At 59.2% G+C, this 112636-nt stretch carries 106 protein-coding genes (2 of these 106 running past the window's edge); 52 read left to right on the top strand and 54 right to left on the bottom strand.

Annotation, left to right across the window (positions count from 1 at the left end):
• The 6 genes from ATI14_RS29745 to ATI14_RS29720 all read right to left on the bottom strand — a co-directional run.
• On the bottom strand, window positions 1–32 hold the beginning of the coding sequence (locus ATI14_RS29745) for a putative holin (protein ID WP_064451435.1). Its footprint begins 322 nt before the window's first position; the window shows 32 of its 354 coding nt (coding positions 1–32); the start codon lies at window positions 30–32; its stop codon lies beyond the left edge, outside the window.
• A 27-nt stretch (window positions 33–59) separates the two neighbouring features.
• The gene (locus ATI14_RS29740; RefSeq protein ID WP_080520613.1) at window positions 60–272 is read right to left on the bottom strand and encodes a tail protein X; all 213 of its coding nucleotides are present in this window, start codon (window positions 270–272) and stop codon (window positions 60–62) included.
• Window positions 272–733: a head completion/stabilization protein gene (locus ATI14_RS29735; protein WP_080520612.1), complete on the bottom strand. Its 462-nt coding sequence runs from the start codon at window positions 731–733 to the stop codon at window positions 272–274. Before ATI14_RS29735 ends, ATI14_RS29740 begins: the two co-directional genes overlap by 1 nt.
• A gap of 102 nt (window positions 734–835) precedes the next feature.
• A complete protein-coding gene (locus tag ATI14_RS29730) occupies window positions 836–1552 on the bottom strand; it encodes a phage terminase small subunit (RefSeq protein WP_100831533.1) in 717 nt (238 codons plus the stop codon).
• An 11-nt stretch (window positions 1553–1563) separates the two neighbouring features.
• Window positions 1564–2571 (bottom strand): phage major capsid protein, P2 family, encoded by a 1008-nt coding sequence (locus tag ATI14_RS29725; RefSeq protein WP_080520521.1) that lies wholly within the window; start codon window positions 2569–2571, stop codon window positions 1564–1566.
• 45 nt (window positions 2572–2616) lie between these two features.
• The gene (locus ATI14_RS29720) at window positions 2617–3495 is read right to left on the bottom strand and encodes a GPO family capsid scaffolding protein (protein ID WP_080520522.1); all 879 of its coding nucleotides are present in this window, start codon (window positions 3493–3495) and stop codon (window positions 2617–2619) included.
• A 152-nt stretch (window positions 3496–3647) separates the two neighbouring features.
• Between ATI14_RS29720 and ATI14_RS29715 the strand changes: the two genes are divergently transcribed.
• From ATI14_RS29715 to ATI14_RS29705, 3 genes are all read left to right on the top strand, one after another.
• On the top strand, window positions 3648–5405 hold the full coding sequence (locus ATI14_RS29715) for a terminase ATPase subunit family protein (protein ID WP_080520523.1): 1758 nt from the start codon (window positions 3648–3650) through the stop codon (window positions 5403–5405).
• Window positions 5405–6457 carry a phage portal protein gene (locus ATI14_RS29710; protein ID WP_080520524.1) on the top strand — a complete coding sequence of 351 codons (1053 nt, stop codon included), beginning with the start codon at window positions 5405–5407 and terminating at the stop codon, window positions 6455–6457. Before ATI14_RS29715 ends, ATI14_RS29710 begins: the two co-directional genes overlap by 1 nt.
• Window positions 6458–6613: 156 nt before the next feature.
• On the top strand, window positions 6614–7408 hold the full coding sequence (locus ATI14_RS29705) for a DNA adenine methylase (RefSeq protein ID WP_100831532.1): 795 nt from the start codon (window positions 6614–6616) through the stop codon (window positions 7406–7408).
• Here the strand turns inward: ATI14_RS29705 and ATI14_RS29700 are convergent.
• From ATI14_RS29700 to ATI14_RS29675, 5 genes are all read right to left on the bottom strand, one after another.
• Window positions 7405–8085: an SOS response-associated peptidase family protein gene (locus ATI14_RS29700; protein ID WP_100831531.1), complete on the bottom strand. Its 681-nt coding sequence runs from the start codon at window positions 8083–8085 to the stop codon at window positions 7405–7407. The two genes, ATI14_RS29705 and ATI14_RS29700, sit on opposite strands and share 4 nt — an antisense overlap.
• Window positions 8086–8109: 24 nt before the next feature.
• A complete protein-coding gene (locus ATI14_RS29695) occupies window positions 8110–8448 on the bottom strand; it encodes a hypothetical protein (RefSeq protein ID WP_100831530.1) in 339 nt (112 codons plus the stop codon).
• A 1192-nt stretch (window positions 8449–9640) separates the two neighbouring features.
• A complete protein-coding gene (locus ATI14_RS29685) occupies window positions 9641–10207 on the bottom strand; it encodes a hypothetical protein (protein ID WP_080520010.1) in 567 nt (188 codons plus the stop codon).
• A gap of 137 nt (window positions 10208–10344) precedes the next feature.
• A complete protein-coding gene (locus tag ATI14_RS29680; RefSeq protein WP_080520769.1) occupies window positions 10345–10560 on the bottom strand; it encodes a hypothetical protein in 216 nt (71 codons plus the stop codon).
• Between the two features lie 383 nt (window positions 10561–10943).
• Window positions 10944–11498 carry a M91 family zinc metallopeptidase gene (locus ATI14_RS29675; protein ID WP_016971449.1) on the bottom strand — a complete coding sequence of 185 codons (555 nt, stop codon included), beginning with the start codon at window positions 11496–11498 and terminating at the stop codon, window positions 10944–10946.
• A gap of 220 nt (window positions 11499–11718) precedes the next feature.
• Here ATI14_RS29675 and ATI14_RS31790 point away from each other — a divergent pair, with 220 nt between their 5' ends.
• Window positions 11719–11937 (top strand): hypothetical protein, encoded by a 219-nt coding sequence (locus ATI14_RS31790; RefSeq protein ID WP_080520011.1) that lies wholly within the window; start codon window positions 11719–11721, stop codon window positions 11935–11937.
• Window positions 11938–12013: 76 nt separating this feature from the next.
• On the opposite strand, the gene ATI14_RS29665 is transcribed toward ATI14_RS31790, so the two are convergent.
• Window positions 12014–12652 (bottom strand): LysE family translocator, encoded by a 639-nt coding sequence (locus ATI14_RS29665; protein WP_016971450.1) that lies wholly within the window; start codon window positions 12650–12652, stop codon window positions 12014–12016.
• A 66-nt stretch (window positions 12653–12718) separates the two neighbouring features.
• Window positions 12719–13906 carry an MFS transporter gene (locus tag ATI14_RS29660; RefSeq protein WP_016971451.1) on the bottom strand — a complete coding sequence of 396 codons (1188 nt, stop codon included), beginning with the start codon at window positions 13904–13906 and terminating at the stop codon, window positions 12719–12721.
• A gap of 424 nt (window positions 13907–14330) precedes the next feature.
• Here ATI14_RS29660 and mqo point away from each other — a divergent pair, with 424 nt between their 5' ends.
• Window positions 14331–15977, top strand: coding sequence for a malate dehydrogenase (quinone) (gene mqo / locus ATI14_RS29655; protein WP_016971452.1), 1647 nt, complete (start codon window positions 14331–14333; stop codon window positions 15975–15977).
• Between the two features lie 65 nt (window positions 15978–16042).
• Here the strand turns inward: mqo and ATI14_RS29650 are convergent, their stop codons facing one another.
• The gene (locus tag ATI14_RS29650) at window positions 16043–16879 is read right to left on the bottom strand and encodes a LysR family transcriptional regulator (protein ID WP_016971453.1); all 837 of its coding nucleotides are present in this window, start codon (window positions 16877–16879) and stop codon (window positions 16043–16045) included.
• Window positions 16880–16977: 98 nt separating this feature from the next.
• On the opposite strand from ATI14_RS29650, the gene ATI14_RS29645 reads away from it, so the two are divergent.
• On the top strand, window positions 16978–17877 hold the full coding sequence (locus tag ATI14_RS29645) for a DMT family transporter (RefSeq protein ID WP_016971454.1): 900 nt from the start codon (window positions 16978–16980) through the stop codon (window positions 17875–17877).
• Window positions 17878–18008: 131 nt separating this feature from the next.
• Entirely contained in the window at window positions 18009–18338 is a 330-nt protein-coding gene (locus ATI14_RS29640; protein WP_031319816.1) for a YXWGXW repeat-containing protein, read from the top strand.
• A 3-nt stretch (window positions 18339–18341) separates the two neighbouring features.
• On the opposite strand, the gene ATI14_RS29635 is transcribed toward ATI14_RS29640, so the two are convergent.
• From ATI14_RS29635 to ATI14_RS29625, 3 genes are all read right to left on the bottom strand, one after another.
• Window positions 18342–18686 carry a hypothetical protein gene (locus ATI14_RS29635; RefSeq protein WP_016971456.1) on the bottom strand — a complete coding sequence of 115 codons (345 nt, stop codon included), beginning with the start codon at window positions 18684–18686 and terminating at the stop codon, window positions 18342–18344.
• Window positions 18687–18787: 101 nt separating this feature from the next.
• Window positions 18788–19183 (bottom strand): PIN domain-containing protein, encoded by a 396-nt coding sequence (locus tag ATI14_RS29630; protein WP_016971457.1) that lies wholly within the window; start codon window positions 19181–19183, stop codon window positions 18788–18790.
• Window positions 19180–19437: an AbrB/MazE/SpoVT family DNA-binding domain-containing protein gene (locus ATI14_RS29625; protein ID WP_016971458.1), complete on the bottom strand. Its 258-nt coding sequence runs from the start codon at window positions 19435–19437 to the stop codon at window positions 19180–19182. The genes ATI14_RS29630 and ATI14_RS29625 overlap by 4 nt, the downstream gene beginning before the upstream one ends.
• A gap of 155 nt (window positions 19438–19592) precedes the next feature.
• On the opposite strand from ATI14_RS29625, the gene ATI14_RS29620 reads away from it, so the two are divergent.
• Complete coding sequence (locus ATI14_RS29620) at window positions 19593–19985, top strand: RidA family protein (RefSeq protein WP_016971459.1); 393 nt, start codon at window positions 19593–19595, stop codon at window positions 19983–19985.
• Here ATI14_RS29620 and ppnN read toward each other — a convergent pair whose 3' ends face one another.
• Both ppnN and ATI14_RS29610 read right to left on the bottom strand, forming a co-directional pair.
• Window positions 19986–21359, bottom strand: a complete 1374-nt coding sequence (ppnN, locus tag ATI14_RS29615; protein ID WP_016971460.1) for a nucleotide 5'-monophosphate nucleosidase PpnN — start codon at window positions 21357–21359, stop codon at window positions 19986–19988.
• A 150-nt stretch (window positions 21360–21509) separates the two neighbouring features.
• Complete coding sequence (locus ATI14_RS29610) at window positions 21510–22334, bottom strand: aspartyl/asparaginyl beta-hydroxylase domain-containing protein (RefSeq protein WP_016971461.1); 825 nt, start codon at window positions 22332–22334, stop codon at window positions 21510–21512.
• Window positions 22335–22610: 276 nt separating this feature from the next.
• Between ATI14_RS29610 and fabV the strand changes: the two genes are divergently transcribed.
• The gene (gene fabV, locus ATI14_RS29605) at window positions 22611–23804 is read left to right on the top strand and encodes an enoyl-ACP reductase FabV (protein WP_016971462.1); all 1194 of its coding nucleotides are present in this window, start codon (window positions 22611–22613) and stop codon (window positions 23802–23804) included.
• Between the two features lie 207 nt (window positions 23805–24011).
• Window positions 24012–24635 carry an HAD family hydrolase gene (locus tag ATI14_RS29600; protein ID WP_016971463.1) on the top strand — a complete coding sequence of 208 codons (624 nt, stop codon included), beginning with the start codon at window positions 24012–24014 and terminating at the stop codon, window positions 24633–24635.
• On the opposite strand, the gene ATI14_RS29595 is transcribed toward ATI14_RS29600, so the two are convergent.
• On the bottom strand, window positions 24632–25537 hold the full coding sequence (locus ATI14_RS29595; RefSeq protein WP_016971464.1) for a LysR family transcriptional regulator: 906 nt from the start codon (window positions 25535–25537) through the stop codon (window positions 24632–24634). The genes ATI14_RS29600 and ATI14_RS29595 overlap by 4 nt on opposite strands.
• A 103-nt stretch (window positions 25538–25640) precedes the next feature.
• Between ATI14_RS29595 and ATI14_RS29590 the strand changes: the two genes are divergently transcribed.
• Window positions 25641–26810, top strand: coding sequence for an aspartate aminotransferase family protein (locus ATI14_RS29590; protein ID WP_016971465.1), 1170 nt, complete (start codon window positions 25641–25643; stop codon window positions 26808–26810).
• Between the two features lie 119 nt (window positions 26811–26929).
• Here the strand turns inward: ATI14_RS29590 and punR are convergent, their stop codons facing one another.
• Window positions 26930–27844 (bottom strand): DNA-binding transcriptional activator PunR, encoded by a 915-nt coding sequence (gene punR, locus ATI14_RS29585; protein ID WP_016971466.1) that lies wholly within the window; start codon window positions 27842–27844, stop codon window positions 26930–26932.
• Between the two features lie 122 nt (window positions 27845–27966).
• On the opposite strand from punR, the gene punC reads away from it, so the two are divergent.
• Window positions 27967–29157 (top strand): purine nucleoside transporter PunC, encoded by a 1191-nt coding sequence (punC, locus tag ATI14_RS29580; RefSeq protein WP_016971467.1) that lies wholly within the window; start codon window positions 27967–27969, stop codon window positions 29155–29157.
• A 109-nt stretch (window positions 29158–29266) separates the two neighbouring features.
• Here punC and ATI14_RS29575 read toward each other — a convergent pair whose 3' ends face one another.
• On the bottom strand, window positions 29267–30100 hold the full coding sequence (locus tag ATI14_RS29575; protein ID WP_016971468.1) for a hypothetical protein: 834 nt from the start codon (window positions 30098–30100) through the stop codon (window positions 29267–29269).
• Window positions 30101–30258: 158 nt separating this feature from the next.
• Between ATI14_RS29575 and ATI14_RS29570 the strand changes: the two genes are divergently transcribed.
• The gene (locus ATI14_RS29570) at window positions 30259–31755 is read left to right on the top strand and encodes a nucleobase:cation symporter-2 family protein (protein ID WP_016971469.1); all 1497 of its coding nucleotides are present in this window, start codon (window positions 30259–30261) and stop codon (window positions 31753–31755) included.
• Window positions 31756–31868: 113 nt separating this feature from the next.
• Here ATI14_RS29570 and ATI14_RS29565 read toward each other — a convergent pair whose 3' ends face one another.
• The gene (locus ATI14_RS29565) at window positions 31869–32801 is read right to left on the bottom strand and encodes a proline iminopeptidase-family hydrolase (protein WP_016971470.1); all 933 of its coding nucleotides are present in this window, start codon (window positions 32799–32801) and stop codon (window positions 31869–31871) included.
• Window positions 32802–32893: 92 nt separating this feature from the next.
• On the bottom strand, window positions 32894–33658 hold the full coding sequence (locus ATI14_RS29560; RefSeq protein ID WP_016971471.1) for a LuxR family transcriptional regulator: 765 nt from the start codon (window positions 33656–33658) through the stop codon (window positions 32894–32896).
• A 183-nt stretch (window positions 33659–33841) separates the two neighbouring features.
• Here ATI14_RS29560 and ATI14_RS29555 point away from each other — a divergent pair, with 183 nt between their 5' ends.
• The 6 genes from ATI14_RS29555 to ATI14_RS29530 are packed head-to-tail and all read left to right on the top strand — an operon-like array spanning window position 33842 to window position 40002.
• On the top strand, window positions 33842–34729 hold the full coding sequence (locus tag ATI14_RS29555) for a proline iminopeptidase-family hydrolase (protein ID WP_016971472.1): 888 nt from the start codon (window positions 33842–33844) through the stop codon (window positions 34727–34729).
• Window positions 34730–34732: 3 nt separating this feature from the next.
• The gene (locus tag ATI14_RS29550) at window positions 34733–35680 is read left to right on the top strand and encodes an ABC transporter permease (protein ID WP_016971473.1); all 948 of its coding nucleotides are present in this window, start codon (window positions 34733–34735) and stop codon (window positions 35678–35680) included.
• Window positions 35677–36534 carry an ABC transporter permease gene (locus ATI14_RS29545; protein WP_016971474.1) on the top strand — a complete coding sequence of 286 codons (858 nt, stop codon included), beginning with the start codon at window positions 35677–35679 and terminating at the stop codon, window positions 36532–36534. Before ATI14_RS29550 ends, ATI14_RS29545 begins: the two co-directional genes overlap by 4 nt.
• Window positions 36531–37487: an ABC transporter ATP-binding protein gene (locus ATI14_RS29540; protein WP_080520013.1), complete on the top strand. Its 957-nt coding sequence runs from the start codon at window positions 36531–36533 to the stop codon at window positions 37485–37487. The genes ATI14_RS29545 and ATI14_RS29540 overlap by 4 nt, the downstream gene beginning before the upstream one ends.
• Window positions 37484–38455, top strand: coding sequence for an ABC transporter ATP-binding protein (locus ATI14_RS29535; protein ID WP_016971476.1), 972 nt, complete (start codon window positions 37484–37486; stop codon window positions 38453–38455). Before ATI14_RS29540 ends, ATI14_RS29535 begins: the two co-directional genes overlap by 4 nt.
• A 32-nt stretch (window positions 38456–38487) precedes the next feature.
• Entirely contained in the window at window positions 38488–40002 is a 1515-nt protein-coding gene (locus tag ATI14_RS29530; RefSeq protein WP_016971477.1) for an ABC transporter substrate-binding protein, read from the top strand.
• Between the two features lie 190 nt (window positions 40003–40192).
• Here ATI14_RS29530 and ATI14_RS29525 read toward each other — a convergent pair whose 3' ends face one another.
• From ATI14_RS29525 to ATI14_RS29510, 4 genes are all read right to left on the bottom strand, one after another.
• On the bottom strand, window positions 40193–40933 hold the full coding sequence (locus ATI14_RS29525) for a YciK family oxidoreductase (protein ID WP_016971478.1): 741 nt from the start codon (window positions 40931–40933) through the stop codon (window positions 40193–40195).
• A 176-nt stretch (window positions 40934–41109) separates the two neighbouring features.
• Window positions 41110–41781, bottom strand: a complete 672-nt coding sequence (mupP, locus tag ATI14_RS29520) for an N-acetylmuramic acid 6-phosphate phosphatase MupP (protein WP_016971479.1) — start codon at window positions 41779–41781, stop codon at window positions 41110–41112.
• A 4-nt stretch (window positions 41782–41785) separates the two neighbouring features.
• A complete protein-coding gene (gene ubiG, locus ATI14_RS29515) occupies window positions 41786–42484 on the bottom strand; it encodes a bifunctional 2-polyprenyl-6-hydroxyphenol methylase/3-demethylubiquinol 3-O-methyltransferase UbiG (RefSeq protein WP_010211967.1) in 699 nt (232 codons plus the stop codon).
• Between the two features lie 64 nt (window positions 42485–42548).
• On the bottom strand, window positions 42549–43880 hold the full coding sequence (locus ATI14_RS29510; protein WP_016971480.1) for a TRZ/ATZ family hydrolase: 1332 nt from the start codon (window positions 43878–43880) through the stop codon (window positions 42549–42551).
• Window positions 43881–43989: 109 nt separating this feature from the next.
• On the opposite strand from ATI14_RS29510, the gene mtnA reads away from it, so the two are divergent.
• From mtnA to ATI14_RS29455, 11 genes are all read left to right on the top strand, one after another.
• On the top strand, window positions 43990–45066 hold the full coding sequence (gene mtnA / locus ATI14_RS29505) for an S-methyl-5-thioribose-1-phosphate isomerase (protein ID WP_016971481.1): 1077 nt from the start codon (window positions 43990–43992) through the stop codon (window positions 45064–45066).
• 423 nt (window positions 45067–45489) lie between these two features.
• A complete protein-coding gene (gene gyrA / locus ATI14_RS29500) occupies window positions 45490–48144 on the top strand; it encodes a DNA gyrase subunit A (protein ID WP_010211963.1) in 2655 nt (884 codons plus the stop codon).
• A gap of 241 nt (window positions 48145–48385) precedes the next feature.
• Window positions 48386–49471 carry a 3-phosphoserine/phosphohydroxythreonine transaminase gene (gene serC, locus ATI14_RS29495; RefSeq protein ID WP_016971482.1) on the top strand — a complete coding sequence of 362 codons (1086 nt, stop codon included), beginning with the start codon at window positions 48386–48388 and terminating at the stop codon, window positions 49469–49471.
• Entirely contained in the window at window positions 49471–50565 is a 1095-nt protein-coding gene (gene pheA, locus ATI14_RS29490) for a prephenate dehydratase (protein ID WP_003172650.1), read from the top strand. Before serC ends, pheA begins: the two co-directional genes overlap by 1 nt.
• A gap of 9 nt (window positions 50566–50574) precedes the next feature.
• Window positions 50575–51687, top strand: a complete 1113-nt coding sequence (hisC, locus tag ATI14_RS29485; RefSeq protein ID WP_016971483.1) for a histidinol-phosphate transaminase — start codon at window positions 50575–50577, stop codon at window positions 51685–51687.
• A 28-nt stretch (window positions 51688–51715) separates the two neighbouring features.
• Complete coding sequence (locus ATI14_RS29480) at window positions 51716–53926, top strand: bifunctional prephenate dehydrogenase/3-phosphoshikimate 1-carboxyvinyltransferase (RefSeq protein WP_031319817.1); 2211 nt, start codon at window positions 51716–51718, stop codon at window positions 53924–53926.
• Window positions 53923–54612 (top strand): (d)CMP kinase, encoded by a 690-nt coding sequence (gene cmk / locus ATI14_RS29475; protein WP_016971485.1) that lies wholly within the window; start codon window positions 53923–53925, stop codon window positions 54610–54612. Before ATI14_RS29480 ends, cmk begins: the two co-directional genes overlap by 4 nt.
• Before the next feature lie 120 nt (window positions 54613–54732).
• The gene (gene rpsA / locus ATI14_RS29470) at window positions 54733–56421 is read left to right on the top strand and encodes a 30S ribosomal protein S1 (protein WP_016971486.1); all 1689 of its coding nucleotides are present in this window, start codon (window positions 54733–54735) and stop codon (window positions 56419–56421) included.
• A gap of 158 nt (window positions 56422–56579) precedes the next feature.
• On the top strand, window positions 56580–56861 hold the full coding sequence (locus tag ATI14_RS29465) for a hypothetical protein (RefSeq protein ID WP_016971487.1): 282 nt from the start codon (window positions 56580–56582) through the stop codon (window positions 56859–56861).
• 129 nt (window positions 56862–56990) lie between these two features.
• Window positions 56991–57284 (top strand): integration host factor subunit beta, encoded by a 294-nt coding sequence (gene ihfB / locus ATI14_RS29460; protein ID WP_003172657.1) that lies wholly within the window; start codon window positions 56991–56993, stop codon window positions 57282–57284.
• A 21-nt stretch (window positions 57285–57305) separates the two neighbouring features.
• Entirely contained in the window at window positions 57306–57533 is a 228-nt protein-coding gene (locus tag ATI14_RS29455) for a LapA family protein (RefSeq protein WP_016971488.1), read from the top strand.
• 59 nt (window positions 57534–57592) lie between these two features.
• Here the strand turns inward: ATI14_RS29455 and ATI14_RS29450 are convergent, their stop codons facing one another.
• The 10 genes from ATI14_RS29450 to wecB form a co-directional block, all read right to left on the bottom strand.
• Window positions 57593–58609 carry an MraY family glycosyltransferase gene (locus tag ATI14_RS29450; RefSeq protein WP_031319818.1) on the bottom strand — a complete coding sequence of 339 codons (1017 nt, stop codon included), beginning with the start codon at window positions 58607–58609 and terminating at the stop codon, window positions 57593–57595.
• Window positions 58606–59565 (bottom strand): UDP-glucose 4-epimerase family protein, encoded by a 960-nt coding sequence (locus ATI14_RS29445; RefSeq protein WP_031319819.1) that lies wholly within the window; start codon window positions 59563–59565, stop codon window positions 58606–58608. The genes ATI14_RS29450 and ATI14_RS29445 overlap by 4 nt, the downstream gene beginning before the upstream one ends.
• Window positions 59566–59567: 2 nt before the next feature.
• Window positions 59568–60746, bottom strand: coding sequence for a glycosyltransferase family 4 protein (locus ATI14_RS29440; RefSeq protein ID WP_016971491.1), 1179 nt, complete (start codon window positions 60744–60746; stop codon window positions 59568–59570).
• A 7-nt stretch (window positions 60747–60753) separates the two neighbouring features.
• A complete protein-coding gene (locus ATI14_RS29435) occupies window positions 60754–62400 on the bottom strand; it encodes a heparinase II/III family protein (protein ID WP_080520015.1) in 1647 nt (548 codons plus the stop codon).
• 51 nt (window positions 62401–62451) lie between these two features.
• Complete coding sequence (asnB, locus tag ATI14_RS29430; RefSeq protein WP_016970520.1) at window positions 62452–64290, bottom strand: asparagine synthase (glutamine-hydrolyzing); 1839 nt, start codon at window positions 64288–64290, stop codon at window positions 62452–62454.
• On the bottom strand, window positions 64290–66017 hold the full coding sequence (locus tag ATI14_RS29425) for an O-antigen ligase family protein (RefSeq protein WP_016970519.1): 1728 nt from the start codon (window positions 66015–66017) through the stop codon (window positions 64290–64292). Before ATI14_RS29425 ends, asnB begins: the two co-directional genes overlap by 1 nt.
• A 21-nt stretch (window positions 66018–66038) precedes the next feature.
• A complete protein-coding gene (locus ATI14_RS29420; protein ID WP_031319682.1) occupies window positions 66039–66500 on the bottom strand; it encodes a serine O-acetyltransferase in 462 nt (153 codons plus the stop codon).
• A 2-nt stretch (window positions 66501–66502) separates the two neighbouring features.
• Window positions 66503–67747 (bottom strand): hypothetical protein, encoded by a 1245-nt coding sequence (locus ATI14_RS29415; protein ID WP_016970517.1) that lies wholly within the window; start codon window positions 67745–67747, stop codon window positions 66503–66505.
• Window positions 67748–67874: 127 nt separating this feature from the next.
• Window positions 67875–69149: a UDP-N-acetyl-D-mannosamine dehydrogenase gene (gene wecC, locus ATI14_RS29410; protein ID WP_016970516.1), complete on the bottom strand. Its 1275-nt coding sequence runs from the start codon at window positions 69147–69149 to the stop codon at window positions 67875–67877.
• Window positions 69146–70285: a non-hydrolyzing UDP-N-acetylglucosamine 2-epimerase gene (gene wecB / locus ATI14_RS29405; protein ID WP_031319681.1), complete on the bottom strand. Its 1140-nt coding sequence runs from the start codon at window positions 70283–70285 to the stop codon at window positions 69146–69148. The genes wecC and wecB overlap by 4 nt, the downstream gene beginning before the upstream one ends.
• A 1172-nt stretch (window positions 70286–71457) precedes the next feature.
• Here wecB and ATI14_RS29400 point away from each other — a divergent pair.
• Window positions 71458–73452 (top strand): polysaccharide biosynthesis protein, encoded by a 1995-nt coding sequence (locus ATI14_RS29400; protein ID WP_031319680.1) that lies wholly within the window; start codon window positions 71458–71460, stop codon window positions 73450–73452.
• Between the two features lie 111 nt (window positions 73453–73563).
• Window positions 73564–73896, top strand: a complete 333-nt coding sequence (locus tag ATI14_RS29395) for a ComEA family DNA-binding protein (RefSeq protein ID WP_016970513.1) — start codon at window positions 73564–73566, stop codon at window positions 73894–73896.
• A 27-nt stretch (window positions 73897–73923) separates the two neighbouring features.
• Here ATI14_RS29395 and ATI14_RS29390 read toward each other — a convergent pair whose 3' ends face one another.
• Window positions 73924–74502 carry a TetR/AcrR family transcriptional regulator gene (locus tag ATI14_RS29390; RefSeq protein WP_016970512.1) on the bottom strand — a complete coding sequence of 193 codons (579 nt, stop codon included), beginning with the start codon at window positions 74500–74502 and terminating at the stop codon, window positions 73924–73926.
• Window positions 74503–74635: 133 nt separating this feature from the next.
• Here ATI14_RS29390 and ATI14_RS29385 point away from each other — a divergent pair, with 133 nt between their 5' ends.
• Window positions 74636–75280: a GntR family transcriptional regulator gene (locus tag ATI14_RS29385; protein WP_016970511.1), complete on the top strand. Its 645-nt coding sequence runs from the start codon at window positions 74636–74638 to the stop codon at window positions 75278–75280.
• A 14-nt stretch (window positions 75281–75294) separates the two neighbouring features.
• Window positions 75295–76143 carry an urea carboxylase-associated family protein gene (locus ATI14_RS29380; protein WP_016970510.1) on the top strand — a complete coding sequence of 283 codons (849 nt, stop codon included), beginning with the start codon at window positions 75295–75297 and terminating at the stop codon, window positions 76141–76143.
• Window positions 76144–76149: 6 nt separating this feature from the next.
• On the opposite strand, the gene ATI14_RS29375 is transcribed toward ATI14_RS29380, so the two are convergent.
• Together ATI14_RS29375 and eat are read right to left on the bottom strand one after the other, a co-directional pair.
• A complete protein-coding gene (locus ATI14_RS29375) occupies window positions 76150–76317 on the bottom strand; it encodes a DUF2897 family protein (RefSeq protein WP_003172675.1) in 168 nt (55 codons plus the stop codon).
• 111 nt (window positions 76318–76428) lie between these two features.
• Window positions 76429–77793, bottom strand: coding sequence for an ethanolamine permease (eat, locus tag ATI14_RS29370; protein ID WP_016970509.1), 1365 nt, complete (start codon window positions 77791–77793; stop codon window positions 76429–76431).
• 411 nt (window positions 77794–78204) lie between these two features.
• Between eat and kdpF the strand changes: the two genes are divergently transcribed.
• The 6 genes from kdpF to ATI14_RS29340 all read left to right on the top strand — a co-directional run bounded on the left by kdpF (window position 78205) and on the right by ATI14_RS29340 (window position 86193).
• On the top strand, window positions 78205–78294 hold the full coding sequence (gene kdpF / locus ATI14_RS29365) for a K(+)-transporting ATPase subunit F (RefSeq protein WP_003218754.1): 90 nt from the start codon (window positions 78205–78207) through the stop codon (window positions 78292–78294).
• A 9-nt stretch (window positions 78295–78303) separates the two neighbouring features.
• Window positions 78304–79998: a potassium-transporting ATPase subunit KdpA gene (gene kdpA / locus ATI14_RS29360; RefSeq protein WP_017255319.1), complete on the top strand. Its 1695-nt coding sequence runs from the start codon at window positions 78304–78306 to the stop codon at window positions 79996–79998.
• Between the two features lie 11 nt (window positions 79999–80009).
• Window positions 80010–82067 (top strand): potassium-transporting ATPase subunit KdpB, encoded by a 2058-nt coding sequence (gene kdpB / locus ATI14_RS29355; RefSeq protein WP_026083152.1) that lies wholly within the window; start codon window positions 80010–80012, stop codon window positions 82065–82067.
• Window positions 82068–82142: 75 nt separating this feature from the next.
• Window positions 82143–82688: a potassium-transporting ATPase subunit KdpC gene (kdpC, locus tag ATI14_RS29350; RefSeq protein ID WP_031319729.1), complete on the top strand. Its 546-nt coding sequence runs from the start codon at window positions 82143–82145 to the stop codon at window positions 82686–82688.
• 126 nt (window positions 82689–82814) lie between these two features.
• Window positions 82815–85466 carry a sensor histidine kinase gene (locus ATI14_RS29345; protein ID WP_080520141.1) on the top strand — a complete coding sequence of 884 codons (2652 nt, stop codon included), beginning with the start codon at window positions 82815–82817 and terminating at the stop codon, window positions 85464–85466.
• A gap of 37 nt (window positions 85467–85503) precedes the next feature.
• Window positions 85504–86193 (top strand): response regulator, encoded by a 690-nt coding sequence (locus ATI14_RS29340; RefSeq protein WP_016968892.1) that lies wholly within the window; start codon window positions 85504–85506, stop codon window positions 86191–86193.
• Between the two features lie 120 nt (window positions 86194–86313).
• On the opposite strand, the gene ATI14_RS29335 is transcribed toward ATI14_RS29340, so the two are convergent.
• A complete protein-coding gene (locus ATI14_RS29335; RefSeq protein WP_016968891.1) occupies window positions 86314–87351 on the bottom strand; it encodes a patatin-like phospholipase family protein in 1038 nt (345 codons plus the stop codon).
• Between the two features lie 216 nt (window positions 87352–87567).
• Here ATI14_RS29335 and ATI14_RS29330 point away from each other — a divergent pair, with 216 nt between their 5' ends.
• The 3 genes from ATI14_RS29330 (at window position 87568) to ATI14_RS29320 (ending at window position 89538) form a co-directional block, all read left to right on the top strand.
• On the top strand, window positions 87568–87846 hold the full coding sequence (locus ATI14_RS29330) for a hypothetical protein (RefSeq protein WP_010176194.1): 279 nt from the start codon (window positions 87568–87570) through the stop codon (window positions 87844–87846).
• A 42-nt stretch (window positions 87847–87888) separates the two neighbouring features.
• The gene (locus ATI14_RS29325) at window positions 87889–88650 is read left to right on the top strand and encodes a CHAD domain-containing protein (protein WP_016968890.1); all 762 of its coding nucleotides are present in this window, start codon (window positions 87889–87891) and stop codon (window positions 88648–88650) included.
• Between the two features lie 90 nt (window positions 88651–88740).
• Window positions 88741–89538: an acyl-CoA thioesterase gene (locus ATI14_RS29320; protein WP_016968889.1), complete on the top strand. Its 798-nt coding sequence runs from the start codon at window positions 88741–88743 to the stop codon at window positions 89536–89538.
• A 3-nt stretch (window positions 89539–89541) separates the two neighbouring features.
• On the opposite strand, the gene ATI14_RS29315 is transcribed toward ATI14_RS29320, so the two are convergent.
• The 5 genes from ATI14_RS29315 to ATI14_RS29295 form a co-directional block, all read right to left on the bottom strand.
• A complete protein-coding gene (locus ATI14_RS29315; protein WP_016968888.1) occupies window positions 89542–89904 on the bottom strand; it encodes an Mpo1-like protein in 363 nt (120 codons plus the stop codon).
• Window positions 89905–90027: 123 nt separating this feature from the next.
• Window positions 90028–90453: an Imm50 family immunity protein gene (locus tag ATI14_RS29310; RefSeq protein WP_016968887.1), complete on the bottom strand. Its 426-nt coding sequence runs from the start codon at window positions 90451–90453 to the stop codon at window positions 90028–90030.
• On the bottom strand, window positions 90450–95087 hold the full coding sequence (locus ATI14_RS29305) for an RHS repeat-associated core domain-containing protein (protein ID WP_100831528.1): 4638 nt from the start codon (window positions 95085–95087) through the stop codon (window positions 90450–90452). Before ATI14_RS29305 ends, ATI14_RS29310 begins: the two co-directional genes overlap by 4 nt.
• Window positions 95088–95300: 213 nt before the next feature.
• Window positions 95301–96782 carry a methyl-accepting chemotaxis protein gene (locus ATI14_RS29300; RefSeq protein ID WP_080520653.1) on the bottom strand — a complete coding sequence of 494 codons (1482 nt, stop codon included), beginning with the start codon at window positions 96780–96782 and terminating at the stop codon, window positions 95301–95303.
• Between the two features lie 96 nt (window positions 96783–96878).
• Window positions 96879–97685: a TatD family hydrolase gene (locus ATI14_RS29295; RefSeq protein ID WP_016972359.1), complete on the bottom strand. Its 807-nt coding sequence runs from the start codon at window positions 97683–97685 to the stop codon at window positions 96879–96881.
• A gap of 236 nt (window positions 97686–97921) precedes the next feature.
• Here ATI14_RS29295 and ATI14_RS29290 point away from each other — a divergent pair, with 236 nt between their 5' ends.
• From ATI14_RS29290 to ATI14_RS29280, 3 genes are all read left to right on the top strand, one after another.
• A complete protein-coding gene (locus tag ATI14_RS29290; protein WP_016972358.1) occupies window positions 97922–99343 on the top strand; it encodes an MltF family protein in 1422 nt (473 codons plus the stop codon).
• Between the two features lie 103 nt (window positions 99344–99446).
• Entirely contained in the window at window positions 99447–99881 is a 435-nt protein-coding gene (locus tag ATI14_RS29285; RefSeq protein ID WP_016972357.1) for a DoxX family protein, read from the top strand.
• 270 nt (window positions 99882–100151) lie between these two features.
• Complete coding sequence (locus tag ATI14_RS29280) at window positions 100152–100460, top strand: hypothetical protein (protein ID WP_016972356.1); 309 nt, start codon at window positions 100152–100154, stop codon at window positions 100458–100460.
• 17 nt (window positions 100461–100477) lie between these two features.
• On the opposite strand, the gene ATI14_RS29275 is transcribed toward ATI14_RS29280, so the two are convergent.
• From ATI14_RS29275 to ATI14_RS29265, 3 genes are read right to left on the bottom strand one after another with little or no spacing between them, the layout of a single operon-like run.
• Window positions 100478–102226 (bottom strand): Gldg family protein, encoded by a 1749-nt coding sequence (locus ATI14_RS29275; protein WP_016972355.1) that lies wholly within the window; start codon window positions 102224–102226, stop codon window positions 100478–100480.
• A gap of 15 nt (window positions 102227–102241) precedes the next feature.
• A complete protein-coding gene (locus ATI14_RS29270) occupies window positions 102242–102967 on the bottom strand; it encodes an ABC transporter permease (protein ID WP_080520654.1) in 726 nt (241 codons plus the stop codon).
• On the bottom strand, window positions 102964–103890 hold the full coding sequence (locus ATI14_RS29265) for an ABC transporter ATP-binding protein (protein ID WP_016972354.1): 927 nt from the start codon (window positions 103888–103890) through the stop codon (window positions 102964–102966). The genes ATI14_RS29270 and ATI14_RS29265 overlap by 4 nt, the downstream gene beginning before the upstream one ends.
• A gap of 238 nt (window positions 103891–104128) precedes the next feature.
• On the opposite strand from ATI14_RS29265, the gene ATI14_RS29260 reads away from it, so the two are divergent.
• On the top strand, window positions 104129–105136 hold the full coding sequence (locus ATI14_RS29260) for a hypothetical protein (RefSeq protein ID WP_016972353.1): 1008 nt from the start codon (window positions 104129–104131) through the stop codon (window positions 105134–105136).
• A 121-nt stretch (window positions 105137–105257) separates the two neighbouring features.
• The gene (gene greB / locus ATI14_RS29255) at window positions 105258–105731 is read left to right on the top strand and encodes a transcription elongation factor GreB (protein WP_016972352.1); all 474 of its coding nucleotides are present in this window, start codon (window positions 105258–105260) and stop codon (window positions 105729–105731) included.
• A gap of 46 nt (window positions 105732–105777) precedes the next feature.
• On the opposite strand, the gene ATI14_RS29250 is transcribed toward greB, so the two are convergent.
• Window positions 105778–108288: an ABC transporter permease gene (locus tag ATI14_RS29250; protein WP_016972351.1), complete on the bottom strand. Its 2511-nt coding sequence runs from the start codon at window positions 108286–108288 to the stop codon at window positions 105778–105780.
• A complete protein-coding gene (locus tag ATI14_RS29245) occupies window positions 108288–108971 on the bottom strand; it encodes an ABC transporter ATP-binding protein (RefSeq protein WP_016972350.1) in 684 nt (227 codons plus the stop codon). The genes ATI14_RS29250 and ATI14_RS29245 overlap by 1 nt, the downstream gene beginning before the upstream one ends.
• A 10-nt stretch (window positions 108972–108981) precedes the next feature.
• Between ATI14_RS29245 and ATI14_RS29240 the strand changes: the two genes are divergently transcribed.
• From ATI14_RS29240 to ATI14_RS29230, 3 genes are all read left to right on the top strand, one after another.
• On the top strand, window positions 108982–109587 hold the full coding sequence (locus tag ATI14_RS29240; RefSeq protein ID WP_016972349.1) for an arylesterase: 606 nt from the start codon (window positions 108982–108984) through the stop codon (window positions 109585–109587).
• 58 nt (window positions 109588–109645) lie between these two features.
• Complete coding sequence (locus ATI14_RS29235) at window positions 109646–109939, top strand: hypothetical protein (RefSeq protein ID WP_016972348.1); 294 nt, start codon at window positions 109646–109648, stop codon at window positions 109937–109939.
• An 82-nt stretch (window positions 109940–110021) separates the two neighbouring features.
• Window positions 110022–110993: a L,D-transpeptidase family protein gene (locus ATI14_RS29230; RefSeq protein ID WP_016972347.1), complete on the top strand. Its 972-nt coding sequence runs from the start codon at window positions 110022–110024 to the stop codon at window positions 110991–110993.
• Between the two features lie 132 nt (window positions 110994–111125).
• Here ATI14_RS29230 and oprI read toward each other — a convergent pair whose 3' ends face one another.
• On the bottom strand, window positions 111126–111377 hold the full coding sequence (gene oprI, locus ATI14_RS29225; RefSeq protein WP_003172710.1) for an outer membrane lipoprotei OprI: 252 nt from the start codon (window positions 111375–111377) through the stop codon (window positions 111126–111128).
• A 612-nt stretch (window positions 111378–111989) separates the two neighbouring features.
• Here oprI and ATI14_RS29220 point away from each other — a divergent pair.
• Window positions 111990–112271, top strand: a complete 282-nt coding sequence (locus ATI14_RS29220; protein ID WP_003233387.1) for a GNAT family N-acetyltransferase — start codon at window positions 111990–111992, stop codon at window positions 112269–112271.
• 78 nt (window positions 112272–112349) lie between these two features.
• On the opposite strand, the gene ATI14_RS29215 is transcribed toward ATI14_RS29220, so the two are convergent.
• On the bottom strand, window positions 112350–112636 hold the end of the coding sequence (locus ATI14_RS29215) for a 3-deoxy-7-phosphoheptulonate synthase (RefSeq protein WP_016972346.1). 790 nt of this gene lie beyond the right edge of the window; 287 of the gene's 1077 nt are visible here — the last part of the coding sequence; the start codon falls outside the window, past its right edge — the gene reads right to left on this strand; the stop codon is at window positions 112350–112352.

Below are 112636 nucleotides of genomic sequence, written 5' to 3'. Positions count from 1 at the left end.
CCGGACACAACGCTGGAAGTCGGATCAGCCATGGTGTGGGTTTCCTTGGTTGCAGAGGATCAGTCCCATAGGTTCACCATCTGCCGCTGGGGCGCGCTGGTTTGGGCTTCGGGCATGTTGATGACAAGGCCTTGAGGCAGGATTGGCCCATGGTCGGCCAGGCCGGGGTTAGCCTCCAGCACGGCCTCCGTGACGCCTGCAGTGCGGCCGTAAAATCGCCAGCAAAGGGCATCGACGGTGTCGTTTTGGTTGGCGCGCACTGCGGTGGGCATCAGATCAGCTCCACGGTGGTGCGACTTTTTTCAAGAAAGTCGCGTATGGCCCACCTTAGGTCGCGCCGGTAATCGTCGATGCTGGGGGCAACCTCTTCGGCCTTGTTGTTGCCCGTGTTGGTAGCGCTGTAGTCGCGGTACCGCTCGCATACTTCGGCGCCGGTGCCGGCTTCGATCGCTCGGCGGTAGAGGTGGGCCTTTACCGATACGTCTTTGATCCGATCACCAGGGACTTCATCCAACGTGGTGTAGCCGGCGGCCTGCTGAGCTGCTCGCCAGTCGCTCAACTCACGGTTGAGGTTGATTGCGGCAGCGATCACGGCGGTTTCCAGGCGAGCTGGGGTGACGCTGGCATCGATTCGCAGGGTGGCGCGCAGGTTGTCCAGATCAATCGACGGCCAGAACGGGTCGGTGTTGATATGGCCTCCGGTAACTGGGCCGCTGGCTACAAATGCGCTCATGACTGTACTCAGAAATAGATCGCCGGTGGTCGGGGCTTCACGTTCAGGAGGAGCGGCCTGGCCGATCCGCCCCGAGCCGGCGGGGTGCGTGGGGACGCTCGGTTAGCTGCTGGGAGCAGCGTATTTCTTGAGGAGGCGCTCAACGCGCTCCAGATCCTTTTTGCCACCGCAGTTGGTGTTTAACTCGATGGCACGGGCCAGGTATTTTTTCGAGGACTCCAGGTTACACAGGGCGATTACCTTGCTCTCTGACGTGTCATCGTCGGAAACCATCTCGGCAAATGCCTTGCCCAGGGCGAGATGTAGCTTGGCCTTGGCCTGGTCGGGCATGTCTTCTTCACCTGCGATTTGCTCAGTGCGCAGCAGCAGATTCACGTCGAACGTGCCACCGGCCTTCTGTGCTTTCAGGGCAACTTCAGCGATTTCTTCGGCGACGATAGTGCCGGTCGTGCGCTCGAAGCGGTCAGGCATCAGCAGTGCGTGTTCGATGACGTACTCGGCGATGTCCAGGGCGCCGGAAAAATCGCCGGCATCCATTCGCCAAACCATCAGGGTGGTCAGCACCTGGTCCTGCGCGCCTTTGCCTCCTGCCAGAACACCTTCCACGTACGGGATGTATTCGGGCAGCAGCTGCTTTTTCAGCTCCGCTTTACCTTCGGTCGACTGCACCTGTTTCAGACGCAGGTAGTCCTGTTGGAGCTTCGCCAGGTGCAGTTCGTATACGGTCGAACCTTCCATGGTCATGGCAGGGCCGGCCACGGCAGCCGCTGCAACGGCTGCGGTGACTCGCTGGAAGTGACGACGGCAAGGATTGGTCATGGTTGCGCGCCTTAGCTCAGGATGATGTTTTCGGCCATGGCAGCGCAGCCAAGGTCTTCGATCACGTAGGCTTCATTGACCGACTCGTAGTTTTCAATACGGTCGCGTTTGGCGTTATCCACCACCGTGCGGCGGCGGGTGCCTTCCTGCCAGTAGATCGACAGGTTGTCGAGGCGGGTAACCAGCAGGCCGTTCGGCGGGAAGTGAGGCACTCGCACCGCCGGCAGGTTGCCGATGCGCTTCTGGCTGGTGACGATATCGGCCGCAAGTATTTCGGTCGGCGCTTGGGTTTTGTTGATGATCGGGAAGTACTTGTCGGCCAGCAGCTGGCGACCGCAGATTACCACCAGGTCAGTGTCTTCTTGGTACCAGGGCTCGATGAACTCGTTGACCATGCTCACGACCAGGGCGTCGATGTTTTCGAAGTCTTTGCCCGCGCCGATCTGGATCTTGCCGCTGCCGTCGACCACTTCTTTCATAACGCGTGCAGGGTTCTCCAGGCGCATCTTTTGCAGCCATCCGACGTTAACGTCCTGCAGCAGCTTGTTGATGTCCGGTTTGGAGGTCGCCGCACGGCTGGTCCCGTTCCAGCCAATCATGATCCGGTTAAGCGCCTGAGCCCGGATGATGGCGTCACGGATACGCGCCTGGAAGTCTTTGAACTTGGCCCATTGATCCAGCTTCTGGTAACGCAGGCCGGTATCGAAGTTGGTTTGGGTGCAGGTGTACCCACGGTTGTCCAGGCCGGTAGGGTCACGCGGCTCGCGGTCTTGCTGAGTGGTATCGGTTGTGCCGGCGATGGTGCCGTCGATGCCAATACCGATTTTTTCGCCCGATTGTTCGGACACGCCATACACGTTGATCGAGCTGAGAAACGCGCTCGACTCCTGCATACGGGTTTCCAACGTCTGGGCAACGGATGGAGCGGCTGTGAATTTGGTGGTGACGTCGCTCACGCCGTGCAATTGGGCGAGTTGTTGCAGGTAAGCGTTGAAAAGAACGCGAGTATCGTTACGCATGGTGTTCTCCGATGTTCCTTGGCTGGGTGTTGTCCGTGATCTGGATCAGCAGTCGGTGACGAGTGCGCCGTCACCGCCCGTAGCCGGCGGGCGAACGGAGTACTGCGGTTTCTGGCCGGTGGTGTCCGGGGTTTTTTCGAGCTGTTGAACCAACGCCGTGAAGTCGGCAGACAGCTTCTCGTGAGCGGTCTGCAGTTTTTCGCGGGCGGTTTTTTCGGCGGTAAAGGCTTCGCCCTGACCGGCGACATGCTCGGCCATGGCTTCAACAGCCTCGCCGAGTTCAGTGAATAGAGCGGCGTCCTTGCCTTCCTTGTCCTTGCTCTTACCGAGTAGGTCGAGAACGCGGCTAAACAGGCCTGCGACTTTGCCGCTTTCGTCCTCAACTTCTTCGAATTCAAGTTCAATCTCGACGACCTCAGAGAAGAGGTTGCCGGGATCGCGTTTGCGACTGGTCAGTGGGTTCATGTCCGGGTGCTGAGCGCTGAACGTCAGCATCTCAGTGCCCAGGCTGGCAGGGGTATCGGTAACGGCGATGCCGTCCAAATAGGCGCGGCCGGTGTCGGCGAATTTCGGCCGAATCTCGATGCTGGTGTACAGCTTCTGCCGTGCTTTGTTCATGGCGATCAGGTCGGAGGTCGGTTCGATTTGCGCGAACAAGGCCAATTTTTTGGCCCCGGCAATCTCGACTTCCTCAGTCTTAAGCGCGACCACATCGCCGTAGGCCCGGAAAGGGCTGTCCGGCAGCAAGCTGCGCATATGCTCAATCCAAACCCGCGCACCGTAGGTGTTCTGGCTGTAGGTCTCGGCAGCGTCGACCAGCCATTGGCGTTCGATCTGGCGACCATCGGTAGTGGCGCCTTCAACGGCGACGCGGAAGAACTTGGAGCGTTGTTTCTTGGCTGGGTTGTCGGTTTTGCCGGCCATGCGTGAATCCCTCAATGCGGTGGCAGTCTGCCTTGGCGATGAGCGCATGTTGTTGAGCGCGGGCGCGACGGGCAACGAGACGCTGTTGTAGATCGTTGATCTACAAAGGGCGGAGGGGGAACTGTTCGCGCGCGGGCGGCAGCATCTGCGCCATGAATGCCATCGTCGACCTACCCACCGATCACCGCCGCCATGCCAAGCACCTTTACTGGCAGGGCTATCGCGTGTGCGAGATCGCCGAACTGATCGGGGAGAAGGAAAAGACTCTCCACAGCTGGAAGGCTCGGGACGAATGGGACCGAGCGACGCCGCTGGAACGCATCCAGGCGGCGACCGAAGCCCGCTTGGTTCAGTTGATCCTGAAAGATCCCAAGTCAGGGTCGGACTACAAGGAGATTGACCTGCTGCACCGCCAGCTGGAGCGGCAAGCCCGTATCCAGCGCTTCAACGAAGGCGGTACAGAAACCGAGCTGAATCCGAACCTGGCGAAACGCAATGAGGGGCCGAAGAAGGCGCCGAAACGTAACGAGTTCGACGAAGAACACATTGAAAAGCTGACCGAAGCGTTCATTGACGGCTGTTTCGGGTATCAGCTGGATTGGTACAAAGCCGGCAATCAGCGAACCCGCGCGATACTCAAGTCACGGCAGATCGGCGCGACCTACTATTTCGCCCGTGAAGCGCTGATCGATGCGCTGACGACAGGTCGTAACCAGATTTTCCTGTCGGCCTCGAAAAACCAGGCACACATTTTCAAGGCCTACATTCAGGCCTTTGCCCGTGAGGTAGTCGGTGTTGAGCTGACGGGCGACCCGATCATTCTGGGTAATGGCGCCGAGCTGCACTTCCTCGGTACCAATGCTCGGACGGCCCAGGGCTACCACGGTAATTTCTACTTCGACGAATTTTTCTGGACCTTCAAGTTCAAGGAATTGAACAAGGTCGCCAGCGGCATGGCGATGCAGAAGCAATACCGTCGAACCTACTTTTCGACGCCTTCCAGCATGGCGCACGAAGCCTATACGTTCTGGACTGGCGAGCGATTCAACAAAGGCAAGCCGGCGGCGCAACGCGTCAAAATCGACGTTTCTCACGATTCTCTGCAACAGGGCCGGCTGTGTGAGGACCGTGTTTGGCGGCAGATCGTCACTATTCTGGATGCGGAAGACCGCGGGTGCGACTTGTTCGACCTGGACGAGCTGCGCCAGGAGTACGATGCCGAGGCCTTCCAGAACCTGCTGATGTGCCAATTCATCGACGACGGAGCCAGCATTTTCCCGCTGGCGATGTTGCAGCCCTGCATGGTGGATAGTTGGGACCTATGGGCCGAGGACTACAAACCATTTGCCGCGCGTCCTTTTGGGGATCGTCAGGTTTGGGTCGGCTACGACCCGGCCGAAAGTGGCGACAGCGCCGCACTGGTGGTAATTGCGCCACCGACTGTACCCGGCGGCAAGTTCCGCGTGCTGGAGAGACACCAATTCCGGGGGATGGACTTTGCCGCCCAGGCAGAATCGATCCGCCAGGTCACCAGGCGCTACTGGGTGACCTATATCGGTATCGACATCACTGGCATGGGTTCGGGCGTGGCCCAGTTGGTTAAGCAATTTTTCCCGAACATCACCACCTTCAGCTACTCGCCCGAAGTCAAAACACGCCTGGTGTTGAAGGCTTACGACGTCATCAAGAACGGCCGTCTGGAGTTCGATGCCGGTTGGACGGACATGGCTCAGTCGTTGATGGCTATCCGCAAAACAGTCACCGCCTCCGGGCGCCAGTTCACTTACACGGCCGGTCGCACTGACGAAACCGGCCATGCCGATTTGGCGTGGGCGACGTTCCACGCACTGCACAACGAACCCCTCGAAGGGCAGACCACGGCGAACACCGGATTTATGGAGTCCTATTGATGAGCAAACGTAAGCGCGTAACCCAGCTGGCCACCGCTCAGCCTCCCATTGAAGGGGACGTGTTGCCGCCTGAATCCGGGCCGGTCGAAGCGTTTACTTTTGGTGACCCAGCACCGGTGCTGGATAGCCGGGAGATCCTCGACTATCTGGAGTGCTGGGCCAATGGGCGTTGGTTTGAAACACCTATGTCCATGGACGGCCTGGCCAAAACGACGCGCGCCAGCGTGTACTTACAGTCCGGGCTGAACTTCAAGCGCAACATGCTGGCCCGCACGTTTGTTCCCCACAGACTGCTGACCCGTCAGGCATTTGAGCAGTTCGCCCTGGATTGGCTCTGGTGCGGCAACTGCTACTTGGAGAAGCGGAACAACATGCTCCGCAACACTATGGGCCTGCTGCCGCCCTTGGCGAAGTACATGCGCCGGGGCGTGGACATGGAGTCCTATTACCAGGTGCGTGGCTGGAAAGATGAACATGAGTTTGCGTTGGGATCGATCTGCCACCTGCGCGAGGCGGATATCAATCAGGAGATCTACGGCCTACCGGAGTGGCTGGCTGCGCTGCAGAGCGCGTTGCTCAACGAGAGCGCCACGTTGTTTCGCCGCAAGTACTACAACAACGGCAGTCACGCCGGCTTCATCTTGTACATGACCGACGCGGCGCAGAAGGAGGAGGACATCGACTCACTGCGCACCGCGCTGAAGAACTCAAAAGGTCCGGGCAACTTCCGAAACTTGTTTGTTTACGCGCCAGCCGGGAAAAAAGATGGCATCCAGCTCATTCCGGTCAGTGAGGTGGCGGCGAAGGACGAATTCAGCTCGATCAAAAACATCAGCCGCGACGATCTGCTCGCGGCGTTGCGCATTCCGCCGCAGTTGATGGGCATCGTGCCGCAGAACGCGGGTGGTTTCGGGTCGTTGCGGGAGGCTGCTGAGGTTTGGGCGGTCAACGAGCTGGAGCCGCTGCAGGCGCGGTTGGCTCAGGTCAACGAGTGGCTGGGTGAAGAGGTTGTCAGCTTCAAGGAATTTGAGCTTCCAACGGGGGGGAAGTAGTACCCCCGCGCAGCAAACGAGGCGACGAGCTGGTGCGCTAACACCAACTCGACGCTGAATCACTCGAACACGCCGAGTGCTCCAACCAAGGCCTCGCCCCACTGCGCAGGGGGTGCGAAGCCTAAGCGAATCCAATTTTCAAAACAAGGATCACTTATGAGCACACCAATAATCCCGTGGATGGGCGGCAAGCGCCGTCTGGCAGATCGTCTTATCCCGCTGTTCCCGCCTCACGAATGTTACGTCGAGGTCTTTGCCGGGGGCGCCGCGCTTTACTTCATGCGGCCCCAGGCTGCGCCTGTTGAAGTTCTCAACGACATCAACGGCGACCTAGTGACGTTGTACCGCGTGGTGCAGAACCACCTAGAAGAGTTCGTGCGCCAGTTCAAGTGGGCGCTCAGCTCACGCCAGGTATTTGAATGGCAGAAGATGACCAGGCCGGAAACGCTGACTGACATCCAGCGGGCTGCTCGGTTTTTCTACCTGCAGCACCATGCGTTTGCGGGGAAGGTCAGCGGGCAGACATTCGGCACAGCCACCACGGGGCCGGCGATCAACCTCCTACGGATCGAGGAGAACCTATCCGCCGCGTGGCAGCGCCTCTCAGGCACTTACGTTGAGAACCTGGGCTGGCTGGAATGCGCAGAGCGGTACGACCGGCCGCACACCTTCCACTACATGGACCCGCCTTACTGGCAGACCGCAGGGTATGGAGTGGACTTTCCGTTTGAGAACTATGAGCGGATGGCTGACTTCATGCGGCGGTGCAAGGGGAAGGTGATGGTCAGCATCAACGATCACCCAGATATCCGACGCGTGTTCGACGGGTTTCACTTTGAAACGGTAGATATCCGATACAGCACGACCAATCAGCGGCAGGGTAAAGCCGAGGTCAGCGGAGAGCTGGTGATCATGAATTGGGAACCCGATGCACTGGGTGGTCTGTTCTAAGGAACCGGATCGATCAAACAGGCTTCCTTGTTTCTTACGTTGCCCACGGCGGTGCTGACCTTGAACCATTCAAAGGTCTCGGCCGGCTCGCCCTGGTGCAATACCATCTGCTCGGCACGCTCCTTCGGCGTAGCTGGGTTCAGCCATTCACGGGCAAGGTCCGGTGTGAGTACAACGGGCCTTCTGTCATGGATGTCCACCATGCCACCAGCGCTATCAGCGGTGATGATCACAAAGCCGTCATGCTCACCTGGGCCTTCATCTGCGTCTGGTAGTTGACCAATAGCTGCGCACAAGATCGGCGCGCCGTCCCGCCTGCGGATCAGATAAGGCTGTTTCTTCGGTCCGCCTTCATCCACCCACTCGAACCAATTGTCGATGGGTGTGATCGCACGGTGTGGCCAGATAGCTCTGAAGAACGGGCCGTGGGCTACCTTTTCGACGCGTGCGTTGATGGGCGCAGCGCGGTCTTTCGCCCAATGCGGGCGCCACCCCCACCGCACGGAATCGGCGTGCAGCAACTCACCCTGCTGGTGCAGTAACGCCACGTGAGTCGTTGGAGCGACGTTGTACCGTTCGATCGGCTGATCACCCACCGAGTTTGCCAGGGCATTGGGCATGCTTAGCGCCGCGACAAAGTCGTGGATTCCCCGGTACTGCGACAGTCTTCCGCACATGGCAAACCCTCTTTCAGTTTGACATTAGACAATCGTGGTCGGCCGAGGTCTCATTTCATTGACGATTCGCCGCAGCCCATCCGCCTCCCGCCTGCTCACATTGGACAATGTGGTCAGATCCTCGATTTGCTTACGCAATGATGCTGCTTCGGCTCCACGTTCCCGGAGATACCCCGCAAACTCCGTGTTCTTCGCTTGGGCTTCCAGCAGCATTTGACTGATTCCGTAAACGTCCGCACGGGCTTTGCGTAATTGCAGGTTGAGTTCCTGGATCTCGTTCTCCAGCAGGTGGCAATGCTGTCGGTACATCTGCAGTGGTGTGGGGAGGCCAAGCCATCCGAGGGTGTCTTCATCATTGTCCATGGTTACGAATCCGTTACTGTATGCACATACAGTAAATGACGTTTGGCCATGATGCGATTTGAGGCGACGAGCTGCACGGCAGAGAAGGGGTTGAAGTCGGAAAAGCCAGCGGGAATAGATGAAAGTTTGCCCTTCATCAACATGAAAACACCAATCCCAACATAGCATTAGCAGGGTGTCACGGCAAGCGTAAGGGGCTGCGCGGGCCAATAAACACGGGCCTTTCAGCGTTCCGCTGACTGCCGACCGAAGCCAGGGCGGTACCACGCTCGCATTCCCCCGGTTGGGGAGTTGACGTGCCACATTCTTTGGGGGGAAGTGACGTGCTACAGGCTGCGGGTAGGATCGTCTGCACCTGGCGCGCGCCGTCGTCCCCCCACCTCGCCTGCGGGCTAAATGGGTCTCTTTTTCTGCGCTTCTGCATCCAGGTCAAAACTACGCAGGCTGGGGGCCGGATTCCGATTTCCGAATTCCTAAATATCTGCGGAACCCTGCGAAGGTGTGTGCTTTTCAATGAGGTCAATGCGAACGAGCAGACAGGCAGATCTGGGAGTCGGCTCGGGAAAAGGGTTAGTTTTTTTTTGAGGGCGATGCGATGCGGTGAAAGGCCCGTATTTGTTGGGCTTGATCGCTAACTTTGGAAGGTTAGTTATGGTTAGGTCAAAGGTTATAAATCTGTAAGCTACTGTTTTTAAAGAATTTAATATATTGAATATTTAACATCAATAAAGGTTAGGAAATAACCAGACCTAACCGAAAAGCTAACCCTGCCGACCAGTCGCAAACCCACACCGGGAAAGGCCTTCAAGTCAGTCAGCAAAAAACTAACCCTCCTAACCTTTTTCCCGTGGGTCAACATGAAAACGCTGAATCTCCCTAGGGCGGGGCTCGTTTGAAGCTGTGCGCTGAATTGCGCAGCACTCACGACGTTTACCCTCACGCACTCACACATCACCCAGATTCAGATGTTGGCGCTTCCAAGGGGGGCGGGATTGGAGCGATAGGAAAGCCCTACCTGAATGAGAAGGTGGAAGCTCTAACGGCGAAGACACTCTGTAAATGCGGGCACAAAAAAACATCCTCACCAGGTCAAAGGAGGAGGTGATTTTGCGTAAGTCGTGTTACTAGCAGTCCGGCGCATTACCCAACACTCGAGGCGTTGGAATTACCAAATCATCGACGGTCATCTGATCTACGACTTCAACGATTCCTTCAGCGATTCGTACTCCTTATCAACCTGATCTAAGTGACCTCTGGCGTTACTTTGTAAGACTGAAAACCCCGTAGCACCTAACTTTAGCCGCTGTGCATGATCGTTCTGATCGATGCTTTCTAGTGCCTTCTTAATCTCAGGATGATTGAGTGGGCCGTTTAGAAGGGTTTCAACCGCGGAGCCAAGAAACACCATCTGATCGGTAAGGCTAAGCATGGCGAGAACTGCCTTGCTTGAACCAAGCTCATGCGTGGGAACACCCTGGAGAGCTCTGACGACGCTCTCAATTATGACTTTGTTATACACCTGGTAAATTAGATGGTTATTGCCAGTCGGCCATCCCATCGCGTCTATCGCCTTACGAATATTACACGCATGCGAATGGGCTGCCTCCACAATGGCGAAAATGGTTCTACGCTTTTCCGATGCAGCGTGATTGACCGGGATTTTTGAAGCCAAGATCACGGCCACTAACGCCAAAATTGATCCAATTGCCTGAATCCATGCAGGAGCTACATTCCAGAAAAGGTGCCAGTCAAAACTCATTTCTCATCTCCATATGGGTTGCCAGGCAGACTACCACCTGAGCATGAATGCTTTTCTGTCTGCGCCAAGTCGCATGCTGTGATCGTTTGTTGGGGAGCGCTGCACTGGTCTGTGGACTTTCGGCCGATAACTGCCAGTCAGGGGAAATCCGCTCCTCTCAATCGAGCCAGGCCCTGTTTGATATGCCCCGCGTTTTCACCAATCGTATGAAGTGCCCCCCGAACATTCTCACCCACTTCTAGAGCGTTTTGCTGCTCAGCCCAAAGAGTCAGCTCCATCACAGCCGCTTCCAGGGCCAGTTGATTTTGATAAAGCCGTTCCAGCACGTCCGTCAGTGAGTACTCGCTTGCCATGGTTTGCGGCTCGTTTTGAAAGAAATCAAGCATAGCAGTGGCAACTCTCGGATTTGCGAAAGCCAGCGAAAAAGGGGCAAGGGGTAAGTGCGTGGGAGTAGTGCTGGTACGAAAGTGGTACAGATGGGTGGCTAAGGCGCTGTAGTGCCCGTTCTGTAAGGCCTGTAGGGTTAGTCGTTCCAATCCATCATGGGGGCAACGCTAAAGCGGCGAGAGAGTGGCGCAATTTGTAGAGACATGGGCAATCTGAGTCAACGAGGCTAATGGCGCGCAGTTTATCAGGGATGCCTCTTGGGAGTGTCAGAGGCATTAGTTGCGTTTTTCGCCGCTTTGAGCACGGTCTTTGTCCAGTGTGAACATTGGAGGCAGCCCCCGATCACCATTTACCTCGAATATGCATTCCGCCGCGGCAAGCTGTGTTCAGCGCGAATGCTGTTTTCACTGAATTTCTTGCTCGCCGAATCACCAATACCCGTCGCACGGGTTTCTTCCTTGATGTTGCTGCCCCCCAGGTAAGTGCCGCGCAGGATGCGATAGGCGTGTACAAGTTCGTGGGCCAGGCCAATGAAGCTCGTCGAGCTGTCTTCATAGCTCATCCCGGTTGGAATGCCTTGGGCGTCCAGCGCGAGGCTGGAGTAGGGGTTCCATGTCACTTCGACACTGGTGCCGGGCCCTTTGAAAATCCACTTTTTCAAGGCGTCGGTTGCATTGCCGACGGAGGCGCAAGTGTTCGGCGTCGTCGAGTAATCGCTGGCGATAGCGACGATTTTGATGGTTTTACCGGTACTGGGGCCGCAAAGCTCATTGATTTCCTTGAGTAGGTCGCGCCCCGTGTTTCTCGACTCGATCCTTTGTAGCGCTGTGATCAGGTTGTTCATGAATTCAAGGCTGGCTGACTCCAGGGTGATGTTGGGGAAAGCGCTGTAGTTTTGGATCATCACCTGTGTTCCTTATGATCTTGAAATGACTAGGAACAGAACACGTGGCCGCTGATCTTTATTCCATGGCGCTTGGGCTGGGTATCCCGACGCGCCACGAAGGGGCAACCTGAACCCGCCCTGTCACCCCGCAAAGTTTCATCATCCCCTGCGCCTTCGAGGTCTACGATCCTCTTCAAGAAGGAACCCCGCCCCCCCCAATCCATAGGGAGTTGAAAACATGATCTCGAATCTCGTCAAAGTGGTGTTGATCGCCGGCGCTGTGCTGTTGAGTGCGTGTTCGTCTTCGTCTGCCGTGAGCAGTGACCCTTGTTTCTCAGGGGGATGCCAGGCGTTTGGGGATCACAGCCCTGGCAAAGCCGCCAAGATGAATTTTGGAGGCAGTGGATTGGGGAGTAGTTACGGGGAGTATGGGGCGGGGTTGATGCATGATGATTGATAAAGCATAGGGCTGCTGCGCAGCCCGGCGGGAGCAAGCTCCCTCGCCACAGGTGGGGGAGCTGAAACCCTGATATTTAGGCTTGGACGTGGGCTGAGCCCAGAATCAGCCGCAGGCCCAGAGCGCCCATTACCAGGCCGGCGGTGCGGTCAAACCAGTGTTTTGAGCGCAGGTACGCCGCGCGTGGGCGTTCCGACGAGAACGCCAGCGCCACTACCGTGTACCAACCGGCCTCGATTGCGAAGATCGCGGGCAGCAGCACGGCAAACGTCCACACCGGGGCATGGGCCGGCAGGAACGCCGCGAAAATACTCCCGTACACAATCGCCGCCTTTGGATTGCTCAGTTGCGTGACCGCCGCGAGGGTGAAGGATTTGCGCGCGCTTTGTGGGCGGCCATCGGCGGTGGTGGGGACGACGATGGGGCTTTTAGCCGAGCGCCACAGTTGTACGGCCAGCCATACCAGGTAGGCGCCGCCGAGTATTTTCAGGATTACGTACAGCCATTCCACTTTGGCCAGCAGGGTTTGCAGGCCGAACAGGCCGAGCCCGCCGTACACCACGCCGCCAACGCCCATGCCCATGGCCGCCGCGAGTGCGTCACGGCGGGAAAGGGCGATGGCGGTGCGGGTGACGAAGACGAAGCTGGGGCCGGGGCTGGCGGCGCCGATGGCAATGGCGCCGAGGATGCTGAGCAGGGGGAGTGTGATGTCCATGGGGCCCTTCGTTGATGGTGTGGTTGTTGAATCAACAAAACGCTTCAGGGCCCGTGTTTATTCCGCTCAGTGCCCGCCTTTCATGCGCCTTGCAATCAGGTAGATGCCCAGCCCGATCAGCGCGGTGGCGGCACCGATGTAGCCGGTGCTGGTCCAGCCCAGGCCGGCGGTAATCGCCATGCCGCCCAGCCACGGGCCCAGCGCGTTCGCGAGGTTAAACGCCGCGTGGTTGGAGGCGGCCGCCAGGCTCGGGGCTTCGTGGGCGATGTCCATCAGGCGGATTTGCAGCGGCGCGGCCATGGAGATCATGGTGCCGACCAGGGCAATGCCCAGCAGTACGCCCCACAGCGAGCTGGCGGCGAAGGTGAAGAAAATCAGCACGGCCATCGACCACACCAGAATCCAGCCCACCGCGCGAAATTGCAGACGGTCGAACAGCTTGCCGCCGGCGATGTTGCCGATGATGCCGCCCACACCGAACGCCGCCAGACCAAACGGAATCCACTGCGGCGAGACTTTGGTGACTTCGAGCATGGTCGGGGCCAGGTAGCTGAACACGCAGAACATGCCGGCAAAACCGATGGCGCCGATGGACAGCGCCATCCACACCTGAGGCTTGGTAAAGGCGCGCAACTCCTTGCGCGGGTCGCTGCGTTGTTCGTCGTGGCGGTGCGGCACGAACTGCCAGACCAGTGCGAGGGTGCACAGGGCAATCACGCTGACCAACATAAATGCCGAGCGCCAGCCGAAGTGCTGGCCGAGGAAGGTGGCGATGGGGTTGCCAAGCAGCATGGCCAGGGTCAGGCCCATCATCACACGGGCCACGGCACCAGCGCGTTTGTCGCCCGGCACCATGCTCGAGGCGACCACCGCAGCGATACCGAAGTAGGCGCCGTGGGGCAAACCGCTGATAAAGCGGAAAGCCACCAGCGAGCCGAAGCTCGGCGTGAAGGCGGTGGCGAAGTTGCCCAAGGCATACAGGCCCATCAGCAACAGCAGCATGTGTTTGCGCAGCAGCTTGGCACCCAGGATGGCCAGCAACGGCGCGCCGACCATCACGCCCAGGGCGTAGGCGCTGATGGCGTGGCCGACTTGCGGCTCGCTCAGGTTCAAATTGTGTGCGATGTCGGGCATCAGGCCCATGATGGCGAATTCGCCGGTACCGATCGCGAAGGCGCCCACGGCCATGGCCGCTTCCATTTTGGCGGCACTGCGCGCGGGCAGCACGTGCCCGGGTGTTTGCTGGATAGTCATGGGTAACTCTGTGTGGAGGGGTTGCACGAAGGACAGCCAATGATGCTACGCAAATGGCGGCGAAGCTGTCTAGAACAGCCATTGGCGCAAGAGTTCCAGGCCTGTGACCCCAGGTCGCGGCTGCAAGACTTGACACCGGCGCGTTAAAAGCCGCGATTTAGAGCTGTCAATTGGCCAAACGGCGCATAAACGCTGTTCAGCGTGATATTCTGCGCGCCGTCTTGGTCTAGTCTTTCTCCGGTGCGTACACCCGTATACGTCCCGGCGGTTGGCTGTCGCCCAGGTAGCTGAAGCCAATAATGATAAGAAGTCAGCGCAGAAGGGACATAAACAGTGAGGTCGATTCGTCGGCCTTGTGTGCCCACCCTGCGGCCCCGAGAAGTCGGGCGGCAGGGCGGATGGCGTTTTATCATAGGTGCTACTGATGTTTAAAAAAGTAAACACTGCCCTGCTGGGGCTGGCTTTGTCGATGGGGATCACGTCCGCTCAAGCGGAAGAGGCAAAGAAAGTCGATGTGCTGCTGATCGGCGGCGGCATCATGAGTGCAACCCTGGGTGTCTGGCTCAACGAGCTGCAGCCGGACTGGTCGATGGAGATGGTCGAGCGCCTTGATGGCGTGGCCGAAGAAAGCTCCAACGGCTGGAACAACGCCGGTACCGGTCACTCGGCCCTGGCCGAGCTGAACTACACCCCGGAAGACAAGAACGGCAACGTTGAGATCCCGAAAGCGGTCGAGATCAACGAAGCGTTCCAGATCTCCCGTCAGTTCTGGTCCTGGCAGGTCCAGCAGGGCGTGTTGAAGAACCCGCGTTCGTTCATCAACTCCACACCGCACATGAGCTTCGTGTGGGGCGATGACAACATCAAGTTCCTGAAAAAACGCTACGAAGCACTGAAGGCGAGCCCGCTGTTCGCCGGCATGCAGTACTCCGAAGACCCGGCGCAGATCGCCAAGTGGGTTCCGCTGATGATGGAAGGGCGTGACCCGAACCAGAAAATCGCGGCCACCTGGACGCCGATCGGCACTGACGTGAACTTCGGCGAAATCACCCGCCAGTTCGTCGCTCACCTGCAAACCACGCCGAAGTTCGACCTGAAACTGTCGAGCGAAGTGCAGGACATCACCAAGAACGCCGACGGTTCGTGGCGTGTGAGCTACAAAAACCTGAAAGACGGCACCAAGACCGAAACCGACGCCAAGTTCGTGTTCATCGGCGCGGGCGGCGGTGCCCTGCACCTGCTGCAAAAATCCGGCATCCCTGAAGCCCGTGAATACGCTGGCTTCCCGGTAGGCGGCTCGTTCCTGGTCACCGATAACCCGGCCATCGCCGAGCAGCACCTGGCCAAGGCCTACGGCAAGGCTTCGGTGGGCGCGCCACCGATGTCGGTTCCGCACCTGGACACCCGCGTGCTGGATGGCAAGCGCGTGATTCTGTTTGGCCCATTCGCAACGTTCTCGACCAAGTTCCTCAAAGAAGGCTCGTACCTGGACCTGCTGACCAGCACCACCACCCACAACATTTGGCCGATGACCAAAGTCGGTATTCGTGAATACCCACTGGTCGAATACCTCGCCGGCCAACTGATGCTGTCGGATGACGACCGCTACAACGCCCTGAAAGAGTACTTCCCGAACGCCAAGAAAGAAGACTGGCGCCTGTGGCAGGCCGGTCAGCGCGTGCAGATCATCAAACGTGACGAAGAGCAGGGCGGCGTCCTGAAACTCGGCACCGAAGTGGTCAGCTCCGCCGACAACTCCATCGCCGGCCTGTTGGGTGCATCGCCAGGCGCGTCCACCGCGGCTCCGATCATGCTGACCGTGCTGCAGAAAGTGTTCAAGGACAAGGTCGCGACCCCTGAGTGGCAGGCCAAACTGCACCAGATCGTACCGAGCTACGGCACCAAGCTGAACGACAGCCCGGAAGCGGTTGCCAAGGAATGGGCCTACACCGCCGGCGTCCTGCAACTGACCCCACCGCCTGCGATTCCGCAACTGGCGGCGCCTCAGGCCACCGAGGCTGCAAAGCCTGCGGCTGAGCCGAGCAAACCTGCATCTGACCTGGCGCTGTAAGCCACGCCTGATGTGAAAAGCCCGCTGAACCGGAAACGGTCAGCGGGCTTTTTTGTGGGCGGCATTCACACCTTGAAGTGCCGGATTTGCTCGTGCAGGTGCAGGGCCAGGGCGTTGCCGGTATCGCACAACAAATACAGATGCTGCGCGGGCAAGGGCGGCAGGTCCGGCAGGTGCTTGAGCCCTTCGCCCATGCGGCTTTGCTCCATCAAGCCCACGGCCATACCACTGCGCACGCAGGCTTCGACGGCGGATGAGTTGGGGCTTTCCAGTACCAGCCGATGGTAAACCCCGTGATCCTTCAGGGCCTGCAAGGCTGCGGCGCGGTATGGGCAGCCGGCAATGGGCACGGTGACGGGCAGCGGGGCATTCGGCGGATAATCGAAGTGCTCGGCTGCTACCCACAGTGGCTGCACGGCGCCCAGGCGTTCACCCTGGGCCAGCGGGTGTGCGGTGACGGTAATCGTGAGGTCGAGGTGGTTGGCCGTGAACAGGTTCAGTAATTCGCCACTGGTGCGGGCTTCGACTTCCAGCTCCAGCAGCGGGTTGTCAGCGATCAAGCGCGGTAAAAACGCCTGGATGAAGGCGGGCGCGTAGGTGTCCGGCACACCCAGGCGGATCTTGCCCTGCATGCGCTGGGGCATCAGCGAGATCAGCAGGCGGTCATGGCTTTTGAGAAACTCGGTGGTTTCACCCAGCAGTTTCCGGCCGTAGGGCGTCAGCGCCACGCCTTGGTTGTTGCGGCTGAACAGGCGTTGGCCAATCTGCTCTTCCAGCTTTTGAATCTGCGTAGTGATCGTGGAGGCACTGCGGTGCACGTGTTCGGCCGCTTCGTTGAAACGCTGAAAGCGCGCCACCGCGTGGAAGGTGCGCAACAGATCGATATTCAGTTGTTTGGCCATGATTCTGCTTTTACGGATTAGTCATGCTGATTATTCAAATATACAGAAGCATGCGCGACCCCTAGCCTTGGCGTCAACTTACACAGACGGGAGGCGGCATGAAGCGATCGACCCTGGGGCGGTTTTTGTTGCAAGGCGCGTTTGTGTTGTCGTGGAGTTCAGGCTACATCGGCGCAAAGCTGGGTACGCAGGACGGCGGCGCGTTCAACTTGTTGTTTTGGCGGTTTCTGTTGGTGGTGGCGTGCCTGGGTGTGTACTTGAATGTCAGGTTGCTCCAGGTGACGTGGGCGCAGGTGCGCCACTACGCGGTGGTGGGTTTCCTTTCACAGTTTCTGTACCTGAGCTGCCTGTATGTGGCGATTCAGAACGGTTTGCCCCCAGGCATTGCGGCAATCATTGCGGCGCTGCAACCGCTGATGACGGCGGCCCTGTCCACGGGCAGCGCAACCGAGCGCAGCGGTGGCTGGGAGTGGGCGGGTCTGATGATCAGTTTTGTCGGCGTGGCGGTGGTGATCGCCGGCCAGTACAGCAGCAGCGGACAACAGCTCGGCCTGGTCATGTACTTTTTGCCGCTGGCGGCGGCGTTGGGGCTGACGCTGGCGACCCTGTATGAGCGCCGCACCGTGCCGCCCAAGGGTGGTGGCCTGGTGCTGCCGTTGTTCATCCAGTCAGTGCTGACCTTGATCGGGTTCACCGGCGCAGTGCTTTACACCGGTACCCTGAGCATTCCTCGCGCGCCCGACGTGCTGATCTCGATTGTGTGGCTGACGGTGTTGTCCACACTTGTCGCCTACTTGAGCCTGTGGATGTTGCTGCGCCGCATGAGCGCAACCCACGTGGCGGCGCTGGTTTATCTGGAACCGCCGGTCACCCTGGTGTGGGCGGCGTTGATGTTTGGCGATGCCATCCATGTGTCGACTTACGCCGGTATGGCTGTCGTCGTCGCGGGGTTGTTGTTGGTGCGCCTGAAGCGACCGGCTGTCGTGTGTGCGTCCTGAGCCATACGGGTTCAGCAACCTGACAGTCATCACCTGTTAAAAAGAACCCAGAGCCGAGCAGGAGCGAGGTTGCAGCAAGGGGGCACTTTTTACCTGTGTATTCGTTGGGCGCTGGCGCCCGAGGGTTTTGTATGTTGCTACGTTATGCGGCAATGGCGGCGGTAGTCGTCGCGGCGTCCGGGTGTGTGCAAGAGCGTGTGGTGCATGAGCGCGGGCCCGTTCAGCGTGAATATGTGGAAGTCGTGGCGCCGCAACCGCCGCCGGTGCAGGTGATCGAAGTCGAACCCGCTGCGCGTTACGGCTATGTATGGTCGCGCGGTTACTGGCGTTGGGAAGGTGGGCGCTACGTGGCGGTGCATGGCCATTGGGAAGCGGTGCGTGAAGGCTACCGCTATGTGCACCCGCATTGGGTGCAGCGCAATGATGGTTACCACTGGCAGGGTGGCGGCTGGGTTCGTTGAAACCTAGATCGGCTTGCGGGTACCCAGTAGACGAACCTCGCGCAGCAGCGCGGCACCGAGCTGATCGCTGCCCAGCTCCTGATAGCCCACCACTTCGGTCGCGCCGTTCCCTTCCGCCTGGATGATGATCACCGGCGTTTCCTTGCCGGTGGCCTCATCGACGTGCAGCGCGTACTGCGGAACATCCACGTTGATCGGCGTTCCCGCCGGCTTGCCTTGCACATTGATCAGAAACGCCGCACAGCCGGTTTCGATGTCCTCGCTGGTGGCGGGGCGGCCGCTGACGAAGCAGGTCGTCGGCAGGTCGGGCCAGGCGATGGTGTCCGCGTTGGCCACGGCGGAGGCCATGCTCAGGGTAGCGAGTAGAAACATGCGCACGGGAGTGTGTCTCTCGATCAAGGTTGAACGCGGTTTTTACCAAAGCCCGAACGTCGTCGCAATGCCGTGGCTCAGGTCAGCTGTTTCATACCTGCTGCCTTGGCGGCGTTGAGGTCGAAAGTGGCCGTGTATTTACAGCCTGCCGAATGGGCGCAGCGCTCGATCAGACAGTCTGCAAAATCAGCTTTGTTTGCCGAAAATCGGCGCAGGGCCTGCCAGATGATTTCGGCACGCTCGATGGTCAGCTCACGCGTGCGCAACAGCGTTTCCAGCACGGCCACCACGTCACTTTTGGACGACTGATAGCAGCTTTGTAAAACCCACACCAACTCGACCACGGACACCAGGCTGACAAAGCCCGGCGAAAGTGTGGTGAGTGATTCGACCAGTTCGGATGCCTTGGGCGATTGAACGGGATCATCCTGAGTGACATAGCGCACCAGTACATTGGTATCCAGTCCGATCATCCCGCTTTGGCTCCTTGCGCGGCGATGGCAAGGTTCATGTCTTCAATGGAGACAGCCTTGGAGGGTTTGCGGATCAAGCCCTTGAGGTCGTGCACTGTTTTGCTGGCGGCGATGATTGAAAAATTGCCGTCCTCCATTTCGACAAACTCAACGCGGTCACCTGTTTCCAGGCCCAGAGCAGTCCTGACCTGGACGGGAATAGTGATTTGCCCTTTTGAGGTAAGTGTCGCGGTCGCCATATCGAAAGTCTCCATCGTGATATTCCTTACATTAGGGTAAGGCGTATTGGAGAACAAGATCCGCTGGTCCATAGGTTTCTCTTCTGGTGTGATTGAGTGGGAACACGTAAAACCATAGCCCGGCTCTTCCCCTCGACACGCCTCAAAACGACAGCAAAGAGATACCGCATATGACTGACCGCCAACTCATCATCCCGCCCGCCATGCAACCCATTGTCGAGCGCGCCGGCTACGTGCCCGCCGTCAAGGTCGGCAAAACGCTCTATTGCGCGGGGCAGGTAGGCCGAACGCCGCAATTGGCGGTGATCGAAGACCCCGAGGCGCAGTTCATCGCCGCGTGGGAGAACCTGCGGGAGGTACTGGAGGAGGGCGGTTGCAGCTTTGATGACGTGGTGGACATGACCACCTACCACGTCAACATGAGCCAGCACATGGCGGTTTTTCGCGAGGTGAAAAACCGCCTGTTTCCACGCGGGCAGTGCGCCTGGACGACCATCGGCGTGTCAGAACTGGCGCACCCCGGTTTGCTGGTGGAAATCAAATGCGTGGCGGTGCAACGCTAGCTATTGCACCACGCGGTAGCACGGCACATAGGCCGCGCCGCCCGGCAGCTTCATTCGGTGCTGGGCGACGAAGGCCTGCAGCAGTTCGTCCAGTGGCTTCATGATGGCCGGGTCGCCGTGAATCTCGTACGGGCCGTGCCTTTCGATCAGGCGGATGCCCTTGTCCTTGACGTTGCCCGCCACAATTCCCGAGAACGCGCGGCGCAGGTTGGCCGCCAGTTCGTGGGGTGGCAGGGCGTGGCTCAGTTGCAGGCTGGCCATGTTTTCGTGGGTCGGATCGAACGGGCGCTGGAAACCTTCATCGATTTTCAGCAGCCAGTTGAAGTGGAACGCGTCGTTGCGCTCGCGACGGAACTGCTTCACGGCCTTGAGCCCGGAGGTCATCTGGCGTGCCACTTCAGCCGGGTCATCGATGATGATCTGGTAGTGCGCCTGCGCCGCTTCGCCGAGGGTGGCGCCGACGAACGCGTGCAATTGCTGCAGGTACGGCGCGGCCTGTTTCGGCCCGGTGAGGATCACCGGAAACGGCACGTCACGGTTGTCCGGGTGCATCAAAATGCCCAGCAGGTACAGGAATTCTTCCGCCGTACCGGCGCCGCCCGGGAAGATGATGATGCCGTGGCCGACGCGCACGAAGGCTTCCAGGCGTTTTTCGATATCCGGCAGAATCACCAACTCGTTGACGATCGGGTTCGGCGCTTCGGCGGCGATGATGCCCGGCTCGGTCAGGCCCAGGTAGCGCCCGCCAGTAATGCGTTGTTTGGCGTGGGAAATGGTCGCGCCTTTCATCGGACCTTTCATCACGCCGGGGCCGCAGCCGGTGCACACGTCGAGGCTGCGCAGGCCCAGTTCGTGGCCGACCTTCTTGGTGTATTTGTATTCTTCGGTATTGATCGAATGCCCGCCCCAGCACACCACGATTTTCGGCTCGACGCCCGGGCGCAGTGTGCGGGCGTTGCGCAGCAGGTGGAACACGTAGTCGGTAATGCCCTGTGAGTTGCTCAGGTCAATGCGCTGGCTGTCGAGTTCGTTCTCGGTGTAGACGATGTCGCGCAGGGCGCTGAACAGCATTTCGCGGGTACTGGCGATCATTTCGCCATCAACGAACGCGTCTGCAGGGGCATTCAGCAATTCCAGGCGCACGCCGCGATCCTGCTGGTGGATGCGCACTTCAAAGTCTTTGTAGGCGTCGAGGATGGTCTTGGCGTTGTCGATATGCGCGCCGGTGTTGAGGATGGCCAGGGCGCACTGACGGAAGAGGGTGTAGATGCTGCCGGTACCGGCTTCACTCAGTTGCTGGACTTCACGTTGGGACAGGGTTTCGAGGCTGCCCTTGGGGCTGACGGAGGCGTTGATGACTTGACGTTGGGGCATTCTGATTCCTTGAAAGCACAGCCACCGCACTCGCCGGGAGCGGCGGTGGCTTGAAAATGGTGAGCGCCGAATCCGGTCGCACGAGACGGTTAGTCTGGCCGTCACAAGGGCAACGCGCAAACACCGTCAAGCACCATCATGCCGCAGAACTTACTGAATCAGCTTCCAGTTTTTGTAGAAAACCCGACGCAGGGTATATACCAGCCCGGCAAAACCCGAGATCACCGCGTTGAGTAAACCCGGCAGCGGGGTCGGGCGCACGATGTCGATGAAGAGGCAGTAACGTTTGGCGTCGTTTTTGTTGAAAGACGCGTGCATCAGCGTGTCATCGAAGATAAACAGCGGGTCGTCGTGCCAGTAGTGCTTGTGCTTGCCCACCTGGATGTACACACCTTCGTGGTGCGGTGCCGGCGCCATGTTGTAAAGCACGCGGAACATCATGCGCAGCGGGCCGAAGTGGAAAGACGTGGAACGGTTTTCGTTGAACACCGAGACGCCGATGGTCTTCACAAATGGCAGCTTTTTGCGCAGTTGCGGGATGTCGAGGGTGGTTTCGATCGGGCGGCCGTACCATTGGAAAAACAGCATGCCGCGTTTCTTCTCGGCCATGCGCTCGTCCAGGTAGCTGATGATTTCGTCCTTTTGCGCCATGGCGTCGTCGATCACCTGTTGCAGGTCTTCACGCCAGGCGGGCGGCAGGTCGCGCATGGTGTAGACGTGGCGGTTACGGCTGCTCACCAGGTCGAACAGGGTGTTGAACGGCGCCAGAATCCAGGTGTTGCGGCCGTTGCCGATGAAGTATTTCTTGATCGTGTCGCGGTCGTACAGGCCGTTACGCAGGAAGTCGTAAACGCCACACACCACCACCAGCAGCAGAAACACCAGGGTCGTGCGCGGGAAGCAGTAGATGAACAGCAATACCCCGAGCACCCAGGCGGCCGAGATCAGCTTCTTGCGAACAGCACTATTACTCATGAAACGAGGCTCCGGACCTGAAACATAGTGAAACATTGCTGCCATGATAGTGGGTTATAGCGATGCCGGGCGTTTTTAATAGTGCAAATTTGTGAAGGTCGGGGACAAGGTTTACCCCCGCGCCTGCGGTGTCTTGAGCATTTTGTGGATTGGATTTTGTAAACAGAAGATTTGCGACTATCGTGACGCTTCGGTTTTTCAGGCGTCATAGACCGGTACGAATGAAGTTGAATGGCCACCACTGGCCGTCGACCCCTTGGAAGAGGCAGAAATTTTATGATCATCAAACCGCGGGTTCGTGGCTTTATCTGTGTGACCGCTCACCCTGTTGGCTGTGAAGCGAACGTCAAGGAACAGATTGAGTACGTGACTCAACACGGCGCCATCGAAGGCGGCCCTAAAAAGGTGCTGGTCCTCGGCGCTTCCACCGGTTACGGCCTCGCCGCGCGCATCAGTGCCGCGTTTGGCTGCGGCGCCGACACCCTGGGCGTGTTTTTTGAGAAAGAAGGCGAAGAAGGCAAGCTGAGCTCCGCCGGCTGGTACAACAGCGCGGCGTTCGAAAAGTTTGCCGTCGAAAAAGGCCTGTACGCCAAGAGCATCAACGGCGACGCGTTCTCCGACGAGATCAAGCGCCTGACCATCGACACCATCAAGAAAGATCTGGGCAAGATCGACCTGGTGGTCTACAGCCTGGCCGCGCCACGCCGTACCGACCCGCAAGGCGTGGTGCACAACTCCACCCTCAAGCCGATCGGCAAGGCCGTGACCCTGCGCGGTATCAACACCGACAAAGGCGTTGTGGTCGACACCACCCTTGAGCCTGCGACCCAGGAAGAAATCGACGGCACCGTCAAAGTGATGGGCGGCGAAGACTGGCAGCTGTGGATCGACGCCCTGCGTGACGCCGACGTGCTGGCCGAAGGTGCCAAGACCACCGCGTTCACCTACCTCGGTGAAAAGCTGACCCAGGACATCTACTGGAACGGCTCCATCGGCGAAGCCAAAAAAGACCTGGACAAGAAAGTCCTGACCCTGCGTGACAACCTCGCCGCACTGAAGGGCGACGCCCGTGTGTCGGTACTCAAGGCCGTGGTCACCCAGGCCAGCTCGGCGATCCCGATCATGCCGCTGTACCTGTCGCTGCTGTTCAAAGTGATGAAAGAGCAGGGCACCCACGAGGGTTGCATCGAGCAGGTTTACGGCCTGTTCAAGGACAGCCTGTACGGTCAGACGCCGAAGCTCGACGCCGACGGCCGCCTGCGTGCCGACCTGGCTGAGCTTGAGCCCAAGGTTCAGGACGCCGTTGCTGCGCTGTGGAACCAGGTGACCGACGACAACGTCAACGAGATCAGCGATTTTGCCGGCTACAAGGCAGAATTCCTGCGCTTGTTCGGCTTTGAGATCGACGGTGTTGATTACGAAGCTGACGTAAACCCGACTGTGAAAATCAACGGCCTGATCCAGGCTTAAAACACAGTCAAAGCATGCGGCAGCCAGCTTGTGTGGGAGCTGGCTTGCCTGCGATAGAATCGCCGCGGAGCAACGGATACACCGAGGTGACTGCATCGCAGGCAAGTCGGCTCCCACATTTGCTTCGGGTTACAACCACGCGCTCCCGTCCGTGCTCACAATCTGCCAGACTCCCTCGGCTATCAAGCCACGCTAACGGAGGATCTGATGACGATTCGTGCAGTAGTTTTTGATTTCGGCGGTGTTCTGTTCGACTGGAGCCCGCAGCACCTCTATCGCAAGCTGATTGCCGACGATCACGAACGGCAACACTTTCTCGACACCGTCTGCACCCAGGCCTGGAACACCGAGCAGGACGCCGGTCGCACACTGGCCGATGGCACTCGCAGCCTGATCGCCGAACACCCTCAACATGAAATCCTGATCCGTTCCTACTACGACCGCTGGCATGAAATGCTGCGTGGCCCGTTGCCGGACGGCGTGGCGATCCTCGAAGCGTTGTATCAGGCGGACATGCCCTTGTTCGGGCTCACCAACTGGTCTGCCGAAACCTTCCCTTACGCGCGGGCCAACTACCCGTTCCTGCAGCGGTTTCGCAACATCGTGGTATCGGGCGAGCTGAAGCTGATCAAGCCTGACCCGGCGATCTACCACGCCAGCCTTGGCCAGGTGCGCGCTCATCTGCCGGATATCCAACCCGCTGAAGTGGTGTTTATCGATGATGTTGCCGGCAATATCGAAGCGGCCCAGGCCCTTGGCTGGCAGGGCATTCACCATGTATCGGCCGAGCGCACCGCCGCGCGCCTGCGTGAGTTGGGGGTGACGTTCTAGAGCGCCCACTTCTCCATCACGAAATCCACGAATGCACGCAGCTTGGGCAGGCGGTAGCGGTCCTGGCGATACAGCAGGTGCATGGGGCGGCTGGGCAGTTTATAGGTCGTGAGCAAGGCCATCAGCTTGCCGCTCTCCAGGTCCGGTTGTACCAGGGCATCGGCCAGCATGATGATGCCCATGCCGTTGACCGCCGCCTGGCGCAAGCCTTGCGAGCTGTTGATGGTCAACGAGCCCGACACCGGCACCTCCACCTCGCCGTTATCGTCGGCCATGCGCCACAGTTTGTCGGTGTCGCGCCAGTTGTCGTTGGCCGGGTAGGCGAACGCCAGGCAGTCGTGCTGCTGCAGGTCTTCGGGTTTCGACGGCGTGCCGCGTCGCGCCAGGTAGTCGGGGGACGCACAGAGCGTCAGGGTGTAGGGCTGCATGGGCCGGGCGATCAGGCTGGAGTTTTCGAGTTCGCCGAGGCGGATGGCCACGTCGAAGTCGCTGTCGACCAGGTCCATGCGCTCATTGCTCAGCACCACGTAGAGGTTGATCAGCGGATAGCGCCGCGAAAATTCGCTCAGGGCCGGCACCAGGCGTTCTGTGCCGAACACCGGAGGGGCGGTGATGCGCAGGTTGCCTTTGGGGATTTCGCTGTGGGTTTGTTCGGCCAGCCGCTCGGAGTCGGCCACCAGCCCCAGCACCTCCAGACACCGCTGGTAATACTGCCCGCCAAATTCGGTGAGGCTTTGTTTGCGCGTGGTGCGCTTGAGCAGGCTGACTCCCAGCCGTTGCTCCAGTGCGCGCAGGTGATTGCCGACCATGGTGGTCGACAAGCCGCACTCTTGCGCGGCGGCCGTCATGCTGCCGGTCTCCACGACTTTTACGTAAACCGTCATCGCCTGGAACAAGTCCATTATCAAGCCCTGGTTTAAAGTCATTGCAGGAAATCACAGTTTATCCAGCCAGGGTGGCTAACGATACTGCTCCCATCACAACGATGCACTGGAGCCTGCCACCATGAACGCCGCCTGCCTGATGACCACCTATCAACCTCTGGCCCTGAGCTTTACGCGCGGCCTGGGCACGCGCCTGTGGGACCAGCAGGGCCGTGAATACCTCGATGCGGTGGCCGGCGTGGCGGTCACCAATGTCGGCCATTCCCACCCGAAACTGGTGACGGCCATCAGTGAGCAGGCCGGGTTGCTGCTGCATACCTCCAACCTCTACAGCATTGATTGGCAGCAGCGGCTGGCCGAGCGCCTGGCACGGCTGTCGGGGCTGGACCGCGCGTTTTTCAACAACTCCGGAGCAGAGGCCAACGAAACCGCACTGAAACTCGCGCGGCTGCACGGCTGGAAAAAAGGCATTGAAGACCCGTTGGTGGTGGTGATGGAAAACGCCTTTCATGGGCGCACCCTCGGCACTATGGCCGCCAGCGACGGGCCTTCGGTGCGCCTGGGTTTCCAGCGCTTGCCGGGGGATTTCGTCAAGGTGCGCTTTGGGGATCCGGCCGCGCTGGAGGCGATTACCGAACAGTTCGGCCCGCGCATCGCAGCCGTCTTGCTGGAGCCGATTCAGGGCGAAAGTGGCGTGCTGCCGGCGCCGCCCGGTTACCTGAAGGCCGTACGTGAGCACTGCACGCGCCACGGCTGGCTGATGATGCTCGACGAAATCCAGACCGGCATCGGCCGCACCGGCGCCTGGTTTGCCTTCCAGCATGAAGGCATCGTGCCCGACGTGATGACCCTGGCCAAAGGCCTCGGCAATGGCGTACCCATCGGCGCCTGCCTGGCTCGCGCCGCGGTGGCGCAAATGTTCACGCCGGGCAGCCACGGCAGCACCTTTGGCGGCAACCCGCTGGCTTGCCGCGTGGGCTGCACGGTGCTGGATATCATTGAAGAACAGGGCTTGCTGAACAATGCCGCGCAACAGGGCGCGCGGTTGCTGGCGCGGCTGCACATGGAGCTGGACGAACATCCGCAGGTGCTGGCGATTCGTGGGCAGGGCTTGATGATCGGCATCGAACTGGCCCGCCCTTACCGCGACCTGGCCGAACGTGCCGCCCGGGAGCATGGGCTGCTGATCAACGTGACCCGGGGCAAGATCATCCGCTTGTTGCCGCCGCTGACGCTGGATGGCAAGGAGGTCGAGATGATCGTGCGGGCCATCACCCGCTTACTGGATTGAAATATGGCCTGAATGTGGGAGCTGGCTTGCCTGCGATAGCGGACTGCCTGTGCCAAATGCATGGGCTGGCACACCGCAATTGCAGGCAAGCCAGCTCCCACAGTTGAACAGAATGATATTCAGAGATCAGGCCCATTCAGCCATTCCTGGTTCATGGTCTCTGTATCCCCCAGATACTCCAGCAACCAACTCATGGCCGGCGATAACTTGTCCTGCGCCCACGCCACACATGACGGGCTCGCTGGAAACGGCCGGCTCAACTGCAACGCCACCAATTCCCCGCGCTCGATCCACGGCAATACCTGATGCACGGGCGCCATGCCGACGCACAAACCATCGCGCAGGCAATCAAGCGCCGATGCCCAATTGGGCACCACCAGCCGTCGCTGGTTATCCAGGGTCCAGGTGTCGCGCTTGGGCAGGTTGCGCGAGGTGTCGGTCATGCAAAGCGAGGCAAAAGGGCGCAATTGATCGTCGGTGAGCAACCCTTCAACCGCCGCCAGCGGATGTTTTGCGCTGACCACGCACAGCCAGTTCAGCAACCCCATGTCGCGAAAAGTAAAACGGCTGGCCACCGGCACCGCGCTGGTGGCGCCGATCACAATGTCGGTGCGCTCGTCGGCCAATGCATCCCACACGCCGTTGTACACCTCGTATTCGAGCAACAATTCCACTTCGGGGAACTGCCGATAAAAATCCAGCACCAATTGGCGACAGCGCTGGGGTTTGACGATGGAATCCACCGCGACCTTGAGCTGGCCACTCCAGCCATTGGCGACCTGCTGACACAGGCGGCGGGTGCCGAGCATCTTTTTCATCACGCCACGGGCTTCTTCTATAAAGAGGCGGCCGGCGGGGGTCAGTTCGACATCGCGGTGCCGGCGTACAAACAGCGGGACTGCCAGCCACTCCTCAATCTGACGCACCGTGTAGCTGATGGCCGACGGCACGCGGTGCAATTCCTGGGCGGCGGCGCTGAAACTGCCGTGACGCGCCACCGCATCGACTACATCCAGTGAGTATTCGGACCACATGCCGGTTGCCTTCAGATTATTTGATAGAAGTGTCCAATTATTATCGCTTCACAGTGAAACTGTCAGCTTCATAATGGGCGCCAGTCAGCAAATAGTTTGATGGCAGCACTTCAAAGGCTTCGATGAAAAATTCTTTTGGTTTCACTGCGTATCTGGCCGGGCTGAGCATGCTCGGTTATCTGGCCATGGACATGTACTTGCCGGCGTTTGGCGCCATGGGCGAGCAGTTGCATATTGGTGCGGGCGCGGTGGGCGCCAGTTTGAGTATTTTCCTCGCCGGGTTCGCGGCAGGGCAGTTGTTATGGGGCCCGTTGTCGGACCGCTGGGGGCGCAAACCAGTGTTGGTCATGGGTCTGAGCCTGTTCGTGCTGGGCTGCCTGGGCATGTTTTGGGTCGAGACCACGCCGCAATTGCTGGCGTTGCGTTTTATGCAGGCGATTGGCGTGTGTTCTGCCGCCGTGAGTTGGCAGGCGCTGGTGATCGACCGTTACCCGGCCGACAAGGCGCACCGCGTGTTCGCCAGCATCATGCCGCTGATGTCATTGTCGCCGGCACTGGCGCCATTGTTGGGGGCGATGGTGCTGAATCATTTTGGCTGGCAGGCGATTTTCGGGGTGTTGCTGGGGGTGTCGCTGTTGTTGCTGTTGCCCACATTGTTTCTGCGCTCCGTGCCGAAACGCCTGACGACTAAAGGCGAACCTGCACGCCTGGGTTACGGCCAGTTGCTCACATCCCGCGTGTTCACCGGCAACGTGATGATTTTCGCCGCCTGCTCCGCCAGCTTCTTCGCCTGGCTGACGGCGTCGCCTTTCATTCTCGGTGATATGGGCTACAGCCCCAATGACATTGGCCTCAGCTACGTGCTGCCGACACTCGCCTTTCTGGTCGGCGGTTACAGTTGCCGCAGTGCGTTGCAGCATTACCAGGGCAAAACATTATTGCCGTGGTTGTTGGTGACTTATTGCATCAGCATGGTGGCGTTGTACCTGGTCGCCACACTGACTGTGCCGACGCTCACCACCCTGCTGATTCCGTTTTGCCTGATGGCATTGGTCAACGGCGCCAGTTACCCCATCGTAGTGGCGAATGCGTTGATGCCGTTTGCGGAAAACTCCGGCAAGGCGGCGGCCCTGCAGAACACCCTGCAATTGGGCCTGTGCTTTCTCGCCAGCCTGTTGGTGTCGTCCATGCTCGAGCAGCCGCTGCTGATCACCGTGATCGTGATGCTGGCGACTGCGCCGTTGGCGGTGCTGGGTTACTGGTTGGCGCGGCCGAGGGCAGGCAATTCGGAATTCGCCAACGCATCAAGTTGAAATGCGATCAAACATGTGGGAGCTGGCTTGCCTGCGATGGCATTGGTGAATTCACCACCGTTATCGCAGGCAAGCCAGCTCCCACATGTCGAATGGGTTTCTATAGTGGTTAGAAGGTAATTTCCATATTCACCGTGGGTGTTGAAGTCCGTGTGCCCATACCACCATCCACACCAAACTTGTTGTGCCAGTACTCATAACCCACCCCCAGGTACAGGTTCGGCTTGACGCTTTTCCCCGGCCGTACCGCGACCATCAGCGCGGTACGCATCAGGGTTTCAGGTGCAGTGTCGCGACCGTGGTAGTCCTCGCCTTTCTCGCCGACGTAATTGATAAACCCCTGGAACTTCGCCGCATGGTTGGCAATTTCAAAGGGGCGCATCCAGGTCAGGTTGAGCATGTAGGTGTCGTCGAACGTATGGTTCGACTCCTGCGCGCCGGGGATGCCGGTGTGGTTCTTTTCCTTGTAGTACATCAGGCTCACATCCAGCAGGCCGACCGTGTTGAACTTCAAGGTTGGGCCAATCACCAGGGCGCGCTTTTTCGCCGAGGCGAAGTTGTTGTTGCGGTTGGCGTCGAACCCCAGGGTCAGCGCGTAATCCTTGATCAGGCCGGTGCCGAGCGGCACATCGAATACCCGTGAGGCGTACAACTGGTGCCGGTACACGGCATACACCTCGCTGCCGCCGTGGTCGGTGCCCTTGCGCGGGTCGCGGCTGTCGGACAGGAACACATCGAGGTTCAGGTAATTGCTGCCGTATCGGTAACCGCTGGCGTGGGTGAAGCTGTAGATGCGCTTGCTGAAATCGTCGGGGTTATTCGGATTGGTGAAGTGCTGGCCGTAGCGAAATCCCACGCTGTTGTTCATCCATTCCACTGCGACGGCCTCCCCGCCGCCGAGCAGGGTCAATGCAACGGTTGCGCCCTGTAATGCCTTTTTCATTGTTCTGGGTCCTTTGGCGTTCTGGCTCATGTCGGCCGGATTGTTTTTGTAACGCCGGTGGAGGGTAACTTGTTCAAATGATTGTATACAACTCTATGGACATCCAGTCCTAACATTGCATACAGTGTTTGCACAACAAAAACAGAGAACCCCTCACCATGACTATCCCGAAGGCGTCACAGCAGCGGCCAGAAGATGAGAATCTCGGCGTCGCCGCCAACATGGCTTACGGCCTGCAACATGTGCTCACCATGTACGGCGGCATCGTCGCGGTGCCCTTGATCGTCGGCCAGGCGGCTGGCTTGTCGCCGGCAGATATCGGCCTGCTGATTGCCGCCTCGCTGTTCGCCGGAGGCCTGGCGACCCTGTTGCAAACACTCGGCCTGCCGTTTTTTGGCTGCCAGTTGCCGCTGGTGCAGGGCGTGTCGTTTGCCGGCGTGGCAACCATGGTGGCGATTGTCGGCAGTGATGGCGCCGGCGGTGTGCCGGCGATACTCGGTGCGGTGATGGCCGCGTCATTTATCGGTTTGTTGATCACGCCGGTGTTCTCGCGGATCACCAAATTCTTCCCGCCGTTGGTCACCGGCATCGTCATCACCACCATCGGCCTGACGCTGATGCCTGTTGCGGCGCGCTGGGCCATGGGCGGCAACAGCCGCGCGGCGGATTTTGGCAGCATGTCGAATATCGGTTTGGCGGCGCTGACTCTGGTGCTGGTGTTGCTGCTGAGCAAGATCGGCAGCGCGACCATTTCCCGCTTGTCGATCCTGCTGGCGATGGTGATCGGCACCGTGATTGCGGTATTCCTGGGCATGGCCGACTTCTCCGGTGTGGCCCAAGGCCCCATGTTCGGTTTTCCCACACCATTCCATTTCGGCATGCCGACCTTCCATGTGGCGGCGATCATTTCCATGTGCATCGTGGTCATGGTGACGCTGGTGGAAACCTCGGCGGACATTCTCGCGGTGGGCGAAATCATCGACACCAGAGTCGACTCCAAGCGCCTGGGCAATGGCCTGCGCGCTGACATGCTGTCGAGCATGTTCGCGCCCATCTTCGGCTCGTTCACCCAAAGTGCGTTCGCCCAAAACGTGGGTCTGGTGGCGGTGACCGGTGTAAAAAGCCGCTTTGTGGTGGCAACCGGCGGGGTGTTCCTGGTGGTGCTCGGCCTGCTGCCGTTTATGGGGCGGGTGATTGCGGCCGTGCCGACGTCCGTATTGGGCGGGGCCGGAATCGTGCTGTTCGGCACCGTGGCGGCCAGTGGCATTCGCACACTGTCGAAGGTGGATTACCGCAACAACATGAACCTGATTATCGTGGCCACATCCATCGGTTTTGGCATGATCCCTATCGCCGCGCCGAGTTTCTATGATCACTTCCCGAGCTGGTTTGCGACCATCTTCCATTCGGGCATCAGCTCGTCTGCAATCATGGCGATCCTGCTGAACCTGGCGTTCAACCATTTCACGGCAGGCAACTCGGACCAGCAGTCGGTGTTTGTGGCAGGAACCGAGCGCAGCCTGTGCTTCCACGATGTGGCGGCGCTGCGCGACGGGGATTATTTCCGCGGCGGCAAGTTGTTTGATGCCGAAGGGAAGGAGATTCCGCTGGTGGCCGAGGTGCCCAGGAAAGCCCCAAAGCCTGAAACCGTTTAGATGCTCGTTCCCACGCTCTGCGTGGGAATGCATTCTGTGACGCTCTGCGTCACGAGCCTAAGGGCGGACGCAGAGCGTCCAGGGCGGCATTCCCACGCAGAGCGTGGGAACGATCAACCTGCCTTCAGGACTTCGCGCGGTATGGAACACGCCTCATCCAGAAACTTCACCACCGTCCCCATGCACGCCTGGCGCTCTTCCACGTGGGGCATGTGGCTGGAGTCTTCAAACAGCGCCCAGCGCACGTCGGGTATCTCATCCAGAAACGGCTTGACCACCAGCGGCGTCGCCTCGTCGTGGCGGCCGGAGATCACCAGAGTCGGCACGTTGATGGCCGACAGACGGCCAATCACATTCCAGTCCTTCAAGCTGCCGATCACATGGAATTCCGTGGGGCCGCTCATGGCGTGGTACACCGTGGGGTCGGCGTCCACGGCGGCAAAGGTGCGTGCGACTTCTTCCGGCCACGGGTTGACCCGGCAAACATGCTGATCATAGAAAATGCGCGAAGCAGCGAGGTATTCGGGGTTCTGGTAGTCGCCTGTGGCTTCGTATTTGAGCAGGGTTTCATGCACGCCTTCGGGCAACAATTTGCGCAGGCGGTTGGCTTCGCTGACCCAGGTGCGCATGCAGGTGGGCGAGTTGGCCGGGATAAACGCGCGCAGGCCTTTTGGTTGCAGCACCGCGTGCTCGCTGCCGAGCATGCCGCCCCAGGACTGCCCGAGGATCGCGTAGTTGTCGCTGATTTGCAGGTGGTCCAGCAAATTGTTCAGCTCTTCAAGAAACAGGCTGACCGTCCAGAAAGACGGGTCTTTATCCGGTAAATGGGTGGAGCGGCCATTGCCCAGCTGGTCGTAGTGAATGACGGCGTGGCCACTGGCGGCGACGTCCTTGAACGCGTCGACGTAGTCATGGGTGCAGCCGGGGCCGCCGTGAATGATTACCAGGGGCGTGCGACCGCTGGCCAGGTCGCCGGTAACGCGGTACCAGGTCTGGTAAGCCCCAAATGCCGCATAACCTTCGCGGATAGTGTCGATGAACTCCATTTCGTACCCTGCTCTGAAAAAAAGGAACAGGGACACGATAGTCGCCGCGCGAATTTTAGGTAACTAGCAAAACAGCTAGGTTTTTGAGCCGGTCAATCATCCAGCAGGCGGTAATGAGTGGCGCGCACCACCGCCTGCACGCGGTTTTTGGCGCCCAGCTTGTGCATCGCCGAGGCCAGGTGCAGGGTGACCACCGCCAGCGAACGGCTCAATTGCGTGGCAATTTCCGCGGCGGTCAGGCCGTCGGCGGCCCATTTCAGGCACTCGCGCTCGCGCTTGGTCAGGTGAATATGCGGGTAGGAGCGTAGTTCCTTGCTGAATAGCGGGTAGGCTGCTTCCTGCAAGGCATGGGTGATCAGGCTGAAATCAGCGAGGGTCTGCTGGGCGTCCTTCAACACGCTACGCGCCTTGCCGGTGCGCAGGCCGGTCAGCGAGGCGAAGCCGCCGCGGGGCAGGTGGATCGGCACACTGACGCCGCAGGTCAGTTCGCGCTCATGCAAATAAGAGGACACGGGAGCGTGGCAGGGGTCGATGAACTGTTGCAGCACGGTTTCAGTCTTCGCCTCGTAAGACCATACGAACGGCGACACCGTGCCCAGGGCCAAGTGTTGTACCGGGTCGATCTGGTAAAAACCTTCGCTGCACCACAAGGCATGCCAGTCGGCGGGCGTGTTGCGCAATTCCAGCACGGAGGGGGTGATCAGGGCACCCTCATGGTCGATGGGCACCGGCGTGTAGTCATACACCAGCGCATCGAACCCCAACTGCTGGGCGAGGATAAAGGTGTTGTCCATCTGTTCATCCAGGCTCCTGCCCGGCATGAGTCGATGGTTGAAGGCAGTCAGCTTGGCCAGCATCCGTTCTGCTCCCGAATTCATTTGAATCTCGACTTGCGGCAAGTAGAATGCCACGCCCCGGCGAAGGACTGCCAGGCCAAACCTATAAGAACTACTAGGTTATGGACGCGCGGCATCCTCGGTAGTGTTGGCCTGATAAACGGCCGCTACCTGCCAGGCCGATACAACACAAGGAATGTATGCATGTGGCGTGAAATTGCCCCCGACCAGCACTACAACGTGGCGGTCGACGGCCACAACATCGTGGTCTACAGCTTTGGCGAAGGCGATGAGGTGCTGCTGTGCCTCAACGGCGGCCCGGGCCTGCCGTGTGACTACTTGCGCGACGCCCATGGCTGGCTCAAAGACCATAACCTGCGAGTGGTTGCATTCGACCAGCTTGGCACCGGCGCATCAGCCAGACCCACCGACGTTGCCCTGTGGGAAATCGGCCGTTATGTCGAAGAAGTCGAAACCGTTCGCCAGGCCCTGAATCTGGGGCGCGTGCATTTGCTGGGGCATTCCTGGGGCGGCTGGCTCGGCATCGAATACGCCATTCATTATCCCGAGGCGCTGAAAAGCCTGATCCTGGAAAACACCGTCGGCGACATTCCGCACCTGTCTCAAGAACTGGAACGCCTGCGCGGTGCCCTCGGCAGCGAAACCGTGGCGATGATGCAGCGCCATGAAGCCATGGGTACCCTGGATCATCCGCAATACCAGGCGGCCATCACCTTGCTCAATTACCGCCACGTGTGCCGGCTGGACGAGTGGCCGGAGCCGGTCAAACGCTCCCTCGGCGACTGGAACATGGGGCCTTACGAAACCATGCAGGGCCCCAACGAATTCCTCTATATCGGCAACCTCAAGGACTGGAACCGCATCCCCGAAATGGCCGGCTTCACGATGCCGATGCTGATCACCACCGGCCAGCACGACGAACTCACCCCGGCCTGCGCCCATCGCATGAAACTGGCCGCGCGGCACGCCGAGTTGCATGTATTCCCCAACAGTAGCCACATGCCGTTTTACGAAGAGCCCCAGGCGTACTTTCCAGTGCTGCTGGACTTCCTCGCTCGCCACCGGGGCTGACGGATGAACCTGGCGCGCTACCGTTTTGTACTGTCCCGGCCGCTGCAATTGCTGCCGGTGCTGTTTGGCATCAGCCTGATCACCTTTGTGCTGGTGCGCTCCATTCCCGGCGACCCGGCCCGGGCGCTGCTCGGGTCGCGCAGTACGCCGGACGCCTTGCTGAAAATCCGCGCGCAATACGGCCTCGATCAGCCGCTTTGGCAGCAATATTTCTACTTCCTGAAAAACCTGCTCAAGGGCGACCTTGGCCAGTCGCTGCTCTATAAAGTCGACGCCTTGAAGCTCATCGTTACCCGCATCGAGCCCACCCTGGTTCTGGTGCTTGGCAGTGTGGTGCTGGCGCTGTTGATCGCGGTGCCGTTGGCGACGCTGGCGGCGCGCAACAAAGGCGGTTGGGCGGATAACCTGATTCGCGTGTTCACAACGGTCGGCCTAGGCATGCCCGCGTTTTGGCTGGGCTTGATGCTGATCTTGTTGCTGAGTGTGAAGTGGGGCCTGTTTCCGGTGTCTGGCTACGGTCGCACCTTCGTGGACAAGGCCCACCATATGGTCCTGCCGTGCCTGACCATCGCGCTGGCGTTGTCGGCGGTGCTGGTGCGCAACTTGCGCGCGAGCATGTTGATGGAATTGCAGGCCGACCACGTCACCGCCGCCCGGGCGCGCGGGCTGTCGGAGGCTGCCGTGTTCCGTCGCCATGTGCTGCCCAACTCCCTGGTGCCGGCGGTCAACCTGCTCGCGGTGAATATCGGCTGGCTGATCAGCGGCACCGTGGTGATCGAGAGCCTGTTCGCCATTCCTGGCATCGGCCAGTTGTTGGTGCGCGGGATTTTCACCCGCGACTACATGGTGGTGCAGGGCGTGGCGATGGTGCTGGCGTGCGCAACGGTGGTGGTCAATTTCGTCGCCGACGTGGTGACCGTCGCCCTCGACCCGCGGGTGAAGATGCAATGAGCAGCCGTCCGATGATTGCTCCGTGGCGTTTGCGCCTGCGTTTTGGTTTTCGCAACGGCCGGCTGACCGCAGCATGGGGCGTGTTGACTCTGTTCACATGGTTGGTCCTGGCGCTGTGTGCGCCGTGGATCGCGCCCTATGACCCGATTGCCCAGAACACCGATTTCAGTTTGCTTGCGCCCAGCTTCGCCCATCCTTTCGGCACCGATAACTATGGTCGCGACATTCTGTCCAGGGTGATCTGGGGCGCGCGGATCGACCTGCAACTGGCCATCGTCGGCGTGATCTTCCCGTTCATGATCGGCACGTTTATCGGTGCGGTCTCGGGCTATATCGGCGGGCGTTTCGACAGCTTCTGCATGCGCGTGATCGACGTGATTCTGGCGTTCCCGTTCCTGGTGTTGATGCTGGCGATCATGGCCATCCTCGGGCCGGGCCTGAAGAGTTTTTACATCGCCATGGCATTGGTGGGCTGGGTGTCGTACGCGCGGCTGATTCGTTCGCAGATCCTGGTGCTCAAGGAAAGTGACTTTGCCCTGGCCGCCAGGAGTCTGGGCTTTGGCCACGGGCGCATTCTGTTTCGGCATTTGTTGCCGAATGCGATGTTCGGCTCGATTGTGTTTTCCATGTCGGACGCGGTGCTGGTGCTGCTCAATGGCGCCGCCGTCAGCTACCTGGGCCTGGGCGTGCAGCCGCCGACGGCCGAGTGGGGCACCATGGTCGCCGAAGGGCAGGCCTTCATCACCACCGCGTGGTGGATCTGCACGTTTCCGGGCCTGGCCATCGTGACCCTGGCCATGGGCTTCAGCCTGCTGGCCGACGGGGTGGCGCAAGTTTTGGGAGACCGCACATGAGCCTGTTGCAAGTGCGCGACCTCAGCGTGATCGCCAACAACGCCGGGCGTGATATCACGTTGGTGGATCGCGTGTCCTTCGACCTGGCCGAAGGTGAAATTCTCGGGTTGGTTGGCGAAAGCGGTTCGGGCAAGACCCTGGCCTGTCGCGGGCTGATGCGCTTGCTGCCGTCGCCCAATCTGCGGGTGCAGGGCGGTTCGGTGAGTCTGGCGGGTCAAGACCTGTTGACGCTGGACGACGCTGGCATGCGCCAGGTGCGTGGCGGGCAACTGGGCATGATTTTCCAGAACCCCAGCAGCCACCTCGACCCATTGATGCGCATCGGCGACCAGATCGCCGAGGGCATTCGCCTGCATCAGGGCGTGTCGAAAAAAGACGCGCGGCTCCAAGCCATCGACGTACTGCGCCAGGTCGGAATTCCTGACCCCAAGGCGCGGGTCGACAACTACCCCCACGAGTTTTCCGGCGGCATGCGCCAGCGTGCGATGATCGCCGTGGCCCTGGGCTGCAACCCGAAAGTGCTGATCGCCGACGAGCCGACCACGGCGCTGGACGTGACGGTACAGGTGCAAATCCTGCGGCTGTTGCTGGACCTGCGCGACAGGCGCGGCCTGTCGATCATCATGATCACACACGACCTCGGCGTGGTGGCGCAGACCTGCGATTCGATCGCTGTGATGTACGCCGGGCGTTTGTGCGAGCACGGCAGCAAATACGAGCTGCTGGCCCAGCCGCAGCACCCTTACACCGCCGGGTTGATCGACTGCCAGCCCGCTCACAGCAGCGGCCACGCCTTGCTGCGCACCATCCCCGGCCAACCACCGTTGCTCGACGCCTTGCCTGCCGGTTGCCGCTTCAATCCGCGCTGCCCGCAGGTCGGCGCCTTGTGTACCGAAGTGTTGCCCCAGGGCGCGCGCGTTGCTTGTCACTATCCTTTGGGGGCGCCTTCATGAGCCTGTTGCAGATCAAGGACCTCGAGGTGAAGTTTGCCGCGTCCGGTACGGGCCTGTTCAGCCTGAACAGGCAGTGGGTGAGGGCGGTCAATGGCGTGTCGCTGAACCTGGCGGCGGGCGAAACGCTGGGCCTGGTGGGCGAGTCCGGCAGTGGCAAAAGCACGCTGGGGCGGGCGATTTTGCACCTCAACCCGATCAGCGCCGGGCAGGTACTGTTTGACGGCATCGACATGGCCCACGGCAGCGCCATCGACATCGCCCGGCTGCGCCATGAAACCGCGATGATTTTTCAGGACCCGTACGCCGCGCTGAACCCGCGCCATACCATCGGTGAAACCATTGCCGAAGTGTTGCGCGTGCAGCGCAAGGTCACGCCTGCGCAGATCCCTGCACGCGTGAACGAGCTGCTCGATTTGGTGGGGCTGCGCCCCGAACTGGCCAGCCGCAAACCGGGCTCGCTCAGCGGCGGCCAGTGCCAGCGGGTCGGCATTGCTCGCGCATTGGCGGTGGAGCCGCGCCTGATCATCGCCGATGAGTGCGTGGCGGCGCTGGATGTGTCGATTCAGGGCCAGATCATCAACCTGCTGCTGGAACTGCAACAGCGCATGAACCTGGCGATCCTGTTTATCGCCCATGACCTGGCCATCGTGCGCCGCCTGTGCGACCGCGTGGCAGTGATGTACCTGGGCAAAATTGTCGAGGAAGGGCCGGTGGAGTCGGTGTTCACGTCGCCGCGCCATCCTTATACGGCGGCATTGATCGAGGCGATTCCCGAGATAGATCCACACCGGCCATTGCCTGCGCAACCGTTGCCCGGTGAGCCACCGAGCCCGCTGAATTTGCCGGCCGGCTGCGCCTTTCACCCGCGCTGCCGGCATGCCCGAACGATGTGTTCCGTGATGTTGCCGCCGACGCATTTCCTGCACGAGCATCGGTACAGTTGCGTGCTTGAAGAACCGCTGCTCTAACCCTCTGCCATTCATTAACAAGGAGTTGTGATATGCAACCGCGCCACTTGAAGTCTCTTGCCGCCGCCATGCTCACCGCGTGGTCACTGACTGCCGGCCTGGCCCAGGCTGCCGGTGTCCTGACCATCGGCTGTCGTGAAGACAGCACCACGTTCGACCCGATCAAAAGTGCGCAAAACCGCGATACCTGGGTGTTCGCCAACGTCTACGACACCCTGGTGCGCGTGGATAACCTGGGTACCAAAATGGAGCCGGGCCTGGCCGAAAGCTGGGACATTTCCAAGGACGGCCTGACTTACACCTTCAAGCTGCGTGATGCGAAGTTCTCCGATGGTTCGGCGATCACCGCTGAGGATGCAGCGTTCAGCCTGCTGCGCATCCGCGACAACAAGGCCTCGCTGTGGGCTGACCCGTTCAGCCTGATAGACACGGCCAAGGCCACCGACGCCAAAACCCTGGTGGTTACCCTGAAAACCCCGGCGGTGGCTTTCCTCTCGCAATTGGCCTCGCCGACGGTGTCGATCCTGTCGGAAAAGGCCATGACCAAAATGGGCGAAGACGCCTACTCGGAAAACCCGGTGACTTCCGGCGCGTTCACCGTGGATGAGTGGCGCAAGGGCGACCGCGTGATTCTGAAGAAGAACCCGAACTTCTGGCAGGCCAGGAACGTGAGCCTGGATGGCGTGGAGTGGGTGTCCGTGACCGACGACAACACCCGTATGCGCATGGTGCAGAACAATGAGCTGGACACGGCGATCTTCGTACCGTTCTCCCGCGTTGAAGAGCTGAAGAAAGACAAGAACGTGGTGATCCACGCCGACCCGTCGACCCGTGAAGATCACCTGCTGATCAACCACGCCCACGGTCTGCTGGCCAAGCAGGAAGTGCGTGAAGCGCTGGACATGGCCATCGATAAGCAGTCGCTGGTCAAGACCGCCACCTACGGTCAGGGCACCGTCGCGTACTCCTACATTCCCAAGGGTTCGCTGTATCACTACGCCAACAACCTGCAGCGCCCGTACGACCCGACGGCTGCCAGGAAGCTGCTGGAGCAGGCCGGTGCCAAGGACTTGAAGCTCAACTACGTGGTCAACGCCGGCAATGAAGCCGACGAGCAGATTGCGGTGATCATCAAGGACCAATTGGCCAAGGTCGGCGTCACCGCCAACCTGCAGAAAGTCGACCCGACCCAAAGCTGGCAGATGCTGGTGGACGGTGAGTACGACATTTCGGTGATGTACTGGACCAACGACATCCTCGACCCGGATCAGAAGACCACTTTTGTACTGGGCCACGACACCAACCAGAACTACATGACCCGTTACAAGAACGACACGGTCAAGGCGTTGGTGGCACAAGCGCGGATCGAGGCCGACCCGGTCAAGCGCGAGCAGATGTATGTGGAATTGCAGAAGCTGGCGAAACAGGATGTGAACTGGATTGACCTGTATTACAGCCCGTACATCAACATCTCACGCAAGAACGTGAGCAATTTCCTGCAAAACCCGTTGGGGCGGTTCACCCTTGAGGAAGTGGTGAAAAACTGAGACGCACTTCGCGCTGATCGTTCCCACGCTCTGCGTGGGAACGCCGCCCCGGACGCTCCGCGTCCCGCTTCGGCGCAGGGTTCAAGTCTTGCGCGAGGGTGACGCGGAGCGTCACTGGATGCATTCCCACGCGGAGCGTGGGAACGATCATCATAAACCCGGAGCCAGCGTTTGTTTTCTGTTGTTTCAGTTACTGCGCATCAAACGCCTGGCCATTGATGCCCGCACTGTCCGGGCCCATCAGGTACAGGTACACCGGCATGATTTCTTCCGGCGCCGGCCTTTCCATCGGGTTTTCCCCCGGGTACGCCTGCGCTCGCATGCTGGTGCGTGTGCCGCCCGGGTTGATGCTGTTGGCGCGGACCGACGCCACATCCTCCAGCTCATCGGCCAGCGTTTGCATCAGGCCTTCGGTCGCAAACTTCGACACGCCATAAGCGCCCCAGTAAGCCCGACCCTTGCGCCCGACGCTGCTGGAGGTGAACACCACCGAGGCATCCTGAGACAGCTTGAGCAGCGGCAGCAATGTGCTGGTCAACATGAACATCGCGTTGACGTTCACATGCATCACCCGCATGAAGTTCTCGCCCGACAACTGCTCGAGCGGCGTGCGCGGGCCGATGATCGAGGCGTTGTGCAGCAGGCCGTCGAGGTGGCCGAATTCTTTTTCGATCATCGCCGCCAGCTCATCGTATTGATGGGGCAGGGCGGTTTCCAGGTTGAACGGGATTACCACCGGTTGCGGCTGGCCGGCGGCTTCGATTTCGTCATACACCTGGGCCAGGTTGGCCTCGGTCTTGCCCAGCAACAGCACGGTGGCGCCATGGGCGGCGTAGGTTTTCGCGGCGGCTGCGCCGATCCCGCGACCGGCGCCGGTCACCAGGATCACCCGGCCTTTGAGCAGTTCTGGGCGTGCGGAGTAGTCAAACATAAGCATCCTCGGCAGATTTCAAGGCAATACACCTCTCAAAATGGAATCCATTCTTTGTGGGAGCTGGCTTGCCTGCGATAGCGGTTATCCCGCTCCACAGTCGGTGGCTGGCCTACCGCTATCGCAGGCAAGCCAGCTCCCACTTTGACCTCACTCTATTTGGGGTCGCCGATCAGTCAGCAACTGCACAGCGCGCTATCGAGCACTTTGCGCAGTTCCAGCGGGTGGTCCACCACCACATCGGCACCCCAGTTGCGCGGGTTGTCATCGGGGTGAATGTAGCCAAATGTGACCGCGGCGGTGCGCGTACCGGCGTCGCGGCCGGACTCGATGTCGCGCAGGTCGTCACCCACGAACAGTACGCTGGCCGGGTCGAGGTCGAGCATCTTGCACGCCAGAATCAGCGGTTCCGGGTCCGGCTTGCTGTTCTTCACGTGGTCCGGGCAGATCAGCAGTGCCGAGCGCTCGGCCAGGCCCAGTTGCTGCATGATCGGCTCGGCAAAGCGCAGCGGCTTGTTGGTGACCACGCCCCACACCAGGTTGGATTTTTCGATGTCCGCCAGCAACTCGGCCATGCCGTCGAACAGCTGGCTGTGGATCGCGCAGCCTTTGAGGTAGCGCTCCAGGAATTCCTGGCGCAGTTCTTCAAAGCCCGGGGATTCGGGGTCCATCGAAAAGGTCACCGCCACCATCGCCCGCGCGCCACCGGAGATTTCATCGCGGATATGCTGCGGGTTGATCGGCTCAAGGCCCCGGTCGGTGCGCATGGCCTGGCAGATGGCGATGAAGTCCGGCGCGGTGTCCAGCAGGGTGCCATCCATATCGAAGAGTACGGCTCGCAACTTCACAGGCTTACTCCTCGCGCAGGGTCTGGATCATGTAGTTGACGTCAACGTCGTTGGCCAGCTTGTAGTGCTTGGTCAGCGGGTTGTAGGTCAGGCCGATGATGTCCTTGACGGTCAGCCCGGCCTGGCGGCTCCAGGCGCCCAGCTCGGACGGGCGGATGAATTTCTTGAAGTCGTGGGTGCCGCGCGGCAGCAGCTTCATGATGTATTCGGCGCCGATGATCGCGAACAGATAAGCCTTGGGGTTGCGGTTGATGGTGGAGAAGAACACCTGGCCGCCGGGCTTGACCATACGGAAGCACGCGCGGATCACCGAGGACGGGTCCGGCACGTGTTCGAGCATTTCCAGGCAGGTGACCACGTCGAACTGCTCGGGCATTTCTTCGGCCAGGGCTTCGGCGGTGATTTGGCGGTATTCCACGTTCACGCCGGATTCCAGCTGGTGCAGTTGAGCCACGGCCAGCGGTGCTTCGCCCATGTCGATGCCCATCACGGTAGCGCCGCGCTGGGCCATGGCTTCGCTGAGGATGCCGCCGCCGCAACCCACGTCCAGCACCTTTTTGCCGGCCAGGTTGACGCGTTCGTCAATCCAGTTGACCCGCAGCGGGTTGATGTCGTGCAGGGGCTTGAACTCGCTTTCGCGGTCCCACCAGCGGTGGGCCAGGGCCTCGAATTTGGCGATTTCGGCGTGGTCGACGTTGCTCATGGTGAATCCTCTAAATCTGATAAATCGGTGTGTCAGCCCTGAACGTGCAGGTTCAAGGCCGTCGTTATTCGGTGTGCCCGCTGATGCGTTTGCCCCAGGCAATGGCCGTGGCGGTCAACTGTTGCTCATCCATGCGGGTCAGCTGCCGGTCGTCGAGCAACTGCTTGCCGGCGACCCAAAGGTGTTTCACGCAATCGCGCCCGGTGGCATATATAAGCTGTGAGACCGGATCGTAGATCGGTTGTTGCGCCAGCCCCGACAGATCAAAGGCAACAATGTCGGCCGCCTTGCCGACCTCCAGCGAGCCAATCTCGCTTTCCAGGCCCATGGCCCGCGCACCATTGAGTGTCGCCATGCGCAGGGCGCGGTGGGCATCCAGCGCGGTGGCCGAGCCGGCGACGGCCTTGGCCAGCATCGCGGCGGTACGGGTTTCGCCCAGCAGGTCGAGGTCGTTGTTGCTGGCCGCGCCATCGGTGCCGATCGCCACATTGACCCCAGCCTGCCACAGACGCTCCACCGGGCAAAAGCCGCTGGCCAGTTTCAGGTTCGATTCCGGGCAATGGATGATGCTGGTGTTGCTTTCTACCAGCAAAGCCAGGTCGTCCTCGCTGATTTGGGTCATGTGAACGGCCTGGAAGCGCGGGCCCAGAAGACCGAGGCGACCCAGGCGCGCCAGCGGGCGCTCGCCGGTCTGCTCGACGGCTTGCTGCACCTCGAAGGCGGTTTCGTGCACATGCATATGGATCGACGCGTCCAGTTCCTCGGCGACGACGCGGATTTTCTCCAGGTTTTCATCGCTCACGGTGTAAGGCGCATGGGGGCCGAAGGTGACCTTGATGCGCGGGTGGTGTTTGAGGTCGCCGAACAGTTCGATGCCCTGGCGCAGTGCCTCGTCGGCGCTGGCGGCGCCGGGAATCGGGAAGTCGAGAATCGGCAATGCGATCTGCGCGCGCATGCCGCTGTTGTGCACGCAATCACTGGCGACTTTGGGGTAGAAATACATGTCGGAGAAGCAGGTGATGCCGCCCTTGAGCTGCTCGGCGATGGCCAGGTCGGTGCCGTCGCGCACGAAGGCTTCATCAACCCATTTGGCCTCGGCGGGCCAGATGTGCTTTTCCAGCCAGGTCATCAGCGGCAGGTCGTCGGCCAGGCCGCGAAACAGGGTCATGGCCGCGTGGCCGTGGGCGTTGATCAGACCGGGGCTGAGCAGCATGCCGGGCAGTTCACGCACTTCGGCGGCAGCCAGCTTCAAGGCCGCGGCCCGTGGCCCGATAAAGGCGATGCGTCCGTCGCGGATACCCAGGCCGTGGTCTTTGAGCACCACGCCGGCAGGCTCGACAGGTACCAGCCAGGTGGGCAGCAGCAGCAAGTCGAGCGGGGCGGCAGTGGAGGTCATCGCAGGCTTCTTCCCGGGCAGCTATAAAAGAAGGGCGAAGTATACCCGAGCGTCCCCGCTGGCGGATCGCTATAATCGGCGGCTTTTGTGCATGAGTGCGGGGTAAGGGATGCGCGACCGACTGTTGGCTGCGGAGAAAGTGAAGGCCATCGACTGGCGTGATGGCGCGCTGCACCTGCTCGACCAGCGTGCCTTGCCGTCCCGGGAAAGCTGGGTGACCTGCGTCACGGTCGAGGACGTGGCGGCGGCGATTCGCGCGATGGTGGTGCGTGGCGCGCCGGCCATCGGCATCAGCGCGGCTTATGGTTTGGTGCTCGCCGCCCGTGAGCGCATGGCCGAAGGCGGTGACTGGCAGGCCGCGTGGGAAGAAGACTACGCACTGCTGGCCGAGACCCGACCAACGGCGTCCAACCTGTTCTGGGCCTTGAAGCGCATGCGCGACCGCCTGGACCGCGTCAAGAAGCACGCCGATCCGCTGGCGGTGCTCGAAGCCGAAGCCATTGCGATTCATGAAAGTGATCGCGAGGCCAACCTGACCATGGCGCAACTGGGGGTTGAGCTGATCCGCAAACATCAGGGCAATGCCCAGGCAATTCTCACCCATGGCAATGCGGGCGCCCTGGCGACCGGCGGCGTGGGCACGGCCCTTGGGGTGATTCGCGCTGCTTATCTGGAAGGCATGGTCGAGCAGGTTTACGCCAATGAAACCCGTCCGTGGCTGCAGGGTTCCCGTTTGACGGCCTGGGAGCTGGCCGGCGAGGGCATTCCGGTGACGGTGAATGCGGATTCGGCCGGCGCGCATATTCTCAAGACCAAAGGCGTGACCTGGGTGATTGTCGGTGCTGACTGCATCGCGGCCAACGGTGATGTGATCGGCAAGATCGGCACCTATCAATTGGCGGTGTGCGCCATGCACCACGGCGTGCGTTTTATGGTGGTGGCGCCGAGTTCCACGCTGGATCTGATGATGGCCACTGGCGATGACGTGGCGTTGGAGGAGCGTGATCCGGGAGAGTTGCTGGAAGTGGCTGGCCAGCGTTTTGCGGCGGATGTTCACGCCTATAACCCGGTGTTTGATGTGACTCCGGCTGATTTGATTGATGTGATCGTGACCGAGAAGGGCATCGTCGAGCGGCCGGATACGGCCAAATTGGCCAGGTTGATGTGCCGTAAACGCCTGCATTGAGGGCTGTGGCGCCTGTGGAATCGCTATCGCAGGCAAGCCAGCTCCCACGCGTCCCGTGTTCTCAAGTTCAAAATGTGGGAACGGGCTTGCCCGCGATTGACCTTATAAGTCAACAAAACCCTTGGATCCAGCCTCAAAAAACAGCACCAGGCCAGCTCTGAGCCCCTCTCGTCCCCCACAAGCCTGTCATCCGTCAAATTACTAGCCTCCATGCGCATCAGAGGGATAGGTGCGTGGCGGCGATTGTGATAACATCCGGCGGTTTCCAGGGTTGCCCCGAGGGGTTGCCTTAAACGTGCAGATCCGTGTCATAACTCGTTGATTTGTCGTAAGTCGTTGTCAGGCACTTTGTCGGCAGCGGCGAGCTTCGTTCGTCCCATAGGATGTGACGAGGTTTCACCCGAAAAAGGAATCAGGCTTCTCATGGGCGAACTGGCCAAAGAAATCCTCCCGGTCAATATCGAAGACGAGCTGAAACAGTCCTACCTCGACTACGCGATGAGCGTAATTGTCGGTCGGGCACTGCCTGATGCGCGCGATGGCTTGAAGCCCGTGCACCGGCGTGTGCTGTTCGCGATGAGCGAGCTGGGTAACGACTGGAACAAGCCGTACAAGAAATCTGCCCGTGTTGTCGGTGACGTGATCGGTAAGTATCACCCTCACGGCGACACTGCGGTGTACGACACCATCGTTCGGATGGCCCAGCCGTTTTCCCTGCGCTACCTGTTGGTAGACGGCCAGGGCAACTTCGGTTCGGTCGACGGCGACAACGCCGCGGCCATGCGATACACCGAAGTGCGCATGACCAAGCTGGCGCACGAGTTGCTGGCCGACCTGCACAAAGAAACCGTGGATTGGGTGCCGAACTACGACGGCACCGAAATGATCCCGGCCGTCATGCCGACCAAGATCCCCAACCTGCTGGTCAACGGTTCCAGCGGTATTGCCGTGGGCATGGCCACCAACATTCCGCCGCACAACCTCGGTGAAGTCATCGATGGTTGCCTGGCCCTCATCGACAACCCCGAGCTGACCGTCGATGAGCTGATGCAATACATTCCCGGTCCGGACTTCCCGACCGCTGCGATCATCAACGGTCGCGCCGGCATCATCGAAGCCTACCGCACCGGTCGCGGCCGTATTTACATGCGCGCCCGCTCGATCATCGAAGACATCGACAAGGTCGGTGGTCGCCAGCAGATCGTCATCACCGAACTCCCGTACCAGCTGAACAAAGCGCGTCTGATCGAGAAGATCGCCGAGCTGGTTAAAGAGAAGAAGCTTGAAGGCATCACCGAACTGCGCGACGAGTCCGACAAAGACGGCATGCGCGTGGTGATCGAGCTGCGTCGTGGCGAAGTGCCTGAGGTGATCCTCAACAATCTCTACGCCCAGACCCAGCTGCAAAGCGTGTTTGGTATCAACGTGGTTGCCCTGATCGACGGTCGCCCGCGCATCCTGAACCTCAAGGATCTGCTGGAAGCTTTCGTACGCCACCGTCGCGAAGTGGTCACCCGTCGCACCGTATTCGAACTGCGCAAGGCCCGTGAGCGCGGCCACATCCTGGAAGGCCAGGCGGTTGCGCTGTCGAACATCGACCCGGTGATTGCGCTGATCAAGGCCTCGCCAACCCCGTCGGAAGCCAAGGAAGCGCTGATCAGCACCCCTTGGGAATCCAGCGCCGTGGTAGCGATGGTTGAACGTGCCGGCGCCGATTCGTGCCGTCCGGAAACCCTGGACCCGCAATACGGCCTGCGCGAAGGCAAGTACTTCCTGTCGCCGGAACAGGCCCAGGCCATTCTGGAACTGCGCCTGCACCGCCTGACCGGCCTGGAGCACGAGAAGCTGCTGGCCGAGTACCAGGAGATCCTCAACCAGATCGGCGAGTTGATCCGCATCCTCAGCAGCGCCGTGCGCCTGATGGAAGTGATCCGCGAAGAACTGGAAGTGATCCGTGCCGAATACGGGGATGTGCGCCGCACCGAAATTCTTGATGCGCGCCTCGACCTGACCCTGGGTGACATGATCCCGGAAGAAGAGCGCGTAGTAACCATTTCCCACGGTGGCTATGCCAAGACCCAGCCATTGGCTGCGTACCAGGCCCAGCGTCGTGGCGGTAAAGGGAAATCGGCTACTGGCGTGAAGGATGAGGACTACATCGCTCACCTGTTGGTCGCCAACAGCCACACCACGCTGCTGCTGTTCTCCAGCAAGGGCAAGGTGTACTGGCTGAAAACCTACGAAATCCCGGAAGCTTCCCGTGCTGCCCGTGGTCGCCCGCTGGTCAACCTGCTGCCGCTGGACAGTGATGAGTACATCACCACCATGCTGCCGGTCGAGGAATACACCGAAGGTCACTTCATCTTCATGGCGACTGCCAAAGGCACCGTGAAAAAGACCCCGCTGGAATCCTTCAGCCGTCAACGCAGTGTGGGCCTGATCGCCCTTGAACTGGACGAAGGCGACGTGCTGATTTCGGCCGCCATTACCGATGGCGAGCGTGAAGTCATGCTGTTCTCCGACGGCGGCAAGGTCACGCGCTTCAAGGAGTCCGACGTGCGTGCCATGGGCCGTACCGCCCGCGGTGTGCGCGGCATGCGCCTGCCGGAAGGGCAGAAGCTGATTTCGATGCTGATCCCGGAAGAAGGCAGCCAGATCCTTACCGCTTCCGAACGTGGTTATGGCAAGCGCACCGCCATCAGCGAGTTCCCGGAGTACAAGCGTGGCGGCCAGGGCGTCATCGCCATGGTCAGCAACGACCGCAACGGCCGTCTGGTTGGCGCGGTGCAGGTGCTCGATGGCGAGGAAATCATGCTGATTTCCGACCAGGGCACCCTGGTGCGTACCCGTGTCGCCGAAGTGTCGAGCCTGGGCCGTAATACTCAGGGCGTGACCCTGATCAAACTGGCCAAGGACGAGAAACTGGTCGGCCTGGAGCGTGTGCAGGAGCCGTCGGAAGTTGAAGGCGAAGAGCTGGAAGGTGAGGAATTTGAAGGCGAGGTGATCGCAGCCGGCGATGACAACGTTGACGAGCCGACCCTCGACGCTGCCGCAGACGAAGAAGAACCGCAGGAATAAGCGGACACACAGGGGGCGGATGAAGATTCGCCCCCTTGTTGTTTGTCCCTGATGAAATACACAACTTTGTCCGGGCGCGGCCCATGTGGGAGCTGGCTCGCCTGCGATAACATCACCGCGGTATCACTGAGCGACCGAGGTGCCTGTATCGCAGGCAAGCCAGCTCCCACAAGGGTTCTCTCCAGAGAACGGTTGTTGCCGAACATGATTGCAGCCCCACCAGATCAGAGTGAGATTGGATGTGAGCAAGAGAGCCTATAACTTCTGTGCCGGTCCCGCGGCGCTTCCTGAAGCAGTCCTGCAGCGTGCGCAGGGTGAACTCCTCGACTGGCATGGAAAAGGCCTCTCCGTGATGGAAATGAGCCATCGCAGCGATGAGTTTGTATCAATCGCCACCAAGGCCGAGCAGGACCTGCGCGACTTGCTGGACATCCCCTCCCATTACAAAGTGCTGTTCCTGCAGGGCGGCGCCAGCCAGCAATTCGCCCAGATTCCGCTGAACCTGCTGCCGGAAGACGGCACGGCGGACTATATCGACACCGGTATCTGGGGCCAGAAGGCAATTGAAGAGGCCTCCCGTTACGGTCACGTCAACGTGGCGGGCACCGCCAAGCCGTACGACTATTTCGCCATTCCCGGTCAGAACGAGTGGAAGCTGTCGAAGGATGCTGCCTACGTTCACTACGTCGCGAACGAAACCATCGGCGGCCTGGAATTTGACTGGGTGCCGGAAGTCGGCGACGTGCCGTTGGTGTGCGACATGTCTTCGGACATTCTCTCGCGCCCGATTGACGTGTCGAAATACGGCATGATCTACGCCGGTGCGCAGAAGAACATCGGCCCGAGCGGCATTCTCGTCAACATCATTCGCGAGGACCTGTTGGGCCGCGCCCGTTCGCTGTGCCCGACCATGCTCAACTACAAGGTCGCGGCCGATAACGGCTCGATGTACAACACCCCGCCGGCGTTCGCCTGGTACCTCTCCGGCCTGGTGTTCGAGTGGCTGAAAGAGCAGGGCGGTGTCGCCGCCATGGGCAAGCTCAACGAAGTGAAGAAGCGCACCCTGTACGACTTCATCGACGCCAGCGGCCTGTACAGCAACCCGATCAACCTGACTGACCGCTCATGGATGAACGTGCCGTTCCGCCTGGCTGATGATCGTCTGGACAAGCCATTTCTGGCCGGTGCCGACGAGCGCGGCCTGCTGAACCTCAAGGGCCACCGCTCCGTCGGTGGCATGCGCGCCTCTATCTACAATGCCGTCGACATCCACGCCATCAATGCGCTGGTTGCCTACATGGCAGAGTTCGAAAAGGAACACGGCTAATGTCTGAGCAAGAACTCAAGGCCCTGCGTGTACGCATTGACAGCCTGGACGAGAAAGTCCTGGAACTGATCAGTGAGCGTGCGCGCTGCGCCCAGGAAGTCGCCCGCGTAAAAATGGCCTCCCTGGCTGAAGGCGAAGTGCCGGTTTTCTATCGTCCCGAGCGCGAAGCCCAGGTGCTCAAGCGTGTGATGGAGCGCAACAAGGGGCCGCTGGGCAACGAAGAGATGGCGCGGTTGTTCCGCGAAATCATGTCGTCGTGCCTTGCCCTGGAGCAGCCGCTGAAAGTGGCGTACCTCGGCCCGGAAGGCACTTTCACTCAAGCGGCGGCCATGAAGCACTTCGGCCACGCGGTGATCAGCAAGCCAATGGCGGCGATCGACGAAGTGTTCCGTGAAGTGGCGGCCGGTGCGGTGAATTTTGGCGTGGTGCCGGTGGAAAACTCCACCGAAGGTGCGGTCAACCACACGCTGGACAGCTTCCTTGAACACGACATGGTGATCTGCGGCGAAGTCGAGCTGCGCATTCACCACCACCTGCTGGTGGGCGAAAACACCAAGACTGACAGCATCAGCCGCATCTACTCCCACGCGCAATCGCTGGCCCAGTGCCGCAAGTGGCTGGACGCCCACTACCCGAATGTCGAGCGCGTGGCGGTCTCCAGCAACGCCGAAGCCGCCAAGCGGGTCAAGGGTGAGTGGAACTCGGCGGCCATCGCCGGTGATATGGCGGCAGGCCTTTACGGGCTGACGCGCCTGGCCGAGAAAATCGAGGACCGCCCGGACAACTCCACGCGTTTCCTGATGATCGGCAGCCAGGAAGTGCCGCCGACCGGCGACGACAAGACGTCGATCATCGTCTCCATGAGCAACAAGCCCGGCGCGCTGCATGAGCTGCTGGTGCCGTTCCACGACAACGGGATTGACCTGACGCGCATCGAGACGCGTCCTTCGCGCAGCGGTAAATGGACTTACGTGTTCTTTATCGACTTCATCGGCCACCATCGCGACCCGCTGGTCAAGGGTGTGCTGGAGAAAATCAGTCAGGAAGCCGTGGCACTCAAGGTGCTGGGCTCTTACCCGAAAGCGGTTTTGTGAGGCTTTAACATGAGTGGCAATTTCCTCGCCCTGGCACAGCCGGGCGTGCAACAACTGTCGCCTTACGTCCCGGGCAAGCCTGTGGACGAGCTGGCGCGCGAGTTGAATCTGGACCCGGCGAACATCGTCAAGTTGGCCAGTAACGAAAACCCGCTGGGCCCGAGCCCAAAAGTGTTGGCGGCGATCCGTGAAGAGTTGGCCGAGCTGACCCGTTATCCGGATGGCAATGGCTTTGCGCTCAAGACCCTGCTGGCTGAAAAGTGCCGGGTCGAGCTGAATCAGGTCACCCTGGGCAATGGCTCCAATGACATTCTTGAACTGGTCGGCCGTGCGTACCTGGCGCCGGGCTTGAATGCGGTGTTCAGCGAGCACGCGTTTGCGGTCTATCCGATTGTGACCCAGGCGGTCGGCGCTGATGCGCGCGTTGTGCCTGCGAAGGATTGGGGGCACGATCTGCCGGCCATGCTGGCGGCTATCGACGCCCAGACCCGTGTGGTCTTTATCGCCAATCCGAATAACCCGACCGGTACCTGGTTCGACGCGCAAGCGCTGAGCGACTTCCTGCAAGACGTGCCGGAGCAGGTGCTGGTTGTGCTGGACGAGGCCTACATTGAGTACGCCGAAGGCAGTGATTTGCCGAACGGCCTGGATTTCCTGGCGGCGTACCCGAACCTGCTGGTTTCACGCACGTTCTCCAAGGCCTATGGCCTGGCATCGCTGCGCGTCGGTTATGGCCTGTCTACGGCGGTGGTCGCCGATGTGCTGAACCGCGTACGCCAGCCGTTCAACGTCAACAGCCTTGCCCTGGCGGCGGCCTGTGCGGCGGTGAAGGATGCCGAGTACCTGGAAGAAGGTCGTCGCATTAACGAAACCGGCATGCTGCAGTTGCAGGAAGGCTTCCGTGAGCTGGGGCTGGGCTGGATCCCGTCCAAGGGCAACTTCATTTGTGTGGATCTCGGCCGAGTGGCGGCCCCGGTGTTCCAGGGCCTGTTGCGCGAAGGCGTGATCGTGCGCCCGACCGCCAACTACGGCATGCCGAACCACTTGCGCATCACCATTGGCTTGCCGGCGGAAAACGCCCGCTTCCTGGAGGCGCTGGCCAAGGTTCTGGCCCGTGGTTGATGTCACCGCTTTGCAACCTGCTGTGCCTATGATCGGTCGCCTGGTGGTGGTCGGTCTCGGGTTGATCGGTGGATCCTTCGCCAAAGGCCTGCGTGAAAGCGGGCTGTGCGGCGAAGTGGTCGGTGTGGACCTGGACCCGCAATCGCGCAGGCTGGCGGTTGAGTTGGGCGTGGTTGATCGCTGTGAGGTGGACCTGGCGCTTGCGTGTCAGGGCGCGGATGTGATCCAGCTTGCCGTGCCGATTCTGGCCATGGAGAAAATGCTGGCCTTGCTGGCGGATATGAACCTCGGTCAGGCAATTCTGACGGATGTGGGCAGCGCCAAGGGCAATGTGGTGCGTGCGGCTAAAGAAGCATTTGGCGGCATGCCTGCGCGGTTTGTGCCGGGCCATCCGATTGCCGGCTCCGAGCAGAGTGGGGTGGAAGCCTCCAACGCGCAGTTGTTCCGTCGCCATAAAGTGATTCTGACGCCGCTGGAGCAGACTGACCCGGCAGCGCTGGCGGTGGTCGATCGTCTCTGGCGGGCGTTGGGCGCGGATGTGGAGCACATGCAGGTCGAGCGCCACGATGAAGTGTTGGCGGCGACCAGTCATTTGCCACATTTGCTGGCGTTTGGTCTGGTGGACTCACTGGCCAAGCGCAACGAAAACCTCGACATCTTCCGTTACGCGGCCGGTGGCTTCCGTGATTTCACGCGGATTGCCGGCAGCGATCCGGTGATGTGGCACGACATCTTCCTGGCTAACCGCGAGGCGGTGTTGCGCACCCTGGACACCTTCCGCAGTGACCTCGACGCCTTGCGCGACGCGGTTGATGCCGGGGATGGCCATCAATTATTGGGCGTGTTCACCCGTGCGCGGGTGGCGCGTGAGCATTTCAGCAAGATCCTGGCGCGCCGGGCCTATATGGAAACTGCCGTGAACGCCGATGAGTTGACCTTTCTCGCCGAACCGGGTGGCCGCTTGAGCGGAAGCATTCGGGTGCCGGGTGACAAGTCGATCTCCCATCGGTCGATCATGCTGGGTTCGCTGGCTGAAGGGGTGACCGAAGTCGACGGTTTCCTTGAGGGCGAGGACGCCCTGGCGACGTTGCAGGCGTTTCGCGACATGGGCGTGGTGATTGAAGGGCCGCACCATGGGCGTGTGACGATTCACGGTGTGGGCCTGAATGGGTTGAAACCGGCGCCGGGGCCTATTTATCTGGGGAACTCCGGTACGTCGATGCGCTTGCTGTCCGGCTTGTTGGCGGCACAGAGCTTCGACAGCGTGCTGACCGGCGATGCATCCCTCTCCAGGCGCCCGATGAGTCGCGTTGCCAAGCCCCTGCGTGAAATGGGGGCGCTGATCGAGACCGGGCCGGGAGGGCTTCCGCCGTTGACCATTCGAGGTGGTCAGACCCTGAAGGGCTTGACTTACGCGCTACCAATGGCCAGTGCACAGGTTAAATCCTGCCTGTTGCTCGCGGGCTTGTATGCCGAGGGTCAAACCTCGGTCACGGAGCCTGCGCCGACGCGTGACCACACCGAGCGGATGTTGCGTGGTTTCGGTCTCCCGGTTGCCGTGTGCGGCGCTACCGCTTCGGTTGAGTCGGGGCATGCCTTGATCGCGACCCGCATAGAAGTGCCGGGGGATATTTCATCTTCGGCGTTCTTCCTGGTGGCCGCTTCGATTGCCGAGGGTTCCGAGTTGTTGCTCGAGCATGTCGGCATCAACCCGACGCGTACCGGTGTGATCGAAATTCTGCGGCTGATGGGGGCTGACATTGCGGTGGAAAACCCGCGTGAAGTGGGGGGCGAACCGGTGGCGGATCTGCGTGTGCGTGCTGCGCCGCTCAAGGGCGTTGAAATTCCTGCAGCGCTGGTGCCGCTGGCTATCGACGAATTCCCCGTACTGTTCGTGGCGGCGGCCTGCGCCGAAGGGCGCACCGTGTTGCGGGGTGCAGAGGAGCTGCGCGTCAAAGAGTCCGATCGCATCCAGGTGATGGCCGACGGTCTGCTGGCGCTGGGCGTGAAGTGTGAACCGACACCTGATGGGATTATCATTGACGGTGGCCTGATCGGCGGTGGCGAGGTGCATGCTCACGGTGATCACCGGATTGCCATGGCGTTCAGCGTAGCTTCCCTGCGAGCTACAGCGCCGATTCGTATTCGTGACTGCGCCAATGTCGCTACGTCTTTTCCGAACTTTCTTACACTGTGTGCCCAAGTCGGCATCCGTGTTGCCCAAGAGGCTCAATTGTGAATATCAAAGCACCGGTGATTACCATCGACGGGCCAAGCGGCTCGGGCAAAGGCACGATCGCCGGCATCCTGGCCAAGCGCCTGGGCTGGTGCCTGCTGGATTCCGGCGCGCTGTATCGGCTGCTGGCATTTGCCGCGCGCAACCATGGCGTCGACCTGACCAACGAAGAATCCCTGAAATTGCTGGCGGCGCATCTGGATGTGCAGTTCGTCGGGGCGACGGAAGGTCATCCACAGCGCATCATCCTTGAAGGCGATGACGTGACGGACGATTTGCGTAATGAACAGGTCGGCTCCTGGGCTTCTCAGGTGGCTGCGTTGCCGGCGGTACGTGACGCGCTGCTGCAGCGTCAGCGGGCTTTTCAGGAGCCGCCGGGGTTGGTGGCAGATGGCCGCGACATGGGAACTGTCGTGTTTCCGGATGCGCCGTTGAAGATTTTCCTGACCGCCAGCGCCGAGGAGCGGGCTCGCCGCCGCTACTTGCAGTTGAAGGGCAAAGTCGATGGTGTTAGTCTGTCGAGTCTGCTAGATGAGATCCGTGCACGCGACGAGCGTGATACCCAGCGCGCAGTGGCCCCGCTCAAACCGGCGGCTGATGCCATACAGCTGGATTCCACGGAGCTGTCCATCGAGCAGGTGCTGGAACGCATCTTGAGTGAAATCGCCATTCGCGATATTGCCGGGTGATCAAGAAGGCCGCAGGGGACCAGTCATAGTCCTGCGGTGGCTTCTTTTAACTGAAACTGACCCACACCGTCTGGGGTGTGGAGATGGGCGTATTCTTCGCCCTTATCAACAGGAATTAAAATGAGCGAAAGCTTTGCGGAACTCTTTGAAGAAAGCCTAAAAACCCTGAACCTTCAGGCTGGCTCCATCATCACCGGTGTTATCGTTGATATCGATTACCAAGCTCGCTGGGTAACCGTTCACGCTGGTCTGAAGTCTGAAGCTCTGATCCCGCTGGAACAGTTCTACAACGATGCTGGCGACCTGACTATCAATGTCGGTGACGAAGTTCACGTTGCTCTGGACTCGGTTGAAGACGGTTTCGGTGAAACCAAGCTGTCCCGTGAAAAAGCCAAGCGCGCTGAATGCTGGATTGTTCTCGAAGCGGCCTTCGCAGCTGAAGAAGTGGTCAAGGGCGTTATCAACGGTAAGGTTAAAGGCGGCTTCACTGTCGACGTTAACGGCATCCGTGCGTTCCTGCCAGGTTCTTTGGTCGACGTTCGTCCAGTGCGCGACACCACGCACCTGGAAGGCAAGGAACTCGAATTCAAGGTCATCAAACTCGACCAGAAGCGCAACAACGTTGTCGTTTCCCGTCGCAGCGTCCTGGAAGCAGAAAACTCCGCCGAGCGTGAAGCTCTGCTGGAATCCCTGCAGGAAGGTCAACAAGTCAAAGGTATCGTCAAAAACCTCACCGACTACGGCGCATTCGTCGACCTGGGTGGCGTGGATGGCCTGCTGCACATTACCGACATGGCTTGGAAGCGTATCAAGCATCCTTCCGAAATCGTCAATGTTGGCGACGAGATCGATGTCAAGGTTCTGAAATACGATCGCGAGCGCAACCGTGTTTCCCTGGGCCTGAAGCAACTGGGTGAAGATCCATGGGTTGCTATCAAAGCCCGTTACCCGGAAAGCACTCGCGTTACCGCGCGTGTTACCAACCTGACCGACTACGGCTGCTTCGCTGAGCTGGAAGAAGGCGTTGAAGGCCTGGTACACGTTTCCGAAATGGACTGGACCAACAAAAACATCCACCCTTCGAAAGTCGTACAAGTCGGCGACGAAGTGGAAGTTATGGTTCTGGACATCGACGAAGAGCGTCGTCGTATCTCCCTGGGCATCAAGCAGTGCAAATCCAACCCATGGGAAGATTTCTCTGGCCAGTTCAACAAGGGCGATAAAATCTCCGGCACCATCAAGTCGATCACCGATTTCGGTATCTTCATTGGTCTGGACGGCGGCATCGACGGCCTGGTTCACCTGTCCGACATCTCCTGGAACGAAGTTGGCGAAGAAGCTGTTCGTCGTTTCAAGAAGGGCGACGAGCTGGACACCGTTATCCTGTCGGTTGACCCAGAGCGTGAGCGTATCTCCCTGGGCATCAAGCAACTGGAAAGCGATCCGTTCTCCGAGTACGTTCAGGACAACGACAAAGGCGCAATCGTTAAGGGCACTGTGAAAGAAGTTGACGCCAAAGGCGCCATCATCACTCTGGCCGACGATATCGAAGCGACTCTGAAAGCCTCCGAAATCAGCCGTGACCGCGTTGAAGACGCGCGTAACGTTCTGAAAGAAGGCCAGGAAGTAGAAGCCAAGATCATCAGCGTTGACCGCAAGAGCCGCGTAATCCAACTCTCCATCAAGTCGAAAGATGATGCTGAAGAGAAAGAAGCAATCCAGAGCCTGAAATCCGCTCCGGAAGCTGCTGCTCCAGGCGAGACCACTATGGCCTCCCTGCTGCGCGAAGCAATGGCCAAGCAGAACTAAGTTCTGTAAAGCTGTAAAAAGGGCGACTTCGGTCGCCCTTTTTTGTGCCCGAAATTCGTTGAATCAACTATTGAGAACCAGTGGTGCGGCCCAGTGTCAGAAGTAACTATAGTTTCAAGACACGTTTTTCCGGAATCATCGTCTCAATAAGGATGTGAATGAACAGGGTCATTGTAGTTCTCATAATGTTAATGCTTGCCGGGTGTTCCACCAGCGCCAAGACTCACGCCAGGCATGGCGTCAGCGGTGTTGAGATCGATTGCTCGGGGTTGGGTTCCAACTGGAGCAAGTGTGAAAAGCGCGCTGCTCGTGAATGTAAAATGCAGGGCTATAAGGTTGTAACCCGGTCCAGTGATGCAAAGGATGAGGAGGGTGATTATTTGTTTGGCTGGAACCCTGCTGGTGCCATTACCCGAACAATGCTGGTGATCTGTAATTGAAGGGGCGGGTGATTTTGCTGCGATAAGCCCGACAGCAGATAAGTTAATTCATGGGCTGTTCAAATTCATCCAGTCATGCTAAAACCTTCGAAGCGCTTTTCCTAGCTGCTTGAAAAAGAAGGGAAAAATATGACGAAGTCGGAGTTGATCGAACGAATTGTCACCCATCAAGGGCTGCTCTCCTCCAAGGATGTTGAGCTGGCTATCAAGACCATGCTTGAGCAAATGTCCCAGTGCCTGGCCACCGGAGATCGTATTGAGATCCGCGGGTTTGGCAGCTTTTCTCTGCACTACCGTGCGCCTCGTGTAGGGCGCAACCCGAAGACCGGCCAGTCGGTCAGCCTCGACGGTAAGTTTGTACCGCATTTCAAGCCGGGCAAAGAGTTGCGGGACCGGGTAAACGAGGATGAAGACGAGGTTTGATACTCGTAAAAGGAGACAGTCATGAGCAGCTTGAAGCGCGTCATTACTCTGTTGATATTGCTGGTGCTGTTTGTGGGCGTCGTAGCATTTCTGCTTGAAAACCAGCAAGCGGTGGCCTTGCAGTTTCTCGGCTGGGCTGCGCCGGAGCTGCCAGTGTCCGTTTTTGTAGTGCTTGCATTGCTGATCGGAATGATCGTAGGCCCACTGATGGCTTGGGTAGCCCGGGCCCGACGCAAGACTCTGGTTTAACCTGCCCGCTTTGTTTGCGGGCGAAGGGGAGGCGAAAAACCACCACCCCTTTTGCTCGGTCAGCTCGGCTCTTTGGCTCCGGACTTGAACTTCATGGCCAGCGCTATCAGTGGTAGATAGGCCACCACCAACCCGACTACGCCATCCACCGTGCCATTGCCCACCAGCAGAGCAATTGGCAGCAGCCAGCAAATGTTGATCGCCAGGACCGCAAGGGTAACCGGCACATGTTTGCCGAACTGACGGGAAGCGAACTGATAGGCGTGGCTGCGATGGGCTTCATACACTTTGTCGCCCCTCAGCAAGCGGCGCAGCAAGGTCCATGTCGCGTCAGTGATAAACACGCCGAGCAAAATCAGCCAGCTCCACAAAAGCTGTGGCGCGGCCCAGGCGGCCTGCAGCGACAGTACCCCCAGCGTAACCCCCAGGAACCCACTGCCAGCATCGCCCATGAAGATACGCGCCTTGGGGAAGTTCCAATACAGAAAGCCCGCGACTGCAAACCCCAGCAACAAGGGCGCCAGTGCAATCTGCTCGTGGCCTGTGAGCCAGTACAGCAATGCGCTGCCCAGGCACACGCAAATAGCCTCCACGCTGGCTATTCCATCGATGCCATCCATGAAGTTGTAGAGATTCAGCAGCCAAACGAGATAGACCGCTGCCAGAAAATGCCCCGCCCAGCCCAGGTCTACGGTCAGTCCGATGAACGTCAGCGGCGGCAGGCCCGAGATCCAGAAGAGCGCCCAGGCAGCGGCGATGAAGTGCCCGAGCAGGCGCCAGCGTGCACTGATGTGGCCATGGTCGTCCAGAAAGCCCAACACGGCGATGCCAGCTCCTGCGCCGAATAGCGCCCATGTGAGCGGCCAGGCAATCAACCCCAGGCTGGCACTCAACAACAGTGCCAGCAAAAAGCTGATGACGATCGAGACGCCGCCCCCTCTAGGGGTCGGTACGACATGGGAGCTGCGAGCATTGGGGATGTCGATCAGGCTTCGAGACAGTGCGTAACGACGCAAGCCACCGGTTAAAACAAGTGCGACGATCGTCACCGCGGGTAATAGCCACCACATATTCATTTACTTTGCAGTTCCAAAAAGTGTTTTCCAGTCTTGCGCAGTGCTTCGTCCACACTGCTCGTGGGTGCCCAGCCCAACACGTCGCGTGTCTTGCCGATATCGACCTGCAAGGACCCGCATAGCCGCTGAGCGAGTGCTCCGCGTCCCAACGCGCTTGCGCCGGTTTCCAGCACCCAGCTCGGTACGGGCAGCAGGCGCGCAGGCTTGTTCAGGGCGGTTGCCATCCGGCGCAGCAGCATCGTGGTCGAAAGATCTTCGCCATCACTGACCAGGAACGTTTGATTCGCGGCGCCAGGGTGCTCGGTGCACGTCACGATCAAATCAACAAGGTTATCCAGAGCGACAAGGCTGCGGCGGTTGTTCACAGCGCCAAAGGGCAGGGGCAGGCCTTTATGCAGCCAGCGCATCATGTTGAGAAAATTGGCTTGAACACCTGGCCCGTAGACTAATACCGGGCGAATGATCACCACCTCCATACCGGTTTCCGACGACAACGCCCGCAGGCCCTGTTCGGCTTCTTTCTTGGAAACGCCGTAGGGGTCGGTAGGGGCTGTGGGCCCGTCGGCCGTATAGGGTGCGCCGGCGGTTGTGCTTTCCCCGTTCACCTTGATCGAGCTTATAAAAATAAAGCGTTTAACGCCGGCAGCGGCAGCCTGGCGGGCAAGGTTGAGCGTGCCTTCAACGTTGACCCGTCGATATTCGGCAAGTGGGTCGGTAGACGCGTCACTCATGACATGCACTCGCGCCGCCAAGTGGATCACCAGCTGTTGCCCTTTTAGCACCGCCTGCCAATCCTGCTTAGGGGACAAGTCGCCCACAAGGCCCTGTTTGACGCGTGGATCCAGATCAGCTTTGAGTACCCGCATTGCGGCGGTTACCTGGTGTTGTCGTTCAAGCAGTGGCGCGATTAAACCGCTACCGACAAAACCACTGGCTCCCGTCAGGAGGGTTTGAATCATCAAGGCGTCCTCGTGAGTGAAAGTACATCTTTCGACATTTCACGCATGATACGACCACGCGCAAAACGTTCGACAAAGGCATGGCGTGGGCGCGTCACAATATTCAGTGTGTTGAAGGCCTGGCAACCAGCGTTTGCATCACAGGGGTCAAACACGGCGGCGTTTTCGATGTGCTCGGATACGAAGCTGGCTGCATAACCCGAGATGCCGGCCCAGATCGGTTTGCCCAAGGCTGCATACTCAAATACTTTCGACGGCAGGACTTTGCGAAACGCATCGTAGTCATTCAGGTGCAGGAAAAGCACATCCGCCGACCGGTAAGCCTCGATCAATTGATCGCGCTTGACCGGTTTCAACAGTTCGACATTGGTACAGCCATGGGCGGCAATGGCGTCCCGCAGCTGACCTATTCGGCCTCCATCGCCGATCACTTTGAACCGCAACTTCCCTTCAAGCTGTTTGGCAAGCTGAGGAATGATGTTGTGCAGCCCTTGGCCTTCGCCGATGTTCCCGGCATACACGACTTCCAGGACAGAATCCGGTGCGGTGCTGTCTCCGACCACCTGCGTGTCAAGGAACTCGTCATCAATGCCGTTTGTATAGGTCGAATATTGTTGAGCGGGGTAGCGTGATTTGAAGTAAGGAAGAAAGCCTTCGGAAACCAGGTTGACCTTTTTCGCCGAGTTAATCGTGAAGCGCTCAATCACTGACAGGGTCGGTTTAAGTAGCCAGACCATTTTCCTGGACAGTACGTCCTTGATGGTGTCGACAAAAATATCGCGTATATCCAGGTAGAGCGGAACACGTTTGCGGCGTGCGATCAGTGCCCCCAATGCCGCAGTCATCAGGCGCGATGAAGTTGCGTAGATAAGGTCGTAGTGCTGCTCTCGCACGATGTTGCGCGCAGCTTTGGCGTAAACCAGAAACGCTTTGGCTTGATCAACCATGCCGCTCTTGTGGGCGGGCAATGCGACGCGACGAATTGTCAGGCGCGGGTGTTCATCAAGTTCCGGGGCTTCGCTGCTGAACGAGCTGTAGCGATTTGGCAGGGTAGTGATCAATTCGATATGGGCATCTGCCGGCAGTTGCTCTAAAAGCGCTTGCACCAATGCCGTGGTTCGAAACGAGCCGGCTGACAGGTCTGGCTGGTAATAAAAGCTTAAAATTAAAAGTTTCACGTACGCCTCACCAGGTTATGCGGGTGGTCAGTCTGTCTGTCGACATTTCAGCGACGATGCACTGATTGGAAACAGATGTGCCGAATTCCGGATGCCATGTGGAAGACACCAGATTGATTTGGACCGCGCCCTCGAAGGTTGCGACTACGACTTGGCCGCCGGGCAGGGTGATATTCACCGAATTGCCCTGTTGAACCGCGTGTGTATCGGGGTGCAGAAATAGCCGGGACACGGCTCGATCGAACGGGCCTGAAAGGGAGTCCATAACCTGTAACTCACCGGCCTTGGCGACCCATTCGCGGCTGTGCACATTTTTCCCCGGCAGACGGCGATAGCCGTCATGACTGCCACGGACGTGCACAGTGTCACCACCTTGTTCGAGGTTACTCAAGGTTGCGCGGGCACGCCGCGCCACCCTGAAGCCTGCCCATACTTCGGAGGAGCTTTGGTCATTGACTTCTACGGTGTTGTGCGCAGCGGTACTGCGTTGGCGGTGACGCTCGGCGTCTTCACCGTACTGCGAGGTTCCGGAGTTGACGAACACGCGGTGGCCAAACAGGCTGAGTTCGAAACTGAGCGTGTCCGCGTGGGCGTGACCGGGTTGATAAGCGGGGGCTATTTGCGCGATGTTCAGCAGCGCCTTGCATTGATCACCCCAGTTGATCGACACATAGCCACTGTCGGCGTGGTGTTGGGCGGCAATCCTCTCATTGACGGGCGAGGCAGTCGTCGGAAGGCATCCCAGCTCCAGCGCGTACTTTTCAATATCAAGCAGCGTCGGCGCAATGCCGAATGCCGAGTCATTGAAGAATGGAATGCCGCCATCCGGATGCTGGAGGCTGCGCAGCCAGCCCAGGCCTTTCTCTATCACGCGTTTCCACTCGTTCTGACGAGTGTTCAGCGCCGGCAGTTCGCTGTGGCTGGCCAGGTTCAGCAGGTCGCACATATCCCACAGCAGGGAGGCGTGGTACATGGGCGAGAGTTCATAGTGCGCCCCGTCCGCAAGAAACTGTTCCTTGACCTGTGCATCGAGGATCTTCAGCCCCTTCGACAGCCAGCGGTCAGCCTGCACGCCTTCCAGAAAACTGCCGGCAAATACCAGCGCCTTGGCATTGACGAACAAATGGTTGGCGAGGATGTGATATTCGACCTGTTCGGACAGTGCGTGTGTTTGCGTTGCCAGACTGTCCAGCCAATGAGGCTCCAGAGACGGTTGCGCCTGCAGCCACTTGATCAGGTTCACGATACGCAAGGAGAGCGTATACGGTTCCCAGCCGCATCCTTTGAAGGCCGGGTTGTTGGCGATCCAGCTGTTTATCAGCCGCCGATCGAAGTCTGCGGATGCCGAGGTCGAGGAGGCCAAGTGATCCAGGTAATGCAGGTTGTATTGCCAGATTTTAGGCCGCGTTTCATCGTGCCAATCAATCGGCGCCACCAGCCCCATGAACTCAAACTGTTCATCGACGTTGAAGGGGGATGGTTTCCAGCGAGGTGCTGTTGCCAGTGCTATGTGTGGACGCCGGTTAAAACCGCCGGCCGCAAAAGGCCGCACTTTGGCGAAGCGGTAGTACAGGCGATAGCCAATCTGCTTCGGCTGCAGCACTTTGATCGTGTGGTAGAGCCTGGTGACTCGGTGTATTAACGCAGTACTCATAAAAACCACTTAAAAAGGTGAAGAGTAGAAGGAATTTTTGACGCGTGATTTTTATGGAAAACTTAGTTTCAGCCAACGTTCGAAATACAGTACCTGCCACAATTTGTAAGTGTTGTTTACGCTGCCTGAAAAGTGGTCACTCACCAGCTTTTCCACTTCATTGCGCTGGACATAGGCGTAGATACGCTCGAACTCAGCGAGCAAGCGAGCTGAGCCTATTCCACGAATAATCCCATCCAGAGGCGGATTGAAGCCGGTTTTAGGTCGGTCGACCAACGCGGAAGGCAGCAGACTCTTCAGCAGGGTTTTGAGCGGGGCCTTGGGCGCGCCGCCTTTGAGCAAGTCTTCACTCGAAGTGGCAAGGCCGTTGGCCACCACGCGTTCATCCAGCAGGGGAACCCGCAGTTCGATGCTGGCCAGCATGCTCGCCTTGTCGGAGACGCTCAGGTTGTGGCTCAAAAAGCCGGTTTGGTCAAAGTGCTGTGCGCATTTGACTTTATCCGCGGCGTCACCGGTGTACTGAATCATTACGCTGGCCAAGCGGTGCTTGTAACTGCGCTCCAGCCCGTTGTAGTCGCGGAAAAAGCCCTTCAGCTCCTCGCGTGAGAAGTACCCCAGCATGCGCGAATACGCCAGGGGCCAATAGCTCTCCTGGGCATAGGACACCAATCGCGCAAACTTCTTGTCCAGCCGCTTTGGAAAAAGCTTGAGTTTAAGCAGTGCACTTAATGCCGGATAAAGCAGCCGAATCAGTGTGTGATGCTTTAATACGGTGTAGCGTGGGTATCCCGCAAATGCCTCATCTCCGCCCATCCCGCTGAGCATCACGGTGTAGCCACTTTTGCGAGCCTCGGTGGACAGCCTGTAAGTGGCCCAGAACGTGTAGTCAGAGACCAGTTCTTCGGTGTTGGCCGCTACAAAATCAATTGACTCGAAGGGATCTGTCTTTGAGTCAAGAATCTCGGTGACAACCAGCTTTTTGCCCAGGTGCTCAGCGATGCTGGCAGAAAACTTCATGTCCACGACGGAATCGTCCGTCGCGTCGTATTTCGCAAAAAACAGGTCAGCATCGCCGGTGAAGCTTGCAAGGATGCTGGAGTCCGCGCCGCCGCTGAAAAACACTCCGACCGGAACGTCCGCTTCCAGCTGGCGCGTCACTGCAGAGCGTACGTCGTCTGAAAGGTTTTGCCCGCTACGCAAGTTGGTCACGGTCTGGTAGCGCTGGGTGGTCATGTTGCCCGTCGCGAGGTCAAATTCCAGATAGTGGCCTGGCATCAGTTTCTTGATGGCGGCGTAACCCGTATTGGGCTCGTAGAGGAAACCGTTATTGAAGAACTCAAAGACATCCTGGTGATCAATGTCGGCCGTTACCTGGGAGAAGCATTTAAGCCCGCGAATTTCCGAGCAGGCATAAATGCCATCGGCGCCGGAGTAGCAATACACCGGCTTGATGCCCACAACATCCCTCACCAGGAATGTTCGCTGGCGGGGTTCATCAAGTATGACCAGCGTGAACATCCCTTCAAGCATGGCGAAGGCTTGCTCTTGGTGCTCTACATATAATTGCAGGATGACTTCAGTGTCCGAAGTGCCTTTGAACATATAGCCTTTTTTGACCAGTTGCTCGCGCAGTGCGTGATGATTAAACACTTCACCATTGAACACGATGCTGACGCCGTTACCGGCGAACATGGGCTGGCTGCCGGCAGGAGACAAGTCCAGAATGCTGAGCCGGTTGTGACCAAGACCTACTTGATGGTCCGCGACGCTGGCGAAATAAGTGCCTGATGCATCCGGGCCCCGGTGACGAGTGACTTCCAGGCTTTTTTCCATTTGTACCGCAAGCCCGGGGACACCACTTTTAACTGCAAAAAAGCTGAGGCCGCACATTATACCGACGTCTCCTTGTTGTCTGTGACGAGCGTTCTTGTGGTGGCTGTGGCGGTGGGTACGTGCGCTGTATCTGCGCTTGTTGGCGCGGTTTTCATTTCGCGGCGGGAGTGTTGGTGCGCCAGCATTACGCCCCAGGCCGCAGCCAGCAGCAAATTGAATGAGATCAAGCGAAAGACCGCGAAAAACAAGCCATAGATCGCCAGGGTCATGACCGCTGTGCGAATCACTGCAAAGTGAGTCGGTTCAGATTTTATAGCGGTCAACCGGTACAGGATCGGTGCGCCCAATATAAGGGCGTAAATCAGCAGGCCCAGTACTCCGCCGACCATTAGCGTATACAGCGGCCAATTGTGTATGTACCCGACTGACTCGGTGAAGGAATGACCAGTGGATGTTTCCCAGCGCATCTCGTGTTTGACACCGATGCCGTTCCCGAATACGGGATGATTCTTGAACATGTCCCAGGCAATTTTGTATTCCTCTACCCGCGACGATACGTTGAAGTCCTTGTCTTTTTCCTTTTCCTTTTCTTTTACCTTTTCCGGTTCTCTTTCTTTTTCCTGTTCTTTTCTGTCGGCAGCCTGCGGCTTGTCCGCCGCCTTTTGTGGTGCAGTCTCTTTACCATCGGTGTTGCTGGACGAGGCAGGTTTCGCGGCGTCGGATTGGGTGTTAATGGTGGCGATAGACTCGATCGACGACGTCGCGATAGGCAATGCGGTTTGTGTCAGTTGGTTCAGGCGGCCGAGCCACACGTCTTGCATGCCGGTGCCAAAAATAAAGGCAATGGCGAAAACACCTTGAACGACAAGACTCGATAGCACTTTAAGCCGTAAGTGTTTGCGCGTGAAAAAGGTATAGAGCGAGAAGAGGCCGATAACAAAAAGCCCACTGATCAGCATGCTGCGTGTAAACGTGATCAGCACGGCGGCCATGCAGAGCAGCGACAGGAAGCTGCCTGCCAGTACCATCTTGCGTTTTGGCGTGCAAGTGCTGACGACATAACCGGCGACCATACCCAGCGGCAGTATCGCGTCGGTCGCCTGCGCCACCACCATCGTGATCCGGTCACGCATCGGGCCCAGTGCCTGGGCGTTGCGCAGCGCTTCTTCCTGATGAATCCTGACCGTTTCACCGTTGACCATGACGGTCCAGTAGGCGTGCCACAAATCGTGATAAAAGTAGTAGAAAACGATATAGCCGGCCGTCAGTAAGATCAGGGTTCCCATTGAGACACCGAGCCAGCGTATGTTGCCTTCCTCTCGGCCGACAAGGGTGCAGACGGGAATCAGGGTGTAGATAAACAGGAAGGGCACTACGCCCCTTATCCAGTCGGCCAGGGGAATATGTTGATGCATCGCTATTGCGAAGTTGAGCAGCAGAAAGCCCATGCCGACCAACAGTGGCGCGGCGAATAGGCGTATGGCCGATTTGAAGCCTTGGGCGCGGAGCAGTTTGATCAGTGCACTCAGAAACACCACCATCAGCAGCGCGGCAAATGCCATTTCCTGGATGCCCACGGACGGGGGGGCAGGTCGCAGGGCGAAGGCCAGCGGAAACAGAGCCAGCAACCCCAGCCACGGCGACATGATGGCAGTCAATACAAGCAAGGCGCTGCCGATAATGGCCAGGTAGAAAAGAGCGCCTTGATCCTGCATGAAAAAAATAGCGACGAGTGTTGCGGCTGTAATAGCAACGCTATTTTTTACGCCGTCATGGTTAGTCATTCCGTAACTCCAGTGTTCTTATCAAGGGCGTATGGCTTTGTAATCACTTGCGGTCTGTCCAATGACCCGGGCCGGAATGCCCACAACGATTGAGTTATCAGGGACGTCTTTCAAGACGACCGCCGAAGCGCCAATCTGGCAGTTGTTGCCGACGGTAATATCCCCAATGATTTTCGCGCCTGCCCCGATGTAGCAGTTGTCGCCGATCACCGGGCAACGGTTAATCTCGCTGGTGACGTAACCCTCTGCCGCGCCAATGGTGATGCTTTGCCCGAGGACGCAGCCGTCGCCGACTTTCGCATTCGCGTGAAGCACGACACCAATGGCGCCGTACGCGAAGATCGTGCCTTTCCCGAGCATTGCGGAGTTCGGAATGTACGAGTTGAACAACAGGAAAATTACATTTCGCACCAGACCCGGTAATACAGGGACTCGATGTCGGTACAGCCAATTACCTACTCGATATAGCTTTACTGCGTTCACGGTTAAAACCTCAACGTGCGTAAGTCGGCGGGTCGAAGCTGAAGGGCTCCTACAGCGATAATCATGAGCGAGCACATATAGAGCACTGCCCAGATCAGGCTGATGTCTGTCAAAAAGATGGCAAGGGGCGAAAGTAACGCGACCCAGAAAACGACCGGCAACTTAATGCCTGGGCGACAGGCCACATGCAAAAACAGCAGGTACGCAGAAAACCCTATGGCGTAGAACAACTGCGCCTGTTTCAGGTCTTGAACGAACAGCAGCATGCCCGCTATGGACAGTGGGGCGATGACAAGGTTCGTCACGATAACTTTGCGGTGCAGGCCACAGGCCACCAGATAGCGTTCCGTGACCACTGCCCAGTAAAGCACCGGCAAGCAGGGCAGCATCACCAGGTAGGCTGAATACTGAGGGAACAGCCAGACCGCCACATAGGCGGATAAACCGACCAGCGCGAAGTAGAAAATAGCGATGGATGTGATGATTCGGTATTGCTCCTGGCGTTGCCCGCCCGAAACAAAAGAGACAAAGACCGCACGGACATTGACGGGAAACAGGCTGGTCGCGGATTGGATGATCGAGACAATCACCCTGAACAGCCCAAGATCGCGCACCGGTAAACTCTTTGAAAGAATGAACGGCAGGATGTTGGTGAAAAGATTGAACACCAGGGTGATGGATACCATTCTCGGCAATAACAGCAACACCCGGTGGCACGTCAGCAACAACTGTTTGCCCATGGGGAGTTTCGCACCGTTGAAAAACAGTACGACCACCGCATACAGGCACGGAATCAAATTGGTCAATATCAGTATGTCGACGATGCTCAGCGGCCATACGCTCAGGTAGCTGAGGAGCAGCGCTGTGAAGAAAACGCAAAGAAATATGATCAGGTAGCCCACGATCCAGCGCTGCAAGCGCAAGCTGAACATCGAGAGCAGGCAGGCCGAGCTCAAGAGCATGACCCCCAACAAGAGTGGGTTGCCGATGTAATCAATCAGGTTCACCGCGTTAAACAGTAAAAAGATCAACGTGGCCATAAACAATGAAGTGACCAGCGTATATTCAGCTTCCACACTGGCAATCAATTGTTCATTAACAATGTCCAAGAGCTTTTGGAATAAAAAAACCAGTACGTTGGCCTTGATGAACGTGCCATACGCTTCAAGGCCGTAGAGGCCTGGAATCACAAAGTTAACCACCAGGCCACTGAAGAGTGTGAGTACCTGGATCAGCAGATTGATCATGCTAGAACCTTTTCAACTTCATCGTGGCAAATACAATTGCATGACCATCCAACAATCGTTATCACCCCCGTTATACAAAAAATCGACGCGATACTCACGAATCGCGCCGATTTGCCAACAGGGTTTGTCAGGCTTTGCTTGCCCAGACACCGCGCGTGTCGATAACTTTGAGTGAAGACAGGCGTGCGCCTGGAATTTGCTTGAACACGCTGTGATCAACCAGCAAAACAACGACATCTGCCGATGACAGCGCGTGCTCAACGTCGCTCAGGGTCGTGATGCCTTCCAGGCGAGCAGGCAACTGCTCAATGTTCGGCTCGACCGCCAGAACGGTACCTGGATGGGAGTTGGCAATGTGTACGGCGATGTCCACGGACGGGCTTTCGCGCAGGTCGTCAATATCCGGCTTGAACGCGAGCCCCAGGCAGGCGACCGTCACATCCCTGGATGTTTTCGACGGGTTTTCCTGCAGGAATTGGCCAATGGCCAGTTGAACCTGATCCAGCACCCACTTTGGCTTGCTGTCATTCACTTCGCGGGCCGTGCGGATCAGGCGCGCCTGATCGGGCGTTTTGCTGACGATGAACCAAGGGTCGACAGCAATGCAGTGGCCGCCCACACCTGGCCCAGGCTGCAAGATATTGACGCGGGGATGATGGTTGGCGAGGCGTATCAATTCCCACACGTTAATGTCGAGTTTGTCGCAGATAATCGACAACTCGTTTGCAAACGCAATGTTCACATCGCGGAAGCTGTTTTCGGTGAGTTTGCACATCTCGGCGGTGCGCGCATTGGTGATGATGCATTCACCTTCAACGAAGGTTTTGTACAGGTCTCGTGCAGCCTCGGAGCATTTGCTGGTCAGCCCGCCGATGATGCGGTCGTTTTCAATCAGTTCACGCAGCACATGGCCTGGCAGCACGCGCTCCGGGCAATGCGCGATGCGAATGTCCGATTCTGTGCCATGGGTTTGCGGGAAGGTCAGGTCAGGGCGGGCAGCGGCCAGCCATGCGGACATTTGTTCGGTTGCGCCGACCGGCGAGGTCGATTCGAGAATGACCAGGTCGCCTTTTTTCAATACCGGGGCGATGGCATGGCTGGCCGATTCGATATAAGAAAGGTCGGGTTCATGATCGCCCTTGAAGGGAGTGGGGACGGCAATCAGAAACGCGTCGGCCGGTTCCGCGACGGTCGTTGCGCGCAAATAACCTTCCGTTACCGCTGCACGCACAACAATGTCCAGGTCCGGCTCAATGATGTGAATCTCGCCGCGATTGATGGTCGCTACCGCTTTGGGGTTAACGTCGACACCGATCACTTTTTTCTTGCGTGCAGCGAAAACTGCTGCCGTTGGAAGTCCGATATAGCCGAGGCCGATAACAGAAACAGTTTCAAAACTCATGAATTAGCCTTCTTGATTCGTGACAGTGCATCGAGAATCCGCGCGGATGCTTTTCCGTCACCATAGGGATTGTGGGCGAAGCTCATTTGACGGTAAGCGTCAGCATCAGTCAGCAGGAGCCGTAATTCGGTGGTGATGACATCAATCTCGGTCCCGACCAGTTTTACGGTGCCTGCTTCGACCGCTTCGGGACGCTCAGTGGTGTCACGCATAACCAGTACAGGTTTACCCAAAGACGGCGCTTCTTCCTGAATGCCACCTGAATCACTCAGAATCAGATAAGAGCGATCCATCAGGTAGACAAACGGCAGATAGTCCAGAGGTTCAATCAGGTGGACGTTATCGATGCCGACCAACAGCCGGTTGACGGGTTCGCGCACATTGGGATTGAGGTGAACAGGGTAGACAATTTCAACATCCGGGAATTCTTTCGCGGTATTGATCAGTGCCTGACAGATGTTTTCAAAGCCCCCCCCAAAGCTTTCGCGGCGATGGCCGGTGACGAGGATCACTCGCTTGCCTTCGCCCAAAAATGAAAATTGTTGGAGAAATTGCTGTTTCAGCGTCGGGCTGGTCTTGATTCGTTCGACGACATCCAGCAATGCATCGATGACGGTGTTGCCGGTGACATGAATGCTCTGGGGGTTGACGCCTTCCCTCAGGAGGTTCTGCTTCGAGGTGTCTGTCGGTGCAAAGTGCAGTGCGGCGAGGGCGCCAGTCAGCTTGCGGTTTGCTTCCTCGGGCCACGGTGAGTACAGGTTGCCCGTGCGCAGGCCGGCTTCAACATGAGCGACCGGAATCTGGTGATAGTAGGCCGCCAGGGTCGTCGCGAATGTCGTCGCCGTATCGCCATGAACCAGAACGATGTCGGGCTTGAACGTGGCGAAAACCGCCCGCATTCCCTGCAGGATGGCGCAGGTGACGTCCGTCAGGTCCTGGCCGGACTTCATGATGTTCAAATCAAAGTCGGGAGAGATGTCGAACAGCTTGAGCACTTGATCGAGCATTTCCCGATGCTGGCCGGTTACGCAGACCTTGGCGTCGAACCGCTCATCTTGCGCAAGGCTTAGCGCCAGTGGGGCCATTTTGATTGCTTCAGGACGCGTGCCAAAGACACACAAGGTTTTCAAAGTCATCGCAATACCGCTGCTAAAATAAGGTTCACCGCACGCTTACGACATCATCCGCGGATTAAAGGCATTCATTTTTGATGCATTTTCGCGCCTGTATTGCCCACCAACGGGGCTTGGGGCATCGCAATCAAATAGTAGTCAGGTGTCATCCAGTGGTCGTACCCAAGCGGTTCCGGCAGCCCCGGTCTCAGTCGGCGGCATGCGGAACACTGCGGGTGCGAATCCACACCATTGTCCGGCAAACAGAAAGACAATATTCAAGCAGGTCCGTTCGGACCGGGCTTGCGCCGCCTTTACGGCAGTACACGCTGCTCGGCAAGTAGTCTGCATACTCTAAAATATGCCTTTTCAATTGGATCCAATAACGAGGGTGTGCTGGCTGCAATTGCTTACTTCCGCCTGAAAATGGATAACGGAGTAGCAAATGTGTCGTTGAGTTCAACCGCCCGTCTTATTGATCCGACTGTTCTTTTATAGCGGATACTTCAGTTCTTGTCTCTTTGATCCGCACCGCTGCGAAGAACAAAAAAACTGCGCCGAGTATAACCTTGGTGCGGACTTGTTTTCCAAGAGGGGAATGGAACGGGCGTTCGATATGAATTCCCTGAACACGTGTGGCATTGCGCGTTAAATCATGTCGCCGCGCATCTGCATAACCCTCTATTCCTTTGAGGAGTGATATCAAAATGTCATCTCTTAATTGGGAGAAAGCCGTTTTTGGGCTTTTCAATTGAAACTGTTGCTATGCTTGCTAACCATTTAGTCAGCGCTGCGCAATTCGTGCAAAGCCTGTGAGTATGCCACAGGTGCGCCATTTTTTGCGGCACGTTCAAGCACGCTGACTTCGCAATGCCTTGTGGGCGTGGAATTTTTTTTTGCGTGACAAGGGAATTCAGAGGAATTGCGCCCCAACACGGGTATTATCCCTCACAACGTTTTCAGCGGACGCCATACGCTGCCATGACGGTTTCCGCACAGGCACGCGACAGGCACGCGGCATTTGTCCCAAGGGGTAGGCGTTGCGGAAGTTGAATTTTCTGAAGGTGATTTTTGATGCGGTTGTCGCGCCTGTACAGATTCTGTTCAGCATAGGTAGCTCATCGTGGATCATTATTTACGTTGATTCGTGGGCAAGGTTTTGATTTCAGGAGCTTGAAAAAGTGTTCGATAGGGGCATGGATAGGATGAGAGTTTTTTTATTGAGTCTTCCGCGCCGCCACAAGCGCATTCTTCAGGTGCTCGCCGATATTATTTTGGTGTGGATTTCGTTATGGATGGCGTTTGTGGTTCGTTTGGGTATCGCCGAAATGGACGAGCCCATCCAGCGATATCTGTGGTTGTTCGTGAGCGCACCGATTGTCGCCATTCCCCTGTTTGTTCGCTTCGGGATGTACCGGGCGGTAATGCGTTATTTCGGTAATGACGCACTTATTACCATTATCAAGGCGGTCAGCCTTTCATCACTTATTCTTGGCCTGGTGGTCTACTTCTACAGTAATCACCAGTACGTTGTTCCCCGCTCGGTCATTTTCAACTATTGGTGGCTGTGCCTCATCACCGTCGGGGGATTACGCTTGGCCATGCGCCAGTATTTCCTGGGTGACTGGTTTGCCGCATCGCAACACGTTCCTTTTGCAAATCGTGACGATGGTTTGACCAAAGTCGCCATTTATGGGGCAGGGGCTGCAGGTAACCAACTCGTCGCCGCGTTGCGCATGGGCCGCATCATGCGGCCGGTTGCTTTTATCGATGACGACGGCGGTATCGCGGGCCGGGTCATATCCGGGTTGCAGGTCTACAAGCCCAAGCACATCCAGCAGATGATCGACTCCACAGGCGCCCAGCAAATACTACTGGCCGTTCCCTCGGCCACGCGCGGGCGCCGCCGTCAGATCCTCTCTAATCTGGAGCAGTTCCCACTGCATGTACGCAGCGTTCCGGATTTCATGGCCCTGGCCAGCGGGCGTGTCAAGGTTGACGATATTCAAGAAGTTGACATTGCCGATTTGCTCGGGCGTGACGCAGTCCCGGCCCAGGAAGATTTGCTGGAGCGATGCATCGTTGGCCAGTCTGTACTGGTAACCGGCGCGGGTGGATCCATCGGGTCGGAACTGTGCCGGCAAATTCTGGCGTTGAAACCCAAGACGCTACTCTTGTTCGAGCACAGCGAATTTAACCTCTACAGTATTTTTTCCGAACTTGAACGTCGCGTTGCACATGAGTCCTTGCCGATCAAGTTGCTCCCGATTCTGGGGTCGGTGCGTGATGAGCGCAAACTGCTTGACGTCATGAAGAGCTGGCATGTCGATACGGTCTATCATGCGGCTGCGTACAAGCATGTGCCGATTGTCGAGCACAATATTGCCGAAGGCGTTCTGAATAATATTATCGGTACTGTGAACACTGCCCAGGCTGCATTGAAAGCGGGCGTGGTGAACTTCGTATTGATCTCCACCGACAAGGCCGTTCGCCCAACCAATGTAATGGGAAGCACCAAGCGCCTTGCCGAGTTGGCCCTGCAAGCGCTCAGCCTTGAAAAGGCTCCAGTGATGTTCGGTGACAAATCGGGTATCGCGTGTGTAAACAAAACCCGCTTCACGATGGTCAGGTTCGGCAACGTATTGGGTTCTTCCGGTTCCGTGATTCCACTCTTTCACCGGCAGATCAAGGCCGGTGGCCCGTTGACGGTCACTCATCCCAAAATCACCCGTTACTTCATGACGATTCCGGAAGCCGCGCAACTGGTTATCCAGGCCGGCTCCATGGGGCAGGGGGGAGACGTGTTCGTTCTGGATATGGGTGAACCGGTAAAAATTACCGAGCTGGCAGAAAAGATGATTCACCTGTCGGGCCTGAGCGTGCGTTCTGACACAAACCCTCATGGAGACATCGCCATAGAGTTCACGGGCTTGCGTCCGGGCGAGAAGCTGTATGAGGAGTTACTGATCGGTAATAACGTGGTCGCCACTCAACATCCGATGATCATGAGTGCCAACGAAGATCATCTGGCGTGGGATGTACTCAAGCGCAAACTCGCTGAACTGCTTTCGGCGGTGGATGAGGATGACTACGCCCGCGTTCGCCAACTGCTGCGCGAGACCGTCAGCGGCTATGCGCCAGACGGGGAGATCGTCGACTGGATTTACCAGCAACGGCGGCTCGAACCCTGATCTTACATGCGGTAACGTAGCCAACTTTGACTCTCAATGAACATCACCTAAGTTTGAAAGGCAGCTTTGGAAAAGCTGCTTTTCTTCTACTGATTTCATGGAGCGTCACCGATGCAAAACACCTACATCTCTTCGCTGATCTTTGCCGTCCTCACCAGCCTCTCCGTAGCCTCTCACGCTGCTCCCTCCGTCAAGCCCGAGGCTAGCGCACCTGTCACCGCGCAGGTGGCCAAGGTCGAAGCCATCACCCAGGTCAACCTCAACGCCGCCGACGCCGAGACCCTGCGTCGCGACCTGTTCGGTATCGGCGCGGCCAAGGCCAAGGCGATCGTCGCCTACCGGGACAGCAACGGTCCGTTCACCGCGGTCGATGAGTTGTTGGAGGTCAAGGGTATCGGCAAGGCGTTACTGGAAAAAAATCGTGACAGGCTCGCAATCAATTGAGGATGTGAGCACACCGCAAAAGGCCGGTCATTGACCGGCCTTCCCGTCTTCGCAAACCTGATCTTTCAATGCGTCGCGCACGACCTCCATGATCCGTGCCGCCATTTGCGGATTTTCCACACTTCTGGCCAGCACCAGCGCGCCCACCAGGGTCGACATCACGACCAGGCTTTCTTCATCAGCCTTTTCGCTTTTGAGTGCCGATTCAACCTGCTTCAACCGCGCTTCCAATACCGCATCTGTCGTGGAGCTATGCTGACCACGAAGGCCCAATTCGGATGACATGGTCGGCAGTGGGCAGCCTTGGTCGGGTGAAGTCAGGTGCCACTCGGACAGGTAGCTGTCGATGAATGCGTGCAGAGGACGCTCTTGAGTAAACAGCGCCTCGCAATGTGCATCCAGTTCTGCCGCCGCAGCCTGAAGGGCTTTCTCCACCAACTCATCTTTGGATTTGAAGTGCGCGTAGAACCCGCCATGTGTCAGGTTCAGCGCCTTCATCAGCGGCTGCAGGCCGGTGGCGCCTATGCCGTCGCGGCGAAAGCGCACGGAGGCTTCCTTGATGATGCGTTGATGGGTCTGGGCTTTATGATCGGGTGAGTAGCGCATGGGACTGCCTCGGAAACGTGCTGGCATTTTAACCAACCTGGAGCTTTTTTACCCGTCGAGGCAACGGTAGGCACCGTTGGCATGGAACGTGATTGGGTTTACTACAGTGATTGTTCAACAATCGGATAGTGAAATGACCCTTAGTTTGTCTCTGGCTGATCAAATTGCCCTGGAACTGCGTGCCGACATTATCGGCGGCCGCTTGTTGCCCGGCATGGCGCTGGTCGAAGTCGACCTGGTGAAAGCCTATAACGCCTCGCGCAACACCATCCGTGAGGCCTTGCACCGCCTGGGCCAGGAAGGGCTCACCCGCTATGTGCGCAATAAGGGCGTGATGGTGCGGCAATTGGAGCGTGAAGAAGTGCGCGATCTCTTCGTGGTGCGCCGCACCCTCGAGTTGCAGGCCATCGCCGGGAGCGGTGCACTGACTGACGACCAGGCCGGGCACATGCAAAACGCCATCGAGGCCACCACGCTGGCCCGTGAACGTGAAGACTGGCGGGCGGTCGCCACCCACAGCCTGCTGTTTCATCAGCGGATTGTCGGGTTGATGCGTAGCCCTTTGTTCGATGAGTTTTTCGCCCAGGTGATCGCCCAATTGCGCCTGGTGTTTTGCGCAGCCCCGGATGAACAACGTTTCCAGCTGCCCTGGTTGGAGCGGGACCGCGAGATTTATGCGTTGCTGGCCAAGGGTGACAAGCCCGCGGCGCAAGAAGCGATGAGCGTGTACCTGCAGGATTCGGAACGCCTTTCCCTGGCATTGTTTGACCACCCTTGATGGAGGACCGCCCCATGTACAAAGACTATCCGGCTGCTTATCAGGTCAGCAAAGGTTCGGCGCTGCAGGTCGACACGGCGTTCTACGAGCGCATCCGCGACCGGGCTGACCAGCGTACGTTGATCGAGCAGTTCGAAGTGCCGATTCGCACGGGCAGGGCGTGGAAAGTGCCGGCAGGCCATGTGTTTCGTGTCACCACGCCTGTGGGCCCGCAGGTGGGTGACTTCAACGTGTGGAATGCCAATGATCCGCGCGAACGCTTGTGGGCTGCCCGGACGCGCCAGTTGCAAGGCGCCCATGTCAGCACCCATGACCGCCTGTGGTCGAACCTGCCGTTCCTGCGCCCATTGGTGACCATCACCGATGACAGCCTGGCGGCTTACGGCATCGACGAACACGGCGGCCGCCTGCATGACTTGCTCGGCACGCGCTGTGATCCTTATGTAAACCGCATGCTGACCGGTGAGGATTTCCACCATCACTGCCATTCGAACCTGACGCGTGCCGTACTGCCCCACGGCCTGACGGAGTTCGACGTGCATGACGTGCTGAACATCTTCCAATGCACCGGTCTCAACCATGACGATATGTACTTCATGAAAGCCTGCCCGGCGCAGAAGGGCGATTACCTGGAGTTTTTTGCCGAAATCGATTTGCTGTGCGCATTGTCGACTTGCCCGGGTGGCGACTTGTCGCTGCCCATGTGGGGGCCGGACGCGCAGGACCCGCTGACGGTGTGCCGCCCGCTGGGTGTCGAAATCTACAGGTTGGATGAGGCATTGCTCAAGGGCTGGAGCCAGCCGGAACGTGCTGCCTATAAAGGGCAGCACGGTTTGCATATTGCCAAGGCGGCCTGGGAGTAAACCGGCCTAGCGGTCCTGCGCATCCTTGGCGTCGGCCTGGGCGTTGCGCTCGGCCACGCGTTTGCGTTGTTCGTCGGTGAGTTCCACCTTGTTGGCGCTGTCACGCAGCATCATCAAACCACCGACGATCGACCCGATCGCGACCACCATAATCAACCACGCGTACCACGGCATAAGGCTCTCCTTGAGGCGGATCACCGTGGGAGAATTTTCCCACGGTAATAACTGCTTTGAGCTACAGGCTTTCTCAGTAGTTCATTGTAGGCCTGTTCCGCCTTGTCGGCCTCAGAGCCCTGTCAGCATGGCATCTGCCGGGGCATCCGCGCGGTCTTGCGCGGTCAACTGGAAGTAGATGAAGCCCGCGACCATGAAGCCCAGGAAAATCAGCCCGATCAGCGCGTTGAACCACGCCATGGCCACCAGGCACACCACTGCCAGGATCAGTGCGATGCCCGGCACGATCGGGTAACCCGGCGCGCGGAAGGTGCGCTCCAGCAACGGTTCGGTTTTGCGCAGCTTGAACAGACTGAGCATGCTCATGATGTACATCACGATGGCACCGAATACCGCCATGGTGATCATCGCCGCGGTCAGCGTCATGCCGCCCAGGTTGATCAAACCGTCGCTGTAGATCGCGGCAATGCCCACCACGCCACCGGCGATGATTGCCCGGTGGGGTGTCTGAAAACGCGACAGTTTGGCGAGGAAAGACGGCAGGTAACCGGCGCGGGCGAGGGCGAAAAACTGGCGCGAGTAGCCCAGGATAATGCCGTGGAAGCTCGCCACCAAGCCAAACAGGCCGATCCACACCAGCATGTGCAGCCAGCCCGAGCTGTCACCGACCACGGTTTTCATGGCCTGTGGCAGTGGATCATTGATGTTCGACAGCGTGCGCCAGTCGCCCACGCCGCCGGCAAAAAACATCACCCCCATGGCCAGGACTACCAGAGTGAGGATGCCGCTGATGTAGGCTTTTGGAATGGTGCGCTTGGGATCTTTCGCTTCTTCCGCCGCCATGGCTGCGCCTTCGATGGCAAGGAAGAACCAGATGGCAAAGGGAATGGCCGCAAACATCCCGGCAATTGCCGGGGCGCCGAAGTGATCGGAACCGGCCCAGCCATTGAGCGCAAAGTTGCTGAAGCTGAACGCCGGGGCGACCACGCCCATGAACACCAGCAATTCGGCGACGGCGAGCACGCACACCACCAGTTCGAACGTGGCGGCGAGCTTCACTCCGAGAATATTCAGGCCCATGAACACGATGTAAGCGCCGACGGCTGCGTGCTTCGGGTCCAGTGCGGGAAACTGCACATTCAGATACGCGCCGATCGCCAAGGCAATCGCCGGTGGGGCAAACACAAACTCGATCAACGTCGCCAGGCCGGCGATCAACCCGCCTTTCTCGCCGAAGGCGCGGCGGCTGTAGGCAAACGGTCCGCCCGCGTGAGGAATTGCGGTGGTCAGTTCGGTGAAACTGAAGATAAAGCAGGTGTACATCGCCGCGACCATCAACGAGGTCACCAGAAAGCCCAATGTACCGGCGACGCCCCAGCCATAGCTCCAGCCGAAATACTCGCCGGAAATCACCAGCCCCACGGCAATACCCCACAGGTGCAAGGTGCCCAAGGTGGGTTTGAGTTGTGTGTTCATTGTGTTGCTCTCCCTGAACCGGTTGGATTGATTCAAGGTGTTGCAGCGGGCATGCCAGCCCGCAGAATCCTGTCGTAAAGGCGCGCAGCTGTCGCCACGGGAACGGTTTGGCGTTTGAATTTTGCCTGCTTTGCACCAGATAAGTGCTGTGTTGACTGAACTGGCGCCTTCGCGGGCAAGCCCGCTCCCACATTCGGGCGATGCCAGGCATAACCACGCGCTTCAGTGTGGGAGCCGAGCTTGCCCGCGATGAGGCCCTCCAGCCCGCCACACCCCCCCTGTAAACCCCGCATAAACCCACTCTTTACGCCGTCTTTACGCCCCGCCCGCACCCTCGCTCTCGTTCCTTTACGCCACTCCTGCCGACAATTGCCCCACACGCGGCAATCGCCGCAAAACGGAGAGACTTCCATGAGCGTTCTGGACGGGGTGTCACTGCTATTGGCCGTGGCACTGTTCATTTATCTGCTGGTTGCGCTGTTACGCGCGGATCGGAACTAGGAGCTGGCCATGCACAGTTATGACTATTGGCTGATCATTGCCTTCTTCGCGGTGGTGCTGATTCCGGCCCCGGCCCTGGGGCGCTTTTATTACAACGTGATGGAGGGGCGACGCACCTGGCTCACGCCGGTATTCGGCCCCGTGGAGCGCGCGTGTTATCGCCTGTCGGGCGTCGACGAGCATCAGGAACAAAGCTGGCAGAAATACACGCTGGCCTTGTTGGCATTCAATCTGGCCGGCTTTGTGTTGCTGTTTGTGATCCTGCTGTTCCAGGACTATCTCCCACTGAACCCGCAGAAGTTGCCCGGCCAGGAATGGACGTTGGCCTTCAACACCGCGGTCAGTTTCATGACCAACACCAACTGGCAGTCCTACAGCGGTGAAGCCTCCCTGAGCTACCTCAGCCAGATGGCCGGCCTGACTGTGCAGAACTTCGTCAGCGCCGCCACCGGCCTTGCAGTCCTGGTCGCGCTTTGCCGTGGGATCGGTCGCAAATCCACCAAGACCCTGGGTAACTTCTGGGTCGACATGACCCGCGCCACCCTCTACGGCCTGCTGCCGTTGTGCCTGGTGCTGGCGTTGTTTCTGGTGTGGCAGGGTGTGCCGCAAACTTTTGCTCACTACGTGGATGCCGTGACGATGCAAGGTGCGGATCAAGTGATCCCGCTGGGTCCGGCCGCGAGCCAGATTGCGATCAAGCAGCTGGGTACCAACGGCGGCGGCTTCTTCGGCGTCAACTCGGCGCACCCGTTTGAAGACCCGACCGCATGGGCCAACCTGTTCGAGCTGGCGGCGATCATTCTGATCCCGGTGGCGCTGGTGTTCACCTTCGGCCACTACGTCAAAGACCTGCGCCAGAGCCGCGCCATCCTGGGCTGCATGCTCGCGCTGTTCCTGATCGGCGGCGCGACCTCGCTGTGGGCCGAATACCAGCCCAACCCGACCCTGAACAACCCGGCGGTGGAGCAAACCGCACCGCTGGAAGGCAAAGAGGCACGCTTCGGCACCACCGGCACCGTGTTGTGGTCGGTGACCACCACGGCGGCGTCCAACGGTTCGGTCAACGGCATGCAAGACAGCCTCAACCCGCTCAGCGGTATGGTGGCGCTGGTCAACATGATGGTCGGCGAAGTGATCTTCGGCGGCGTCGGCGCCGGCATGTACGGCATGTTGCTCAACGTGCTGATCGCGGTGTTCCTCGCCGGCTTGATGATCGGCCGCACCCCGGAATACCTGGGCAAGAAACTCCAGGCCAAGGAAGTGCAACTGCTGGTGGTGACCTTGCTGGTGATGCCGGTTGGCGTGCTCGTACTCGGCGCCATCGCGGCCAGCCTGCCTGGCCCGGCGGGTGCCATCAGTAACCCTGGCCCCCACGGTTTCAGCCAGTTGCTCTACGCCTACACCTCGGCCAGCGCCAACAACGGCTCGGCGTTCGGGGGCTTCAGCGCCAACACCGCATTCCACAACCTGATGCTGGGCCTGGGCATGTTGATCGGCCGCTTTGGCTACATCCTCCCGGTACTGGCCCTGGCCGGCAGCCTGGCGATGAAGAAAACCGCACCGATCGGCCAAAACAGCTTCCCAACCCACGGCCCGCTGTTCGTGACCCTGTTGACCGTGACCATTTTGCTGGTGGGCGGCCTGACCTTCCTGCCGACGCTGGCACTGGGCCCTATCGCTGAACACTTGAGCATGGGCTTCTGAGGGATATGAAAATGAATATGCCTGCAAAAAACGCCGCTCCCGTGACGACTCAGGAGCCCGCCAAAACCGCCATCTCCGCCCTGTGGCGCCCGGCACTGGCCCAGGCGTTCGTCAAGCTGGACCCGCGCCAGTTGCAACGTTCGCCGGTGATGCTGGTGGTCGAATTGACCGCCATCCTCACCACCGTGTTGTGCTTTGTGCCCGACACTGCCGTGCCGACTTATGTTGCGGTGCAAATCGCCGTGTGGCTGTGGTTTACCGTGCTGTTCGCCAACTTTGCCGAAGCCCTCGCCGAAGGGCGTGGCAAGGCGCGGGCCGACAGTCTTAAAGCGGGCAGCGAAGGCCTCAGTGCACGCCGCAAGGAAGCCGACGGCAGCTTCAAGGTCGTGCCGGCCACCAGCCTGCGCAAAGGCGATGTGGTGCGCGTTGCCGCCGGGGAAATGATCCCCGGTGACGGCGAAGTCATCGAAGGCATCGCGGCGGTCAACGAAGCGGCAATCACCGGCGAATCCGCGCCGGTCATCCGCGAGTCCGGCGGCGACCGCTCGGCGGTGACCGGCAACACTCGGCTGGTGTCGGACTGGCTGCTGATCCGCATCACCGCCAACCCCGGCGAATCCACGCTGGACCGCATGATCGCGCTGGTGGAAGGCGCCAAACGCCAGAAAACCCCCAACGAAGTCGCGCTGGATATCTTGCTGATCGGCTTGACCCTGATTTTCCTGCTGGTGGTGGTGACCCTGCAGCCGTTCGCCCACTTCGCCAATGGCAGCCTGCCGCTGGTGTTTCTGGTCGCACTGCTGGTCACGCTGATTCCTACCACCATCGGCGGCTTGTTGTCGGCCATCGGTATCGCCGGTATGGACCGCCTGGTGCGCCTCAACGTCATCGCCAAATCCGGCCGCGCGGTGGAAGCGGCGGGGGACGTGCATGTGTTGCTGCTGGACAAGACTGGCACCATCACGTTTGGTAACCGTCGTTGTGCGGCGGTGATCGCTGCGCCGGGCGTCAGCGGTCGTGACTTGGCCGAAGGTGCGTTGCTGGCCTCCCTGGCGGACGACACGGCGGAAGGCAAATCCATCGTCGAATACCTGCGCGCCTTGCACCCGCAGGCCGAGCCGACCCTGGACGAGTTGACCTCCGTGCCGTTCAGTGCCGAAACCCGTTTGTCCGGTGTCGACTACCAGGGCCGCGTGTTCCGCAAAGGCGCCGTGGATTCGTTGCTGGCCTTTATCGGTCAACAGCGCCGTGATCTGCAACCGGCACTGTCTCGTGAAATCGACAAGATCGCCCAAAGCGGTGGCACCCCCTTGCTGGTGTGCGCCGACGGCAAACTGCTGGGTGCCATTCACCTCAAGGACGTGGTCAAGCCCGGCATCCGCGAGCGTTTCGCCGAACTGCGCAAACTGGGCATCCGCACCGTGATGGTCACCGGCGACAACCCGCTGACCGCCGCCGCGATTGCCGCCGAGGCGGGCGTGGATGATGTGCTGGCCGAAGCCACCCCGGAGAAAAAACTCGCGCGCATTCGCCACGAGCAGAACGATGGCCGCCTGGTTGCCATGTGCGGCGACGGCGCCAACGACGCCCCGGCGCTGGCCCAGGCTGACGTCGGCATGGCCATGAACGACGGCACCCAGGCCGCCCGCGAAGCCGCCAACATGGTTGATCTCGACAGCGATCCGACCAAGTTGCTCGACGTGGTACAGATCGGCAAGGAATTGCTGGTCACCCGTGGCGCGCTGACCACCTTTTCCATCGCCAACGACGTGGCCAAATACTTCGCGATCCTGCCGGCGCTGTTTGCCTCGATCTACCCGCAACTGGGCGTGCTCAACGTGATGCACCTGCAGAGCCCGCAGAGCGCGATCCTCTCGGCCATCGTGTTCAACGCCTTGATCATCGTGGTGCTGATCCCTCTGGCGCTGCGCGGCGTGCGCGTGCAGGCGGCGAGTGCGGCGGCGTTGCTGCGCCGCAACCTGCTGATCTACGGGCTGGGCGGGATTCTGGTGCCGTTTGTGGGCATCAAGGCCATCGACATGCTGCTGACTGCGCTGCACCTGGTGTAACTGACCGGCACTGTGTGTGGTGAGGGAGCAAGCTCCCTCGCCACAGTGGTTACTCGATTTATTGAGGATTTCAAGATGACTAACATGATCCGTCCGGCCCTGAGCCTGCTGGTTCTGATGACCCTGATCACCGGCGTGGCCTACCCGCTGGTGGTGACCAGCGTGGCGCAAGTCGCCTTCCCGGACCAGGCCAATGGCAGCCTGGTGCGCGATGCCAGCGGCAAGGTACGCGGCTCCAGCCTGATCGCCCAGGACTTTACCGGTGATGGCTGGTTCCACCCACGGCCCTCCGCCGGTGCGTTTGCGACGGTTTCCAGCAGCGCCAGCAACCTGGGGCCCAGCAACCCGGCCTTGGCCACACGCATCTTTGACGATGCCAACAAACAGCTGGTCCCTGGCCAAGGCCCGGTGCCTTTGGCCTCGCTGACTACCTCCGGCAGCGGTCTTGATCCACACTTGCCACCACAGGCGATTGCCTATCAACTGGCGCGGGTGGCGGCGGCGCGGAATGTGCCGGTGTCTACACTCCAGCGCCTGCTGGATGAACACATCGAAAGCCCATTGGTGGGCCCACCGGTGGTAAACGTGCTGGCGCTGAACATGGCGCTGGAAAAGTTGTAAGCAGTGATGCCGTCATCGCGGGCAAGCCCGCTCCCACGGCTGGAATGCATTTCCCTGTGGGAGCCGGGCTTGCCCGCGATGGCGGCCTGAGAGATTCGAAATACACACCTGAAGGAACCGCAAAGCATGAGCGACTCCGGCCGCGCCGATGCCCTGTTAGCCGAACTGCCACGGGACGGCCGTGGCCGGCTCAAAGTCTTCCTCGGTGCCGCGCCGGGCGTGGGCAAGACCTACGCCATGCTCCAGGCCGCCCACACGCAGTTGCGCCAGGGTGTGCGCCTGATTGCCGGGGTAGTCGAAACCCATGGCCGCGCCGAAACCGAAGCCTTGCTTGGCGGCCTGCCGCAGCAACCTTTGCTGCGCAGCGAATACCGCGGCGTGATGCTCGAAGAAATGGACCTCGACGGCCTTCTCGCGGCCAAGCCCAAGTTGGTGCTGGTCGACGAACTGGCCCACAGCAATGCCCCCGGCAGCCGCCATGAAAAACGCTGGCAAGACATCCAGGAATTGCTCGCCGCCGGTATCAACGTGTTCACCACGGTTAACGTCCAGCACCTGGAAAGCCTTAACGATCAAGTGCGTGGCATCACCGGCGTGCAGGTGCGTGAAACCCTGCCGGACTGGGTGTTGCAAGAAGCCGACGAACTGCTGCTCATCGACCTGCCGTCACGGGAATTGTTGGAGCGCCTGCGCGACGGCAAGGTGTATGTGCCGGAACAGGCCCGCGCGGCCATCGATGCGTTTTTCACCCAGACCAACCTGATGGCCCTGCGCGAACTGGCGATGCAGACCGCCGCGGCCCACGTCGATGATGATTTGGCTCAAGGCTATCGCCAGCTTGGCCAGGCCGCACCGGCGGTGCGCGGGCGCCTGCTGGTGGGCGTCGATGGCGACGCCCAGGCCGAGCGCCTGGTACGCCACGCCAGCCGCGTGGCCCAGCGTCGGCATTTGCCGTGGAGCCTGGTGCACATCGACAACGGCCGCGCGCGGGACGAGCAGTCGCGCCTGCGCCTGCAAAACGCCCAGCAACTGGCCGAGCGTTTGGGCGGTGAAGTGGTGTTGCTGCGCGCGGGGGAGGTGGCGAAGACCCTGATCCAGCACGCCGCCGAACGCCGCGCCAGCCTGGTGTTGGTGGGACAGTCGCGGATGCGCTGGCGGCGCCGCTTGTTCGGTGGCGGGTTGGCCGCACGGTTGCTGCGCAATGCGCGGGGCCTTGAAATCAACGTGCTCGACAGCGACGACATTCCCGCGCCGCCGCGCCTGCCGGATCTACGCGGCCTGGTGTGGTTCGATTATGGCCTGGCAGTGGTGGCGACCGTGGTCGCGGCGGCGCTGGCCTGGGCTGTGTCGAGCATTTTGCCGCTGCCGAACATCTCGCTGGTCTTTCTCGCAGCCGTGTTGCTGGTGGCGGTGCGCAGCAGCCTCGGGCCGTCCTTGGCCTGTGCGGCGCTGTCGTTCCTGACCTATGACTTCCTGTTTATCCCGCCCAATTTCTCATTTGCCATCCAGCGCGAAGAAGACGTGTTGACCCTGTTGTTCTTCCTGCTGATGGCGGCCTTGACCGGCAACCTCGCCGCCCGCCAACGTCGACAGTTGCAGGCGTTGCGCGACACCCAGGAAGAAACCAGCGAGTTGCTCGACCTGTCGCGCAAACTCACCGCCGCCACCGACCGCCAAGCCGTGATCAGCGCCGCCGCCCATCATCTTGAAGGCTGGAGTGACCTCGACCTGTGCCTGGTCAATCGCGACGGGCAGGGTGGCTGGAAGGTCGAAACCGGCGCCGCGCTGAACCTTACTGAAGCCGAGCGCGCCGCCGCCGACTGGGCCTGGCAGCACGATCAACCGGCGGGCATGGGCACCGGTACCTTGCCGTTCGGGCGTTGGTGGTGGTGGCCGCTGTCGGGTGAGGAGGGGCCGCTGGGCTTGTTGGGCGTCAGTCCCAAACCGGGTCTGGAGTTGAGCGGTCAACGTCGTCGTTTGCTGACCGCTTTGAGCCAGCCGCTGGCGCAAGCGTTGGCGCGGGCGCAACTGGCGCAGGAGCTGGAGTCTGCACGCCTGCACGGTGAAACCGAGCAACTGCGCAGTGCTTTGCTCGCCTCGGTGTCCCACGATTTGCGCACACCGCTGACGGCCATGCGCGGCAGTATCGACAGCTTGTTGGCGCTCGGCGAAGCCATTCCCCTGGATGATCGCCGCGAGCTGCTTGAGGGCACTCGCGATGAGGCCGAACGCCTGGACCGTTATATCCAAAACTTGCTGGACATGACACGGCTGGGGCACGGCGCCCTTAAACTGGCGCGCGACTGGGTCTCGCCGGGCGATATTGTCGGCAGCGCCCTGGGTCGCTTGCGTGCGGTGCTGGCGCCGTTGCAAGTGCAGACCGACGTGCCCACCGAACTGCCGTTGCTGTATGTCCACGCCGCGTTGATTGAGCAGGCGCTGGTCAATGTGCTGGAAAACGCCGCGCGTTTCTCGCCCGTCCAAGGCCGTTTGGAGGTGAGCGCCGGTGTGGCCGATGACCAGTTGTTTTTTGCCGTGGCCGATGAAGGACCGGGGATTCCCGAGGACGAGCGCGCGAAGATTTTCGATATGTTCTACACCGCCGCGCGTGGGGATCGAGGCGGGCAGGGCACCGGGCTGGGGCTGGCGATTTGTCAGGGCATGGTCGGTGCGCACGGTGGGCGTATCAGTGTTGCCGACGGAATCGAGGGGCGCGGCACCTGTATCACTTTGTTCCTGCCTTTGCCGACTCAGCCTGGCCTGGAACGCGAGCCTTGAGCTACCCTCTTTTCTCCACGGATTTTGATTGGACACCATGAGCCAGACCGCGACGATTTTGGTCATTGACGACGAACCGCAGATCCGCAAGTTCTTGCGCATCAGCCTGGCCTCCCAGGGCTACAAGGTGATCGAGGCCGGCACCGGCAACGAGGGTCTGGCTCAAGCGGCGCTGAGCAAACCGGATTTACTGGTGCTCGACCTCGGCCTGCCCGACATGGACGGCCAGCAAGTGCTGCGCGAATTTCGCGAGTGGTCGACGGTGCCGGTGTTGGTGTTGTCGGTGCGCGCGAGTGAAGGCCAGAAGGTTGAAGCCCTGGACGGCGGCGCCAATGACTACGTGACCAAACCGTTTGGTATCCAGGAATTTCTCGCGAGGGTCCGCGCGTTGCTGCGCCAGGCGCCAGCGGGGGAGGCTCAGGAAGCCGCCTTGCGTTTCGGTCCTTTGACGGTGGACCTGGCTTATCGCCGGGTCCTTCTGGACGGCGCCGAAGTGGCTCTCACCCGCAAGGAGTACGCGGTGCTGGCGCAATTGGCGCGACATCCCGGCCGGGTGATTACCCAACAGCAACTGCTGAAGGATATCTGGGGGCCGACCCATACCGAGGACAGCCATTATTTGCGCATTGTGGTGGGGCACTTGCGCCAAAAACTGGCGGATGACCCGACCCAGCCACGGTTTATCGTGACCGAGGCGGGAGTGGGGTATCGGTTGTTGAATGCCTGAGTGTGTGGGCACCTGATTCGGCCTCATCGCAGGCAAGCCAGCTCCCACATTTTGACTGCGTTCACAGTTCAAGGTGGGAGCTGGCTTGCCTGCGATGAGGCCATCCGCATCACCCGGAATTCAGCGTTGCTCACTCTCATACCGGTCCAATGTGTCACTGGCAATTTCCCGCCCCAACGCGATCAGCTCCGGCGCCTTGTAAAACTCGAAAAACCGGCACACCCGTTTCGGCACGTTGATCAGCACATCCGGCGGGTAGCCGGCAATTTTGTATTGCGCCAACGACGTCTGCATCACCTCGAAGCTCTGGTTAATCAAATCCAGCAGCGACGCGGGCCCGACGTTGTCGATGATGAACGAGCCGGTCGCCGATTTGGGTGCGCCTTCCTTTTCCGGCGCAGCGGCGGGTTGCTGGGCCTCGGGCTCGGCCGAGTCCAGCCACGGGTTGATCTCGGCGGCCTGGGCCTGCAACGCCTCTTGCTCCAGTTTCATCAACTGCTCAGCCTGTTTGCGCCGAAATGGCAGGTGCGAGCCCAATGATTTCGCCAGGCTGTTGAAGCGGCTTTTGAACGCCGGCGGGCGCGGTATCACCGGCAAATGGTAGTGCTTCTGGTTGGTGGCGTTGAGGTTGACTGCGATGATCAGGTCACAGTGGCTCGACACCACCGGCACGATGGGCAGCGGGTTGAGCAGGCCGCCATCCACCAGCATGCGGTTGCCTTGCATCACCGGCGTAAACAGGCTGGGAATCGCTGCGGAGGCGCGCATGGCCTGGTGCAGGCAGCCTTCCTGAAACCAGATTTCCTGTTGGTTGGTAAGGTCCGTGGCAACGGCGGTGTAGGGGATGCGCAGCTCTTCAATATTGATTTCGCCGACGATCTTGCGGATTTGCCCGAAGACCTTTTCGCCACGAATGGCGCCGAGGCGAAAGCTCACATCCACCAGGCGCAACACATCCAGATAGTCGAGGCTTTCGATCCAGTTGCGGTAGTCGTCCAGCTTGCCGGCGGCGTAGATTCCACCCACCACGGCGCCCATTGAGCAGCCGGCGATGCAGGCGATGTCGTAACCGCGCCGTTCGATTTCCTCGATCACGCCGATATGGGCGTAACCCCTGGCCCCACCTGAACCCAGTACCAAGGCAACACGTTTATTCATGGTCGATGTCCCTTCCAAGGCAGGTGCCCACAATGCACCTTTTGAGGGGCACGCTTCAATCTTCGCAACGCCGGCAATATTTTCTCAGGATAGACACGGTGCTCGGGTATGCTTTGGCGATAGGCGCTTTGGATTTGAGGCTGACTGACAAGGCACTTTTCCTTGTAGGCAACGTCTACACCCTACGACTGTTTTTCTTTTTTTGAGGTGTCATCGATGAAAGCCTGGATGTGTGTGCCTGTGATCGTGTTGGCCCTGGCCGGTTGTGCCGGGAAAACCGCGTACCGCGACAGCTGTGGCACGCAACTGGATGCAGCCTGGCACGAACTGGACCTGGCCAAGGCCGAAGGTTTCGCCGGTACCGTGAGCTATTCCAAGGCCTTGTCCTTGCTGACCGGCGCCAAGACCCAGCAACAATTCGAAGCGTTTGAAGGCTGTTCCAACAAAGCCGAGAAAGCGCGGTTCTATATTCGTGAGTCGCGCGCCGGCCGTTAATCGTTAGCTGCGCAGGAATGTTCATCGTCAGGGGAGGAAGGGATGTCAGCTTTGGTCGATCAGTTAGTCGCTCAGGTCATTGGCCTGGAAGTAGGGTTACTGAGCTGCCAGGCTCGTCTAGCTGCCGTCACCGACGATGAAGCCTTGCACGACCTGCGCACCACCGTGCGGCGCCTGCGCAGTTTATTGCGCCCCTTGCGTGGCTTACCGGGCGTCGAACAGCTTGAATTGTCCGCCAGCATCGTCGGCCAATTGACGACGCCGCTGCGCGACCGTGAGGTGCTGGCGGCGTACTTGCATCAGCAGGGGTATTACGAAGCGGCAGATCGGCGTCTGCGCCTGCAACCCGAGGCGTATCGGCAGGTGGCGCAAAGCCCGGAGCTGGCCCATCTGTTGTTGATCATTGATGCTTTTCCTCGCTTTATCCGCGCCTCTGAGCATCAAAAATTGCTCAAGGGCCTGCGCCCGCGCATCGAAAAGCGCCTGCGCAAGCAATGGCAGAAGCTCGATGAAGCCTTGAAAGATCCCGGCCATGATCGCCATCGCCTGCGCTTGTTGATCAAGCGTGTGCGTTACGCCGCCGAGGCCTATCCAGAACTGGACAAACTCCCCGCCAACGCCATGTCGCGCCTGAAGAAAGCCCAGGGCGCGCTGGGTGACTGGCATGATTGCTGGCAATGGCTGGCGCAGGCTGAGCTGCAAGCCGATCTGCAACCTTGCGTTGCCGCGTGGCGTCGCACCATGGTCAAAGCCGAAGCCCGGGCGGATCGGGTGCTGGACAAGCTCGGCAAGGATTGTTTCTGAATCGGTCCGGCTTTTGGCCGGAATAGGCGCTGTGCCTTGTGGGCCTGCTGGTTAAGATCGATGCATCTGCTTTCTTGATGTGAGGTCGCCATGCGCTTTTTTGATCTGCTCGACGCTGCCCGTCGTAACCCGCTGGACGTCACCATCCCCGCCGAATGGGCCCAGGGCCGCGCCACCTTTGGCGGTCTGGTGGCCGCCTTGCAGTATGAAGCGTTGCGCGCGCAAGTCCCGGAAGGTCGCCCGTTGCGCTCCCTCGCCGTGACTTTCGTGGGGCCGGTAGCGCCGGAGGTACCCGCCAGTTATCAGGTTGAAGTACTGCGCGAAGGCAAGGCCGTCAGTCAACTGCTTGGCCGTGTGGTGCAGAACGGCGAAGTGGCGACCTTGGTTCAGGCCAGTTTCGGTGCGAGTCGCGAGTCGGAAATCGACGTCGCCAGCGAAGCTCCGCCCTCCTTCAAACACTGGGAGGAATGTCAGGAACTGCCCTACATCAAAGGCGTCACGCCTGAATTCATGAAGCACGTGGCGATGCGCTGGAGCGTCGGCGGCATGCCGTTCACCGGCAATAAATCCCGTGATATGGGCGGCTGGGTGCGCCTGCGCGGCGACGTGAAGGAAGAGCCGCTGACCGAATCACACATTCTGGCACTGGTCGACGCCTGGCCACCGGCCCTGCTGCCGCACCTGAAAAAGCCGGCACCGGGCAGCACGCTGACCTGGACCATCGAATTCATCCAGCCCCTGCAAAACCTGACCACCCTCGACTGGTGCCAGTATTACGTCCAGATCGAACACGCCCGCAACGGCTACGGCCACGCCGCCGCCGCGCTCTGGAGCCCGACCGGCGAACTGATCGCCATCAGCCGCCAAACCGTGGTGGTCTTCGCCTGATCCTCAATGCCGGTGGCGCTGGCGCCAGGCCCGCCACCAGCCGCCGCTCAATACAAAACGCGGAAAGGTTACAAACTGCTCGACCACCAGCCGTTGCACGGCATCTTTTCGATCACTGAACGGCTCACTGGCCTGAGCCTCCAGGCTATGGCCATGACGCTGCAATGCCAGGCCGGCGAAAATGCCAATCACGCCGACGGCGAAACTGGTGAGGCTCAAGCTGAACACGCCGGAAACGATCAGCAGAAACCCGATGATGAACAGAGGCACTGCAATCAGGTGCAGCGCCAGGTTGGTCGGGTGCTGATGATTTTGCGGGTAGTTGCGCCATTGCCAGGCGGGAAGGTTGGGGTGACGTTTGCCCATGGTGGTGAATCCTCTGTCCGTTGAAACGTTATGGGCGGAGTTTAGGTGGGGGGTGGCGCGGGGGCGAATTGACGTTTGCTATAACTCTTATAGGCACTATGTTGTGAGTAAGTCATGGCTTTTTTATAGACCGTCGTTTGGCCCGTTGTGTTCTTCAGCCACAGGGCAGTTCATATAAACTGAAGGTCCGGAAAGGGATAGCCATCTAGCTTTTAACTCAATAGTTGCATTTTTCGATTGAGCAGTGAAGCTGAACTGGTCAGCTTCTTGTTTTATTTCTAAGATGAAAATTTCTTTTTGGGGAAGATTTATAATTTTTAAGTCAGTGATGTCGGAACAGGTTAACCCAACTCTACATGTGTTATATCCTTTATCTCTCCATTTTTCTGGCAGGTGGTCAGGGAATTCTGGGATGTCAAAGCCGATGCCAAAATCATTTTGATCATTTTTTATATGTAGCGAATGTATGTAGGCACTGCCGATTTCAATTGGCTTGCTGAACAATTGGTTAAAAAATATAGTTCCATCGATATCGTTCCAGTATTTCATTTTTTCTCCTTAAATAAATAGTGGTCTTTTGTTCCTGGAATTTTTCCGGTTCGCGGTGTGTCAATAGGGCGCAGGTTAAAATGAGCCCCTTGGTCGCCTTGACCGTCTTTTGCTCCGAATTTATGTCCAGCTGAATGATCTTGGATTAGAACTATAGAACCGTCTGCTCTCGTATATTGGTATTGCCTCGTATTGATAGGCTTTCCGTAGCTATTTAGAGTTTTCCGGCCATTAATATCCGTCATTTTCACTATCTCATATTGTTTGCCTAGCCCGGAGTCAGAATCTATCAGTACATCAGGTTGTTGAGACATCGGTATATTGGCATCTCTTTTTGCTTCTCTAAATGCGCCTTTACGTGAGATTTGAGGTGCAGCAGGTTCTTTGTGCTTAGCGCAGGTTGGGCTTTTATTTCCAAGGCCGGGGCAATTAGCATTTAGCCCCAGTGGGTCTACCCACCTCGTAGGATTAGGCACGTACTGGTACGCATTGATCCCACCCGCCAGCTTCACCGGATCCGGTGTCAGGTAACGGCCCAGATCCGGATTGTAGTAGCGATGGCGATTGTAGTGCAGGCCGCTTTTGGGGTCGAAGTATTGGCCCTGGAAGCGTAGCGGGTTGTCGATTTTGCTTGCGTCCAACCGGCTGATTTTGCCGTAGGCCTTGTAGTGGGCGGACCAGACGATTTCACCGTTGGGGGCGGTGAGTTCCTGCGGGGTGCCGAGGTGGTCTAGCTGGTAATAGAAAGGCTGGGTGGCTTTTGGGCCGAAGCCGTCGAGCAGGGCCAGCGGGCGGAAGCTGTCGGGTTCGTAGATATAGCTGCGATGGCGATCGGCGTGGTGTTCGGCGATGAGTTTGTCGCCTTGCCAGAAAAACTCGGTGGTTTTGCCGTCGACGGTTTTGCTGATGCGTCGGCCGAACGGGTCGTAGCGATAGCTGGCGGTTTGGCCGTCTGGTCGGGTGATGCCGATCAGCCGGTGTTGGCAGTCGTAGCGGTATTCGGTGACGAGTTTGTGGTCTTTGCCACGCCGTTCGCGGATCAGATTGCCGAACGCGTCATAGTCGTAATGATGATCCCCCTGTATCGCCAGCCGATTGCCCGCCACGATGTCCGGGCCGGGGCGGTCCTGCATCAGCAGGTTGCCTGCCGGGTCGTGGCCGAAACGTTCCTGTCCGTCTTGTGTGTGATCGACGCGGGTCAGGCGGGCGAGGGGGTCGTATTGGTAACGACGTTCGCCCTTGCGGGTGTCGAGGATGCGGCTGAGGTTGCCGGTTTTGTCGTAGTGGTAGTGGCGCTCATAAACATCATGCCGTTGCTGGGTGACGGCGTGGGCGTGCAGGCGGTTTTGTTCGTCGTACCCGTAGTGGCTGATGAGTTGGCCTTGCTGGCGCTGGCGCTCGCGGCCTGCCTTGAACAGGTGGGAGGTGAGGGGCGCGCCGTTCAGGCCGACGGTGCTGAGGTCGCCGCCTTTTCCGTGGTGGAAGGTGAGCCGGTTGTTGTCCGGCAGGCGCAGGTTTTTCAGTTGGCCGCAGGCGTCGTAGCCATAGCGCAGGGTGCCCCAGCCCTGGTGTTCGGCGGTGAGGCGGTTTTGACTGTCGTACTCGTAGGCCAGCGCCCAGTGGCCGTCGTTGACACCGAGGAGGTTGCCTTGGCGGTCGTAGGTGTAATCGACGGTTTTGCCATCGGGGAGGGTTTTTCTGACAAGGCGGCCGGCGTGGTCTCGCGTGTAGCGGGTAACCAGCTGACTGCCATCGTCGCCGTGTTCGGTTTTTTCCTGCAGGTTGCCGTTGAGGTCGTAGACGTACGCGGTGCGTTGGCCATCAAAGCCGGTTTCCTGCTGGATCAGGCCGTTGGGGTGGTAATTCAGGCGATAGGTTTCGCCGACTTCGTTTTCAATCTCGGTCAGCAGCAACCGAGTGTTGTCGTAGCGATACTTGACCTGGGTGCCGTCGGAATTAATACGACGACTGATCAGGTGCAGGCCGTCGCCGTATTCGTAGCGGGTGACGTGCCCCAGCTCATCGCGTTCAGCGGTGATTTTTCCGTAGGGGTTGTAGCTGTATTCCCGCGTCGTGCCGCCCGGCAGAACCACACGAACCAACCGACCCACACTGTCCAGCTGGTACTGCGTCAGCGCGCCGTATTCATCCTCCCGCCCAACCTGCCGCCCCAAATCGTCATAGCGATACCGCCTGACCCCACCATTGGGCAGCTGTTCCTCAACCAACTGCCCACGCTCATTCCACACCAACCGATGACAGCTGTGGTCGGGGTACCAAACGCCGGTCAACTGCCCGTATTTGTTGTAGCTGTAGTCGGTAACGCTGCCATCAGGATCGATCTTGCGCGTGACATCGCCCTGATCATTACGCTCGTACTTCCACGCCGCCTCCCCACGCCGCACAACCCGTACGAAACCGTTGTCATGCTCGTAGGAAGTCGGCTCGTCGTCGCCGGGAAACAACGCCACCAAGCGCCCGGCGTCGTCGTATTGATACGCCGTCACCGCGCCCAGCGGGTCTTGCTCGACCGTCAGCCGGCCCTTGTCGTCGTAGGATTTGAAATGCTCGGCGCCATCCGGATCGATACGCTGCACCAGCCGCGCGCGGCTGTCATGCACGTAGACTTCCGTGCTGCCGTCGGCGTTGTGGACGGTGACCTGGCCGTCATCACCCCAGGCATAACGCGTGTCCATCTGCGAAAAACTGGCCCAATGCCGGACACATCGGGCCGCCTTGCCGGACCTTTCCCACGCCCAAAAGAAACTCGCCCCACCGGCCAGTTGGCGTTCAAGAATGACGTGCTGGTCGTCGTACCGGTAAACCTCGCTTTCGCCTGCAGCATTGGTCGCTGAGACCAGTCGTCCGGCGTCGTCATAGGCGTAGGAAACGACGGTTTGCTCTGTCCTCCAGACAAACTCGCCCGGCCCCTCGGCGCGCTGAATCTGATACTCCACTGCCACAATGCGGCCATGTTTATAGCGCAGAAACAGCGATCGCCCGATGCCGTTGTCCAGCCGCTCAACCCGGCCCGAATAGCCCCGTAAAACCTGCAGGCGGTTGTCATACGCATCGCTGATCGCCGTCAGCGCGCCGTCGCGAAAGTGATAAAACCGCGCGTCCTGGGCCAGCACCAGCTCATCGGGAGACGAGCCCAGATAAATCGCCGCCTCAGCCAGGCTGTTGGTGATAGCAGGGCGGGAAACCGTGGGCAGCGGAAACTCGGTGATGCGGTTTTCGTGATCCGTCCACACCACCGAATCACCGGCCACCACCAGCCGGTGCGCCAGCGAATGGCTCCAGCCAAACCCCAGGCCACAATCGATGTCCACGGCACTGGTGCGGTACAACCGCGTCCACTCAAACGGCAAGATGCCGTCCAGCGTGCCATCGGTCAGGGTCAGCAATTCCTCGCCGGTGACCATCGACACCGGGCAGCCGTGGGTGACGGTTTTATCGGCCGGCGCAGCGGCGTCGCCTGCGGGGTTTTTGCCCGAGGCAGGCACGTCGTCTACGTGTTCTTTTTGCTTCAGCACCGCGTTCTGGCGAGCCCGCCAGCGCATCTGCATCGTGCCCTGCTTCAACCCGCCGACCACACCGCGAACCGCCACCGCCTTGTAGCGATCCACCGCCTGCATGAACTTCGTCAGGATGCCGAGCAGGTTGCGGACAAACCCCACCGCGGCCTCCAGGATCCGCGCGCCAAGCTTGACCAGGCGCAAACCCAAATAGGCCACGCCCGCCGCCGGCAGCGCGAGGGTCAGCACCGCGCCAATCACCAGATCAATCAGCAGCGACACCACAAACCCGGCCCCGACCTCGGCCATCTCGCCGGGGGGCAGTGCGTCGAGCCAGAGCATCGCCGTGCGCACCATCAGGTACAGCGCGGCCTCATCACTGGCCAGCAACATGGCCTTTTCCATGACCTGGGGCGCGTCTGTGGCGATTTGCGCCAACTTGGCGGCCTGATCGCCGAGTTGCTCGCCAAACTTCAGCGGGTCTTCAAGAATTGCCTGCACCAGCCTGATGCTGTCCCATACCTCCTTGATCGCCGCCCAACTGCCCGCCAGAACGCCACTGCCGATCGCGCTGGCGGTGGATTGCTGCCAATAGGGTTTGAAGTCTTTCCATTGCTCGCGCAGCCACTGTTCCAGGTCCGCCGTCAGCCCGGCGTAGGAGGCAAACAGCGCGTCCACCTGTTGCTCGGAAACGCCGCCCTGCACCCGCACCTGGTAGCGTTTGCCCGCCGCGCAGTGGTGTGAGCCCTTGCCGTGCTCGTCCAGCATCACGAGGGTAGAACTGCCGTCGTCCAGGTCGATCACTTCCACCGGGATACTGCCGATTGGCACGTCATACACCGACTCGAACGTGCTCTCGATCTTCAACTCGCCACCCAGCGGGCACATGACCACGGTGCCCACAAAGTTCGGGTCAGTGGCACTCACCGACGTTTGTGAGTCGCCCACCCGCAACACCCGCTCAATTCCCAGCAGCGACGGCAGATCCGCGGCATGGCTGGCGGAATCCAGCGCACGCGAATACCAGGCGCCCAACTGCTGGCGATACACCGCCAGGCTCTGATGGAAGCCATTGAGTTCGTGTTCGATAAAGGTGATGTGGGGGGCATGGGTCATTCGCCGCGCCTCCAGAGGGGAGGAGCCGTGACCAAGACACTCATGAAAAAAACCATCTGCAATCCCTCGCACTGTGTGATCAGGCGAAGGACTTTGCAGAGGTTCGTAAGGAAAAGAAGTCGGCGCTATTCGCGCAAACGGGTAGGGCGTTTCGCTGAAAACTTCGGCAAATGGAAGGGCGTGTGTAGGTGCAGGATTACAGGTTGAAAAGCCTTACAGCTTCAGTTGCCCAATTGCCTTGCTCAACTCGCCAGCCAGGGTCGCCAGTTCATTGCTGGTAGTCGCCGAATCCACAGTCTGTTGCACGGTGTTTTCGGTCACATCGCGAATGCTCACCACCGCACGATTCATTTCTTCGGCCACGTGGCTTTGCTGTTCGGCGGCGACAGCGATCTGGGTGTTGCTCTCGCGCATCTGCGCCACGGCGCCGGTGATGTCGGCTAGGGCAGCACCAGCTTCCTGGGCCTGTTGCACACAGTCGTCGGCCTTGAATGAGCTTTCCTGCATGAAGTCCACCGCGTCGCGAGTGCCGGCTTGCAGCGCCGAGACCATCCGGGTGATTTCGTCGGTGGAGCTTTGCACGCGTTTGGCCAGATTGCGCACTTCGTCGGCGACCACGGCAAAACCACGACCCATTTCGCCGGCACGTGCGGCCTCGATGGCGGCGTTGAGGGCGAGCAGGTTGGTCTGTTCGGCGATGCTGTGGATCACACCCACGACGCCGTTGATTTTCTGGCTGTCTTCGGCAAGTTTCTGGATCATTTCGGCGGTTTGTTGCACGCCGGTGGACAGCCCGGCGATCGAGCGTTGCACGCGGCTTACTACTTCCTGGCCGCTGCCGGCGAGGGTGTCGGCGGTTTGGGACAGGTCGCGGGTGGCGCCGGCGTGCTGGGCGATGTGGTAGACGGTGGCGGTCATTTCATTGATGGCGGTGGCGGCCTGGTCGGTCTCGCTTTGTTGGCCGAGCATGCCGTGCTGCACTTCGTTCATGCTGCTGGCCAGGCGCGCCGCACCTTCATCCAGTTGGCGCGCGGTGCGTGCCACCGTGTTGACCACTCGCTGGTAGCCGGCCTGCATGGCGTTGAAGGCGCTGGCCATTTGACCGACTTCGTCCTTGCACGCCAGAGGCACACGCGCCGACAGGTCGCCGGTTTTTTCGACGTGCAGCATCACGTCCTTGAGCGTATTAAGCTGGCTGAGGAGGAAGCGGATCAGCAGCTGCGAGGCGCCGAGCATCGCCAACATCAAAATCAATACCGCCACCGCATAGTTGGCGAAGCGTTCGCCAAACACCTGGCTCAAGCTGCGCCCAAAGGCCAGCACGGCGACGTATTGCCCATCGGCGCGGGTGATGACCTCGGCACCGATCAGCGGGTTTTCGCCGAACAACGGCATGTGATTGAGCTCAACCCAGCCGTTGGCTGTGCTGAGGGCTGACAGATCCTGCTTATCAACCTGTGGGATCTGGCCGCGTTCAAATGTCAGCCAATGCTCGCCTTTGGGCAATGGCTTGTCGGCCGGCCAGGCATTGAGCAAACGCGCCTGCGCCTGTGCCGCGGCTTGGGCCGCATCGTTGCGTGCCTGTTGTTCGAGCTGCACGGCGTACAGCACCAGCAACAGTGTGGTGATGAAAGCGACCGCGTTGACGGCCCAGAATTTGTATTTCAGCGAGATATTGCTAAGCCAGGCACCCATGGAAGGTTTTCTCTGATAGCGGAAACAGCATTGGCAAGGTGCCATTATTGTGCCGCTACTCAGAAAGCCGGTTTTGACATGGGTCAATGCGCCGCATCAATCCACGGCAGGCAGCCCGAAAAATGCCCGGGCGCAGGCGGTGCTGTGTTCGGCCAGCTCTTGGGCCGTCTCGTTGCGATGCAGGGCGACTTCGCGCAGTACTTCCGGCAGATAGGCCGGTTCGTTGCGACCGTTTTTCGGCTTGGGGCGCAAGGTACGGGGCAACAGGTAGGGCGCATCGCTTTCCAGCATCAGACGACCACGGGGAATTTCCCTTACAAGCGGATGCAGGTGTGTCCCACGGCGCTCGTCGCAGATCCAGCCGGTGATGCCAATGTGCAAGTCGAGGTCGAGGTAGCTGAACAGCGCCTGTTGCTCACCGGTGAAGCAATGCACCACGGCGGCGGTCAGGTGGTCGCGATAGTCCTTGAGGATTTCCAGCAGGCGCTGATTGGCGTCGCGTTCGTGCAGAAATACCGGCAGCTTCAGCTCAACGGCCAGGGCCAGGTGCTCTTCGAGGACTTTTTCCTGTTGCGGGCGCGGTGAAAAGTCGCGGTTGAAATCCAGACCGCATTCACCCACGGCGCGCACGCGCGGTTCATTGAGCAAACCGCGCAGGCGCCGAGCGCTGTCGCCGTTCCAGTCGCTGGCGGAGTGGGGGTGGATGCCGGCGGTGCTGAACAGACGCTGGCCACTTTCGTCGAGTTTTTCGCACAGTTCCAGGGCCTGTTCACTGCCTCCCACACTGGTGCCGGTGAGCACCAACTGTTGCACGCCGGCGGCGTAGGCGCGGTCGAGAACGGCCTGATGCCTCTCGTCGAAACTGGGGTTGGTCAGGTTGACGCCGATATCAATGAGTTGCATGGTGCTATCTCCGCCTGCGGCCGGAAAGCATATCAGAGCTGTAGATTTATAAGAAAAACGAAGAACTACAACGAGTTATAGCTGTCTTTGAACGTCGCAAGCGACATTGTGGTTTGTTGAAAGCCTTCCACCCTGCCGCCATTGCACGCAAAGCCTGCGCATAAAGCGCTCTGTTTCTGACCCCCAGCGTCTCGTTTTTCACGATGGCACTGGCCAGTATTCTTTCCGGAGAGCGGATGATCCGACCCTCGGCGTTGCTTATGTTGTGCCTGACGCTGCTGCTGCCCACTGCGGCGGTTGCGCGTCTGGACGGGCCGCTGGAAGTGACCAAGCCCGGTAAAGTGCGCGACCTGGCGCAAATCCGTTCCAGCCGCACCCTGCGCGTGTTGGTCAACCAAAGCCGCAACAGTTCCGGTGAAGTCCAGGGCCAGGCCATCGGTGTCGAATACCATCGCCTGCGTGCCTTCGAGCAATACCTGAACGGCCACGCCCGTGACGGCGAAGAAATCAACCTCAAGATTATCCCCAAGGCCAAGGACCAGTTGCTTGGCGCGCTGGCCCGTGGCGAGGGCGACTTGGTGGCGCCCGGCGAATTGCTCGATGTAAAGGCCGCACACAAGATCAGCACCAGCGACCCGATCGCCAGCGATGTGCCGTTGTGGCTGGTGGGGGTGAAGGGGGAGCGGCGTTTTACCAAGTTGGAGCAGTTGTCCGGGCGCACACTGGCGCTGACCACCGGCAGCGCGGCGGCCGATGCAATCAGTCAGGTCAACCAACAACTGGCGCTGCATAAAAGGCCGCCGGTGAAGGTCGAGTGGGTCGACCCGACACTGGCTGTGGAAGATGTGCTGGAAATGGTTCAGGCCGGGATCTTTCACCTGACCATCGTCGAAAAACCGATTGCCGAGCGGTGGTCGAAAATCCTGCCCAAACTGCGTTTTGACCGGCAGGTGGCAATCAGCGAGCCCGGCGATGAGTACTGGTTTGTACGCCAGGATGCTTCGATGTTGCGCGCCAGTATTGACCGGTTTCTCAAGACCTATCACACACCCTCTGATCAGGATGTGGCCTTCCAGCGTATTTACCGACGCCTGTATCAGGTACGCAATCCATTGGCCCGTGCCGACCGCCAGCGTCTGGAAAAACTGCGCCCGGTCCTGCAAAAGCACGCACGCGAGCAGGGTATGGACTGGCTGAATCTTGCCGCGCTGGCCTACAAGGAGTCTGCGCTGGACCCCGGCGCACGCAACAGTGGGGGGCCAACCGGCCTGATGCAGATCACACCGTCGGCGGCGCAACGGGTGGGGGTCAACAATATCGAGAATCTCGACAGCAATGTGCAGGCCGGCGCACGCTATCTGGCGATGATCCGTCGCAAATTTTTCGCCAGCCCCAAATTGAACGAGCGCGAGCGCATGGCCTTTGTGCTGGCGGCTTACAACATGGGGCCGGAGCGGGTGCAGGGCATGCGTGCGGAGGCACGTCGCCGAGGGCTGAACCCCAACCAGTGGTTCTTCCAGGTCGAACGTATTGCCATGGAGCAAGTGGGCATGGCCGGCGTCAGCTATGTTAATAGCGTGAACAAGTATTACTTGGCATTTGATCGGGAGCGGGAGTCCCTGGAACCGGCAACGGCAAAAATCGCCTCACGAAAATAATCGAATTTATCGATATTTATTAGGCATTTTTTGTGCTTTTATCATTGTATAGTCTGATTAATATAGCGGCCAACCCACCCCTACTTTGAAAAGGATTATCACCATGAGCCCATTGATCAACCGCGTTCTGTCCACCCGTGCCGGCTACGGCCTGACCGTTTTGCGTATCTTCGTCGGCATCATCTTTGCCGCCCACGGTTCGCAAAAACTCTTTGGCTGGTTTGGCGGCGGCGGCCTGGCCGGCACCGCGCAGTGGATGGAAAGCATCGGCCTGGCGCCGGGTACCCTGATGGCAGTGCTGTCGGGCGGCACCGAGTTCTTCGCAGGTCTGGCATTGGTCATCGGTTTGCTGGCACGGCCTGCGGCGTTGGGTCTGGCTTTCCTGTCGCTGGTGGCCATTTTCTCGGTGCACATTCATAACGGTCTGTTCATGGCCAACAATGGTTATGAGTTTGCACTGGCCTTGCTCGGTGGCGCATTGGCGGTGCTGTTTGAAGGAGCTGGCAAACTGTCGGTTGACCGTGCCATCACGCACTGATCGCCACGTAAATTCCTCTTGCAACACCTGAAAAGGCCCGCCTCGTGCGGGCCTTTTCGTTGTTCCGAATTCTTGACACGGCCCCACCGGCTTCTCTAGGATGCTTGCCATGCGCCGATTTAAACAGCTAATTGCGGGGCGCCACCGGGACTCGAAGCAGCCCGACAGAGACATGCACTCACCCGATGCAGGTTTCGAAATTCCGCTAAAGCGCTGGTTCGGTGTTGCCTCTCACCTGCCCGCAGACTTTTGAGGCAGAGACACGACACGATGAATGCACTACGCCCCCTCATACGCCTGGCCCCGATTACTGCGGACCTGACTCAACGCAATCCGAAAATCCTTCTGGGCGGCAAACACCAGCCGACTTTGCTGCGCTACCTCGATGGCTGGCCGCGTCGCACCGGGCGGCCTTCGGCATTTCTGATCCAGTTTGTCGAAGACGGTGACTCATTGGCCCGCTTCGCCAACAACAGCTTTGACCTCGCGGTTATCCAGGCGCCCAGTGCGGGCGAAGCCGCTGAGGTGATTCGCCAACTGACACGCATTGCCCGGCAAGGATTGATTGCCCGTCGTTGATAGTTCGCCTGGGACGGTTAATGGAATGCAGCGGCGGCGAATCGGCGCCGGCGCCGACACTGGGTTAGAAACAGCACCCACGCACAGGCGCCTAACATCAGCGGCACTGGAATAATCATCAGCAGCTTTAGATAACGTTCTGTGCGATGGACGTGCGCGTAAGCCTCGACTTTGAGTGCATGCAGTTCCATGGGCAGTCGCAGGCGTTCTTTATTCAGCGTCTGCAGCTGGAGATTAGTGTCCACCGCATGCGTAATGACGCCCTTGTCCTGCGGGTTTAACCGTTGCCACTCCTGCTCTGTGTGTTCAAGCCGTCGTTCGCGTTCGCCCGCGGATTGCGCATAGGCTTGTTCGGCGGCTTCGCGCATTTGTTTCAGTGGCTGTGGTGTTTGATGCGTGATTGTCCGGGGGCGGATGGCGGCTAGCCCCTCGGGCGCCGTCAGATTATCCAGGGTGTTCAATACAAACTGCGCATTACTGTTGGGTGCTGAGTTGATGATCGTATCCGCGAGCAGATCAGTGTCGGCCACTACGACCACCTGAATGTGGGCGGCCTTCTGCAGGCCGGGCGGGTGGCCATTGACCCCGTCGGGAAACGCTGAGTAGGCCGGGCCTTCAACGCGTGCGGCTATCACCTGTGGTTGTGTCGGTGCGGATGTTTCCTCAGTGAGTGAGTCAAAACCGGTTGTTGAAGCCAAAAGTCCGACCTCCAACAATTGTGAATGCCCGGAGCTGCGCAGCAGGGGAGTCAGTGACGTACGGCCCTTTTTGACGCGCATGAGTGCGCCGCTGCTCGACACAATCACCGAGTCCAGCTTCCAAGTGCTGATATCGTCTGCTGCCATCGCCTGTCGAGGCACATTCAGCCTGGCGGGATGCAACACAGTGGCTTCCCCTTGGCTGAAAGTGGCTGATGAGGCGAAGAGGCTGTCGACCAGCAACTTGTCTGCGGGCATCTGTATACCCCAGGCTGTCAGTAGGCCCTCGACTCGTGAGTCTGCCGGGGCTGGGTTTGACGACATCTCGCTTATCGGGTCGATAAAAATCATCAGCTTGGCGCCCTTCAATACGTGCTGTTCGATCGCATACAGGGTTTGAATGGGCATCGCGCGCGGGTCCACCACCATGAGTGTTTCAATCGCGGTCGGTATTTCTTCGATGTTTGATGACAGTTCGATCACATTGAAGTGCTGATGCATCTGCTCCAATACGTCGCTTGCCGACTCATTGAGCGTCGGCCCGGATAACACACCCACCGTTGGCGGCTCAGGGTGCATCAATTTGTAAATCAGATGACTGATTTGATAGTCCAGCAGCGCTTCATCCTTGGGGTCGAATGCCTGGATACGTTGCGCGACCTGGCCCGCGCGGGTGCCGATAAGGCCGAGAAAGCCATGCTGGTCATCAAGGCCAAACACGCTGGCTTTATAGGCGTCTTCTGAGTAGGGAGCAGGATCAATTACATGAAGGTTGATCATGCCTTTTGCCGCTTTTTCATACTCCTTCAGCAGGTCCTCCACGCGCGTGCCATAGCGTTTCATCGCCCTGGTTTTCCGGGAGTCGGCGCGTGAGTTGAAGTAATACAAGTCCACCGGATGATCCAGTGTTGCAAGAGATTGACGCGCGGGGGCTGACAACGTGTGTACCTTTTGTTTGGAAAAATCCCACCGAATATCGGGAATAGTGTTTACCCAAACCAGATTGAATGCCAGGAACAACAAGAATATGACCACGAGTGTCATGCCCGCGAGCAGAGCGGAACGCATAGTTTGCTTTCCTTCTCAACCGGCTTTGCAGTTGAGTGTGACGGTCGTTGCAGAGAGGAACGCGATGATCATGCTGATGAAATATAAACTGTCACGAAGCGTCAGCTTTCCATGATCAATAGCGCCGAAGCGTGAAAGTGGGTCGAGTGCGATAAAACTGTCTATCAACCAGATAGGCGCCTGGTGTTCAAGTGCGTTTAGTATGTAAAACAGTCCGCCGGTGCTCATCAGTAAAATAAATGTCAGTACAAAGGCAACAACCCGTTGATGGGTAATGGCGCCCATAAAAAAACCAACGGATAGATAGCTTCCTGCCAGCAACCAACTGCCGAGCAGTTGCGAAGCAATGACGCCATTGTCTGCCGTACCCAAATAGTTGGCGGCAATGATGACCGGAAACATCAGGGATAAAGCAATTGCACACACACTCCAGGCAGCCAGAAACGTTCCGAGGACTCGCTCCGTGACAGTTATCGGCAACGTGTCCATAAAGTCTCGCCTGCCGGGCTTTTGCTCGTTCGACCGCACTTGCAGCGCCAAGGCGGGAGCCAGCAATAGATAGAGCCAGGGATGAAATTGAAAAAATGCCCCAAGATCACTACTGCTTTGTTCCTGCCATTGGCCCGTGTATAACCCGGACGCCGTGCTCAGCACCAGGAATATGGCGACACTCACATAGGTGTTTGGCGCGCTGGCATAGCGAATGAGTTGGTGCTTGAAGAGGGCGGGCAATTGCTTCAAAGGGACAGCTCCCGGCTCAGGTGGTGCACCACTTCGTTCACGCGACCCGGCTCCAGATTCAAAGTGGTTAAGTCCCAACCTCGGCTGGCGATCAGTGCGCTTATGGATGGGAAGATTGAGTGTCCAGGTGTAGCCAGTACTGTCACGGTGCCCGGCGCATGTTTGTTCTCTTCGATGCCTGCAACACCGGGTAATACCGCGAGCGCCAGTAAGTCCAGCGGCGTTTGTGCAGCCAGGGTCACGGCCTGGAAATGTCGGGAGTGGCGCTGCAGTTCAGACATGGGAGCGTCAGAGATCAAACGGCCATTGGCGATAACCAGTGCGCGTGTGCACAGGCCCGATAATTCATTGCACTGGCGGGAAGCAACGATGACGGTCATTTCGTCGGTCAGAGACTGAATCAGTGCTTTGAGCTTGATCCACTGATCCGGCTCCAGCCCATCGGCGGGGTCGTCCAGCAAAAGCACGGCAGGTGTATGCAAGATGGCTTGAGCAATGGCAACTCTGCGCTGCAGTCCCGTCGTAAGTACTTCGACGGGAGCATCCAATACCGGTTGCAACTCCAAGCGTGCAGTGACTTGATCCATCCGCCTGCGTTTATCGGCGCCACGGAGACCACGAATAGCGGCAACGAAGTCAAGGACGCCTTTGACGGACATGCCCTGATGCCCGAGCGCCTCTTTAAGTTGATAGCCGAGTTGCTGTTTTGCTTTAAGAGGGTGGCTTTGGATATCAATGCCTTGAACGTTGATAACACCGGACGAAGGTTTAACGGAGCCGGATATCAAATTGAGCAGCGTGGTTTTTCCCGCACCCTGTTCTCCGAGAAGACCTATACATTCCTGGCGTTGTGCTAAAAACGAAATATTGGAGATGAGTTCTCTCTTTCCCAACCGCTTGGTTAAATCGCTTATTTCGAGCATTTTTATACCAGGAATGTTTGGCAGGGTAGGTGAAGTAATAAACGCAGTGAGCGGTGGAGCTTTAAAAGGTTACGTTTAATGACTGCATTTTGGAACGCGGCGACGGTTGTATAAGAAAAGTCCTACGCCTAATCGGATTACTTGCTGAAACAATTGACCCGTCTCGAAGCGTGTAAAGGCCGGATGTTCATTCGGTGTTTTATGTAAGGTTCTTTTTTTGTCATGAGGCCTGATTGCAATGATGCTTCTACGTACCCTTGTTCTTGAACGCAGTGGTCAGGATGCGCCGGTCAACGGCGCGCTGCTCTGTGGTTTTGCAGTGGCCCAGTCCGCCTCCAATTTTCTTGTTTACAGCCTGGACGAAGAAACCGAGCCCGGTAACTCCAGGGTTTACATTGCGGCTTTGCGTAAAAAAAACGACCGTTATTTTTTAGGGGGGGTTGAGTCCAAGGAAGACCTGCAAGGTGCCATGCAGGTCTTCAAGCAAATTTTGACGATGGCCGCTGCGTCCGGCGCCAAGGCCGACACTGCCGCGGATATGTCGATCCCGTTTCATTTTATCGATCTGAAAGGCTGCAAACTGCCGCCCGCAAGGCCGGAGGATCATCACTCGATGATCATCAAGAAGGCCTTGGTGATGAAGGTGATCACGCTGGGTATGACGGCGCCGGCATCGCCTGCGATCGAAAGTGCATCGTTGATTGTGCCGTCCATTCGCTTTTCCTCACAGATGGCTGTTCCCGTCAGACCTGCAAACCCATCCCAACCTGTCGCGCAACCCCGGCAAGAGGCTGCCGATGTGCCGACGTTGAACCCGGCGGCGGTCGTTCATGAACTGCAAGAGGTCGGTACAAGTGAACCCCCGGCCGTGCCTGAGCAACGACATGAGCCTGAGCCGCAACAACTGCCCGCGCCAATCGAGAATGGCTCATTGCCGGAGGTTGATAGCACGCTTGCCAGCCTTGCCAAGGTGGCTCAAGAGCTGACACAGCAAAAGCGCGCGCTTGCCGAGCGAGAGCAAGCGCTTGAGCAATGGCAGAACCGGTTGCAACACAGTCAAAGCGAGTTTGATGAAAAGCTGCATGAACTGGAGCAGCGAGATGCACAACTGCAAGGCCAGAAACACGAGGCAGGGCTGAAGGCCGAAAAGCTCACCCGGGCGATGTCGCATTTGTCGGGCATACGTCAGCGTTTACAGGACGTACTTGCCGAACTGGATCAGACGCTGCAGGGGCAGGTTGAATAGATCTGTTCTGCGGTGTGGCGACTTTTCTGCGTTCATTTATCATCAACCCTCGGCGGCCGGAGCCTGCGCATGATGCTGCAGCGCTTCGGTACCAACGGACATTGCCTGGGGATACGAGCGTTTGAGTACCAAGCTGATTACAAAAGAAGGCCACGAAGCGCTGAAAAAAGAGCTGGATTACCTGTGGCGCGAGAAACGCCCGGATACCACGCGCAAAGTGACCTGGGCGGCCTCCTTGGGGGATCGCAGTGAAAACGCGGATTACCAGTACAACAAGAAACTGTTGCGTGAAATCGACCGCCGCGTGCGCTACCTGCGCAAGCGTCTGGAAGACATGCGCGTGGTGGAGTACATGCCCGAGCAGGAAGGCAAGGTGTTCTTCGGTGCCTGGGTCGATATCGAAAACGAGCAGGGCGAGACCAAGCGGTTTCGCATTGTCGGATATGACGAAATTTACGACCGGATGGATTACATCTCTATCGACTCACCCATGGCACGGGCTTTGTTGCGCAAGGAGGTCGATGATGAAGCGATCGTGCAGACCCCGGGCGGTGAGGTGTGCTGGTGGATCACCGGTATCGAATATGTGAAGTAGGTGGTGATGGCCCGCATTCTCGCAAGAGGTGCGGGCCATTCTTGTTTCAGCCTTCGCGCAGTACCGTCAGCGGGCTGGCATTCAACGCACGGCGTGTGCCGAACACGCCGGCCCCGCCGATCAGCACCGCGCCGATCACCGGCAGCAGCAATAGCCATGGGTGAGGGTGCCAGGCCAGATCAAACGCATAGCGGTACAGCACCCCTGTCACCAGCTCTGTGCCCAATGCCGCCAGCAGGCCGCTGACCGCGCCCAGCAGACCGAATTCGATACGCCGTGCCTTGACCAGCAACCTGCGCTCGGCCCCCAGCGCCCGCAGTAGCGCACCTTGGCGGATCCGCTCGTCGAGTGTGGCCTGCAGGCCGGAGAACAGAACGGCCATTCCCGCCGCCAATACAAACAGCAGCACGTATTCCACGGCCAGGGTCACTTGGGCAAGGATGCTGCGCAATTGCTCCAGCAAGGCCTCGACTTGCAAAATGGTGACGGCCGGGAAGGCGCGCGAGAGGTCGACGATCTGTTGATCATTCCCAGGTGCCAGATAGAAGCTGGTCAGGTAAGTTGCGGGCAGGTCCTTCAAGGTGCCGGGCTGAAAGATCATGAAGAAGTTGGGCTGGAAGTTGTCCCAATTGATCGTTCGCAGGCTGGTGACACGAGCCTCGCGGTTTTCACCGCCGACTGTGAACACCAGATGGTCATTGAGCTTGAGCTTGAGGCTTTCAGCAACCTTGGCTTCCACGGACACGCCGGGGATTTCATCGCCCGGCTGCTGCGACCACCAGGCGCCCGCGGTCAGAACGTTGCCCGGTGGCAGGTCGGCTGCCCAGGTCAGGCTCAGGTCACGCTGCACGGCGCGGTCGCCGCTGGAGTCCTTGCTGACGATCTGTTGTACCGGTTCTCCGTTGATGCTGATCAGGCGTCCGGGCACCACCGGATACAGCGGGGCCGATTGCGCTTGCAGTTCCAGCAACCGTGCACCAAAGGCGTCCTTGTCGGCGGGCAGGATGTTCAGCGCGAAATAGTTGGGGGCATCTTTGGGTAACTGGTTCTGCCAGGTGTCCAGCAACTCGCCGCGTAACAGGGCGATCAAACCCATGGATAGCAGAATCAGGCCGAACGCCAATGATTGGCCGGCAGCTGCCAATGGATGGCGCAACAATTGGCCAAGCCCCAGGCGCCAGGGCAGTGAAGCGCGCGCCAGTAGACGCCGCAGACTTTGCAGCAGCAACAAAAGCAGGCCGCCGAGGATCAGCGCAGCCACCACGCCGCCGCCCAGCAACGCGAAGGTCAGCACCAAATCGAGACTCAGGCGCCACATGATCAGGCCGAGTGCGAACAGCGCGGCGCCGTAGACCATCCAGGTGCTGGACGGGACAGGCAGCAAATCGCGGCGCAGAACCCGCAATGGAGGCACGCGACCCAACGCTGCCAGAGGCGGCAGGGCAAAGCCGGCGAGGGCGACCAGCCCGGTGCCGATGCCCGCGACGGCCGGCAGCAGCCCGCCCGGCGGCACGTCGGCGGGAAGCAAGTCGTGCAAGAAATAAAACAGACCAAACTGCGCCAGCCAGCCCAGTACCGCGCCGGCCAGGCTCGCGAACAGGCCCAACACGCTCAGTTGGAAGGTGAAAAGCAGCATGGCTTCACGTCGTGACAACCCCAGGCAACGCAGCAATGCACTGGCGTCGAAACGGCGACTGGCAAAGCGGTTGGCCGACAGCGCCACCGCTACACCGGCCAGCAGCACCGCGACCAGACTGGCCATATTCAGGTAGCGCTCGGCTTTGCCCAGGGCACCACCGATCTGCTGGTTGCCGTCCCGCGAGTCCTGCAAGCGCTGGTTGGCGGCGAGCCCCGGCTTGACCAGGTCGCGATAGGTTTGCAGCACCGTCGTGCCTTGGGGCGCACGCCACAGTTCGCGGTAGCTGACGCGGCTGCCGGGCTGGACCACGCCGGTGGCGTCCAGGTCCGCCAGGTTGATCATTACGCGCGGTGTCAAACTGTAGAAATTGCCGGCGCGATCCGGCTCGTAGGTCAGGATGCGCGCCAGGCGCAAGGTCTTCATGCCCACATCGATGCTGTCGCCGACCTTCAGGTTCAGCGCCGTCAGCAACCGTGCTTCCACCCAGGCCTCACCGGGTTTCGGGCCGCCGCCCGGTGTTTCAGTACCAAACGGCTCGGCAGCACTTTTCAATTCGCCACGCAGCGGATATTGCTCGTTGACGGCCTTGATGCTGGACAGCTGGATGCCGTTGTCCGTCGCGATGACGCTGGAAAACTCGACGATACGCGCGTGGTCCAGGCCCAGTTCGGTCCCGGATTTGATCTGCTCCGGGCGCGCTGGCGAGCTGCCTTCCAGCACCAGGTCTGCCCCCAGAAACTCGGTGGCGCGCAGCAGCATGGCGCCATTGAGGCGCGCGCCGAAGTAGCCGATGGCGGTACTGGCCGCCACGGCTACCAACAGCGCGAAGAACAGGACGCGCAACTCGCCGGCGCGGGCATCACGCAGCAATTGGCGCATGGCAAGGCTGAACAGGCGCAACAGCGGCAAACGTGCCATCAAGGCTCCAGGGGCGCGACCATCAGGCCGGCTTCAAGGCGGATCAGGCGTCGGCAACGATGGGCCAGACGCTCGTCGTGGGTGACCAGCACCAGGGTCGTGCCGCTTTCTTTATTGAGCTCGAACAGCAAGTCGCTGATGCGCTCGCCGGTGTGGCTGTCGAGGTTACCGGTGGGCTCGTCGGCAAACAGCACATCCGGCTCGGCAGCGAACGCGCGGGCAATGGCGACGCGTTGTTGCTCGCCGCCGGAGAGTTGGCGCGGCGAATGGGTGAGACGCTGGCCGAGGCCGACACGTTCCAGCAGGTGTTTGGCGCGCTCGCGGGCGTCTTTGCGGCCGTCCAGTTCCAGCGGCAGCATGACGTTTTCCAGCGCATTGAGGCTGTCGAGCAACTGGAAGGATTGGAACACGAAGCCCACGTGCTCGGCACGGATGCGTGCGCGCTGGTCTTCATCCAGCGTGCTCAGGGCCTGGCCGGCGAGGGTGACTTCGCCGCTGCTGGGCAGGTCGAGGCCGGCCAGCAGGCCGAGGAGGGTGGATTTGCCGGAACCGGAGCTGCCGACGATGGCCAGGCTGTCGCCCTTGTTCAGTTCCAGGCTCAGTTCGTGCAGGATAGTCAGTTCACCTTCCGCGCTGGGAACCACTTTGCTAAGGTTCCGCGCGGTGAGAATGCTTGCGCCCATGGAGAATCCGATGCGAATGTGGTTTTTGAGTGCTGGCCTGGCCTTGATGTGCATGGCCCAGAACGCAGCGGCGGGTACAGTCCTGATCGTTGGCGATAGTATCAGTGCCGGTTTCGGCCTGGATACCAGCAAAGGGTGGGTGGCCTTGCTGGAACAACGTCTCAAACAGGAAGGTTTCGACGATAAAGTGGTCAACGCTTCCATCAGTGGCGACACCAGCGCCGGGGGGCTCGCCCGGCTGCCGGCGGCGCTTGCAGAGCATAAGCCGGATGTGGTGATCCTTGAGTTGGGTGGCAACGATGGCCTGCGCGGCCAGCCCCCGGCGCAATTGCAACAAAATCTTGCTTCGATGATTGACCAGTCCAAAGCAGGCGGCGCCAAGGTCTTGCTGCTGGGTATGCAGTTGCCGCCCAATTATGGCCCGCGCTATACCACCGCGTTTGCCAAGGTGTATGGCGAGTTGGCAGCGGAAAAAAATATCCCGCTGGTGCCGTTTTTTCTTGAAGGGATTGGCGGTCATCCAGAGTTGATGCAGGCCGACCAGCTTCACCCTGCAGTCGGTGCCCAGAGCAAGTTGCTGGAAAATGTCTGGCCGACGCTAAAACCGCTGCTATGACGCTTCTCTCGCAGCAGGCTTTCGGCTAAGGTGGCGCCCCCCCGATTTGGAGCCCCCGATGTCGCGTCCTGCCTGGTCCCTGTTTAACTACCAACTGATCGAGCCGGACGAGCAGTTGGATCTGTTCGCCTGCCAGGAAGTCAGGGTGCATCTGGTGGCGCGTCAACTGGAATTGGGCGGCTCGATCGATCGCACGTTGTGCGGCACTTTATTACCGGCGCAACCACGCTGGTCGTCGGTGGATCGCTCGATCTTCCAGGACCAGCGGCTCTGCCCGTTGTGCCGCGCCATTCTCGAATCGCAAAAACGCGGCACACCGCCGATCTGGCCGGAGCTGCGCTTCGAGCTGTAAGCACGGCTGTCTGATGCTTGCCGCGCGCTTCACGTATACAATCAGCTTTTTCCTACCCGTCGTTCTGCGAAGGATTTTCCGGATGTTGTCGCGCCTTTCCGTCGTCACCTGCTGCCTGTCTCTCGCTGCCGTTTGCGCCGCCGGTTCGGCCTGCGCCTTGCAACTGCCCTTGCCGCCGCCCGGTGAGGACATTGTCGGTCAGGTCCAGGTGATCAAGGCCAAGTACGAAGATACCTTTGCCGACCTGGGCACGACCTACGACCTGGGGTATTCGGAAATGGTTGCGGCCAACCCTGGCGTTGATGCCTGGCTGCCCGGCGCCGGTACCGATATTGTGCTGCCTACGCGTTTCATCCTGCCGCCGGGCCCGCGGGAAGGCATCGTGATCAACCTGGCGGAATACCGGCTCTACTACTACCCCAAGGGTCAGAACGTCGTTTATACCTTCCCGCTGGGGATTGGCCGTGAAGGTTGGGGATCACCGGTTGCGCACACCACCATCACGGGCAAGATCCCCAACCCGACGTGGACGCCGCCAGCCTCGATCAAGGCCGAACACGCCGCCAATGGTGACCCGTTGCCCAACGTGGTGCCGGCCGGCCCGGATAACCCGCTGGGGCCGTTCAAGTTCACCCTCGGCACGCCGGGTTACCTGATTCACGGTTCCAACATGAAATTTGGTATCGGTACGCGTACAAGTCACGGTTGCTTCCGCATGTTCAACAACAATGTGCTGGAAATGGCCGACATGGTGCCGGTAGGGACCTCGGTGCGCATCATCAATGATGCCTACAAGTTCGGCAGCAGCGGCGGCAAGGTGTACCTCGAAGCGCACACACCGCTCAATGACGACGGCACACCGTCGGTGGTCGACAAACACACGGCGGTGATCAACGCCTTGCTCAAGCGTGAAGACCTGGCCAACAACCTGCGAGTGAACTGGGATCAGGTGCGCGACGTGGTGGCAGCTGAAGATGGTTTGCCGACCGAGATCGGCGTACCGGGCGGTAACGCGCCGGTGGCTTCCAGCACGCCGGTTGACTTGCAGCAATAAGCTGCCCGATCAAAAGCCCGCCCCAGCCTTGCGCTGCGGCGGGCTTTTTATTGCCCGATTCATCACTGAATCGCGGGCAATAAAAAAGCCGACCCAAGAATGGATCGGCTTGGTAACAACCCCGAAGGATTATTACTTGCGGCTTGCTTTTTCAAGCATGCGCAGAGCGCGCTCGTTAGCTTCGTCAGCAGTCTGTTGTGCTTTTTGAGCAGCAGCCAGAGCTTCATCAGCTTTACGGTAGGCTTCGTCTGCACGAGCCTGGGAGCGAGCTGCTGCGTCTTCAGTTGCAGTCAGACGAGCTTCGGTTTCTTTGGAGACGCTGCTGCAACCGGTAGCCAGAACTGCGGCCAGAGCCAGAGCAGAGAATTTCAGAACGTTGTTCATCGTGTTCCCCTTCAAGGACTTTCTATTAAATGGCTACTGTCTCAGAGTGAGCTGATAGCCGGCGTACATACTACTCATTACTTGTAGTAAGTAAACTGACGTAGCGCAAGAAGCAAAAAAAATTCTTGCGCCGATTCTATTTTGGCTAATCTTTTGGAGGTTTGTATAAAAACTGTCCAGTTTTTTTCGTTTTACCGGGAACTGGATCCAGTCTGAAAGGTCCGGCCCGCATGTGTCAGGCGCGTTGGACAGGTAAAATTTTATATATCTACGATGACACTTCAGTAACGCCGGCCTTTACTGTACACGGCATCTTTCACGCATGTAGAGGTGACTTTAAGAGCGTTAGTTCGTCTCAAGCTTCAACTGCCGGCAATGTTCAGGCTATCGATCGCAGGTTGATCGAAGCCCTTTCTGTAACCGCCAGCGGCAGGGGATGACAGGCGCGCCTTGAGCTATTGCAGCATTGGTGCCTACTATTCCCTGTGTGCTGGTTGTGAGCGCTATGGGTTTTCTCGCTGTCGGAACCGGCACGGGGTGGCGTAGATGTTCCTTCGCCGGAAAAACATCGGTAAGGTAGGGGTCGAAATTCAAGACCCGCGAGGAGTAGTGATGAGCGAGGCGTTGTCCATCCACCATGACCAGGCAGGTCATCAGTTCGAGACCAATGTGGACGGTCATCGTGCCTACCTGACCTACATGGACCTCGGGAAGCAGACCCTGGATATCTATCGCACGTTCGTGCCCAACGCGCTGCGCGGCCGTGGCATTGCCGCCGCGCTGACCGAAGAAGCGTTGAAGTTCGCGGAAGAGTCCGGCTACACAGTGATCCCGTCCTGCTCTTACGTCGAGCGTTACATGGAGCGTCACCAGCGCCATGCCGCGAAGCTGTAAGACGCAACTGCACCACGAAAAACGCCGGGCTTAGCCCGGCGTTTTTGTGTGCGCCTGGTTTCAGGCGCGCAGACGAACTCAGGTGCGTTTGCGTTTCGGCAATACGTCCTTGAGCTTGGCGTGCATGCTGCGCAAGGTGGTCTCGGTGGCAGACCAGTCGATGCAGGCATCGGTGATCGACACGCCGTATTGCAGGTCGGCCAGGTCTTTCGGAATCGCCTGGCAGCCCCAGTTCAGATGACTTTCGACCATCAGGCCAATAATCGACTGGTTGCCTTCCAGAATCTGGTTGGCGACGTTTTCCATCACCAGCGGCTGCAGGGCCGGGTCCTTGTTGGAGTTGGCGTGGCTGCAGTCGACCATGA

It is taken from the genome of Pseudomonas tolaasii NCPPB 2192 (assembly GCF_002813445.1).
In the GTDB taxonomy this organism is placed as follows: Bacteria; Pseudomonadota; Gammaproteobacteria; order Pseudomonadales; family Pseudomonadaceae; genus Aquipseudomonas; species Aquipseudomonas tolaasii.
Note: the sequence above shows the minus strand (reverse complement) of the source record. Positions and strands in the feature narration are given on the sequence as shown.

Coding starts and splice junctions, on each gene's coding strand:
- ATI14_RS29325 (WP_016968890.1), top strand. CDS start 87,889: ATGTCAGCTTTGGTCGATCAGTTAGTCGCTCAGGTCATTGGCCTGGAA.
- ATI14_RS29435 (WP_080520015.1), bottom strand. CDS start 62,400: ATGAGTACTGCGTTAATACACCGAGTCACCAGGCTCTACCACACGATC.
- ATI14_RS29330 (WP_010176194.1), top strand. CDS start 87,568: ATGAAAGCCTGGATGTGTGTGCCTGTGATCGTGTTGGCCCTGGCCGGT.
- ATI14_RS29660 (WP_016971451.1), bottom strand. CDS start 13,906: ATGACTATCCAGCAAACACCCGGGCACGTGCTGCCCGCGCGCAGTGCC.
- ATI14_RS29570 (WP_016971469.1), top strand. CDS start 30,259: ATGACTATCCCGAAGGCGTCACAGCAGCGGCCAGAAGATGAGAATCTC.
- ATI14_RS29575 (WP_016971468.1), bottom strand. CDS start 30,100: ATGAAAAAGGCATTACAGGGCGCAACCGTTGCATTGACCCTGCTCGGC.
- wecC (WP_016970516.1), bottom strand. CDS start 69,149: ATGAGTTTTGAAACTGTTTCTGTTATCGGCCTCGGCTATATCGGACTT.
- kdpF (WP_003218754.1), top strand. CDS start 78,205: ATGAGCGTTCTGGACGGGGTGTCACTGCTATTGGCCGTGGCACTGTTC.
- ATI14_RS29345 (WP_080520141.1), top strand. CDS start 82,815: ATGAGCGACTCCGGCCGCGCCGATGCCCTGTTAGCCGAACTGCCACGG.
- ATI14_RS29540 (WP_080520013.1), top strand. CDS start 36,531: ATGAGCCTGTTGCAAGTGCGCGACCTCAGCGTGATCGCCAACAACGCC.
- ATI14_RS29245 (WP_016972350.1), bottom strand. CDS start 108,971: ATGGGCGCAAGCATTCTCACCGCGCGGAACCTTAGCAAAGTGGTTCCC.
- fabV (WP_016971462.1), top strand. CDS start 22,611: ATGATCATCAAACCGCGGGTTCGTGGCTTTATCTGTGTGACCGCTCAC.
- punC (WP_016971467.1), top strand. CDS start 27,967: ATGAAAAATTCTTTTGGTTTCACTGCGTATCTGGCCGGGCTGAGCATG.
- ATI14_RS29635 (WP_016971456.1), bottom strand. CDS start 18,686: ATGGCCTCCGCCGTGGCCAACGCGGACACCATCGCCTGGCCCGACCTG.
- ihfB (WP_003172657.1), top strand. CDS start 56,991: ATGACGAAGTCGGAGTTGATCGAACGAATTGTCACCCATCAAGGGCTG.
- ATI14_RS31790 (WP_080520011.1), top strand. CDS start 11,719: ATGATCTCGAATCTCGTCAAAGTGGTGTTGATCGCCGGCGCTGTGCTG.
- kdpA (WP_017255319.1), top strand. CDS start 78,304: ATGCACAGTTATGACTATTGGCTGATCATTGCCTTCTTCGCGGTGGTG.
- ATI14_RS29305 (WP_100831528.1), bottom strand. CDS start 95,087: ATGACCCATGCCCCCCACATCACCTTTATCGAACACGAACTCAATGGC.
- ATI14_RS29235 (WP_016972348.1), top strand. CDS start 109,646: ATGTCGCGTCCTGCCTGGTCCCTGTTTAACTACCAACTGATCGAGCCG.
- ATI14_RS29340 (WP_016968892.1), top strand. CDS start 85,504: ATGAGCCAGACCGCGACGATTTTGGTCATTGACGACGAACCGCAGATC.
- ATI14_RS29380 (WP_016970510.1), top strand. CDS start 75,295: ATGTACAAAGACTATCCGGCTGCTTATCAGGTCAGCAAAGGTTCGGCG.
- ATI14_RS29730 (WP_100831533.1), bottom strand. CDS start 1,552: ATGACCAATCCTTGCCGTCGTCACTTCCAGCGAGTCACCGCAGCCGTT.
- ATI14_RS29715 (WP_080520523.1), top strand. CDS start 3,648: ATGAATGCCATCGTCGACCTACCCACCGATCACCGCCGCCATGCCAAG.
- ATI14_RS29425 (WP_016970519.1), bottom strand. CDS start 66,017: ATGACTAACCATGACGGCGTAAAAAATAGCGTTGCTATTACAGCCGCA.
- eat (WP_016970509.1), bottom strand. CDS start 77,793: ATGAACACACAACTCAAACCCACCTTGGGCACCTTGCACCTGTGGGGT.
- ATI14_RS29530 (WP_016971477.1), top strand. CDS start 38,488: ATGCAACCGCGCCACTTGAAGTCTCTTGCCGCCGCCATGCTCACCGCG.
- ATI14_RS29590 (WP_016971465.1), top strand. CDS start 25,641: ATGAACGCCGCCTGCCTGATGACCACCTATCAACCTCTGGCCCTGAGC.
- ATI14_RS29400 (WP_031319680.1), top strand. CDS start 71,458: ATGGATAGGATGAGAGTTTTTTTATTGAGTCTTCCGCGCCGCCACAAG.
- ATI14_RS29695 (WP_100831530.1), bottom strand. CDS start 8,448: ATGGACAATGATGAAGACACCCTCGGATGGCTTGGCCTCCCCACACCA.
- ATI14_RS29335 (WP_016968891.1), bottom strand. CDS start 87,351: ATGAATAAACGTGTTGCCTTGGTACTGGGTTCAGGTGGGGCCAGGGGT.
- ATI14_RS29720 (WP_080520522.1), bottom strand. CDS start 3,495: ATGGCCGGCAAAACCGACAACCCAGCCAAGAAACAACGCTCCAAGTTC.
- ATI14_RS29705 (WP_100831532.1), top strand. CDS start 6,614: ATGAGCACACCAATAATCCCGTGGATGGGCGGCAAGCGCCGTCTGGCA.
- ppnN (WP_016971460.1), bottom strand. CDS start 21,359: ATGCCCCAACGTCAAGTCATCAACGCCTCCGTCAGCCCCAAGGGCAGC.
- ATI14_RS29565 (WP_016971470.1), bottom strand. CDS start 32,801: ATGGAGTTCATCGACACTATCCGCGAAGGTTATGCGGCATTTGGGGCT.
- asnB (WP_016970520.1), bottom strand. CDS start 64,290: ATGTGCGGCCTCAGCTTTTTTGCAGTTAAAAGTGGTGTCCCCGGGCTT.
- ATI14_RS29600 (WP_016971463.1), top strand. CDS start 24,012: ATGACGATTCGTGCAGTAGTTTTTGATTTCGGCGGTGTTCTGTTCGAC.
- ATI14_RS29630 (WP_016971457.1), bottom strand. CDS start 19,183: ATGATCGGACTGGATACCAATGTACTGGTGCGCTATGTCACTCAGGAT.
- mqo (WP_016971452.1), top strand. CDS start 14,331: ATGTTTAAAAAAGTAAACACTGCCCTGCTGGGGCTGGCTTTGTCGATG.
- ATI14_RS29275 (WP_016972355.1), bottom strand. CDS start 102,226: ATGCGTTCCGCTCTGCTCGCGGGCATGACACTCGTGGTCATATTCTTG.
- ATI14_RS29390 (WP_016970512.1), bottom strand. CDS start 74,502: ATGCGCTACTCACCCGATCATAAAGCCCAGACCCATCAACGCATCATC.
- ATI14_RS29545 (WP_016971474.1), top strand. CDS start 35,677: ATGAGCAGCCGTCCGATGATTGCTCCGTGGCGTTTGCGCCTGCGTTTT.
- ATI14_RS29220 (WP_003233387.1), top strand. CDS start 111,990: ATGAGCGAGGCGTTGTCCATCCACCATGACCAGGCAGGTCATCAGTTC.
- ATI14_RS29640 (WP_031319816.1), top strand. CDS start 18,009: ATGTTGCTACGTTATGCGGCAATGGCGGCGGTAGTCGTCGCGGCGTCC.
- kdpB (WP_026083152.1), top strand. CDS start 80,010: ATGAATATGCCTGCAAAAAACGCCGCTCCCGTGACGACTCAGGAGCCC.
- ATI14_RS29415 (WP_016970517.1), bottom strand. CDS start 67,747: ATGATCAATCTGCTGATCCAGGTACTCACACTCTTCAGTGGCCTGGTG.
- wecB (WP_031319681.1), bottom strand. CDS start 70,285: ATGACTTTGAAAACCTTGTGTGTCTTTGGCACGCGTCCTGAAGCAATC.
- ATI14_RS29510 (WP_016971480.1), bottom strand. CDS start 43,880: ATGACCTCCACTGCCGCCCCGCTCGACTTGCTGCTGCTGCCCACCTGG.
- ATI14_RS29550 (WP_016971473.1), top strand. CDS start 34,733: ATGAACCTGGCGCGCTACCGTTTTGTACTGTCCCGGCCGCTGCAATTG.
- ATI14_RS29650 (WP_016971453.1), bottom strand. CDS start 16,879: ATGGCCAAACAACTGAATATCGATCTGTTGCGCACCTTCCACGCGGTG.
- ATI14_RS29265 (WP_016972354.1), bottom strand. CDS start 103,890: ATGCTCGAAATAAGCGATTTAACCAAGCGGTTGGGAAAGAGAGAACTC.
- hisC (WP_016971483.1), top strand. CDS start 50,575: ATGAGTGGCAATTTCCTCGCCCTGGCACAGCCGGGCGTGCAACAACTG.
- ATI14_RS29525 (WP_016971478.1), bottom strand. CDS start 40,933: ATGTTTGACTACTCCGCACGCCCAGAACTGCTCAAAGGCCGGGTGATC.
- rpsA (WP_016971486.1), top strand. CDS start 54,733: ATGAGCGAAAGCTTTGCGGAACTCTTTGAAGAAAGCCTAAAAACCCTG.
- ATI14_RS29685 (WP_080520010.1), bottom strand. CDS start 10,207: ATGAGTTTTGACTGGCACCTTTTCTGGAATGTAGCTCCTGCATGGATT.
- ATI14_RS29230 (WP_016972347.1), top strand. CDS start 110,022: ATGTTGTCGCGCCTTTCCGTCGTCACCTGCTGCCTGTCTCTCGCTGCC.
- ubiG (WP_010211967.1), bottom strand. CDS start 42,484: ATGAGCAACGTCGACCACGCCGAAATCGCCAAATTCGAGGCCCTGGCC.
- ATI14_RS29250 (WP_016972351.1), bottom strand. CDS start 108,288: ATGGCACGTTTGCCGCTGTTGCGCCTGTTCAGCCTTGCCATGCGCCAA.
- ATI14_RS29385 (WP_016970511.1), top strand. CDS start 74,636: ATGACCCTTAGTTTGTCTCTGGCTGATCAAATTGCCCTGGAACTGCGT.
- ATI14_RS29700 (WP_100831531.1), bottom strand. CDS start 8,085: ATGTGCGGAAGACTGTCGCAGTACCGGGGAATCCACGACTTTGTCGCG.
- ATI14_RS29595 (WP_016971464.1), bottom strand. CDS start 25,537: ATGGACTTGTTCCAGGCGATGACGGTTTACGTAAAAGTCGTGGAGACC.
- ATI14_RS29725 (WP_080520521.1), bottom strand. CDS start 2,571: ATGCGTAACGATACTCGCGTTCTTTTCAACGCTTACCTGCAACAACTC.
- ATI14_RS29315 (WP_016968888.1), bottom strand. CDS start 89,904: ATGGGCAAACGTCACCCCAACCTTCCCGCCTGGCAATGGCGCAACTAC.
- ATI14_RS29625 (WP_016971458.1), bottom strand. CDS start 19,437: ATGGAGACTTTCGATATGGCGACCGCGACACTTACCTCAAAAGGGCAA.
- ATI14_RS29535 (WP_016971476.1), top strand. CDS start 37,484: ATGAGCCTGTTGCAGATCAAGGACCTCGAGGTGAAGTTTGCCGCGTCC.
- ATI14_RS29285 (WP_016972357.1), top strand. CDS start 99,447: ATGAGCCCATTGATCAACCGCGTTCTGTCCACCCGTGCCGGCTACGGC.
- kdpC (WP_031319729.1), top strand. CDS start 82,143: ATGACTAACATGATCCGTCCGGCCCTGAGCCTGCTGGTTCTGATGACC.
- ATI14_RS29555 (WP_016971472.1), top strand. CDS start 33,842: ATGTGGCGTGAAATTGCCCCCGACCAGCACTACAACGTGGCGGTCGAC.
- ATI14_RS29620 (WP_016971459.1), top strand. CDS start 19,593: ATGACTGACCGCCAACTCATCATCCCGCCCGCCATGCAACCCATTGTC.
- ATI14_RS29395 (WP_016970513.1), top strand. CDS start 73,564: ATGCAAAACACCTACATCTCTTCGCTGATCTTTGCCGTCCTCACCAGC.
- mtnA (WP_016971481.1), top strand. CDS start 43,990: ATGCGCGACCGACTGTTGGCTGCGGAGAAAGTGAAGGCCATCGACTGG.
- ATI14_RS29375 (WP_003172675.1), bottom strand. CDS start 76,317: ATGCCGTGGTACGCGTGGTTGATTATGGTGGTCGCGATCGGGTCGATC.
- ATI14_RS29740 (WP_080520613.1), bottom strand. CDS start 272: ATGCCCACCGCAGTGCGCGCCAACCAAAACGACACCGTCGATGCCCTT.
- ATI14_RS29645 (WP_016971454.1), top strand. CDS start 16,978: ATGAAGCGATCGACCCTGGGGCGGTTTTTGTTGCAAGGCGCGTTTGTG.
- ATI14_RS29735 (WP_080520612.1), bottom strand. CDS start 733: ATGAGCGCATTTGTAGCCAGCGGCCCAGTTACCGGAGGCCATATCAAC.
- ATI14_RS29480 (WP_031319817.1), top strand. CDS start 51,716: ATGATCGGTCGCCTGGTGGTGGTCGGTCTCGGGTTGATCGGTGGATCC.
- ATI14_RS29560 (WP_016971471.1), bottom strand. CDS start 33,658: ATGCTGGCCAAGCTGACTGCCTTCAACCATCGACTCATGCCGGGCAGG.
- pheA (WP_003172650.1), top strand. CDS start 49,471: ATGTCTGAGCAAGAACTCAAGGCCCTGCGTGTACGCATTGACAGCCTG.
- ATI14_RS29680 (WP_080520769.1), bottom strand. CDS start 10,560: ATGGCAAGCGAGTACTCACTGACGGACGTGCTGGAACGGCTTTATCAA.
- ATI14_RS29450 (WP_031319818.1), bottom strand. CDS start 58,609: ATGAATATGTGGTGGCTATTACCCGCGGTGACGATCGTCGCACTTGTT.
- ATI14_RS29295 (WP_016972359.1), bottom strand. CDS start 97,685: ATGCAACTCATTGATATCGGCGTCAACCTGACCAACCCCAGTTTCGAC.
- ATI14_RS29455 (WP_016971488.1), top strand. CDS start 57,306: ATGAGCAGCTTGAAGCGCGTCATTACTCTGTTGATATTGCTGGTGCTG.
- ATI14_RS29710 (WP_080520524.1), top strand. CDS start 5,405: ATGAGCAAACGTAAGCGCGTAACCCAGCTGGCCACCGCTCAGCCTCCC.
- ATI14_RS29260 (WP_016972353.1), top strand. CDS start 104,129: ATGATGCTTCTACGTACCCTTGTTCTTGAACGCAGTGGTCAGGATGCG.
- ATI14_RS29240 (WP_016972349.1), top strand. CDS start 108,982: ATGCGAATGTGGTTTTTGAGTGCTGGCCTGGCCTTGATGTGCATGGCC.
- punR (WP_016971466.1), bottom strand. CDS start 27,844: ATGTGGTCCGAATACTCACTGGATGTAGTCGATGCGGTGGCGCGTCAC.
- ATI14_RS29675 (WP_016971449.1), bottom strand. CDS start 11,498: ATGATCCAAAACTACAGCGCTTTCCCCAACATCACCCTGGAGTCAGCC.
- ATI14_RS29290 (WP_016972358.1), top strand. CDS start 97,922: ATGATCCGACCCTCGGCGTTGCTTATGTTGTGCCTGACGCTGCTGCTG.
- gyrA (WP_010211963.1), top strand. CDS start 45,490: ATGGGCGAACTGGCCAAAGAAATCCTCCCGGTCAATATCGAAGACGAG.
- ATI14_RS29610 (WP_016971461.1), bottom strand. CDS start 22,334: ATGAGTAATAGTGCTGTTCGCAAGAAGCTGATCTCGGCCGCCTGGGTG.
- oprI (WP_003172710.1), bottom strand. CDS start 111,377: ATGAACAACGTTCTGAAATTCTCTGCTCTGGCTCTGGCCGCAGTTCTG.
- ATI14_RS29310 (WP_016968887.1), bottom strand. CDS start 90,453: ATGAAATACTGGAACGATATCGATGGAACTATATTTTTTAACCAATTG.
- ATI14_RS29665 (WP_016971450.1), bottom strand. CDS start 12,652: ATGGACATCACACTCCCCCTGCTCAGCATCCTCGGCGCCATTGCCATC.
- ATI14_RS29320 (WP_016968889.1), top strand. CDS start 88,741: ATGCGCTTTTTTGATCTGCTCGACGCTGCCCGTCGTAACCCGCTGGAC.
- ATI14_RS29465 (WP_016971487.1), top strand. CDS start 56,580: ATGAACAGGGTCATTGTAGTTCTCATAATGTTAATGCTTGCCGGGTGT.
- ATI14_RS29300 (WP_080520653.1), bottom strand. CDS start 96,782: ATGGGTGCCTGGCTTAGCAATATCTCGCTGAAATACAAATTCTGGGCC.
- ATI14_RS29280 (WP_016972356.1), top strand. CDS start 100,152: ATGAATGCACTACGCCCCCTCATACGCCTGGCCCCGATTACTGCGGAC.